The organism is Microbacterium sp. 05T445 (assembly GCF_056395865.1).
Map to the genome: position 1 here is coordinate 1,082,258 of NZ_JBFTKJ010000002.1, position 111,756 is coordinate 1,194,013.

110 protein-coding genes, 2 tRNA genes and 1 other RNA gene (2 of these 113 only partly in view) are annotated in these 111,756 nt (G+C 71.2%); 75 read left to right on the top strand and 38 right to left on the bottom strand.

From position 1 onward, the window contains the following. Nucleotides 1-583 carry the 5' portion of a phosphocholine cytidylyltransferase family protein gene (locus AC1DDU_RS14530; protein WP_477435283.1) on the bottom strand. The gene continues 110 nt to the left of window position 1, outside the view, so the window shows 583 of its 693 coding nt (coding positions 1-583); the start codon lies at nt 581-583; its stop codon lies beyond the left edge, outside the window. A 195-nt stretch (nt 584-778) separates the two neighbouring features. Between AC1DDU_RS14530 and AC1DDU_RS14535 the strand changes: the two genes are divergently transcribed. From AC1DDU_RS14535 to AC1DDU_RS14545, 3 genes are read left to right on the top strand one after another with little or no spacing between them, the layout of a single operon-like run. Further along, nucleotides 779-2,356, top strand: coding sequence for an ABC transporter ATP-binding protein (locus AC1DDU_RS14535; protein WP_477435285.1), 1,578 nt, complete (start codon nt 779-781; stop codon nt 2,354-2,356). Further along, nucleotides 2,332-3,897 (top strand): hypothetical protein, encoded by a 1,566-nt coding sequence (locus AC1DDU_RS14540; protein WP_477435287.1) that lies wholly within the window; start codon nt 2,332-2,334, stop codon nt 3,895-3,897. The genes AC1DDU_RS14535 and AC1DDU_RS14540 overlap by 25 nt, the downstream gene beginning before the upstream one ends. Before the next feature lie 50 nt (nt 3,898-3,947). After that, on the top strand, nt 3,948-4,214 hold the full coding sequence (locus AC1DDU_RS14545) for a DUF3039 domain-containing protein (RefSeq protein WP_477435289.1): 267 nt from the start codon (nt 3,948-3,950) through the stop codon (nt 4,212-4,214). Between the two features lie 3 nt (nt 4,215-4,217). On the opposite strand, the gene AC1DDU_RS14550 is transcribed toward AC1DDU_RS14545, so the two are convergent. After that, a complete protein-coding gene (locus AC1DDU_RS14550; protein ID WP_477435291.1) occupies nt 4,218-5,567 on the bottom strand; it encodes a nicotinate phosphoribosyltransferase in 1,350 nt (449 codons plus the stop codon). Between the two features lie 41 nt (nt 5,568-5,608). Here AC1DDU_RS14550 and murI point away from each other — a divergent pair, with 41 nt between their 5' ends. The 4 genes from murI (at nt 5,609) to AC1DDU_RS14570 (ending at nt 8,835) form a co-directional block, all read left to right on the top strand. Next, nucleotides 5,609-6,436 (top strand): glutamate racemase, encoded by an 828-nt coding sequence (gene murI, locus AC1DDU_RS14555; protein WP_477435293.1) that lies wholly within the window; start codon nt 5,609-5,611, stop codon nt 6,434-6,436. A 27-nt stretch (nt 6,437-6,463) separates the two neighbouring features. Next, the gene (rph, locus tag AC1DDU_RS14560) at nt 6,464-7,210 is read left to right on the top strand and encodes a ribonuclease PH (RefSeq protein WP_477435295.1); all 747 of its coding nucleotides are present in this window, start codon (nt 6,464-6,466) and stop codon (nt 7,208-7,210) included. A gap of 3 nt (nt 7,211-7,213) precedes the next feature. Beyond that, nucleotides 7,214-7,834 carry an RdgB/HAM1 family non-canonical purine NTP pyrophosphatase gene (rdgB, locus tag AC1DDU_RS14565; RefSeq protein ID WP_477435297.1) on the top strand — a complete coding sequence of 207 codons (621 nt, stop codon included), beginning with the start codon at nt 7,214-7,216 and terminating at the stop codon, nt 7,832-7,834. An 89-nt stretch (nt 7,835-7,923) separates the two neighbouring features. Continuing rightward, complete coding sequence (locus AC1DDU_RS14570; protein ID WP_477435299.1) at nt 7,924-8,835, top strand: cation diffusion facilitator family transporter; 912 nt, start codon at nt 7,924-7,926, stop codon at nt 8,833-8,835. 4 nt (nt 8,836-8,839) lie between these two features. On the opposite strand, the gene AC1DDU_RS14575 is transcribed toward AC1DDU_RS14570, so the two are convergent. Continuing rightward, nucleotides 8,840-11,314, bottom strand: coding sequence for an ATP-dependent DNA ligase (locus AC1DDU_RS14575; protein WP_477435301.1), 2,475 nt, complete (start codon nt 11,312-11,314; stop codon nt 8,840-8,842). A gap of 46 nt (nt 11,315-11,360) precedes the next feature. On the opposite strand from AC1DDU_RS14575, the gene ku reads away from it, so the two are divergent. Continuing rightward, on the top strand, nt 11,361-12,248 hold the full coding sequence (ku, locus tag AC1DDU_RS14580) for a non-homologous end joining protein Ku (RefSeq protein ID WP_477435303.1): 888 nt from the start codon (nt 11,361-11,363) through the stop codon (nt 12,246-12,248). Nucleotides 12,249-12,270: 22 nt separating this feature from the next. Here ku and AC1DDU_RS14585 read toward each other — a convergent pair whose 3' ends face one another. From AC1DDU_RS14585 to AC1DDU_RS14595, 3 genes are all read right to left on the bottom strand, one after another. Next, entirely contained in the window at nt 12,271-13,050 is a 780-nt protein-coding gene (locus AC1DDU_RS14585; RefSeq protein WP_477435305.1) for a DedA family protein, read from the bottom strand. A 45-nt stretch (nt 13,051-13,095) separates the two neighbouring features. Beyond that, nucleotides 13,096-13,177 (bottom strand) — tRNA-Leu (locus AC1DDU_RS14590). A gap of 72 nt (nt 13,178-13,249) precedes the next feature. After that, a complete protein-coding gene (locus AC1DDU_RS14595; RefSeq protein WP_477435307.1) occupies nt 13,250-13,462 on the bottom strand; it encodes a PLDc N-terminal domain-containing protein in 213 nt (70 codons plus the stop codon). 103 nt (nt 13,463-13,565) lie between these two features. On the opposite strand from AC1DDU_RS14595, the gene AC1DDU_RS14600 reads away from it, so the two are divergent. The 8 genes from AC1DDU_RS14600 (at nt 13,566) to AC1DDU_RS14635 (ending at nt 19,100) form a co-directional block, all read left to right on the top strand. Then, a complete protein-coding gene (locus tag AC1DDU_RS14600) occupies nt 13,566-14,714 on the top strand; it encodes a CpaF family protein (RefSeq protein WP_477435309.1) in 1,149 nt (382 codons plus the stop codon). Continuing rightward, nucleotides 14,711-15,571 (top strand): type II secretion system F family protein, encoded by an 861-nt coding sequence (locus tag AC1DDU_RS14605; RefSeq protein WP_477435311.1) that lies wholly within the window; start codon nt 14,711-14,713, stop codon nt 15,569-15,571. Before AC1DDU_RS14600 ends, AC1DDU_RS14605 begins: the two co-directional genes overlap by 4 nt. After that, entirely contained in the window at nt 15,568-16,497 is a 930-nt protein-coding gene (locus AC1DDU_RS14610) for a type II secretion system F family protein (protein WP_477435313.1), read from the top strand. Before AC1DDU_RS14605 ends, AC1DDU_RS14610 begins: the two co-directional genes overlap by 4 nt. 30 nt (nt 16,498-16,527) lie before the next feature. Beyond that, nucleotides 16,528-16,716 (top strand): hypothetical protein, encoded by a 189-nt coding sequence (locus AC1DDU_RS14615; protein WP_477436846.1) that lies wholly within the window; start codon nt 16,528-16,530, stop codon nt 16,714-16,716. Nucleotides 16,717-16,720: 4 nt separating this feature from the next. After that, nucleotides 16,721-17,155 carry a TadE/TadG family type IV pilus assembly protein gene (locus AC1DDU_RS14620; RefSeq protein WP_477435315.1) on the top strand — a complete coding sequence of 145 codons (435 nt, stop codon included), beginning with the start codon at nt 16,721-16,723 and terminating at the stop codon, nt 17,153-17,155. Further along, nucleotides 17,130-17,603, top strand: a complete 474-nt coding sequence (locus AC1DDU_RS14625) for a TadE family protein (protein ID WP_477435317.1) — start codon at nt 17,130-17,132, stop codon at nt 17,601-17,603. The genes AC1DDU_RS14620 and AC1DDU_RS14625 overlap by 26 nt, the downstream gene beginning before the upstream one ends. Then, nucleotides 17,600-18,043 carry a pilus assembly protein TadG-related protein gene (locus tag AC1DDU_RS14630; RefSeq protein ID WP_477435319.1) on the top strand — a complete coding sequence of 148 codons (444 nt, stop codon included), beginning with the start codon at nt 17,600-17,602 and terminating at the stop codon, nt 18,041-18,043. The genes AC1DDU_RS14625 and AC1DDU_RS14630 overlap by 4 nt, the downstream gene beginning before the upstream one ends. A gap of 364 nt (nt 18,044-18,407) precedes the next feature. After that, nucleotides 18,408-19,100: a serine protein kinase RIO gene (locus tag AC1DDU_RS14635; RefSeq protein WP_477435321.1), complete on the top strand. Its 693-nt coding sequence runs from the start codon at nt 18,408-18,410 to the stop codon at nt 19,098-19,100. Between the two features lie 18 nt (nt 19,101-19,118). Here AC1DDU_RS14635 and AC1DDU_RS14640 read toward each other — a convergent pair whose 3' ends face one another. Then, entirely contained in the window at nt 19,119-20,417 is a 1,299-nt protein-coding gene (locus tag AC1DDU_RS14640) for an MFS transporter (RefSeq protein WP_477435323.1), read from the bottom strand. 25 nt (nt 20,418-20,442) lie between these two features. Between AC1DDU_RS14640 and prfB the strand changes: the two genes are divergently transcribed. Next, complete coding sequence (gene prfB / locus AC1DDU_RS14645; protein ID WP_477435325.1) at nt 20,443-21,555, top strand: peptide chain release factor 2; 1,113 nt, start codon at nt 20,443-20,445, stop codon at nt 21,553-21,555. A gap of 30 nt (nt 21,556-21,585) precedes the next feature. Here the strand turns inward: prfB and AC1DDU_RS14650 are convergent, their stop codons facing one another. Further along, entirely contained in the window at nt 21,586-22,887 is a 1,302-nt protein-coding gene (locus AC1DDU_RS14650) for an HNH endonuclease signature motif containing protein (protein WP_477435327.1), read from the bottom strand. A gap of 173 nt (nt 22,888-23,060) precedes the next feature. Between AC1DDU_RS14650 and ftsE the strand changes: the two genes are divergently transcribed. From ftsE to smpB, 3 genes are all read left to right on the top strand, one after another. Continuing rightward, complete coding sequence (gene ftsE, locus AC1DDU_RS14655; RefSeq protein ID WP_477435329.1) at nt 23,061-24,152, top strand: cell division ATP-binding protein FtsE; 1,092 nt, start codon at nt 23,061-23,063, stop codon at nt 24,150-24,152. Beyond that, entirely contained in the window at nt 24,149-25,063 is a 915-nt protein-coding gene (gene ftsX / locus AC1DDU_RS14660; RefSeq protein ID WP_477435331.1) for a permease-like cell division protein FtsX, read from the top strand. Before ftsE ends, ftsX begins: the two co-directional genes overlap by 4 nt. 68 nt (nt 25,064-25,131) lie before the next feature. Continuing rightward, nucleotides 25,132-25,608 (top strand): SsrA-binding protein SmpB, encoded by a 477-nt coding sequence (smpB, locus tag AC1DDU_RS14665; RefSeq protein WP_477435333.1) that lies wholly within the window; start codon nt 25,132-25,134, stop codon nt 25,606-25,608. A gap of 9 nt (nt 25,609-25,617) precedes the next feature. Here the strand turns inward: smpB and AC1DDU_RS14670 are convergent, their stop codons facing one another. The 4 genes from AC1DDU_RS14670 to AC1DDU_RS14685 all read right to left on the bottom strand — a co-directional run bounded on the left by AC1DDU_RS14670 (nt 25,618) and on the right by AC1DDU_RS14685 (nt 30,054). After that, a complete protein-coding gene (locus AC1DDU_RS14670; protein WP_477435334.1) occupies nt 25,618-27,096 on the bottom strand; it encodes an MFS transporter in 1,479 nt (492 codons plus the stop codon). Nucleotides 27,097-27,154: 58 nt separating this feature from the next. Beyond that, on the bottom strand, nt 27,155-28,540 hold the full coding sequence (locus AC1DDU_RS14675) for a M20/M25/M40 family metallo-hydrolase (RefSeq protein ID WP_477435336.1): 1,386 nt from the start codon (nt 28,538-28,540) through the stop codon (nt 27,155-27,157). Further along, nucleotides 28,537-29,214 carry an SIMPL domain-containing protein gene (locus AC1DDU_RS14680; RefSeq protein ID WP_477435338.1) on the bottom strand — a complete coding sequence of 226 codons (678 nt, stop codon included), beginning with the start codon at nt 29,212-29,214 and terminating at the stop codon, nt 28,537-28,539. The genes AC1DDU_RS14675 and AC1DDU_RS14680 overlap by 4 nt, the downstream gene beginning before the upstream one ends. 72 nt (nt 29,215-29,286) lie before the next feature. Continuing rightward, the gene (locus tag AC1DDU_RS14685; protein WP_477435340.1) at nt 29,287-30,054 is read right to left on the bottom strand and encodes a siderophore-interacting protein; all 768 of its coding nucleotides are present in this window, start codon (nt 30,052-30,054) and stop codon (nt 29,287-29,289) included. A 207-nt stretch (nt 30,055-30,261) separates the two neighbouring features. On the opposite strand from AC1DDU_RS14685, the gene ssrA reads away from it, so the two are divergent. Together ssrA and AC1DDU_RS14695 are read left to right on the top strand one after the other, a co-directional pair. Beyond that, nucleotides 30,262-30,632, top strand: a transfer-messenger RNA (tmRNA) gene (ssrA, locus tag AC1DDU_RS14690). Nucleotides 30,633-30,751: 119 nt separating this feature from the next. Continuing rightward, nucleotides 30,752-32,413 carry an ABC-F family ATP-binding cassette domain-containing protein gene (locus AC1DDU_RS14695; protein WP_477435342.1) on the top strand — a complete coding sequence of 554 codons (1,662 nt, stop codon included), beginning with the start codon at nt 30,752-30,754 and terminating at the stop codon, nt 32,411-32,413. A gap of 37 nt (nt 32,414-32,450) precedes the next feature. Here AC1DDU_RS14695 and AC1DDU_RS14700 read toward each other — a convergent pair whose 3' ends face one another. The 5 genes from AC1DDU_RS14700 to AC1DDU_RS14720 form a co-directional block, all read right to left on the bottom strand. Continuing rightward, on the bottom strand, nt 32,451-32,801 hold the full coding sequence (locus AC1DDU_RS14700; RefSeq protein ID WP_477435344.1) for a LysR family transcriptional regulator: 351 nt from the start codon (nt 32,799-32,801) through the stop codon (nt 32,451-32,453). Between the two features lie 70 nt (nt 32,802-32,871). Next, nucleotides 32,872-33,423 carry a hypothetical protein gene (locus tag AC1DDU_RS14705; RefSeq protein WP_477435346.1) on the bottom strand — a complete coding sequence of 184 codons (552 nt, stop codon included), beginning with the start codon at nt 33,421-33,423 and terminating at the stop codon, nt 32,872-32,874. 250 nt (nt 33,424-33,673) lie between these two features. Then, complete coding sequence (locus AC1DDU_RS14710; RefSeq protein ID WP_477435348.1) at nt 33,674-34,414, bottom strand: SDR family NAD(P)-dependent oxidoreductase; 741 nt, start codon at nt 34,412-34,414, stop codon at nt 33,674-33,676. Nucleotides 34,415-34,431: 17 nt separating this feature from the next. After that, nucleotides 34,432-35,364: an alpha/beta fold hydrolase gene (locus AC1DDU_RS14715; protein WP_477435350.1), complete on the bottom strand. Its 933-nt coding sequence runs from the start codon at nt 35,362-35,364 to the stop codon at nt 34,432-34,434. 125 nt (nt 35,365-35,489) lie between these two features. After that, nucleotides 35,490-36,230, bottom strand: coding sequence for an alpha/beta fold hydrolase (locus tag AC1DDU_RS14720; protein WP_477435352.1), 741 nt, complete (start codon nt 36,228-36,230; stop codon nt 35,490-35,492). Between the two features lie 188 nt (nt 36,231-36,418). On the opposite strand from AC1DDU_RS14720, the gene AC1DDU_RS14725 reads away from it, so the two are divergent. From AC1DDU_RS14725 to AC1DDU_RS14745, 5 genes are all read left to right on the top strand, one after another. Then, on the top strand, nt 36,419-37,213 hold the full coding sequence (locus AC1DDU_RS14725) for an SDR family oxidoreductase (protein WP_477435354.1): 795 nt from the start codon (nt 36,419-36,421) through the stop codon (nt 37,211-37,213). Between the two features lie 8 nt (nt 37,214-37,221). Then, a complete protein-coding gene (locus AC1DDU_RS14730) occupies nt 37,222-38,145 on the top strand; it encodes an RNA polymerase sigma-70 factor (protein ID WP_477435355.1) in 924 nt (307 codons plus the stop codon). A gap of 59 nt (nt 38,146-38,204) precedes the next feature. Next, nucleotides 38,205-38,558 (top strand): sigma-70 family RNA polymerase sigma factor family protein, encoded by a 354-nt coding sequence (locus tag AC1DDU_RS14735; RefSeq protein ID WP_477435356.1) that lies wholly within the window; start codon nt 38,205-38,207, stop codon nt 38,556-38,558. An 84-nt stretch (nt 38,559-38,642) separates the two neighbouring features. Further along, complete coding sequence (locus AC1DDU_RS14740) at nt 38,643-39,401, top strand: SDR family oxidoreductase (protein ID WP_477435358.1); 759 nt, start codon at nt 38,643-38,645, stop codon at nt 39,399-39,401. 166 nt (nt 39,402-39,567) lie between these two features. Then, entirely contained in the window at nt 39,568-40,545 is a 978-nt protein-coding gene (locus tag AC1DDU_RS14745) for a zinc-binding dehydrogenase (RefSeq protein ID WP_477435360.1), read from the top strand. A 30-nt stretch (nt 40,546-40,575) separates the two neighbouring features. Here AC1DDU_RS14745 and AC1DDU_RS14750 read toward each other — a convergent pair whose 3' ends face one another. From AC1DDU_RS14750 to AC1DDU_RS14760, 3 genes are all read right to left on the bottom strand, one after another. Beyond that, nucleotides 40,576-41,934 carry a lipase family protein gene (locus AC1DDU_RS14750; RefSeq protein WP_477435362.1) on the bottom strand — a complete coding sequence of 453 codons (1,359 nt, stop codon included), beginning with the start codon at nt 41,932-41,934 and terminating at the stop codon, nt 40,576-40,578. A 105-nt stretch (nt 41,935-42,039) separates the two neighbouring features. Beyond that, on the bottom strand, nt 42,040-42,267 hold the full coding sequence (locus tag AC1DDU_RS14755) for a putative acetyltransferase (RefSeq protein WP_477435364.1): 228 nt from the start codon (nt 42,265-42,267) through the stop codon (nt 42,040-42,042). Further along, entirely contained in the window at nt 42,261-43,742 is a 1,482-nt protein-coding gene (locus AC1DDU_RS14760) for an SDR family NAD(P)-dependent oxidoreductase (protein ID WP_477435366.1), read from the bottom strand. The genes AC1DDU_RS14755 and AC1DDU_RS14760 overlap by 7 nt, the downstream gene beginning before the upstream one ends. 48 nt (nt 43,743-43,790) lie before the next feature. Here AC1DDU_RS14760 and AC1DDU_RS14765 point away from each other — a divergent pair, with 48 nt between their 5' ends. After that, nucleotides 43,791-44,207 carry an NUDIX hydrolase gene (locus AC1DDU_RS14765; RefSeq protein ID WP_477435368.1) on the top strand — a complete coding sequence of 139 codons (417 nt, stop codon included), beginning with the start codon at nt 43,791-43,793 and terminating at the stop codon, nt 44,205-44,207. 21 nt (nt 44,208-44,228) lie between these two features. On the opposite strand, the gene AC1DDU_RS14770 is transcribed toward AC1DDU_RS14765, so the two are convergent. Genes AC1DDU_RS14770 through AC1DDU_RS14780 form a run of 3 tightly spaced genes read right to left on the bottom strand, consistent with a single transcriptional unit; the run spans nt 44,229 to nt 46,272 of the window. Next, complete coding sequence (locus AC1DDU_RS14770) at nt 44,229-44,768, bottom strand: YaeQ family protein (protein ID WP_477435370.1); 540 nt, start codon at nt 44,766-44,768, stop codon at nt 44,229-44,231. 58 nt (nt 44,769-44,826) lie between these two features. Then, nucleotides 44,827-45,405, bottom strand: coding sequence for a hypothetical protein (locus tag AC1DDU_RS14775; RefSeq protein ID WP_477435372.1), 579 nt, complete (start codon nt 45,403-45,405; stop codon nt 44,827-44,829). Nucleotides 45,406-45,444: 39 nt separating this feature from the next. After that, entirely contained in the window at nt 45,445-46,272 is an 828-nt protein-coding gene (locus AC1DDU_RS14780) for an inositol monophosphatase family protein (protein WP_477435374.1), read from the bottom strand. A 94-nt stretch (nt 46,273-46,366) separates the two neighbouring features. Here AC1DDU_RS14780 and AC1DDU_RS14785 point away from each other — a divergent pair. After that, nucleotides 46,367-46,442: transfer RNA gene (locus AC1DDU_RS14785), tRNA-Lys, on the top strand. Between the two features lie 74 nt (nt 46,443-46,516). Here AC1DDU_RS14785 and AC1DDU_RS14790 read toward each other — a convergent pair. The 3 genes from AC1DDU_RS14790 to AC1DDU_RS14800 all read right to left on the bottom strand — a co-directional run bounded on the left by AC1DDU_RS14790 (nt 46,517) and on the right by AC1DDU_RS14800 (nt 49,299). Continuing rightward, the gene (locus AC1DDU_RS14790) at nt 46,517-47,266 is read right to left on the bottom strand and encodes an ABC transporter permease (RefSeq protein ID WP_477435376.1); all 750 of its coding nucleotides are present in this window, start codon (nt 47,264-47,266) and stop codon (nt 46,517-46,519) included. Nucleotides 47,267-47,614: 348 nt separating this feature from the next. Then, complete coding sequence (locus AC1DDU_RS14795; RefSeq protein WP_477435378.1) at nt 47,615-48,847, bottom strand: MFS transporter; 1,233 nt, start codon at nt 48,845-48,847, stop codon at nt 47,615-47,617. Further along, entirely contained in the window at nt 48,844-49,299 is a 456-nt protein-coding gene (locus AC1DDU_RS14800) for a MarR family winged helix-turn-helix transcriptional regulator (RefSeq protein ID WP_477435380.1), read from the bottom strand. Before AC1DDU_RS14800 ends, AC1DDU_RS14795 begins: the two co-directional genes overlap by 4 nt. A gap of 200 nt (nt 49,300-49,499) precedes the next feature. On the opposite strand from AC1DDU_RS14800, the gene AC1DDU_RS14805 reads away from it, so the two are divergent. The 9 genes from AC1DDU_RS14805 to AC1DDU_RS14845 all read left to right on the top strand — a co-directional run bounded on the left by AC1DDU_RS14805 (nt 49,500) and on the right by AC1DDU_RS14845 (nt 58,250). Then, on the top strand, nt 49,500-50,702 hold the full coding sequence (locus AC1DDU_RS14805) for a substrate-binding domain-containing protein (protein ID WP_477435382.1): 1,203 nt from the start codon (nt 49,500-49,502) through the stop codon (nt 50,700-50,702). Between the two features lie 19 nt (nt 50,703-50,721). Next, nucleotides 50,722-51,537, top strand: a complete 816-nt coding sequence (locus tag AC1DDU_RS14810; protein ID WP_477435384.1) for an ABC transporter ATP-binding protein — start codon at nt 50,722-50,724, stop codon at nt 51,535-51,537. Continuing rightward, entirely contained in the window at nt 51,534-52,280 is a 747-nt protein-coding gene (locus AC1DDU_RS14815; RefSeq protein ID WP_477435386.1) for an ABC transporter ATP-binding protein, read from the top strand. The genes AC1DDU_RS14810 and AC1DDU_RS14815 overlap by 4 nt, the downstream gene beginning before the upstream one ends. Beyond that, on the top strand, nt 52,277-53,152 hold the full coding sequence (locus tag AC1DDU_RS14820) for a branched-chain amino acid ABC transporter permease (RefSeq protein ID WP_477435388.1): 876 nt from the start codon (nt 52,277-52,279) through the stop codon (nt 53,150-53,152). Before AC1DDU_RS14815 ends, AC1DDU_RS14820 begins: the two co-directional genes overlap by 4 nt. Before the next feature lie 104 nt (nt 53,153-53,256). After that, complete coding sequence (locus AC1DDU_RS14825; protein WP_477436848.1) at nt 53,257-54,309, top strand: branched-chain amino acid ABC transporter permease; 1,053 nt, start codon at nt 53,257-53,259, stop codon at nt 54,307-54,309. Next, a complete protein-coding gene (locus AC1DDU_RS14830; RefSeq protein WP_477435390.1) occupies nt 54,306-55,913 on the top strand; it encodes a class I adenylate-forming enzyme family protein in 1,608 nt (535 codons plus the stop codon). Before AC1DDU_RS14825 ends, AC1DDU_RS14830 begins: the two co-directional genes overlap by 4 nt. Continuing rightward, the gene (locus AC1DDU_RS14835) at nt 55,910-56,593 is read left to right on the top strand and encodes a TetR/AcrR family transcriptional regulator (RefSeq protein WP_477435392.1); all 684 of its coding nucleotides are present in this window, start codon (nt 55,910-55,912) and stop codon (nt 56,591-56,593) included. Before AC1DDU_RS14830 ends, AC1DDU_RS14835 begins: the two co-directional genes overlap by 4 nt. Beyond that, complete coding sequence (locus AC1DDU_RS14840) at nt 56,593-57,345, top strand: 3-hydroxybutyrate dehydrogenase (protein ID WP_477435394.1); 753 nt, start codon at nt 56,593-56,595, stop codon at nt 57,343-57,345. Before AC1DDU_RS14835 ends, AC1DDU_RS14840 begins: the two co-directional genes overlap by 1 nt. Next, nucleotides 57,330-58,250 carry an alpha/beta hydrolase gene (locus AC1DDU_RS14845; RefSeq protein WP_477435396.1) on the top strand — a complete coding sequence of 307 codons (921 nt, stop codon included), beginning with the start codon at nt 57,330-57,332 and terminating at the stop codon, nt 58,248-58,250. The genes AC1DDU_RS14840 and AC1DDU_RS14845 overlap by 16 nt, the downstream gene beginning before the upstream one ends. Before the next feature lie 218 nt (nt 58,251-58,468). Here AC1DDU_RS14845 and AC1DDU_RS14850 read toward each other — a convergent pair whose 3' ends face one another. Both AC1DDU_RS14850 and AC1DDU_RS14855 read right to left on the bottom strand, forming a co-directional pair. Further along, on the bottom strand, nt 58,469-58,783 hold the full coding sequence (locus tag AC1DDU_RS14850; RefSeq protein WP_477435398.1) for a GIY-YIG nuclease family protein: 315 nt from the start codon (nt 58,781-58,783) through the stop codon (nt 58,469-58,471). Nucleotides 58,784-59,370: 587 nt separating this feature from the next. Next, nucleotides 59,371-60,159 carry an IclR family transcriptional regulator gene (locus tag AC1DDU_RS14855; RefSeq protein WP_477435400.1) on the bottom strand — a complete coding sequence of 263 codons (789 nt, stop codon included), beginning with the start codon at nt 60,157-60,159 and terminating at the stop codon, nt 59,371-59,373. Nucleotides 60,160-60,323: 164 nt separating this feature from the next. Between AC1DDU_RS14855 and AC1DDU_RS14860 the strand changes: the two genes are divergently transcribed. The 6 genes from AC1DDU_RS14860 (at nt 60,324) to AC1DDU_RS14885 (ending at nt 66,502) form a co-directional block, all read left to right on the top strand. Next, entirely contained in the window at nt 60,324-61,106 is a 783-nt protein-coding gene (locus AC1DDU_RS14860) for a CoA transferase subunit A (protein WP_477435402.1), read from the top strand. A gap of 1 nt (nt 61,107) precedes the next feature. Further along, entirely contained in the window at nt 61,108-61,761 is a 654-nt protein-coding gene (locus AC1DDU_RS14865; RefSeq protein WP_477435404.1) for a CoA transferase subunit B, read from the top strand. Next, nucleotides 61,758-62,942, top strand: a complete 1,185-nt coding sequence (locus AC1DDU_RS14870) for an acetyl-CoA C-acetyltransferase (protein ID WP_477435406.1) — start codon at nt 61,758-61,760, stop codon at nt 62,940-62,942. The genes AC1DDU_RS14865 and AC1DDU_RS14870 overlap by 4 nt, the downstream gene beginning before the upstream one ends. Nucleotides 62,943-63,084: 142 nt before the next feature. Next, nucleotides 63,085-64,221 (top strand): ROK family transcriptional regulator, encoded by a 1,137-nt coding sequence (locus tag AC1DDU_RS14875; RefSeq protein WP_477435408.1) that lies wholly within the window; start codon nt 63,085-63,087, stop codon nt 64,219-64,221. Further along, nucleotides 64,218-65,153 (top strand): polysaccharide deacetylase family protein, encoded by a 936-nt coding sequence (locus tag AC1DDU_RS14880; protein ID WP_477435410.1) that lies wholly within the window; start codon nt 64,218-64,220, stop codon nt 65,151-65,153. The genes AC1DDU_RS14875 and AC1DDU_RS14880 overlap by 4 nt, the downstream gene beginning before the upstream one ends. Beyond that, on the top strand, nt 65,150-66,502 hold the full coding sequence (locus tag AC1DDU_RS14885; protein ID WP_477435412.1) for an MFS transporter: 1,353 nt from the start codon (nt 65,150-65,152) through the stop codon (nt 66,500-66,502). The genes AC1DDU_RS14880 and AC1DDU_RS14885 overlap by 4 nt, the downstream gene beginning before the upstream one ends. 21 nt (nt 66,503-66,523) lie before the next feature. On the opposite strand, the gene AC1DDU_RS14890 is transcribed toward AC1DDU_RS14885, so the two are convergent. After that, a complete protein-coding gene (locus AC1DDU_RS14890; protein ID WP_477435413.1) occupies nt 66,524-66,778 on the bottom strand; it encodes a hypothetical protein in 255 nt (84 codons plus the stop codon). A gap of 133 nt (nt 66,779-66,911) precedes the next feature. Here AC1DDU_RS14890 and AC1DDU_RS14895 point away from each other — a divergent pair, with 133 nt between their 5' ends. The 7 genes from AC1DDU_RS14895 (at nt 66,912) to AC1DDU_RS14925 (ending at nt 75,782) form a co-directional block, all read left to right on the top strand. Next, a complete protein-coding gene (locus tag AC1DDU_RS14895; protein WP_477435415.1) occupies nt 66,912-68,375 on the top strand; it encodes an alpha,alpha-trehalose-phosphate synthase (UDP-forming) in 1,464 nt (487 codons plus the stop codon). After that, nucleotides 68,372-69,163, top strand: coding sequence for a trehalose-phosphatase (gene otsB, locus AC1DDU_RS14900; protein WP_477435417.1), 792 nt, complete (start codon nt 68,372-68,374; stop codon nt 69,161-69,163). The genes AC1DDU_RS14895 and otsB overlap by 4 nt, the downstream gene beginning before the upstream one ends. Before the next feature lie 50 nt (nt 69,164-69,213). After that, on the top strand, nt 69,214-70,920 hold the full coding sequence (gene ilvD, locus AC1DDU_RS14905) for a dihydroxy-acid dehydratase (protein ID WP_477435419.1): 1,707 nt from the start codon (nt 69,214-69,216) through the stop codon (nt 70,918-70,920). A 47-nt stretch (nt 70,921-70,967) separates the two neighbouring features. Then, the gene (locus tag AC1DDU_RS14910) at nt 70,968-72,773 is read left to right on the top strand and encodes an acetolactate synthase large subunit (protein WP_477435421.1); all 1,806 of its coding nucleotides are present in this window, start codon (nt 70,968-70,970) and stop codon (nt 72,771-72,773) included. A 2-nt stretch (nt 72,774-72,775) separates the two neighbouring features. Further along, nucleotides 72,776-73,285 (top strand): acetolactate synthase small subunit, encoded by a 510-nt coding sequence (gene ilvN, locus AC1DDU_RS14915; RefSeq protein ID WP_477435423.1) that lies wholly within the window; start codon nt 72,776-72,778, stop codon nt 73,283-73,285. Between the two features lies 1 nt (nt 73,286). After that, a complete protein-coding gene (ilvC, locus tag AC1DDU_RS14920; protein WP_477436850.1) occupies nt 73,287-74,381 on the top strand; it encodes a ketol-acid reductoisomerase in 1,095 nt (364 codons plus the stop codon). 135 nt (nt 74,382-74,516) lie between these two features. Then, nucleotides 74,517-75,782 (top strand): alpha-L-fucosidase, encoded by a 1,266-nt coding sequence (locus AC1DDU_RS14925; RefSeq protein ID WP_477435425.1) that lies wholly within the window; start codon nt 74,517-74,519, stop codon nt 75,780-75,782. Nucleotides 75,783-75,788: 6 nt separating this feature from the next. On the opposite strand, the gene AC1DDU_RS14930 is transcribed toward AC1DDU_RS14925, so the two are convergent. Continuing rightward, the gene (locus AC1DDU_RS14930; RefSeq protein ID WP_477435427.1) at nt 75,789-76,940 is read right to left on the bottom strand and encodes an ROK family transcriptional regulator; all 1,152 of its coding nucleotides are present in this window, start codon (nt 76,938-76,940) and stop codon (nt 75,789-75,791) included. Between the two features lie 190 nt (nt 76,941-77,130). On the opposite strand from AC1DDU_RS14930, the gene AC1DDU_RS14935 reads away from it, so the two are divergent. From AC1DDU_RS14935 to AC1DDU_RS15010, 16 genes are all read left to right on the top strand, one after another. Further along, nucleotides 77,131-78,393, top strand: a complete 1,263-nt coding sequence (locus tag AC1DDU_RS14935; protein WP_477435429.1) for an ABC transporter substrate-binding protein — start codon at nt 77,131-77,133, stop codon at nt 78,391-78,393. 46 nt (nt 78,394-78,439) lie between these two features. Beyond that, nucleotides 78,440-79,345, top strand: coding sequence for a carbohydrate ABC transporter permease (locus AC1DDU_RS14940; protein ID WP_477435431.1), 906 nt, complete (start codon nt 78,440-78,442; stop codon nt 79,343-79,345). Further along, nucleotides 79,335-80,273, top strand: a complete 939-nt coding sequence (locus AC1DDU_RS14945) for a carbohydrate ABC transporter permease (RefSeq protein WP_477435433.1) — start codon at nt 79,335-79,337, stop codon at nt 80,271-80,273. The genes AC1DDU_RS14940 and AC1DDU_RS14945 overlap by 11 nt, the downstream gene beginning before the upstream one ends. Continuing rightward, a complete protein-coding gene (locus tag AC1DDU_RS14950; protein WP_477435435.1) occupies nt 80,270-81,250 on the top strand; it encodes an ROK family protein in 981 nt (326 codons plus the stop codon). The genes AC1DDU_RS14945 and AC1DDU_RS14950 overlap by 4 nt, the downstream gene beginning before the upstream one ends. Beyond that, complete coding sequence (locus tag AC1DDU_RS14955) at nt 81,234-82,811, top strand: M81 family metallopeptidase (protein ID WP_477435437.1); 1,578 nt, start codon at nt 81,234-81,236, stop codon at nt 82,809-82,811. The genes AC1DDU_RS14950 and AC1DDU_RS14955 overlap by 17 nt, the downstream gene beginning before the upstream one ends. Then, nucleotides 82,808-84,151, top strand: a complete 1,344-nt coding sequence (locus tag AC1DDU_RS14960) for an alpha-L-fucosidase (protein ID WP_477435439.1) — start codon at nt 82,808-82,810, stop codon at nt 84,149-84,151. Before AC1DDU_RS14955 ends, AC1DDU_RS14960 begins: the two co-directional genes overlap by 4 nt. Next, nucleotides 84,148-84,867 (top strand): copper homeostasis protein CutC, encoded by a 720-nt coding sequence (locus AC1DDU_RS14965; protein WP_477435441.1) that lies wholly within the window; start codon nt 84,148-84,150, stop codon nt 84,865-84,867. The genes AC1DDU_RS14960 and AC1DDU_RS14965 overlap by 4 nt, the downstream gene beginning before the upstream one ends. Nucleotides 84,868-84,959: 92 nt before the next feature. Further along, on the top strand, nt 84,960-86,792 hold the full coding sequence (locus tag AC1DDU_RS14970) for a 5'-nucleotidase C-terminal domain-containing protein (protein ID WP_477435443.1): 1,833 nt from the start codon (nt 84,960-84,962) through the stop codon (nt 86,790-86,792). Nucleotides 86,793-86,831: 39 nt separating this feature from the next. After that, nucleotides 86,832-87,548 carry a copper homeostasis protein CutC gene (locus tag AC1DDU_RS14975; RefSeq protein WP_477435444.1) on the top strand — a complete coding sequence of 239 codons (717 nt, stop codon included), beginning with the start codon at nt 86,832-86,834 and terminating at the stop codon, nt 87,546-87,548. A gap of 79 nt (nt 87,549-87,627) precedes the next feature. Continuing rightward, on the top strand, nt 87,628-88,740 hold the full coding sequence (locus tag AC1DDU_RS14980; protein ID WP_477435446.1) for a hypothetical protein: 1,113 nt from the start codon (nt 87,628-87,630) through the stop codon (nt 88,738-88,740). 524 nt (nt 88,741-89,264) lie between these two features. Continuing rightward, nucleotides 89,265-90,854: a metallophosphoesterase gene (locus AC1DDU_RS14985; protein WP_477436852.1), complete on the top strand. Its 1,590-nt coding sequence runs from the start codon at nt 89,265-89,267 to the stop codon at nt 90,852-90,854. Nucleotides 90,855-91,017: 163 nt separating this feature from the next. Further along, nucleotides 91,018-91,857, top strand: a complete 840-nt coding sequence (locus AC1DDU_RS14990; protein ID WP_477435448.1) for a peptidoglycan-binding domain-containing protein — start codon at nt 91,018-91,020, stop codon at nt 91,855-91,857. A 71-nt stretch (nt 91,858-91,928) separates the two neighbouring features. Further along, the gene (locus AC1DDU_RS14995) at nt 91,929-92,486 is read left to right on the top strand and encodes a DNA polymerase III subunit gamma/tau (RefSeq protein WP_477435450.1); all 558 of its coding nucleotides are present in this window, start codon (nt 91,929-91,931) and stop codon (nt 92,484-92,486) included. Next, complete coding sequence (locus AC1DDU_RS15000) at nt 92,483-92,857, top strand: bacitracin resistance protein (RefSeq protein WP_477435451.1); 375 nt, start codon at nt 92,483-92,485, stop codon at nt 92,855-92,857. The genes AC1DDU_RS14995 and AC1DDU_RS15000 overlap by 4 nt, the downstream gene beginning before the upstream one ends. Before the next feature lie 132 nt (nt 92,858-92,989). After that, the gene (gene serA, locus AC1DDU_RS15005) at nt 92,990-94,594 is read left to right on the top strand and encodes a phosphoglycerate dehydrogenase (RefSeq protein WP_477435453.1); all 1,605 of its coding nucleotides are present in this window, start codon (nt 92,990-92,992) and stop codon (nt 94,592-94,594) included. Nucleotides 94,595-94,616: 22 nt separating this feature from the next. Then, complete coding sequence (locus AC1DDU_RS15010) at nt 94,617-95,099, top strand: DUF2867 domain-containing protein (RefSeq protein WP_477435455.1); 483 nt, start codon at nt 94,617-94,619, stop codon at nt 95,097-95,099. 27 nt (nt 95,100-95,126) lie between these two features. Here the strand turns inward: AC1DDU_RS15010 and AC1DDU_RS15015 are convergent, their stop codons facing one another. After that, nucleotides 95,127-95,672: a TetR/AcrR family transcriptional regulator gene (locus AC1DDU_RS15015; RefSeq protein ID WP_477435457.1), complete on the bottom strand. Its 546-nt coding sequence runs from the start codon at nt 95,670-95,672 to the stop codon at nt 95,127-95,129. Between the two features lie 63 nt (nt 95,673-95,735). Here AC1DDU_RS15015 and AC1DDU_RS15020 point away from each other — a divergent pair, with 63 nt between their 5' ends. From AC1DDU_RS15020 to AC1DDU_RS15045, 6 genes are all read left to right on the top strand, one after another. Next, complete coding sequence (locus AC1DDU_RS15020) at nt 95,736-97,277, top strand: MFS transporter (RefSeq protein ID WP_477435459.1); 1,542 nt, start codon at nt 95,736-95,738, stop codon at nt 97,275-97,277. 7 nt (nt 97,278-97,284) lie between these two features. Further along, on the top strand, nt 97,285-98,349 hold the full coding sequence (locus AC1DDU_RS15025; protein WP_477435460.1) for a 3-isopropylmalate dehydrogenase: 1,065 nt from the start codon (nt 97,285-97,287) through the stop codon (nt 98,347-98,349). Nucleotides 98,350-98,388: 39 nt separating this feature from the next. Next, nucleotides 98,389-99,504 carry a branched-chain amino acid aminotransferase gene (locus AC1DDU_RS15030; protein ID WP_477435462.1) on the top strand — a complete coding sequence of 372 codons (1,116 nt, stop codon included), beginning with the start codon at nt 98,389-98,391 and terminating at the stop codon, nt 99,502-99,504. Nucleotides 99,505-99,578: 74 nt separating this feature from the next. Continuing rightward, nucleotides 99,579-100,346 carry a fumarylacetoacetate hydrolase family protein gene (locus AC1DDU_RS15035; RefSeq protein ID WP_477435464.1) on the top strand — a complete coding sequence of 256 codons (768 nt, stop codon included), beginning with the start codon at nt 99,579-99,581 and terminating at the stop codon, nt 100,344-100,346. Further along, on the top strand, nt 100,339-101,622 hold the full coding sequence (locus tag AC1DDU_RS15040) for an MFS transporter (RefSeq protein WP_477435466.1): 1,284 nt from the start codon (nt 100,339-100,341) through the stop codon (nt 101,620-101,622). Before AC1DDU_RS15035 ends, AC1DDU_RS15040 begins: the two co-directional genes overlap by 8 nt. Next, nucleotides 101,615-102,400 (top strand): class I SAM-dependent methyltransferase, encoded by a 786-nt coding sequence (locus tag AC1DDU_RS15045; protein WP_477435468.1) that lies wholly within the window; start codon nt 101,615-101,617, stop codon nt 102,398-102,400. The genes AC1DDU_RS15040 and AC1DDU_RS15045 overlap by 8 nt, the downstream gene beginning before the upstream one ends. A gap of 3 nt (nt 102,401-102,403) precedes the next feature. On the opposite strand, the gene AC1DDU_RS15050 is transcribed toward AC1DDU_RS15045, so the two are convergent. From AC1DDU_RS15050 to AC1DDU_RS15080, 7 genes are all read right to left on the bottom strand, one after another. Continuing rightward, nucleotides 102,404-103,645 carry an alanine racemase gene (locus tag AC1DDU_RS15050; RefSeq protein WP_477435470.1) on the bottom strand — a complete coding sequence of 414 codons (1,242 nt, stop codon included), beginning with the start codon at nt 103,643-103,645 and terminating at the stop codon, nt 102,404-102,406. Beyond that, nucleotides 103,645-104,031, bottom strand: a complete 387-nt coding sequence (locus AC1DDU_RS15055; protein ID WP_477435472.1) for a RidA family protein — start codon at nt 104,029-104,031, stop codon at nt 103,645-103,647. Before AC1DDU_RS15055 ends, AC1DDU_RS15050 begins: the two co-directional genes overlap by 1 nt. Before the next feature lie 28 nt (nt 104,032-104,059). Further along, complete coding sequence (locus AC1DDU_RS15060) at nt 104,060-105,643, bottom strand: N-acyl-D-amino-acid deacylase family protein (protein WP_477435474.1); 1,584 nt, start codon at nt 105,641-105,643, stop codon at nt 104,060-104,062. A 43-nt stretch (nt 105,644-105,686) separates the two neighbouring features. Beyond that, nucleotides 105,687-106,355 (bottom strand): response regulator, encoded by a 669-nt coding sequence (locus AC1DDU_RS15065; protein WP_477435476.1) that lies wholly within the window; start codon nt 106,353-106,355, stop codon nt 105,687-105,689. Next, nucleotides 106,352-107,500, bottom strand: a complete 1,149-nt coding sequence (locus AC1DDU_RS15070; RefSeq protein WP_477435478.1) for a sensor histidine kinase — start codon at nt 107,498-107,500, stop codon at nt 106,352-106,354. Before AC1DDU_RS15070 ends, AC1DDU_RS15065 begins: the two co-directional genes overlap by 4 nt. Further along, nucleotides 107,497-108,150 carry a DUF2306 domain-containing protein gene (locus AC1DDU_RS15075; RefSeq protein WP_477435480.1) on the bottom strand — a complete coding sequence of 218 codons (654 nt, stop codon included), beginning with the start codon at nt 108,148-108,150 and terminating at the stop codon, nt 107,497-107,499. Before AC1DDU_RS15075 ends, AC1DDU_RS15070 begins: the two co-directional genes overlap by 4 nt. 98 nt (nt 108,151-108,248) lie before the next feature. Continuing rightward, on the bottom strand, nt 108,249-109,319 hold the full coding sequence (locus AC1DDU_RS15080; RefSeq protein ID WP_477435482.1) for an aminotransferase class V-fold PLP-dependent enzyme: 1,071 nt from the start codon (nt 109,317-109,319) through the stop codon (nt 108,249-108,251). Between the two features lie 82 nt (nt 109,320-109,401). Here AC1DDU_RS15080 and AC1DDU_RS15085 point away from each other — a divergent pair, with 82 nt between their 5' ends. Together AC1DDU_RS15085 and gltX are read left to right on the top strand one after the other, a co-directional pair. Further along, nucleotides 109,402-110,373, top strand: coding sequence for a LysR family transcriptional regulator (locus tag AC1DDU_RS15085; RefSeq protein ID WP_477435484.1), 972 nt, complete (start codon nt 109,402-109,404; stop codon nt 110,371-110,373). A gap of 10 nt (nt 110,374-110,383) precedes the next feature. Continuing rightward, on the top strand, nt 110,384-111,756 hold the 5' portion of the coding sequence (gene gltX, locus AC1DDU_RS15090; protein ID WP_477435486.1) for a glutamate--tRNA ligase. Its footprint extends 154 nt past the window's final position; the window shows 1,373 of its 1,527 coding nt (coding positions 1-1,373); it begins with the start codon at nt 110,384-110,386; its stop codon lies beyond the right edge, outside the window.

Consider the following 111,756-nt stretch of genomic DNA (forward strand, 5'->3'; position numbering starts at 1 on the left):
GCTCGAGGCCGCGCTCGAAGTAGTCCTGGTCGTCGACGCGCGTCAGGTGGCGCATGAACGCCTTCTTGTCGGCGCTCGAGATGTAGTTGATGCCGACGGCCTCGCCGATGCCGCCCTTGACCGTCTTGGACAGCTCTTTGATGAAGCCCTCGGTGGTGACGGTGTACTTGACCTCTTCGTCGCTCACCTTGGAGGTGTTGACGGTCACGAACGACTGGTCGCGCTCGATGAGCTCGATGGCGCGGCCGAGCACGCGTGGGTCGAAGACGACGTCGCCGTTCATCCAGAGGACGCCGCCCTTGCCGGTCTTCGCGAGCGCGCGCAGCAGGCTCTTGGAGGTGTTGGTCTGGTCGTAGCGCTCGTTGTAGACGTAGTCGACGTGCGGGAACGCCTCGACGATCGTCTCGGCGCGGTAGCCCACGACGGTGGTGATCTTGGCGTCGTTGCCGAACGCGGCACGGATGTTGTCGTGCTGCTGCTGCATGATGCTGCGGCCGTCGCCGAGCTCGGTGAGGGGCTTGGGGAGGCTGCGTCCGAGACGCGAGCCCATGCCTGCGGCGAGGATGACGGTCTGAAGGGTCAAAGTCTGCTCCTGAAGTGCGTGATTCACTGCCGGTTCACCGGCGCGACACCCCTTCGTGCCTGAACCATGGTAGCGATGAGCGCTGAGAAGGTGCAGAATGAGCGGCTGCCGTTGTCGATTCGTGACATAACGCGGATGTCGCCACACGGCGAGACGAATGGCCGTACGACCAGGCCCGCTTGATACGTTGGTCGGGTGACAGCCTCCCTCCCGGTGCCGAATGACATCGATCCGGAAGAGCCGGACGGTCACGCGAGCGCGCGCGTCGTGCGCCTGTCCGACTCCGTGTCGCCGGCTCCCGAAAAACCCCGCCGCCCGCCCCGCGCGCCGCGTTCCGCTGCGGGCGGCAAGTCCGCTCCGCGCAAGAAGCGCCCTGCGGCGAAGAAGGCGACGATCGATCCCGGTCCGCCTCCGCCGCTGCCGAGCGATCTCGAACTGGCCGACATGGCCGCCGCCGGCATCGTGGTTCCGCCGCGCCCGCCGCTGCCGGAGATGACCGAGGTCGAGCACGTGCCCGTCGATCTTCCGGAGCCCGAACCGGTGCTCGAGCCCGAACCGGTGCTCGAGCCCGAACCGGTGCTCGAGCCCGAACCGGTGCTCGAGCCCGAACCGGAGCCGGAGCCGGTGCTCGACACCGCGCCGGAGCTCGACACCGCGCCGGAGCCCGAACCGGTGCCGGAACTCGAACCGGAACCCGAGGCCGAGGCCGAGGCGCGGCCGGTACCCGAGCCTGAGCCCGAGGGAGAGCCCGCCGCCGGAACTTCGGCCCTTGCCGAATCCGCGGACGTGGTCGATGCTGAGCGCGTGGGGGAGCCCGCTGCTGGGGACGAGTTCGCGCACGTGACCGAGTCCGAGGTCGCGCCGGTGCTCGTCGTGCCCGAACCCCTCGTCGCGCCCGAGCCTCGCGTCGAGCCCGCGGTCGCGCCGGTGGCGACGCCTGTCGCCGACGACGACCCGGTGACTGAGGACGCGATATCCGTCCCGCTCGGGATCCCGCCACTGGCTGCCACCGCAGGCGACGCGCTCGTGCTGCGCGGGATCACCAAGCGCTTCGGGAGCACGCACGCGGTCGACGGCATCGATCTGACGATCCCCGCGGGCACCTTCTACGGACTGGTGGGCCCGAACGGGGCGGGCAAGACCACGACGCTGTCGATGATCGCGGGGCTCATCGAGCCCGACCGCGGCACGATCCACGTCGCCGGTGTCGACGCCGCCGCCGAGCCGCTCGCCGCGAAACGCCTGATGGGCGTGCTGCCCGATCGGCTGCGCACGTTCGATCGCCTCACCGGCCGGCAGCTCCTCTATTACTACGGCGTGCTGCGGGGGCTTCCTCCCGCGGTCGTCGAGAGCCGCACCGCCGACCTGGCACGCGCATTCGACCTGGCGGACGCGCTCGGCCGCAGCGTGTCGGACTACTCGGCCGGCATGCTCAAGAAGGTCATGCTCGCCGGCGCGATGATCCATTCGCCGCGCCTGCTGGTGCTCGACGAGCCTTTCGAGGCGGTCGACCCGGTCTCGAGCGCGATCATCCTCGACATCCTCTCCACGTACGTCGCTCATGGCGGCACGGTGATCCTCTCGAGTCACGGCATGGACCTGGTCGAGCGGGTCTGCACGCGTGTCGCCGTCATCGTGGCCGGCCAGGTGCTCGCCGAGGGCACCGTGGACGAGGTGCGCGGCGAGCTGACGCTCGAGCAGCGCTTCGTCGAGCTGGCCGGGGGCCTCAGCGACGTGGAGGGCCTGGAGTGGCTGCACACATTCTCCGACTGAGGTTCGCGCTGCTGTTCGGCGCGCTGCGCGGAGACGGTCGCCACGTCGCCCGGGTGGTGACGGGCTTCGTGCTGCTGGTGGTGGCCACTGCGGCGGCCTGCTGGGCGATGCTCTCGATGGCGGATGCCGCCACCGACACCGTGCTGACCGTCACGGTGCTCGGCGGTTCGGCGGTGACGCTGGGCTTCGCGCTCGCGCCGCTGTTCGGCGCCGCCGACGATCCGCTCGACCCGCGTCGCTTCGCGCTGTTCGGGCTGCCTCGCGGACGGCTCGCAGCGACGCTCGCCGTCGTGGGGCTGCTGAGCGTGCCCATCCTCGCGCTGCTGGCGGTGGCCGTCTGCGCCGCGATCGTGTGGGTCGAGCACGGCGTGCCCGCCGTCACCGCGGTGCTGTCCGTGATCCTGGGCGTGGTGACGTGCTCGCTGCTGGCCCGACTCTGCACGGCGCTGGCCTCGCTGTTCCTCCGGGATCGGCGGTCCCGCGAGCTGTCGGGCGTGTTCGTTCTGATCGTGCTGGTCGTGGTGGTCCCGGTCGGCGTGTTCCTCGCATCGCTGGAGTGGCGGGGGAACGTGCCGCCGCAGCTGCTCGAAGCCGTCCGCGCACTGTCGCTCACCCCGATCGGCGCCGCGTGGGCGCTGCCCGCGGCCGTGGCATCCGGCGAAGCCGTCTGGCTGACCGCCCTCGTCGCGGTGGCCACCGTCGTCGTGCTCGCCCTGCTGTGGGTGTGGGCCGTCCGCCGCGTGCTCACCACGACGGAGCGCCCGTCCGCCGGGCGCGAGCGGGGCGGGCTGGGATGGTTCGGCGTCGCGCCGGGAACCCCCGGCGGAGCGATCGCCGCGCGGAGCCTCGTGTACTGGTTCGGCGACCGCCGTTATGTCGTGAACGGGCTCGTGATCCCCTTCGCCGCCGTGATCACCGTGGTTCCGCTGCTGGTCGCGGGGGTCCCTCCGGAGCTGGTCGCGCTCGTACCGGTGCCGTTCGCGGCACTGTTCCTCGGGTGGCTTCCGCACGACGATCTCGCCTACGACTCGACGGCGGTGTGGATGCACATCGCCAGCGGTGTGCGCGGTGTGTCCGATCGCGTCGGCCGCCTCGTGCCGGTGCTGCTCGTCGGTGTCCCGCTGCTGGCGGTGGCCGTACCGGTCGCGATCTCGCTACACGGGCGGTGGGCGATGCTGCCGGCGCTCACCGGGGTGTGCGTCGCGCTGTTCCTGTCGGGGCTCGGACTGTCGAGCGTGTCGTCGGTCGTGGCCCCGTACGCGGTCTCGCGGCCGGGGGAGAGCCCGTTCCAGCAGCCGCAGCGCACCGGCTCGGGTGGCGCGTTCGCGCAGGCGGCGGTGATGCTCGGCGCCCTGGTGGTGTCGATCCCGGTGCTGTGGTGGGGATGGCTGGCGCTGCACGGCGACACGGATGCCGCCACGACGGCGCTGTGGGGCGGTCTGGCGATCGGCCTCGGCGTGCTGGTGGTGGGCATCGTGATCGGCTCGCTCGTGTTCGAGCGTCGTGGCGGGCGGCTCATGGAGTTCGCGGAGTCGACCTGACTCACCCGCTCCGGCCCGGCGGCCGCCGGGCCCGACTACACTGACAGACCATGAGCATCCCGCTGGACAGCCCCGACCAGGGCGGCATCGCGACCCTCGATCGCGAGCTCGAAGAGCTCCTCAAAGAAGAGAACATCGAGCCGGGTGACCACGAGCGCTTCTCCCACTACGTGAAGAAGGACAAGATCCTCGAGTCCGCCATCACCGGCAAGCCGGTGCGGGCGCTGTGCGGCAAGAAGTGGACCCCCGGGCGCGACCCTGAGAAGTTCCCCGTGTGCCCGACCTGCAAAGAGATCTACGAGTCGCTGCAGAGCTGAGCGTCACTCGGCGTCGGCGTAGACCGTCGGGATCGCCGGATCGGACCGGCTGAGCGCGAGCCCGCGCACCGGCAGCTCCTCGCGCACGCGGGCGTGATGCGCGCGTGCGGCTTCTACCCCGGCAGCACCCTCGTGCGCGGCATCCGGTTCGCCGTCGGCGACCAGCGCGACCTGCAGGGGGCGGGCATCGGGGTGGGTGGCGCCGGTGTCGAGCGGCTCGAAGCCGTCCGACACGACGATGAGCTCGCTGGTCGCCGTCCCCGCGTCGAGCGTCCGGAAGGCCGCCTTGCGCCCACCCTTGGACGCCTTGTCGGTCGACGCCTTGGCGACGCCGATCCAGGAGCCGGCGGCATCCTGGCGGGCGACGAGCTTGTAGACCATGCCCGCGGTGGGCGTGCCCGAGCCGGTGACGACCGACGTGCCCACGCCGTACGCGTCGACGGGGGATGCCGCCAGCGCCGCGATCGCGTACTCGTCGAGGTCGCTGGTCACCGTGATGCGGGTATCCGTCGCGCCCAGCTCGTCGAGCTGGGCGCGCACCTGTGCGGCCACTGTCGGCAGGTCGCCCGAGTCGATCCGGACGCCGCCGAGGCCGGTGCCTGCGACCCGGATCGCCGTCTCGACGCCCTGGCGGATGTCGTACGTGTCGATCAGCAGCGTCGTGTCGACGCCGAGCGCGTCGACCTGAGCCCGGAACGCGTCCTCCTCGGTGTCGTGCAGCAGTGTCCACGAGTGCGCGGCGGTGCCCATCGTCGGGATGGCCCAGCGCCTCCCTGCCTCGAGGTTCGAGGTGGCGCCGAAGCCGACGATGTACGCGGCGCGCGCGGCGGCGACCGCCGACTCCTCGGCGGCGCGGCGCGAGCCCATCTCGGCCAGCGGCCGGTCTCCGGCGGCGATGCTCATGCGCGCGGCCGCGGTGGCGACCGCGGAATCGTGGTTGAGCACGCTGAGCGCCAGTGTCTCGAGCACGACGGCCTCGGCGAAGGTGCCCTCGATCGTCAGGATGGGTGAACCCGGGAAGTACAGCTCGCCCTCCCGGTAGCCGGTGATCGAGCCGGTGAACCGGTAGCCCTCCAGGAAGTCCAGGGTGGCGGCATCCACCACCCGTTCGTCGCGCAGGAACCGCAGTTCGGCGTCGCCGAAGCGGAAGTCGCGGATCAGCGACAGCAGTCGGCCCGTGCCGGCGACCACTCCGAACCGACGTCCGCCGGACAGGCGCCGGCCGAACAGTTCGAAGACGCAGCGGCGATCGGCGGTGCCGTCGCGCAACGCGGCGTCGAGCATCGTGAGCTCGTAGCGATCCGTGAGGAGTGCGGTCGAGGCGCCCGCGCGCGCAGCCTGCCCATGGGTCATGCGGGCCAGCCTACTGAGCGGCTGGCGTAGGCTGGGGCATCGTGAACCACGCGCCGATCGGAATCTTCGACTCCGGGGTCGGCGGGCTCACCGTGGCCCGGGCGATCTCCGCCCAGCTGCCGCGCGAGTCGATCCTCTACATCGGCGACACAGCGCGCTCGCCGTACGGGCCCAAGCCGATCGCCGATGTGCGTCGCTACTCGCTCGAGATCCTCGACGATCTCGTGGCACAGGGCGTGAAGATGCTCGTGATCGCCTGCAACACCGCCTCGTCGGCGGTGCTGCGCGACGCCCGCGAACGCTACGACGTGCCGGTGGTCGAGGTGATCGGCCCGGCGGTGCGCACCGCGATGTCGACCACCCGCAACGGCCGCGTCGGGGTGATCGGCACCGCCGGCACCATCGGCTCCGGTGCCTACCAGGACATGCTGGGCGTCAACGAGCGCCTCACCGTGTTCGCGCAGGCCTGCCCGCGCTTCGTCGAGTTCGTCGAGGCGGGCATCACCGATTCGCCCGAGGTCCTCGCCGTCGCCGAGGAGTACCTCTCGCCGCTGCGGCACGCCGGGGTGGACACCCTGGTGCTCGGCTGCACCCACTACCCCTTCCTGGAAGGGGCCATCAGCTACGTCATGGGTCCCGAGGTGTCGCTGGTCTCCAGCGACACCGAGACCGCGAAGGACGTCTACCGTCAGCTGGTCTCCCGCGACCTGCTCGCGAGCCCGGATGCCGTACCCCATCACGACTACGAGGCCACCGGAGCGTCGGCCGACGAGTTCCTGCGGCTGGCCCACCGGCTGATGGGGCGCGAGGTCAGCTCCGTGCGGCTCGTGCAGACCGGCGCCATCGACCTTCCGCATCGCCTCGGCTGAGGCAACCGCGTCCCGAAGAGGAGAGAAATGACCGACATCACCCGTGCCGACGGCCGCTCCGTCGACCAGCTGCGTCCCGTCACCATCGAGCGCGGCTGGTCGAGCCAGGCCGAGGGATCCGCCCTCATCTCGTTCGGGAACACCAAGGTGCTGTGCACGGCGTCGTTCACCAACGGCGTGCCGCGCTGGCTGACGGGCAAGGGCAAGGGCTGGGTCACCGCCGAGTACGCGATGCTTCCGCGCGCGACGAACGAGCGCAACGACCGTGAGAGCGTCAAGGGCCGCATCGGCGGCCGCACGCACGAGATCTCGCGCCTCATCGGGCGGGCGCTGCGCGCCGTCGTCGACACCAAGGCGCTGGGCGAGAACACCATCGTGATCGACTGCGACGTGCTGCAGGCCGACGGCGGAACGCGCACCGCGGCGATCACCGGTGCGTACGTCGCGCTCGCCGACGCGATCGAATGGGGCCGCGGCAAGAAGTTCATCGGGCAGAAGGCGAACGTGCTGTTCGACTCGGTGGCGGCCGTGTCGGTGGGCATCATCGACGGCGAGCCGATGCTCGACCTCGCCTACGTCGAGGACGTCCGCGCCGAGACCGACATGAACGTCGTCGTCACCGGCCGCGGCCTGTTCGTCGAGGTGCAGGGCACCGCCGAGGGCGCGCCGTTCGACAAGCGCGAGCTCGACGCCCTGCTCGAGCTCGGCGTCAACGGCTGCGCCGATCTGCGCACCCACCAGCTCGCCGCGCTGCAGCCCGCAGACGGGGAGTGACGGATGCCGCGTCAGATCGTCCTCGCGACGCATAACCCGCACAAGGTCGAGGAGTTCCAGGCGATCGTGGCGGCGACCCGTCCCGACCTCGAGGTGATCGGCTACGACGGCCCCGAGCCGGTCGAAGACGGGGTGACGTTCGCCGAGAACGCGCTCATCAAGGCGCGTGCCGCTGCGCAGCACACCGGGCTGGCCGCGCTGGCGGACGACTCCGGCATTTGCGTCGACGTGCTGGGCGGCTCCCCGGGGGTCTTCTCGGCCTACTGGGCGGGGCATGCGAAGGATGCCGCGGCCAACCTGAACCTGCTGCTCGACCAGCTCTCCGACATCCGCGATCCGCACCGGACGGCCCAGTTCGTGTCGACGATCGCGGTCGTGGTGCCCGGCGCGGAGGGTGCGCCCGCCGAGGAGCACGTCGTGGAGGGGGTGTGGCCGGGCCGGCTGGCGAGCGCGGCCGCCGGCGGCGGCGGCTTCGGCTACGACCCGATCTTCATCCCCGACGGCCAGGACCCGGCCGCCGAGCGGACGATCGGCGAGTGGACCGCCGAGGAGAAGAACGCGTCCTCCCACCGCTCCCGCGCCTTCGTCGCGCTGACGCCGCTGCTGGCCGCCCTGCGCGGCTGAACGCGACCGCGCTGCGATTGAGAATCACACTCATTCCCGACTAGGCGGATCGGCGCTGTCGGCCGGGAACCCGGGCATAGCCTGGTCATATGCACGATCATGCGCCCACCGGGATCCGCGGCTCCGGCAACCGCCGGCTGCTCGCGATCTCGCTCGGGATCACCTCCACCGTGATGGTGGTGCAGATCGTGGGCGCGGTGCTGTCGGGGTCGCTCGCGCTGCTCGCCGACGCGGCGCACATGTTCACGGATGCCGCGGCCCTCGTGATCGCGTTGATCGCGAGCACCGTCGCGGCCCGGCCCGCGAACGACCGGCGCACGTTCGGATATCAGCGGGCCGAGGTGTTCGGCGCGCTCGTGAACGGCATCATCCTGATCGCCCTGTCGGCGTGGGTGGCGTTCGAGGGCGTCTCGCGACTGCTGAACCCGGGTGAGGCCGACGTCGCCGGCGGTCTCATGCTCGTCGTCGCGATCGTGGGGCTCCTGGCCAACGCGGTCGCCATGTGGCTGCTCAGCTCGGCCCAGCGGCGCAGCATCAACGTGCGCGGCGCCTACCTCGAGGTGCTCGGCGACCTGATCGGCTCGGCCGCCGTCATCGTCGCGGCCATCGTCGTGGTCACCACCGGGTGGGATCAGGCCGACGCCATCGCGTCGCTGTTCATCGCGGCGATGATCATTCCGCGGGCGATCGGGCTGCTGCGCGAGGTCGTCTCGGTGCTCGCCGAGTCGGCGCCCAAGGGCACGCACGTGCAGGAGATCCGCGACCACATCGTCGCCACGCCTGGAGTCGTCGACGTGCACGACGTGCACGTGTGGCAGCTGACCCGCGGTGCGCCGGTGTTCACCGCGCACGTGGTCGTCGACGGCGAGGCGCTCGCCGACGGCAGGGCCGCCGGCATCCTGAGCCGTCTGCAGACCTGCCTGTCGGAGCATTTCGACGTCGAGCACTCGACCTTCCAGCTCGAGCCCGCCGGCCACGTCGAGCACGAGGCGCACGCGTAGCTCGTCAGTTCTCGAGGTGCACGTCGGCCGGCGACTTGTCGGGCCGCAGGCCCCGCCACCGCGCCTGGCGGAGGATGCCGCCGGGGGTGAACTCGGCGAACTCGACCTCGCCCACCACGTCGGGTCGCACCCACAGCGCGTCGCGGGCGTCGAGGGCGGGCACACCCACGAACGGGTTCTCATCGGTGCGCAGCGGCCGCAGGAGAGCCTCGAGCCGCGCGAGCATCGCGTCGGAGAACCCCGACCCGACGCGCCCGGCGTAGCGGATCGCGCCGGTGGCGGCATCCGGGATCCCCACCAGCAGCGAGCCGATGCCGCCGGAGCGCCCGCCCTGCCCCGGACGGATCGCCCCGATCACCACCTCCTGCGTCCGGGTGAGCTTGACCTTGAGCCAGTCCTCGGACCGCAGCCCGCGCCGGTACGGCGAGCCCGGGTTCTTCACCACGATGCCCTCGAGCCCGAAGCGGTGGCTCGCAGCGAGCGCGGCGTCGACGTCGTCGAAGACCGGCGGCACGACGATCGGGGCGATCGCTTCGTGCGCGAGGGACTCCAGGATGCCGCGACGCTGCGCCAGCGGCAGGGCCGCGGCATCCGCATCACCGTGCGAGAGCACGTCGAACAGGTAGTACTGGACGGGCGTGCGCGGTGTCTCGCGTTCGATCTCGCGGGGCTTGGAGAGGTTCATGCGGCTCTGCAGTCGCGGGAAGCTGGGGCGCCCCTGCGCATCGAGCGCGACGATCTCTCCGTCGATGACGGCCGGTTCAGGGCCGAGGCCCGCGTCCACACGGGTGAGCTCGGGGTACTTCGCGGTGATGTCGTTGCCGCTGCGCGCCCGCAGGTGCAGCCGGCGGCCGTCCCAGATGCCGATCGCGCGGATGCCGTCCCATTTCACCTCGACCCACGGCTCGTCGCCGTGCGCGGCGGCCCAGTTCGCGGCGGCCGCGCGGGCGATGCCGGGTGTCGCATGCACCGCGAGCATCGGACGAAGCTGCGACGGCGGAGGCGGGGACGGCGCTTCATGCGGCAGCGGATCGGCCTGATCCGATGCCTCGACCGCCGGGCCTTCGGGCTGCGGGTGGCCGGCGGCATCCGTCTTCATGCGATGCAGCAGCCACTGCGACTTCTCGCCCACCCCCGACGTGCGGATGAGGGCGAGGCGCACGCGTCCGAGAGGGCCGCCGGGACGACCCTCGGCGGTGAAGATGATCTCGCCGTCCTTCTCGCCGTCGCGCCACTTCTCCAGCTCGTATCGGCCGTCGTCCCAGATCGTCATGGTGCCCGCGCCGTACTCGCCGTGCGGGATCGTGCCCTCGAAGGTCGCGTACTCCATGGGGTGGTCCTCGGTCATCACGGCGAGGTTGTTGCGCGCGGAAGACGGCGGGATGCCGCGCGGCACCGCCCAGCTGACCAGCACGCCGTCGCGCTCCAGGCGCAGGTCCCAGTGCAGCCGGCTGGCGTGGTGCTCCTGGATGACGAAGCGGGGGAGCTCGTCGGCCGCGGATGCCGCGCCGAGCGCGTTCGCAGGCACCGGTTCGGGGGTGCGCCCCGCGCTGCGCTTGGCGATGTAGGCGCTGAGGGGGCCGTCGTCGGAGCCGCGACCGCCTGCGTGGTAGCCGAGCGGGGCCATCGGATCGCCGATCTCGTCGGCCCGCGCGAGCACCTCGTCGAACAGCAGGTGACGCAGGCCAGGGTCGTCGAGCTCGTCCCACGTGCGTGGCGCCGCCACCGTGGGGTGTGCGCGGCCGCGGAGCGAGTAGGGCGCGATCGTCGTCTTGGCCCCGTTGTTCTGGCTCCAGTCGATGAACACGCGGCCGCCGCGCTGCGCCTTGGCCATCTCGCTGACCACCAGGTCGGGGTGGTCGGCCTCGATCGCGCGTGCGAGCTCCTTCGCGATGGCCGACGCCTGCTCGGTCGAATGCCCGGGCGGCAGTGCCGCATACAGGTGGATGCCCTTGCTCCCGCTGGTCACGGGGTAGGGGTCGAGTCCCATCCCGACGAGGATCGCGCGCGCCCAGCCGGCCACGACGGCGCACTCGGCGAGTCCGACGCCGGGGCCGGGGTCGAGGTCGAGCACGAGCCGGTCGGCGGCGCCGCGGTCGCCGTCCGGCGTGAAGCGCCACTGCGGCACGTGCAGCTCGAGGCTCGCGACCTGAGCGAGGTACACGAGCGTCGGGATGTCGCCGACCAGCGGATACTCCTTGGTCCCGGTGGAGTGGGGGATCGGCATCCGCTTCACCCACGAGGGCGCGCCGCGCTCGAGGTCCTTCGCGAAGAAGTCGGGGTGGTCGACGCCCTCGGGCCAGCGCTTGCGCGTGACCGGGCGTCCGATGACGTGCGGGATCAGCAGCGCGCCGATACGGGAGTAGTAGTCGATGACCTCGCCCTTGGTGGTGCCGGTCTCGGGGTAGAGCACCTTCTCGAGGTTCGTGATGCGCAGGCGGCGGCCGCCGATGCGCACCAGCTGCTCGTCGCCCGCCATGCGCCCAGGGTAGCCGTGGGGCGTGTGACCGGTGTGTACTGGTGTGGTGAGAGCGATCTGGAAGGGTGCCCTGACGTTCGGACTCGTGAACGTCCCGGTCAAGGTGTACGCGGCGACCGAGGACCATGACGTCTCGCTGCACCAGGTGCACAACAAGGACGGCGGACGCATCCGCTACCAGCGGATCTGCGAGATCGACGGCGAGGTCGTCCCGTACTCCGACATCGACAAGGCGTACGACGACGGCGAGAAGACCGTCGTGCTCACCAAGGACGACCTCGCGTCGCTGCCCGCCGAGCGCAGTCGCGAGATCGACGTCGTGGAGTTCGTGCCGAGCGAGCAGATCGACATGCTCACGCTCGACCGGGCCTACTACCTCGAGCCGGACTCGACGTCGCCGAAGGCGTACGTGCTGCTGCGCAAGACCCTGGAGCAGACCGACCGCACCGCGATCGTGCGATTCTCGCTGCGGCAGAAGACGCGGCTGGCGGCGCTGCGGGTGCGCGGCGACGTGCTGGTGCTGCAGACCCTGCTGTGGGCCGACGAGGTGCGCGAGGCCGCCTTCCCCGCGCTGGACGAACCGGTGAGGATCTCCGCGAAGGAGCTCGAGCTGTCGGCATCCCTCGTCGAGAGCTTCGCGAGCGACTTCGACCCCGAGGAGTTCGCCGACGAGTACCAGGAGGAGCTGCGCACGCTGATCGAGGCCAAGCTCGAGAAGGGCGACGCCCTCGACACCTCCGAGACCTTCGGCGAGCAGGAGGAGGAGGCCGGCGGCGAGGTCATCGACCTGATGGCCGCGCTGCGCGCCAGCGTCGAGAAGTCCCGCGCCGCGCGCGAGGGAGGCGGGGCGAAGAAGGATGCCGCCGCCTCGACCTCTTCGAAGTCCGAGGCGCCCGCGAAGAAGCCCGCGGCGAAGAAGAAGAAGGCCTCCTGACGGCGGCCCCTGGTCTCCGGGCTCAGGCCTTGGGCGCCTCGCCGTGCTCCGGGCCGCGCTCGAACACCTCGGGGTCGAGCACGAGCGCCTCCGCCTCGGCGTGGTCGGTGACGACATCCCGGCCGGCGGCCGCCGCCTTCTTGGCCTTGCTGCGCTCGCGGAGGTAGTGCCACAGCGTCACGACCGCGGTGCCGCCCACGGCCGCCAGCAGGATCAGGTCGATGTAGTGCTCCACGAAGTCGGCGATCGGCGGGATGAAGCCGATGGCGTAGCCGAACATGGTGAGGCCGAAGCCCCACAGCACGGCGCCGATGAAGTTGTAGAGCGTGTACATCCACTTGTTCATGTGGCCGACGCCCGCCGCGACGGGCGCGAACGTGCGCACGATGGGAACGAAGCGGGCGAGGATGATCGTGAGGCCGCCGAAGCGCTCGAAGAACGCGTTGGTGCGTTCGACGTTCTTGACGCTGAAGAGCCCGGATTCCTTCTTCTCGAAGACCGCGGGCCCGCCCTTGTGGCCGATGTAGTAGCCGACCTCGCCGCCCAAGAAGGCCGCGAGTCCGATGAGCAGCGCCACCCACCACACGCTGAGGCCGAAGATGCCGTTCGGTGCGGCATCCTGCGGGTGCGACAGGAGGCCCGAGATCACGAGCAGCGTGTCGCCCGGGAGCAGGAACCCGATGAGCAGGCCCGTCTCTGCGAACACGATGAAGCACACCACGGCGAGCGCCCAGGGGCCTGCCCAGTCGATGATGGCGGCAGGATCCAGCCAGGGGATCAGGGCGGTGGGAACAGCGTGCACGATGGGTTTCCCGTCGTCAGTCGGCGGAGGATGCGAGAGCTCGCGTGCGGAAGGTGGGACTTGAACCCACACGCCCGAAGGCACAGGAACCTAAATCCTGCGTGTCTGCCGATTTCACCACTCCCGCGAGTGGGTCTCAGTCTACTGAGCGGACTGTGCGCAGGCTGTGGGGTTCACCCCCGTATCGCGCCGTCGGGCGTCAGCGGCGGATGCCGAAGAGGAAGTAGCTCGCCGGGCCGATCCAGTTGATGAGGATCGCGGGGATCCAGACCGGCTTCGGGCCGCGCACCTCGTCCGCGTCACGGTGGGCGAGGTCCCAGAACGCCAGGAACGCGAATGCGACCTGGACGATGCTGAGGACGCCGAGCCCGGCCTTCACCGGCGGGGTCAGTTCGGTCTTCGTCTTGGTCATCGCGATGCCTTTCGTCTCGGCCTCCATCCTGCCGTGCGGGCCCGCCGAGCGCATCTGTGGATAACTTTCGGATGCCGCATGCCGACCTTGCGAGGATGCTTCGGTGTCCTCGCCCACCGCCCCCGTCGCCACCCTCGTGGCGGAGCGGGTGCGGGAGCGGCTGCGCGCAGAAAGGTCTGATCCGGCCCGGGATCCGGAGTTCGCCGCGCAGGTCGCGCGGGCCGAGGTGCGCCGTCACAACGACTTCGCGCTGGCCCGCGGACTGGCGCCCGTCGACGACGAGACAGCATGCGTGCGCGAGGTGCTCGCGGCGGTCGCCGGGTTCGGCCCGCTGCAGGCGTACCTGGACGATCCCGAGGTCGAAGAGCTCTGGATCAACGCCCCGGACCGCATCTTCGTCGCCCGCGGCGGCGTGCCCGAGCGCACACCGCTGGTGCTGACCGACACCGCGGTGCGCGACCTCGTGGAGCGGATGCTGCAGTCCACCGGTCGTCGCGTCGACCTGAGCCAGCCGTTCGTAGACGCCTCGCTTCCCGACGGCAGCCGCCTGCACGTCGTGATCCCGGACATCACGCGCCGGCACTGGGCGGTGAACATCCGCAAGTTCCTCCCCGCCTACCGCGACCTCGGCCGGCTGGTCGCGGCGGGTTCGCTCGCGCCCGAGGCGGCGACACTGCTGCGCGACGCGATGGCGACCGGCACGTCGGTGCTCGTGTCCGGCGCCACGCACGCCGGCAAGACGACGCTGCTCGGTGCACTCATCGCCGCCTGCCCGGCCGGGCACCGGATCGTGACGGTGGAGGAGACGTTCGAGCTCGCCGTCGGCGCCTCCGACCTCGTTGCGATGCAGGGGCGTCAGCCCAGTCTCGAGGGCACGGGCGAGGTGACGCTGCGGCGACTGGTCAAGGAGGCGCTGCGCATGCGGCCCGACCGGCTGGTCGTCGGCGAGGTGCGTGACGCGGAGGCGCTCGACCTCCTGCTGGCGCTGAACACAGGCGTTCCCGGAGCGGCGACGATCCACGCCAACTCCGCCCGCGAGGCGCTGGACAAGCTCGCCGCGCTGCCCCTGCTGGCAGGGCGCAACATCGACGCCGGTTTCGTGCTGCCGGCGGTCGCGGCATCCGTCGGTCTCGTCGCCCATTGCGAGCGCGACGCGACGGGTGCGCGCAGGGTCGTCGAGATCGTCGAGCCGACCGGGGTGGCCGACCGGACCATCACGGCCCGCACCCTCTACCGGGCGGTGACGACGTGACGTTCGTGTGGGGCGCCGCGCTCGCGGCGGGAGTGCTCCTCATGCTCGCTCCCTGGCTGTGGCCCGCGCGGACGCACACCGCGGTGGCGCCCGCGCGGCGTGGCCGGATCGCACGCCTGCTCGAGGATGCCGGGATGCCCCGCACCTCCGTGGCCGCCATCGTCGTCGTCGCCGGGGTGTGCGCCGTCGTGGCGGCGGCGGTCGCCTGGCTCGTGGCGCCCGTCGCGGCGCTCGCGCTGGTGGCGGCCGTTGCCGGCGTCATCGCCCCGTTCGCCTGGCTGCGGATGCGCCGCACGAGGCTGCTGCGTGTGCGGCGCGGTCTGTGGCCCGATGTGTGCGACCTGCTCATCGCGTCGGTGCGTGCCGGGATGTCGCTGCCCGACGCGGTCGCGAGTCTCGCAGACTCCGCACCCGCCGAGCTGCGGCCCGCGTTCGCCGGGTTCGCGCGCGACATGGCGGCATCCGGTCATTTCGACTCCAGCGTCCTGCGGCTCAAGACCACCCTCGCCGACCCGGTGGCGGACCGCATCGTCGAGACGCTGCGCATGGCCCGCCAGGTCGGCGGCACCGAGCTCACGCCGGTGCTGCGGGCGCTGGCGGCCTCGGTGCGCGCGGACGCGTCGTTGCGCGCGGAGGTCGAGTCCCGACAGTCCTGGATCCGCGGGGCGGCGGTGCTCGGGGTCGTGGCGCCGTGGATCATCCTCGCTCTGCTCGCGATGCGGCCCGAGGGCGCACGCGCCTATGCGACCCCAACGGGGATCGCCCTGATCCTGTGCGGCGCCGCGGTGTCGGTCGTCGCCTACCGTCTGATGATCCGTCTCGGCCGGCTCCCCGAACCGCGGCGGTGGTTCGGATGATGTTCGCGATCGGCGACGTCGCCTACGCCGTCGTGCTCGGCACGGCGCTCGGTGCCGGTGTGTGCCTGCTGATCTCGCTCGCGCCGCGGTGGGGTGCTCCGAGCCTGGCGCGCCGTATCGCGCCGTACATCCGCGATGTCACCGATCCACGGGGCATCGACGTGTCCGCCGCCGGGCCCATGGCGGGCGCCTTCGCCTGGTCGGCGTTCGCGCGTCGGTGGCTGTCGCGGCTGTCGGGCGGTGATGCGGTGCTCCAACGCCGCCTGCACCGCGCCGGATGGACCATCGATGCGGCGCGCTTCCGTGGTCGCCAGCTCGGCTGGGCCATCGCAGGGCTCGCCCTCGGCGGCGGCGTGGTCGTCGCGCTCGTGCTCGTCGGTCGCGGCTCTGCGGTGCTCGGCCTGCTGCCACCCGTGGCCGCGGTGGCCGCGGCGCTCGGCTGCGACGCCTGGCTCACGCGCGCCGCTCGGGCGCGCGCCACGAGGATCGAGGAGGAGCTGCCGACGGTGCTCGAGTTCCTCGCCCTGTGCCTGGCCGCCGGCGAGGGGATCCTCGATTCGCTCCGACGCGTCAGCGACGTCGGTGCGGGGGAGCTGACGTCGGAGCTGCGCGGCGTGGTGGTGGCGGTCGGCACCGGATCCCCGCTGGCGGAATCGCTCACCCGCCTGGCGGCGGGGCTCGAGATCCCGTCACTGACCCGCGCGGTCGACCAGCTCGTCGCGGCGATCGAGCGAGGCGCTCCGCTTGCGCACGTGCTGCAGGCCCAGGCGCTGGATGCGCGGGAGGACGCCAAGCGGTCGCTCATCGAGCACGCCGGCCGCAAAGAGATCTACATGCTCTTCCCCCTGGTGTTCCTGATCCTGCCGCTGAGTGTGCTGTTCGCGGTGTTCCCGGGGATCTTCATGCTTCGACTCGGACTCGGCTGACGGCCGGAAGGAGAAATGATGAATGCACGGATGCGGCGCCTCGCCGCCCGACTGCGCACGGCGGCGAGCGGACTCGCGGATGACGAGCGCGGCGATGTGCCCGGCTGGGTGCTCATCACGCTGATGACCGCCGGATTGGTCGTGGTGATCTGGGCCATGGCGGGACCGGCGCTCGCCGAGCTCTTCGAGCAGGCGATCCAGCGGGTGTCGGGGCTCTGACGCCATGCGGTCGGCGGGGGCGGAGGCGATCCGGCGCGTGCGCGCACGGTGCGCCCAACTCCTGCGCGACGACGGCGGGGCCAGTCCCGTGGAGTTCGTGCTCGTCGGCGCGCTGCTCACGGTGCTGACGCTCGGCGTGCTGCAGTTCGGGCTCGCGGTGTATGTGCGCAATGTCGTGCACGATGCGGCCGTGGAAGGCGCCTATCACGCCGCCCTCGCCGACACCTCGCTGGAGGACGGCGCTCGGCGCACGCGTGACATCGTCTCCCGCACGATCGGCGCCGAGTACGCCACCGACGTGACGGTGCGCGAGACCACGGCGCTCGGGCACGCGGCGGTCGAGATCCACGTATCCGCGACGCTGCCGCTCGTCGGACTGCTCGGTGCCCCGAGCGCACTGGAGGTGACGGCGCATGCGCCGGTCGAATCCCTCGACTGAACCTCTGCTCGACGACGACCGAGACGGCGAACGCGGCTCGGCCGCGCTGGAGTTCATCCTCGTCGGGCTGCTGCTGCTCGTGCCGCTGGTGTACCTGGTCGTCGCCTTGGGGCTCATCCAGGGGCAGAGTCTCGGGGCCGAGGCCGCCGCCCGCCACGTCGCCCGCGCGGTGTCCACGGCGACCGACACGTGGAACGCCCGCGAACGCGCCGACGCCGTGCTCGCCGCGGTCTCCGAGGAGTACGGCATCGACGACATGGACCTCTCGATCACCTGCACCCCGTCCGGCGCGCCGTGCCCGCGGGCGGGAGCGATGCTGCACGTCACCGTCCGCACCGTCGTGACGCTGCCGCTGGTGCCACCCGTGCTCGGACTCGACCAGCTCGCGGCGATCCCGATCGAGGCCGAGGCCGCGCACAAGGTGTCGCGATACTGGAGCGATCGGTGAGCCCCCGGCGGACCCCATGGCGGCTGCGCGGTGGCGCACCGGCCGACGAGGGGAGCGTGCTCATCCTCACGCTCGGGTACGCCGTGCTCGCCATCGCCGTGATCCTCGTGTGCACGGCCGCCACCAGCCTGTACCTCGCCCAGAAGCAGCTGGATGCCGTGGCGGATGCCGCCGCGCTCGCCGCGGCCGACAGCTTCGACCTGACGGTCGTCGACGGAGAACCGGTCGCCGCTCTGACGGATGCCGGTGTCGACCGCGAGGCGGCGGCGATGGTCGGCGAGATCGGCGGCGACGCCCGGCTCGTGTCGGCCACCACCCCCGACGGCGTGTCGGCCCGCGTCACGGTGGCCGGGACGTGGCATCCGCCGATCGTCACCGTGTTCGTGCCGGACGGCCTCGCGCTGCAGGCCACCGCCACGAGCCGCACCGCGCTGCGCTGACGGCGGCCAGCAGGCTACGCGTCGATCACCGTGGCCGCGCGAGCGAGGGGTGGATGCCGCTGCCTGACGTGGGCTAGAGTGACGCGATGTCGGTGCCGCGTCCCGCCGCACCCGGACCGAAGGGAGGAAGAACGATGGCTGTCTCTGTCGCGCCTCGCAACGCTTTCCCCTTCCGCGAGGTCGTCCGCACGCACTGATGCTCGGCGGCCTCCTGTCCTGGAGTGTCCCACCGATGTCATCCGAACGCTTCGACGCGTCTGCATCCCTGCTCTCGCCGGAACTCGAGCCCGGCCCCGATCAGCGCTGGTCCACGTGGCCGGCATCCCCGCCGACACAGCGGGGTCCTCTCCCTCATCCTGCGTGGGTGGTCACCTCGTCCGGCGCGTTCGACACCGAGCTCGGTGTCGTCAAGACCGGCAAGGAGGCTGATGTCCATCTCATCGAGCGCGCGGTGCCGGGAACGACCGGTGTACTCCTCGCGGCGAAGCGGTACCGCTCGTCGCATCACAGCGACTTCCACCGCTCCGACGGCTATGAGGAGGGCCGCACCATGCGCAACACCCGCGACGCACGGGCGGTCGGCCGCAAGTCGGCGTACGGTCGATCGGTCGCGGCGGGCCACTGGGCGGTGAGCGAGTTCGACGCGCTGTGCCGCGCCTGGCGAGCCGGCGTGCCGGTGCCGTATCCCGTGCAGGTGAGCGGCACGGAGGTGCTGATGGAGTTCGTCGGCGACGGTCGCGCGGCCGCACCGCGCCTCGCCCAGAGCAGGCGTCACGGCGAGCAGCTGCGGGACGCGTTCGACCAGGTGGTCGGCATCCTCGGGGCCTTCGCGACAGCCGGCTTCGCGCACGGCGACCTGTCGCCGTACAACCTGCTCGACCACGACGGTCGCGTCGTGGTGATCGATCTGCCGCAGATCGTCGATGTCGCCGCGAACCCGCAGGGCCTCGACTTCCTCTACCGGGACGTCGTGAACGTGTCGACGTGGTTCCGGCGGCGCGGCCTCGACAACGACCCCGAGGACCTGTTCTCCGAGCTCGTGGCGATGCTGTGGTGACGGCGCCCCGCGCCGGGCTCAGCGCTCTGCGCGGGGCACGTACCGTGGCACCCACCGCACGAACGCGAGCGCTCCGACGAGCCCGACGGCGCCCATAACGCCGGTGGCCACGGCGAGCGACGCGAGGGCGGCGATGCCCGACACCAGCAGCGGGGCGACGGCTCCGCCCGCGTCGGTGAGCGTGCGCCACGACCCCAGGAACGGCGCCGGATCCGTCTTCGGGGCGACGTCGGCGCCGAGGGTGAGCAGGATGCCGCTGGAAAGGCCGTTGCCGACGCCCAGCACCGCAGCGAACATCGCGAACCACATCGCCGCCTGCGGCAGGTCGTGCGTGAAGGCGAGCGCGATGAAGCCGGCGCCCATGAGGACCATGGCCGGCAGGGCGGCCCAGAGGCGCCCGAACCGGTCCATGACCTGGCCGCTGGCGTAGAACAGCGCGAAGTCGATCGCGCCCGAGATGCCCACGACGAGCGCGATCGTCTGGGCGTCGAGGCCGATCGACACGCCCCACAGCGGGAGCACGACCTGCCGTGCGGAGCGGACGGCGGAGAGGGATGCCGCGGCCAGCCCGAGCGTGGACAGCACGCGGCGGTGGCGCCACATCGTGCGCAGCATGCCCGTCCCGGGAGCGGCGCCCTCCGCGCGTCTGACCGGGATCGACCCGGTGACCGGCTCGCCGGTGTCCTCCACGGCCGCGTCGTCGCGGGCGGGCGTCGTGGCGACGAACTGCCGTTCGGGGTCGGGGCCGAGGAGGACGAGCAGGACGGTCGCGACGAGGCATCCGCCGAAGAACCAGATCGTGGCGTGCTCGTCGCCGAACAGGGCCAGCAGCCCCGCGGCGACGAACGGCCCGACGAACATGCCGAGACGGAACGTGCCGCCCAGCAGCGACAGTGCGCGGGCGCGGAACGACAGCGGCACGCGTGTCGTCATGAACGAGTGGCGGGCGAGGCCGAACGCCGCGGCGCAGAAGCCGATGAGGAACACCGCGATCGCGAACAGGCCCAGCGAAGGAGCCAGGGCCATGCCGATGACGCCGCCGAGGGAGAGGAGTCCCGCGATCGCCATCGTGAGGCGCTCGCCGATGCGCGCGACCGCCCAGCCCGCGGGGATGTTGCCGCACAGCTGGCCGACGACCAGCGCCGAGGCGACCAGGGCGGCGGTGGCGACATCCGCTCCGAGCTGTGCCGCGATCACCGGGATGAGCGGGATGACGGCCCCCTCGCCGATCGCGAACAGCACCGTCGGGCCGTAGACCATCGGCCCGAACCGCCACAGCACGTCACGGGCGGTCGGGGAGCCTGTGTGATCGGTCATCGCTTCCACGTTAGTCTGGAGTGTCATGCTCGACTTCGATCCCTCCGCCGACATCCAGGCCCTGCGTTCCACCTTCGCCGACATCAAGGCCGTGGTCGACGTCGAGGCGCTCTCCGCCGACATCGCTCGCCTCAGCGAGGAGGCCGGCGCACCCAATCTGTGGGACGACGTCGAGAAGGCGCAGAAGGTCACCAGCGCCCTCAGCCACCGCCAGGCCGAGCTCAAGCGCGTCACCGACGTCGAGCAGCGCCTCGACGATCTCGACGTGCTCGTCGAACTCGCCAACGAGATGGACGACGAGGACTCCGCCGAGGAGGCCCGCCGCGAGATCGCCGAGCTCGAGGACATCGTCAGCCAGCTCGAGGTGCAGACGCTTCTGGACGGCGAATACGACGAGCGTGCCGCCGTCGTCACGATCCGCTCCGGTGCGGGCGGCGACGACGCCACCGACTTCGCCGAGATGCTGCTGCGCATGTACCTGCGCTGGGCCGAGCGCCACAAGTACCCCGTGAAGGTGATGGACACCTCCTACGCCGAGGGTGCGGGCATCAAGTCGGCGACGTTCGAGGTCGACACCCCCTACGCCTACGGCACGCTGTCGGTCGAGGCCGGCACGCACCGACTCGCCCGCATCAGCCCGTTCGGCTCGGCCGACAAGCGCCAGACGTCGTTCGCCGCGGTCGAGGTCATCCCGGTGATGGAAGAGGCCGTCGAGGTCGACATCCCCGAGAACGACCTGCGCGTCGACGTGTTCCGCTCCTCAGGCCCCGGTGGGCAGTCCGTCAACACGACCGACTCCGCGGTGCGCCTCACTCACATCCCGACCGGCATCGTGGTGTCGATGCAGAACGAGAAGTCGCAGATCCAGAACCGCGCGGCCGCCATGCGCGTGCTGCAGACGCGGCTGCTGCTGCTCAAGCGCGAGGAAGAGGCCGCGAAGAAGAAGGAGCTCGCCGGCACGATCACCGCGAGCTGGGGCGACCAGATGCGTTCCTACTTCCTCTACGGCCAGCAGCTGGTCAAGGACCTGCGCACCGGCTACGAGGTCGGCAACCCCGCGGTCGTCTTCGACGGCGACCTGGACGGGCTGATCTCGGCGGGCATCCGCTGGCGCAAGCGCAAGGACGACGACGACTGATCCGGTCGCCGCTCTCGCGGGCGGTTCCCGTCAGAACGGTGCGTCCGTCGCATCCGGCGAGGCACGGAACGCGGGCACGCGGCGTTCGGGCGTGACGACGTAGCGGCGTCCTGTCGGTGACGTCCATTCGAGGACGCCCCCGCTTCCCTCGACCTGTGCGACGCGCCAGCCGCCGTGATGCTTCAGGGTGTGGTGGCCCTTGCACAGCGGGGCGAGGTTGTCGAGCGAGGTCTCGCCCCCATGCTCCCAGGCGATCGTGTGATCGATCTCGCAGCGATCGGCCGGGATGCCGCATCCCGGCGCCATGCAGCGATCCGCCCGCCATCGGGCGAGACGCCTGAGCATCGGCGGCGGGCGATACTGCGTGCGGCCGACCGAGAGAACCATCCCGGTCTCCGGATGCGTCAGGACCCGCATCCACCCGTCCGTCGCACCGCACAGCTCTCGCGCCCGGGAGAGGGGAATCGGGCCCACTCCTTCGACCAGCGCGACCTCATCGCTCTGCTCGAGAAGGGACAATGCGGGCACGGTGACGGCGACCGTTGCGCGGATGCCGCGGACCTCCGGATCGAGCGCCGTCGTCTCACCGTCGATGAGCAGGTCGCCGAAGACGTCGGCACGGCGCTGATCGAGCGTCCGCGGATCGTCGCCGGCGGCGCCGAGCGCGGTCGCGATCGCCGTCAGCCGGCCCTGGATCGCCCGGGCCTCGACGGCCGGGATGAGGGCGTGGATCCATGCCATGCCGTCGTCGCCGGCCTCGACGACCACTCGTCGCTCCTGCACGGCGCGTTCGTGGCGCTCGGCGATCGTCGCCGCACGATCCACGTCGATCAACCTGGCAAGCCTTCTGCGGAATGCGCCGACCGGCAGCTCTTCCGCCAGGCGTACCGCGCGCTCAGCCAGCCGATCGCGCACGTCGGGCTCGACGCGGTCGAGTGCCTCGACCAGCGCCTCTGCGTGGCGCTCGGTCATCCCGGCGCGGGACAGTGAGGCGAGGGCGGCCGGATAGCGGTGCACGAGCGCGTGGGCGTAGCCCAGCAGCGATGCCGCCGCGTGCTCGGTGACGCGCAGCGCTGCGGCGAGCTCGAGGCGGATCGACCGCTCCACGACAGCCGGCAGGCCGCCGCCGTAGCGCTCCGCCTCGGCAAGCGCCCGGCGACGCATCGCGTCGACGCGCACGAGTCGCTGCGCCGCGAAGATCGACATCATGTCGGCGACCTCGGTCACCAGGTCCACGTCGTCGGGCACGTCGAAGCGGTCGTCATCAGAGATGTCGTGATCGATTCCGCCCGCGCCGTCACCGGCGACGTGGGGGAGGCGCTCGTCCGACATGCCTGAACTCTAGAACATACCTACGACATTCGCCCCGGCGCGGCGATGGTCCGGCGACATCGGCGGTGCGGCATCCGCTCGCCGTCCGCGCACAGGATGATGACGGATCCGATGGCGCGGGCCTGAGTGTCGCTGGACCGCCTGGCGGAGTGGCGCCATAGGCTCGTTAGGCCATGATCCGGTTCGAGAACGTCACGAAGCGCTTTCGCGGCACTTCAAAGCCCGCCCTGAGCGATGTCGATTTCGAGGTGCTGCGCGGGGAGTTCGTCTTCCTGGTGGGCGCGTCGGGATCGGGAAAGTCGTCGTGCCTGCGACTGATCCTCCGCGAGGAGACACCGACCGAGGGGCGAGTGGTGGTGCTCGGCCGCGACCTGCGCACCCTCGCGAACCGCAAGGTGCCGTACTTCCGTCGTCACGTGGGGGCGGTGTTCCAGGACTTCCGGCTGCTGCCGACCAAGACCGTCTTCCAGAACGTCGCGTTCACGCTGCAGGTCATCGGGTCGTCGCGAGGCTTCATCCAGCAGGCGGTGCCCGAAGTGCTCGCCCTCGTCGGCCTCGCCGGCAAGGAGAAGCGATTCCCGCACGAGCTCTCCGGCGGTGAGCAGCAGCGCGTCGCGATCGCCCGCGCGCTGGTGAACCGTCCGCAGATCCTGTTGGCCGACGAGCCCACGGGCAACCTCGACCCGGCCACCTCGATCGACATCATGCAGCTGCTCGCGCGCATCAACGCCGGCGGCACGACCGTCGTCATGGCCACCCACGAGGCCGGCTTCGTCGATCAGATGCAGCGCCGCGTGATCGAGCTGCGCCATGGCGAGATCGTGCGCGATGAGCGCCACGGCGGCTACGGCGACCGCTCCGCGCTGCCGAGCCTCGCCCCCGAGCCCGAACGCGGGGCCGCCGCGGTCGCCGCGCTCACCGCGGTGCTCGAGGTGCAGCGCGAGGCCTCGCTCGCGGCCGCCGCAGGGCTCGACCCCACCGCGGTGCCCCCGGACGACGACGAGATCGTCCCGATGAGGACGGATGCCGCCCCCGCCCCGGCCACGCAGACCCCCGCGGTCGCCGAGCCGCCGGCGCCCAGCTCCGCGGAGCCGGTGGCCGAGGAGCCCGCCGGGGCCGCGGCATCCGCGCCCGCGCCGACATCGCACACGCAACCGGTCCCGATGGCCGACCTCGCAGAGATCGAGGTCGAGGAGCTGGGGCTGGCCGACAGGCTCGGACTGGGCGAGACCGACCCCGATGACGAAGTGGGGCCCACCTCATGAGGTTCGGACTCATCATGTCGGAGGCGTTCACCGGCCTCCGGCGCAACCTCTCCATGGTCGTGTCGGTCGTGCTCGTCACGTTCGTGTCGCTGACGTTCGTGGGCGCCGCGATCCTGATGCAGATGCAGATCGGCACGATGCGCGACTTCTGGGTGGACCGCGCGCAGGTGGCCATCTACATGTGCACCGACGTCTCTTCCGGTGCGACGTGCACCGAGGGCGAGGCCACGCCCGACCAGGTCACGGCAGTGCGCGAGAAGCTCGAGGGAAGCGCGCTGTCGCCGCTCATCCGCGACATGAGGTTCCTCGACCACGAGCAGGCCTATCAGGAGCTGTTGGCCCTCGTCGGAGAGGACAACGCCAGCGTCGTCACGCCCGACCAGGTGAACGAGACGTTCCGCATCACGCTCGTGGACCCCACGCAGTCCGACGTGATCCTCGAGGCGTTCTCGGGCACCCCGGGCGTCGAGCAGGTGCAGGACCAGCTCCAATACCTCGAGCCCCTGTTCTCGGCGCTGACCGTGGCGACGTACATCGCGGTCGGCATCGCGGTGCTCATGCTGATCGCGGCGGTGCTGCTCATCGCGACCACGATCCGCCTTTCCGCGTACGCGCGAAGGCGCGAGCTCGGCATCATGCGCCTGGTGGGGGCATCCAATCGGTTCATCCAGACGCCGTTCATCCTCGAGGGCGTGTTCGCGGCCCTGCTGGGATCGCTGCTGGCCAGTGCCGCGGTCATCGCCGGCGTGCACTTCGGCGTCGACGGCTACCTGCGCAACCGCGTGGAGTTCGTGACGACGTGGGTGGACATGGGCGATGCCTGGCTGGTGGTGCCGGTGCTGATCCTCGTGGGCGTGGTGCTCGCGGCGCTGTCGGCCGGCTTCGCGATCCGGCGGTGGCTGCGCGCCTGATCGAGCCGCGCGCGGGAGTAGACTGACAGGCTGCCATGCGCACCGCGTGGCATCAGCGAGGAGACATCATGCCCAGGGAACGCGGGGAGAAGGTCGTGGCGACCAATCGTCGCGCGCGCCACGAGTACACGATCGAGAAGACGTACGAGGCGGGCCTCGTGCTGACCGGTACCGAGGTGAAGTCGCTGCGCGAAGGCCGTGCCAACCTCTCGGACGGCTACGCGTACATCGACAACGGCGAGGCGTTCCTCGATGCGGTGCACATTCCCGAATACTCGCAGGGGCACTGGACGAACCACTCCTCCAAGCGCACGCGCAAGCTGCTGCTGCACAAGGAGGAGATCGTCAAGCTCTCCCACGCCATCTCGGCGGGCGGCTACACGCTGGTGCCGCTGAAGCTGTACTTCTCCGACGGTCGTGCGAAGGTCGAGATCGCGGTCGCGAAGGGCAAGCGCGAGTACGAGAAGCGTCAGACGATCCGCGAGCGCGAGGACAAGCGCGAAGCCGAGCGCGCGATGCGCTCTCGCAACCGCCTCGGCGAGTGACGCCCTGGGCTACTGCGCCAGCGGCTCCGCGATCGCGGACTCGCCGTGCGCGGCGTGGTCGCTGAACGCCGTCTTCGGAACGAAGCACAGCAGCACCGCGGCGGCCAGCGCCGTCACGCCGCACACCACCCATACGGTGAGGTAGCCCGAGAACGAGCCGGCCGTTCCCTCCGTGACGGCGCCCGTCGCACCGTGAAGCAGGGCGATGCCGAAGATGCACGAGGCGATCGCGCCGCCGACGGTCTTGACCGAGTTCGTGAGGCCGGTGGCCACACCGGTCTGCGTCGGGGGAGCAGCGGATGCCGCAGCCGCCGGCAGCGCCGCCACCAGCGCTCCCGAGCCGAGGCCGACGACCACCATGTTCACGATGACCTGCGTGTAGCTGCTGTGGAAGGGCAGGAACATGAGGAACCCGATGCCCACGAGCGTCGCCGCGCCGATGAGGGTCAGCCGGGGCGCGGTGAGCCGGGCGATGAGCGGGTAGAGCAGGGCGCCGGTGATCATGGCGATGAGGTAGACGCCGATGATGAGCGAGGTCTGGAACCCGGTGGTGCCCAGGCCGTATCCGTAGACCGACGGGTCGGTGCGGGCGAACGTCGACAGCGGTGCCTGCGCACCGAGGACGCTGACTCCGAACAGGCCAGCGGTGAGGAACACCGGACCGAGCGCGGGGGAGCGGAACATCCGCACGTCGATGAGCGGGTCGTCGTGACGAAGCTCCCACAGCACGAACGGCACCACCAGCAGAACGCCGAGCGCGGTGACGAGCCACGCGATCGGGTCGGCGGGGCCGTTGAGGCGCAGCAGGCTGAGGCCGCCGGTGAACGCGACCAGAGCGAGCGAGATGAGCACCAGGCCGACGTTGTCGAGGCGGCCGCCCGTAGGCTCGGGCGACTCTTTGACCCCGAAGAGGATCACGAAGAAGCAGACGACCACGAGCAGTGCCGGCACGAGCAGCACCACCCACAGCGGCAGGCTGTCGATGAGCGCGCCGCCGACGAGGGCGCCGGTGATCGCACCGGTCTCGAGCGCGGCGACCAGGAAACCGGCCGCCCGCGCCGTGATCGTCGAGCGCCCGTCCATGCACCGCGAGCGCGACCAGATGAGGGCGATCTCCAGCGGCAGCCACACCACGTAGAAGCCCTGGATCGCCCATGCCGCGAGGAAGATCGCGAACGAGTCGGTGAACGGCAGCACGAGGGATGCTCCGGCCGTGATCGCCGTCGAGATCACCAGCATCCGCTTGTGCCCGACCATGTCGCCGAGCTTGGCGAACGCGGGGACCACCAGCGCCGACAGCATGAGCTGCGTGCCCTCGAGCCAGTTCACGTCGGCGTCGTGGACACCGAGGTGCCGGGCGATGTCGGTGAGCATCGGCGTGTAGTAGCCCTGCAGCACGCCGCTCGTGAACTCGACGAACGCGAGGAATCCGACGACACCGGCGAGCGCGCCGATCGTCACTCGTCCGGGCGTGGCAGTGCGCGGCATCCGTGCTCCTTCGGTCGGGCCCCAGTCCCGTCCTCGAGCGTGTCGCAGGCGGGTCGACCTACTGTAACCGCTGCAGAAGGGTGCGATGGAACAGCTCTCCCCGCTCGAGAGCGGCGATCTCGACGCGCTCGTCGACGCCGTGGATCGATGCCCGCTGCGCGGCGCTCATCTCGATCGGGGCGAAGCGGTACACCGCGGGGGAGAACCGGTGGAAGCGACGTGAATCGGTGGCCGCCATCATCACGTACGGCACTGTCGCGGCATCCGGGTGCGACACCTTCACCGCCTCGGTGATGAGGGCGAACTGCGCGTTCTCGGTCGACGACTCGGGCGACGGCTCGTCGCCCTCGAGAACCTCGACGGTCACCAGCTTGTCGGCCACGCGACGGCGTACGCGCTTCACGGTGCTCTCGACAGTCTCACCCAGCGCGATGCGCAGGTTGAGCGTCGCAGACGCCTGCGAGGGCAGCACGTTGGCCGCGGTGCCGCCGGACTGCATCGTGGCGGCGACCGTGGTCCGCACCATGGCGGCAGGCTCGCCGCCCATCGTGGTGAAGATGCGGGCCGTCAGCCAGGGAGCGACCGACAGCAGCCGGTACAGGGCGCGGGGGATGCCGGAGGTCCGGCCTGCGAACAGCTGCAGCATCCGCGACACGGCCTTCGGCGTGCGGGCGGGGAAGGTCCCCGGCGACAGGCGGTCGACCGCCCGCGCGACGCGTCGAACAGCGGTGTGCGTCGGGGGAGCCGACGCGTGCCCGCCGTCGCCGCGGGCGCTCAGGCGCAGCGTGAGCACGCCCTTCTCGCCGACGCCGACCATTGCCGCGTTCCCCTGCACGAACGGGAGGGGCGCGTCGACGACGGCACCCCCCTCATCGAGCACGAGCCAGGGCTCGACGCCGCGATCCCGCAGCGTCGACGCGATGACGCGGGCCGTGCCGCCGAAGGTCTCTTCGTCGCCGCCGAACGACAGGTAGACGTCGCGCGCGGGGGTGAAGCCCGCCGCGAGCAGGTTCTCGACGGCATCCATCACCACCACGAGGGGTCCCTTGTCGTCGAGCGCGCCTCGGCCGAACACCCAGCCGCCCTCGATGCGTCCCTCGAACGGCGGATAGGTCCAGTCGTCGCTCTCGTCTACCGGCACGACGTCGAAGTGGGCCATCAGCACGGTCGGCTTATCGGCCACGCGGCCGCGCCACCGGTACAGGATGCCCAGCTCGCCGATCCGCTCGCGCTCCAGGTGCTCGTGCACCAGCGGGTACTGCTCGACGAGCAGGTCGGCGAACGCGTCGAAGGGCGCTTGCCCGCGCTCTTCGTACTCGGCCGACACCGTGGGCAGCTGGATCATGCGCGACAGCCGGTCCGCGATCCCTGCACGAGCGGATGACGCGTCCTCGGCGTGCGGCGCGAGCCCGGGGGACGATGCGTCGCCGGTCGCCGCGCTCATCGGGCGGCGAACCGGGCCTCGACGGCGGCCGAGATCACGAGGTCCTCGGGCTGCAGCTGCACCGCGGGGCCACCACCGGAGGAGTCCGCCGCGAAGTTGGCCTTCGCCATGAGCATGCGCGGCGCTGGCGCCATCTCGGGACTGCTCGGCTGGGTGAGCAGTCCGACGTCGGCGATCTCGAGCGCCGTTACGTCGGCGAGGCCGAGCGCGCCGGCGTACGCGGCCGCGCGCGCCACCGCCACGCCGACCGCCTGAGTGGCGACATCCCGCTCGGTCTGCGCACGGGTCTCGGGGGTGAGCTTCCACTCGATCCAGCCGAGCTGCACGCCGTCGCGCTCGGCGACCTCGCCGGCCCACCACGACAGCACCGCGAAGTCGGTGAAGGTCACGGAGAAATCGACCGTGGCGTAGTGCACGGGTGCGAGCCGCTTGCCCTCGTTGTTCCAGGGACGCTCCGACCACACCGACACGCGCTGGCTCGTCCACTCCGTGACGGTTCCCGCCGACTTCCGTGCAGCGAGGTCGTCGCGCACGGGTTCGGTGAGCGCCGCCATCCGCTCGACGACAGCGCCGCGCTCCGGCCCCTCGGCGCGGATGGTGAGGTGTGCGATCGCGCGCTCGGGGGCGATGCGGGTCTCGTGTTCCCCGCGGACGGTGATGACGACGTCGCTCATGACGCCGACTCTACGTGCCACGCGCAGGCGGCGGGAATTGGCTCAGGCGCCGCGCAGCTCTCGCACCGTCGGTCAGTCGGGGAAGATCTGACCCACCGGCAGGCGCTTCTCCGCCTGGAAGACGTCTTCCGTGCGCCCGTACGCCCAATACGCCGACAACGACAGGTCCGCCCGCTCGACGCCGCGCTCGAGAAGTCGCGGCCGCAGCGCCTTCATGGCGCCCCGCTCCCCGTGCGCGAACACCTGCACGCGGCCGGTGGGCCAGGCGGCAGCATCCACCGCGGCGACGAGCCGCGTGCCAGGGGCGTCGTGATCCTCGTCCACCCACTGCACCATGACCCCCGACGGCGCGTCCACCCGGTGGGCGACCGAGCGAGTCTCGATGATCGTCGTCACCGCGCTCGCTGCGGGAAGCGCCTCGAGCGCCGACCAGATCGCGGGGATCGCGGACTCGTCGCCGATGAACACGTGGTGGTCCGCACTGAGATCGGGGGAGTACCCGCCGCCCGGCGAGGACATCGTCAAACGGTCGCCCGACTGCGCGTTCGCCGCCCACGGCCCGGCGATGCCGGTGTCGCCGTGCACCACGAAGTCGATGTCGATCGTGCCTGCGGCGGCATCCACTCGGCGGATCGTGTACGTGCGCTGCGTCGGGAGTTCGTCGAACGGCAGCGTCTCGCGCAGCGTCGCCAGGTCGTACGGCGGCTCGAGCGCGCTCCCCGCCGGTGGGAAGTAGAGCTTGGCGTACTTGTCGGTCTCGGGCCGGTCGGCGAAGTCGGCCACCTCGCCGGCCAACGTCACCCGCACGAGGTCGGGCGAGAGCCAAGTGCTCTTCGTCACGTGAAAAGTCGTCTGCGGGCGAGGCCGGCGAGGTGAGGTCACCCTTACATGCTAGACAGCGGAGCCGGCGCGACGGTGCCGCGGAATGGCGGGGGAGCGGCATCCGTTGTATTCTGATGTGCTCGGATGCTTCGGTGCCCGAGTGTTGGCAATTCCACAGTGTGACAGCGGCCCTTCGCGAGAAGGAACACCTCGGAAGAGGACCACGGGGATGATCGGTTTCGACATCGCCTGTGAATCTGCGTGAAGCGGGCCGAGGATGCAGGGTTATCTCGTAAACGCTCCTTGCAAACCAATAACTGCCGAAAAGAAGCAGTCCGCGTTCGCCCTCGCTGCCTGAGCAGCGAGCCCGACGCCGTCAATCCGTGACTGATCCCGTCACGGGTATTGGCGTCATTTAGGGATCTAGCTGCGTGACGTCGCCTGAGCGTCACGCGGGACTCTTTTCAGGATGGGCTCGTCGACTTAGGTGTCTGTGACAAAGGTCGGAGCCGAGTAGAACGCTCTTACAGACTGCGCCCGGAGAAACCGCAGTTTCTCAGCGATGGACGGGGGTTCGATTCCCCCCATCTCCACAGCCGTTGTCATCGGAGTTGAAGGCCCCGACCTCTGCGATCCGTCGCGGAGGCCGGGGCCTTTCCCACGGGCGGCGCCCGTGGTGCCTCGGCAAGGGTGTGGGCGCTGAGAGGATTGACGGATGACCGCAACGCTCGTGGCGCGCGGCGTGGCCGGCGGATACGGCCACCGCACGCTCTTCGAATCCCTCGACCTGACCGTCACTCCCGGCGACGTCGTCGGTGTGGTCGGCGCCAACGGAGCCGGGAAGTCCACGCTGCTGCGGCTGCTCGCGGGCATCGACGAGCCTCAGGCCGGCGTGATCACCCTCTCGCCCGCCGACGCCTTCGTCGGCTGGCTGCCGCAGGAGCACGAGCGCGTCCACGGCGAGACGGTCGCGGAGTACATCGCCCGTCGAACCGGCTGCGCACGGGCGACGAGGGACATGGATGCCGCAGCCGCCGCCCTCGGTGACCCGGCGCTCTCGCCGGCCGGCGTCGATCCCGCCGACGTCTACTCCGCCGCCCTCGATCGCTGGCTGGCCAGCGGTGCCGCCGACCTGGATGAGCGCCTTCCGGTGGTGCTCGCCGATCTCGGACTCGACCTCGGTGGCACACCCGCGGAGGCGGCCATGACGTCGCTGTCGGGCGGCCAGGCCGCGAGGGTCGGGCTGGCCGCACTGCTGCTTTCGCGATTCGACATCGTGCTGCTGGACGAGCCCACCAACGATCTCGATCTCGACGGCCTCGAGCGGCTGGAGGCCTTCGTCCGCGGCCTGCGCGGCGGTGTCGTGCTGGTCAGCCACGACCGCGAGTTCCTCGCCCGATGTGTGACCCGAGTGCTCGAGCTCGACCTGGCGCAGCACACGAATCGCGTGTACGGCGGCGGGTACGACGCGTATCTCGAGGAGCGTGCGACCCTGCGTCGTCACGCGCGGGAGAAGTACGACGAGTTCGCCGACAAGAAGGCGGATCTGGTCGCCCGGGCGCGCACGCAGCGCGAGTGGTCCAGTCAGGGCGTGCGCAACGCGATGAAGAAGTCGCCCGACAACGACAAGATCCGGCGGAAGGCGAGCACCGAGTCCAGCGAGAAGCAGGCGCAGAAGGTTCGTCAGATGGAGAGCCGCATCGCGCGGCTCGAGGAGGTCGAGGAGCCGCGCAAGGAGTGGCAGCTCGAGTTCACGATCGGCACCGCGCCCCGGTCGAGCACCGTCGTCTCGACGTTGAGCTCCGCGGTCTTCACGCAGGGCGCGTTCACCCTCGGACCGGTGTCGCTCCAGGTGAACGCCGGCGAGCGGATCGGCATCACCGGGCACAACGGCGCCGGCAAGTCGACGCTGCTGCGCGCGCTCCTGGGCAGGCAGGCGCCGACGGCGGGAACGGCGAGCGTCGGCGTGAACGTGGAGGTCGGCGAGATCGACCAGGCGCGGTCGCTGCTGGTGGGCTCGCAGCCCCTCGCCGCCGCGTTCGGAGACCTCGTGCCCGACATGGAGTCGGGTGAGGTGCGCACCCTGCTCGCCAAGTTCGGCCTCAAAGCCGATCACGTCGGCCGACCGGTCGACGAACTGTCACCGGGTGAGCGCACCCGAGCGGCGCTGGCCCTGCTGCAGGCGCGAGGGGTCAACGTACTCGTGCTCGACGAGCCGACGAACCACCTCGACCTGCCGGCGATCGAACAGCTCGAGCAGGCGCTCGAGTCGTACCGGGGCACGCTGCTGCTCGTGACCCACGACCGGCGCATGCTCGATACCGTCCAGCTCGACCGGCAGTGGCAGGTCGACGCCGGACGCGTCACCGAGGTCTAGGTCCGCGCGCGCCGAGACGCCGCGCGCTCGGGGAGGATCAGCGCCCCTGACGCTTCTTGTACGGCTTCGGCTGACCCTTCACGATCGGCGCGCGCCCCTTGCCCTTGGACGCCTTGGCCTTGCCGCCGGCGGCGGCCTTCGGCTTCGCCGCCGGGGCAGGGGCGGCAGCGATCCGCGTGCGCGCTTCGTCGAGCAGCAGCTGACCTGCCTGCGTCAGCGACCAGGTCGGCTTGCTGCGCGTGAAGAGCGGATGCCCGACCTCTGCCTCGAGCTTCTCGATGGACGTGTAGAGCGACGCGAGCGGGATGCCGAGGGCCTCGGCCGTGCGCGGAACATGCAGATCGTGGTCGACGAGGGCCACGAACCGCTGCAGTTGGCTGATGTTCACGGCATCCTTTCGTGCACCGGACTCACTCCAGCATGCCGTACCGCGCCCGCGGTGCGTCGACGGGAACCGCTCAGGGCGGGCAGCTGGGCCCGCGCGGCTCGCCGCCCCCCTGGTCGGGACAGACGCCCACCGTGAGCAGGTAGTCCTCGAGGAGCGCGCGTGTGCCGCCGAACGCGGCGAGCTCGGGATCGCCTTCTTCGCGCCAGACCGCGAACACGACGGGCCGCGGGAAGATCCCGCCCGAGACGAAGGCCGCGATCCCTTGTTCGAACTCCACGAGCAGTGCCGGATGGCAGTCCCATCGTTCGATGCACAGGGCGACAGCACGATCCGCGATGCCGCTGCACGGCGAGAGGCCAGCGAGCGCGCAGTACTCCGCAGCCCAGCTCTCGACGGGACGCGGGCCGCTGCCGGGGTGCAGCCCGAAACCCGTGGCGTCGACGACGACGTACTCCGATCCCGGGATGCTCCGGCTCGGCGTCGGCATCGGTTCAGAGGCGGGCTCCTCGGCAACCGGTTGATCGGGAGAAGGCGAAGGCCCGACCCCGGAGAAGGGCGCGGTGCAGCCGGCCAGAAGCAAGACCGCCCCCAGGGCCAGTACCGCCCGTCCCACGCTGAACATGGGCATCTCCCCAGCGCTCACCGTATCCCCGGTCAGTGGGCATCACAAGGGGCGGGCCGCGCACCTAACGGATGGCTCCGCGGTGTCGATGGTGTGGAGGGGGGTAGTGAAGGTGGACGGCGCGAGCAGTCCCTTCGAATCGAGGCGGCGCCCCGGGACTCGGCCCAGCGACCGGGGCGCCGCCGGTCCCCGATCGTGATGCGTGCGGTCTATGCGCCGAACCGGGCGACGTCGCGTGTCAGGGCGCTCCTCATGACCGCACCTGGTCGGTGGGGCGTACCAGGATCTCGTTGACCGAGATGTGGGCCGGCTGACTCAGCGCGTACACGACGGCGTCGGCGACATCCTCCGGGTCCAGCGGGCGCATCGACTGGCCGATCTCCGCCGCCGCGGCACGCATGACGGGATCGGTGATGTGGTCGGTCAGCTCGGTGGCGACGAACCCGGGCTGGATGACGATCACCCGCACGCCCTGCCCGGTGACCTCTTGACGAAGCGATTCCGAGAACGCCGTGATGCCGAATTTCGTCGCGGCATAGACGCCGCTTCCCACCGAGGCCGTGCGGCCCGAGGTCGACGACACCTGCACCAGTGCTCCCTTGGAAGCGATCAGGTGGGGGAGCGCGGCATGGGCCACGAACATCGAGCCGAGCAGGTTCGTCTGCACCATCCGCACCCACTCGCCGGTGTCGGCGCCGACGATCATGCCGCTCTGCATCAGCCCGGCGTTGTTGACCACGACATCGAGGCGGCCGAACTTCGCGACCACGTCGGCGACGGCATCCGTGACCGACCGCTGGTCGGTCACGTCCAGGTGGACGGCGAGCATCTCGGTCGGCGCGGACGCGACGAGCCCGTGCAGTCGCTCGACGCGGCGGGCGCCACCGGCCACCGTCGCACCTGCGCGGGAGAGGGCGAGCGCGGTGGCACGCCCGATTCCCGACGACGCGCCCGTGACGAGCGCGACCTTTCCCTGCAGATCCCCTGGCATTGCTCCTCCTTCTCGGATCAGGGTGTTCCGGCGCCGTCGCCGGGCGCCTCCGCGAGCTCGAGGATGGCCTCGGCGAACGCGTGCGGGGCTTCGGCGGGCAGGTGGTGACCGGCATCCGGGATCTGTCGGTGCAGACGTGTACCGGTGAAGAACCGATCGTGCTGCGAGCCGTCGGTCGCGGGGAAGTTGCCGTCGGCCGTGCCGTCGAGCGTGATCGTCGGCACGGTGATCGCCGGCAGCGCGGCCAGGCGCAGCTCGGGCTCGGCATGCTCGGGCGCGCCGGGTTCGAGCCCGAGCCGGTGGCGGTACGAGTGGATGACCACGTCGACGTAGTCGGGGTTGTCGAAGGCGACGGCTGCGCGGTCCAGTGTGGGCTGGTCGAACGTCCAGGCGGGGGAGTTGCGGCGCCAGATGACATCTGCGACGCCACGGGCGTCGCGCGCGAGGCCGGCGCGGCCGCGTTCGGTCGCGAAGTACCAGAAGTACCAGAAGCCCGCCTCGAGATCCGGGGCGAGGGGGATGCCGGATGCCGCGATGTCCTGGATCAGGTAGCCGCCCGCCGACACCAGCCCTCCGACGCGCTCGGGCCACAACGCGCCGACGATGCAGGCGGCGCGAGCGCCCCAGTCGTAGCCGGCGAGGATCGGCTGCACGAGGTCGAGCGCGTCGATGAAGGCGAGCAGATCCGCGCCGAGCGCGGCCTGCTGACCCGAGCGGACCGTTCGGTCGTCGCGGAAGGTCGTCGGCCCGTGACCTCGGAGGTACGGGACGAGCACACGGTAGCCGGCATCCGTCAGCAACGGCACGACGTCGACGTAGCTGTGGATGTCGTACGGGAAGCCGTGCAGGAGCACCACGGGCTCGGCGGCGGGGTCACCGGCGTCGATGTAGGCGACGCGGAGCTCGCCGGCGTCGACGGTGCGCAGCGGGGTGGGGAAGGACGTGGACATGTGGCCTGGCTCTCGGTCGGGGTTGCGCGCGAGCCGGGCTGCCGTCGTCGACGCAGCCCAGCCGTGGGCGGAGTGGGAGGCGGCGCCCCGGAGATCGGACCATCGTCCGAGGCGCCGCCGGTCTGTCACGCGGCGGCCGAGAGCCCGGCGAGGTAGGCCTTCGCAGCCTCGGCGATGGTCGCGGCCACGGCGGCCGGCTGCGACACCCCGATCGCGTGCGAAGCGCCGGCGACCTCGTGGGTGCCCTGCGAGCCGGCGCGCTCGGCGCCCGCGCGGTGCACGGCGACGGGGATGTTGAGGTCCTGGTCGCCGAACACGTGCCACGACGGGATGTCGCGCCATGCCGGACGGTCCGTCGGCAGGCCCTCCGACAGCGCGGCCTGGGTGACCGGGCGCTGCGTGGCGGCCATGAGCGCGGCGACCTCCGCAGAGACGTCCGCGGCGAACTGGTGGTGGAACAGCTCGGGACGGATGGCGAACTCGTCGCCTCCGCTGGACACGGGGTACGCCGCCAGGGCGTCGCCGAGAGTGCTGCCGGGCGCGCTGTTGGACAGGTCGAACGCGCTCTGACCGGTCTCGGGCACGAACGCGGCGACGTAGACGAGGCCGACGATGTCGTCGCTGCCCGCCGCCGCCTCGGTGATGACCAATCCGCCGTACGAGTGACCGACGAGCACGACCGGTCCCTCGATCGACGCGAGCACGTCGCGGACGTAGGCGGCATCGCCGGCGAGGCTGCGCAGCGGGTTGGCGACCGCGACGGCGCGGACGTCGTGCCGCTGGAGCTGGGCGATGACGCCGTTCCACGAGGACGACTCGGCGAATGCGCCGTGGACGAGGACGACGGTGGGCTTCTGCTCGGACATGTCGGCTCCTTTCGAGGGTGGTCTTGCGGTGTTGACAGCTAGGACCGAGGAACAGGTCGCCGTGTGACACCGAACGAGGATTCGCGGATTCGCGAGAGACTTCGCGATTCCTGTCACAGCCGGCGGCGGCATCCGGTCTCAGCTGAAAACGCGCGCGACCGCGAGCGGTGGAGCAGAGAGGTTTCATCATGAGGATCGCTGTCATCGGGGGAACGGGCCTGATCGGCTCGAGGGTCGTCACGATGCTGGAGGCGACCGGGCACGATGTCGTCGTCGTGGCGCGAGCGGTGGGCGTGAACTCGTTCACCGGCGAAGGGCTCGAGCAGGCTCTCGAGGGCGTCGAGACCATCGTCGACGTGTCGAACTCGTCGTACACCGACGAGGCAGGCGCCCGTGAGTTCTTCTCCGGGTCGACCCTGAACCTGCTCACCTACGGCGCCGCCGCCGGGGTGCGCCACCACGTCGTGCTGTCGGTCGTCGGCACCGACCGGCTCGCCCTCTCCGAGGGCGGGTACTTCCAGGCCAAGGCCGAACAGGAGCGCCTGCTCGCGGCATCCGGCCGGCCGTACTCGATCGTGCACGCGACGCAGTTCTTCGAGTTCGTGCGCAGCATCACGGATGCCGCCACCCGCAGCGGCATCGCGCACGTGGCCGACGCGCTCATCCAGCCGATGGCGGCCGACGACGTGGCCACGGCGGTCGCCCGCGCGGCGCTGGTGCGTCCCACCGGCCGGATCACGGAGCACGGCGGACCGGAGGTGTTCGAGCTCGGAGTCCTCGCGCAGCGCGAGCTGCGGTTCCGCCGCGACGAGCGCGAGGTCGTCGCCGACCCGCTGGCGACCTACTTCGGCGCGCAGCTGGACCGCTGGGAGCTGCTGCCCGACGTCGACGCGCTGATCGCGCCGACCCGCTTCCACGACTGGCAGATCGCGCCGCACGACGGCGACGACGCGTTGTTGCCCTCCGTCGCGGGCGTACGCTGAGCCCGGCGATGGGAGCGGCAGGCGAGATGAACCAGACCACACGATCCGCGAGCGACCAGGACGACATCGCGCTGGCGGTCACCGTCTTCGACGAGCACCGGCGACGCGTCTTCGGCATCGCGTACCGCATGCTCGGGACCGTGGCCGATGCCGAGGACATCGTGCAGGAGACGTGGATCCGGTGGCAGGGCGCCGACCGTGCCGAGATCCGGGAGCCGGGTGCGTTCCTGGCGACCGTGGCCACGCGGCTCTCGATCAACGCGACGCAGTCGGCGCATGCACGCCGCGAGACGTACATCGGTCCATGGCTGCCCGAGCCGGTGAACACCGATGCCGACCCCGCGCTCGGCGCGGAACGGGGCGAAGCGCTGCAGTTCGCGATCCTGCTCATGCTCGAGAAGCTCACGCCCACCGAGCGTGCCGCGTACGTCCTGCGCGAAGCACTCGACTACCCCTACGAGCGCATCGCGGACGTCATCGGCGCCACCGTCGCCGGCGCACGTCAGCTGGTCAGTCGTGCGCGCAAGCACCTGGAGTCTGCCCGGAAGGCGGAGGTGGCCGCCACCGAGCAGCGGCGCCTGCTCGAGGCCTTCCTCGTCGCCGCGCAGAAGGGCGACGTCAGCGGTCTCGAGCGCCTGTTCGCCGAGGACGTCGTCAGCTACACCGACGGCAACGGCGTCAAGCTCGCGGCGCGCATCCCCGTCGCCGGCCGAAGTCGCGTCGCGAAGTTCGTCGCCGCCTTCTCCAGCCACTTCTGGACCGGCAAGACCATCGACTGGGTCGAGGTCAACGGGCAGCCCGCGGCGACCCTGTCCGAAGGCGGGGAGGTCACGACCATCGTCACGGTCACGGCGGCGGAGGACGGCATCCGTCAACTGCTGTGGGTGATGAGCCCCGACAAGCTCGGGCACGTCGCCCAGGTCGGGGCGTGACGAGACGACCAGGCGCGTCGTGGCTGCACCGTTCACCGCGGGGCTCGAGGTCGAGCGCCGTGCAGCACGAGCGCGTCGTCCGGGCGCTCGTCACGGCCGCTGAGGACCGCGACGCGCGCGCCGTGGGACGGATGCTGCATCCCGGCGTCCGGCTCACCGTGGACGGCGGCGGAGTCGTCGCGGCGCCCGCGTCTGCGCTCGACGGCGCCTCCGAGGTCGGGGCTCATCTCGTCGGAGTGCTCCTGGATCCGCTCGCCGCGCTGCGCGTCGAATCGGTGAACGGCGTGCCGGGCATCGTCGTGTGCCGGGAGGGACGGGTGGCAGGGGTGCTCAGCGTCCGTGTTCGCGGTCGACTGGTCCTGGAGTCCTGGCTCGTCGTGAACCCCCAGAAGCTCAGCGGCTGGCGCTGCTGACCTGCAGGCCGTCACAGATCGGGTGGCGACGCTGTCCTAGCTGTTGAGCGCCGTCCCACGCGCTCCCGCAACGAAAGGCACATCATGGCAAAGATCGTCGTCATCGGAGGCTCCGGGCTCATCGGCTCGAAGGTCGTCGCGAAGCTCACCGCGCATGGGCACGAGGCGGTGCCGGCGTCGCCGAACTCGGGCGTCAACACCATCACCGGCGAGGGCCTCGCCGAGGTGCTGCGAGGAGCCGATGTCGTGGTCGACGTGTCGAACTCGCCGTCGTTCGCACCGGATGACGTGATGGCGTTCTTCACGACGTCGACGAACAACCTCATCGCGGCTTCGCGGGAGGCGGGGATCGGTCACTACGTCGCCCTCACCATCGTCGGAACCGATCGCCCCAACACCATCGCCTACTTCGCGGCGAAGGCCGCCCAGGAGAAGCTGATCCGCGCGTCCGGCATCCCCTACTCGCTGGTGCACGCGACGCAGTTCTTCGAGTTCATCGGCGGGATCGCGGCGGTCTCGGGCAAGGACGACGCGATCCACCTGCCGGACAACCTCATGCAGCCGATCGCCGCGGAGGATGTCGCGACCGCGGTCGCGCGCACGGCTGTCGGCGAGCCGATCAACGGCGATGTCGAGATCGCCGGCCCCGAGGTGATGGGTCTGGACGAGCTGGTGCGGCGGGGCCTGGCCTTCCGCGGCGACACGCGCGAGATCGTGACCGATCCCGAGGCTCCGTACTTCGGTGCGCGGATGGAGGAGCGCACGCTCATGCCCGTCGACGGCGTGCAGGTGTTCGAGACGACGCTGGACGAGTGGCTGCCCGCGAACCCGCCGCGCGGCTGAGAGCGAGTGCGGGTGCGGGCGCCCGAGCCCGCCCCGCACCGCTCGAGGCGGGCTCGTCGGTCGCGCCACCGACGAGTCCGGATTCGGGGAATGCGGCGAGGACCCCGTCGGCTATACCGTGGGGCGGCTGCACACCCCGCAGCCCGAGACACCGAGGAGCACCACCGTGCACGCACTCATCCACTCGACTTTCGGCGATCCGACGGAGGTTCTCGAGGTCGCCGAGCGACCCATGCCCGAGCCGGGCACCGGACAGGTGCGGGTGCGCACGCTGCTCTCGCCGATCCACAATCACGACCTGTGGACCATCCGCGGCACGTACGGGTACAAGCCCGAGCTCCCCGCTGCGGCGGGCACCGAGGCCGTCGGCATCGTGGACGCGTTGGGCGACGGCGTCGACGCGCTCCAGGTCGGGCAGCGCGTCGCGACGGGCGGGACGTTCGGGGTGTGGAGCGAGTACTTCGTCACCAATGCGGCCGGGCTCGTCGCCGTGCCCGACGTCATCGACGACGAGACCGCGGCCCAGCTGATCTCGATGCCTTTCAGCGCGCTGAGCCTGCTCGACTCGCTCCAGGTCGAGCCGGGTGACTGGATCGTCCAGAACACCGCCAACGGCGCCGTCGGCAAGCTCGTCGCCCAGTTCGCCGCCGCCCGCGGCGTGCACGTCCTGGGCCTGGTGCGCCGCGACGCCGGCGTCGACGAACTGGCCGGGCTCGGCATCCGGAACGTCGTCTCCACCGCGTCGGCGGACTGGCGTGAGCGCGCCGCGGAGATCCTCGGTGAGAACGCGCCCCGCGCCGCGGTGGACTCCGTCGGCGGCGAGGCCGCGGGAGACCTGCTGTCGCTGCTCGGCGAGGGCGGGACCCTGGTCTCGTTCGGATCGATGGGATCCGAGACCCTGACGCTGTCGGCCGGCGACCTCATCTTCAAGCAGGCGACCGTCAAGGGCTTCTGGGGCAGCGCCGTGAGCCGGACGATGGATGCCTCCACCCGCGGTGCGCTCTTCGGCGAACTGATCCAGCGGATCGCGTCGGGCGAGGTGGCGCTGCCGGTGGACGCGGTGTTCCCGTTCGCGCAGGCGCGGGAGGCCGCGGCGGCCAGTGCGGTGCCGGGGCGCGCCGGCAAGGTGCTGCTGCGGTTCTGACCCGGGACCGACCCGCGAGCGCACCGGCGTTCACACCGGCGGCAGCTCGGCTCCGGCATCCGCAGAGGTCATCGAGGGGGCCCCGCCGAGGACGCGGCTGGAGGTCGTGATCTCGGAGACCACCAAACCGATCGCGCTGCGGGCGGTGGTGCTGTCGTCCCAGTACTGGGCGTGCACCGAGAGGCTGCGCAGGATCAGGAAGTTCGCCGCGTTGAGCCGCAGGTCGGGGTTCCACGCCAGATTGCACGTCGGCGTCCTCGTCGCCGTCGCCGGGCCGCCCAGCGTCGGGGCGACGTACGCCTTCGGCAGTGTGTAGCCCCGAGGGAGCGTGAAGCCCTCAGGGACGATGGACTGTGTCGTCGGCGTCTGCTCGGGCGCCGGGGACTCCAGCCCGGTCGTCGCAGCGGCGGACACCGTGTCGTCGCGGAAGTTCGACCCGAGCACGTCGATCGGCTGGTAGATGTTGACCCATTTCGGATCGACGCCGTCGGTGAACGTCCTGCCTTCGCTGTAGCTCGGCCGCACCATGCGAACCAGATCGAACGGGCTCCCGATCGTGACCAGCGTCTTCACGAGCGACAGCGTCGGCGCGGGGCTGCCGCCCTGCGGATACACCGCCTCCATCGCGACGAGCGCCCCGAAGCTGTAACCGACCAGGTGCACGCTGTCGACCTCCGGCCGGTGGGCGACCGTGTCGACCAGAGTCTGGATGCCGCCGCTCAGGCGGTTGCGGGAGCCACCGGTCAGCGTGAACCGGGCCATCTGCACCGCGCGCTCGCCCAGCCAGGTGATCCGCTCGCGGAAGCTCGGGACGAGGCCGCCCACGACGGCGCCGATCAGCACGACCCACTGCGGCCAGCGCAGCACCGGTCCGTCGGACGAGCCCTGGGCGATGGTGAGGATCGCCTCGATCAGCGCGAACACGGCGATGCCGAAGTAGATGAAGATGAACGCCGTGATGAGGAGCAGGATGAACGCCTGCAGCAGCTGCGGGCGGGTCTTCGCGCGGCGTCGGACACTGAAGATCACCCGGAAGAGCACCAGCGCCCCCGTGATGGCGACCAGTCCCAGGCTGATGGCGCGCAGCAGCGGGTTCCGTGTGGACGTGCTGTTGTCGAGTTCGGCGACCGAGTCGTATCCGTAGATGTCCAGCACGCCGGTGACCACGCCGTCGCGGTCGGTCCGCAGGATGCGGTGCACGGGATGCGTGTCGACCGAGATCGGCGTGATCGCGAACCTGGTGGCCCGATCGGGTGCCTGCTGGTTGAGCTCCCAGCAGACCAGCTGTGCCACGTGTCCGACCTTGAGCGACTCGGTCTCGCCGATGCCGGGGACGAAGATCAGCACGTCCTTCGGTCCGCTCGCGTTCGACGTCGTCGTCTCGTCCATGGCGGTGCGCTCCTCTCCTTGGGATGAGAGTCGTTCGACCACACCACAGGAGCACGCGCGGTTCACCGGTGATACGTGGACGCGAGCGGCCGGCCGGTGCCTGCGCTACGGCGACGGCGGTGTCTCTCCCCGGACCCGCGGTGCGGGCGGCGGCGGCACCTCCTTCGCGGCGATGATCGCGCCGCGGGGGATGCGCTCGACGCCGCGCTTGCCGTCGACGACCACGGTCTCGGCATCCGCGCTCAGCAGCTCGCCGAGCGCGTCGGTCGCCTGTCCCGTCGGCAGGATGTAGCGGACGACCACCCGGCGGCCCGGCTCCGGCAGGTTCACCACTGGCCGGGGGCGTAGTCCTTGAGGAAGACGCCGAAGAGGTCTTCGCCTGCCTCGCCGCGCACGATCGGGTCGTAGACGCGGGCCGCGCCGTCGACGAGGTCGAGGGGCGCGTGGAAGCCCTCCTCTGCGAGCCGCACCTTGGTCGGGTGCGGGCGCTCGTCGGTGATCCAGCCGGTGTCGACGCTGGTCATGAGGATGCGGTCGGTCTCGAACAGCTCGCGGGCGCTCGTGCGCGTGAGCATGTTGACGGCCGCCTTGGCCATGTTGGTGTGCGGATGCCCCGGACCCTTGTAGCCGCGATTGAAGACGCCCTCCATCGCGCTCACGTTCACCACGTAGGTGCGACGGGCGGGGCTCGCCGCCAGCGACGGCCGCAGCTTCGAGATGAGCAGGAACGGCGCCGTGGTGTTCGCCAGCTGCACCTCCAGCATCTCGAGCGGGTCGACCTCGTCGACGCTCTGGACCCACGAGTTGGTGTGGTGGAGGTCGGGGATGAGGCCGCCGGCGTCGATCGCCGTGCCGGCGGCGAGACGCTCCAGCGAGCTGGATCCTGCGGCCATCGCCTGCTCCGTCAGCTCGTCGGCGCGCGCTGCTGCGGCAGCCAGGATCGGATGCGCGGTCACCGACTTCTCCAGCGCCTGCGGGTGCCGGTCGTTGGTGTGACCGAACGTGATGAGCTCGGGGAGCGGTCCGTCGGGCAGCGGGGCGAGCTCGGCGTCGACGAGCGGCTGGTACGCGCCGGGAGAGCGTCGGACGGTCTGGGTCGCGTTGTTGATGAGGATGTCCAGCGGCCCGGCGGCAGCGACGTCCTCCGCGAGACCCAATACCTGCGCCGGATCGCGCAGGTCGATGCCGACCACCTTGAGGCGGTCGATCCACTCCGGCGCGTCGGGCAGGCTGCTGAACCGACGCACGGCGTCGCGCGGGAAGCGGGTCGTGATCGTGGTGTGCGCGCCGTCGCGCAGCAGCCGCAGCGCGATGTACATGCCGATCTTCGCGCGGCCGCCGGTCAGCAGCGCACGCTTGCCGGTGAGGTCGGTGCGCGCGTCGCGCTTGGCGTGGCTCATCGCTGCGCACGTCGGGCACAGCTGGTGGTAGAACGCGTCGACGACGGTGTACGGCTGCTTGCAGATGTAGCAGGCGCGCGGCTTGAGCAGGGTGCCTGCCGTGGGCGCGGTGGTGGACGTGCTGATCGGGATGCCGCGCGTCTCGTCGTCGATCCGGTCGGGTGCCCCGGTGGCCGTCGCGGCGACGACGGCGCGGTCGGCGGCGGCGATCGCCTCGCGGATCTCGCGGCGGCGCTCCTTCTTCACGGCCTTGAACATCGCGGCGGTGGCGCGACGGACGGCCACGTAGTCGGGGTGGGTCTCGTCGACTCCCGCCATGCTGCCGAGCACCCTCAGAGTGGTGGCCAGATCGTCCGGGTCGATGCCGCTCGGCGGCAGGTCGGAAGGGGCGGGGGAATCGGGAAGCACACGTGATTCTACGCCGGACTGCCTGGGTGAACCTGTTAGCGTGCCAGCGTGACCCTCTCGAACGCACCCTCGACGCAGGCTCGCAGCATCCATGTCTCCGCCGCGGTCATCGTCAACGACCGCGACGAGCTGCTGCTCGTGCGCAAGGCCGGCACCACCGCGTTCATGCAGCCGGGGGGCAAGCCGGAGCCGGGGGAGACCCCGGACCAGACGCTGAGCCGCGAACTCCACGAGGAGCTCGGGATCTCGGTCGACCCCGCCGCCCTACGGCCGCTCGGGCTCTTCACGGCCGCCGCCGCCAACGAGCCGGGCTTCCTCGTCGTCGCGGACGTGTTCGCCGTCGACATCGAGGATCAGGTGCCCGTCATCGCCGCCGAGATCGAAGAGCTGCGCTGGGTGTCGCGGGCCCACGCCGACCACCTCGAGATCGCACCGCTCGCGCGCGAGAACTTCCTCCCGGGCTGAGTCTCGGGCACGCCGCCGTGTTCAGCCGGCGGGCGTGGCGTGGATGTCGGACTCGAAGCTCGAGCCGTTCAGATCGAGGTACAGCCGGCGCTCGGTGATCGAGACGGTCATCGTGTTGCGGCGCGCGAGCACCGCGGTGACGGCATCCACGAATCCCGGATCGAAGCTGTACAGGGCGATGTCGTCCACCCGGTGGATCCGCTTGCCGGCCCACGGTGCGGCCACCTTCGCGGGGTCGCGATGCGTGTACACCGCGACCCGGGACGCCTGCATGCTGCCGGTGTGCAGGCGTGCGGCATCCGGAGCCCCCACCTCGATCCATGCGACCAGCGCACCGGTCAGGTCGCGCACCAGCACCGCCGGCTCGTCGGTGGCCGAGATCCCCTCGCTGAACGAGATGCCCTCCTCGTACTCGAGGCAGTATGCGAGCACACGCGTCAGCATGAACGCGTCGGTCTCGGAGGGATGCTGCGCCACGCGCACCGAGAGGTCCTCGTAGACACCCCGGTCGACGTCGGCCAACTGGATGTCGAAGGTGTACATCGTCACGCCGATCGCCATGACGATCGAGCCTACGCGGTGCGCAGTGGCTGTCGCGCCCGGCGAGCGGGCGGGAGGGTCAGCTCTTGGGCCACTCGATCAGCAGGAGGCCCTGCTTGGTGTCGGCGACCGTCACGTGGCCGTCGGCGAAGAGGTAGGTCATGCCGTAGCCCTCGGCATCCTTCGCGATCGCGGTGTCGGCGCTCTCGGTGATGTAGACGCCGGCGGCGCCCTCCTCGCGCTGCCAGCCCTGCGACTCCAGCTCCGCCTGTGCGTCGGCGGCCTCGTCGTCGGAGAGCTCGGCCCAGCCGAACATCTGCCCGTGGTCGCCGGCGGGACCGGAGAAGTCGGCCCACATGCACTGCAGCCCGCCCTCGACCTCCAGGCTGCCGATGTACAGCGGCGAGGCCTGCGACGTCCAGCCGATGCTCTCGTAATCGGCGACGACGGAATCGCTGATCAGCGTCTCGCAGGTCGGGTCCTCACCGGCTGCCGCGCCCTGGTCTGGGGTCGCCGACGGCTTCGGGGCCTCCGGGGTGGGAGTCGCGGCGGTAGGAGCCGTCTCCTCCGGCGCGGACGGCGTGCCGCCGCAGGCGGTGAGGACGACGGCGGACAGGACGAGCGCAGCGGCGGTGCCGAGGATGCGGGGAGCGAGCATCAGGTGTCTCCGTAGGGGGAATGGGAGGCGGTCGGGGCGTCAGTCGATGTGGAGCAGGTCGAGGTAGGCGTCGTGCAGGACGCGGTTGGTGGCCAGCGAGGAGCGCTCGGCCAGGGAGTCGTTGCCGTCGAACGAGGTGAACCTGCCGCCGGCCTCGGTCACGATCGGCACCAGCGCCGCGATGTCGTACTCCTTGACGCCGAACTCGGCGACGAACTCGAGGCGCCCCTCCGCGAGGAGCATGTAGGGCCACGCGTCGCCGTAGCCGCGGTCGCGCCACACCGACGACGTCAGGCGCTCCAGCGCGTCGAGCTTGCCGGCATCCCGCCACTGGGCGATGCTCTGGAAGCTCACGCTCGAATCCGCGATCGTGTCGACCGACGACACCGACAGCCGCTGCGGCTCGCCCATGGGGCCGTCGGTCCAGGCGCCGAGGCCCGTGGCGGCCCACCAGCGACGTCCGATCGCCGGCTGGCTGGCCACGCCCACCCGCGGCACGCCGTCGATCACGAGCGCGATCAGGGTCGTCCACATCGGGATGCCCTTGAGGTAGTTCGCCGTGCCGTCGATCGGGTCGATGATCCATTGGCGCGACGAGTCGCCGGTGACTCCGTACTCCTCGCCGAAGACACCGTCGCCCGGGCGCTCCGCCTCCAGCAGGGCACGGATGGCACGCTCGGTGGCGAGGTCGGCCTCGGTGACGTGGCTCGCATCGGCCTTCAGCTGCACGTCGAGATCTGCCGCGTCGAAGCGGGACATGGATGCCGCATCCGCGGCATCCGCCAGTCGCATCGCGAGTTCGAGATCGGCCTGAAGGTCTCCCTCGTACGGCGAATCGAACGTCGGAACGGGGGAGGCTGAGGTCACGAGATCAAGGATAACCGGGGCTTTCCCACCTCGATTTCACGTGACGCGATCGTGATGCTAATGTTGATCCTCGTTCGCCCCGGTCGCGAACAACGCACCTCTAGCTCAATCGGCAGAGCAACTGACTCTTAATCAGTGGGTTCTGGGTTCGAGTCCCAGGGGGTGCACCACACGGAGCCGCCTCCCGCAGACACCTGCGGGAGGCGGCTCCTTTTCGTGTGCGATGCGGGTCGTCACCGCTCACCTAGCGGAGCGCTGCGGGCTTGGTGCGCACCGGACCGAGCCACGTCGCGACGAGGCTCGCGGTGATCGCGCCGCACGCCATGATCCCCGCGAGCACGATGATCTGGAATCGCCCGGCCTCGAGCGGGGAGATGCCTCCGAAGATGGCGCCGACGAACGCGCCGGGAAGGACGACCAGGCCGGTCGTCTTCGTCTGGTCGATGCTCGGGATGAGGGCGTCGCGGATAGCCCGACGGGCCAGATGCACGGTGGACGCACGCGGCGTCGCGCCCAGTGCCAGCCACCCCTCCACTTCGTCCCAGTGGTCCAGCACGGACGTCGTGAACATGCGGCCCGTCAGTGTCGCGATGCTCATCGCGTTGCCGATGATGATCGCCCCGATCGCCAGTGCGTACCGTGGGGTGAGCTCCAAGGCGCCGGTGGCGAAGACGACCGTCGCGGTGACGATCACCCCCGCCGCGATCGAGGACGACATGGTCGCGACCGCGCGCCATGACCAGCCGATGCGCCCGGCGGCCACGCAGAAGGCGACCGTGAACATGACGATCAGCACGACCACGATCCACGCCGGGCTGCTGATCACGCCGGTGAGGATGACGCTGATCACCGCGAGCTGCACGGCTCCGCGGGCGATCGCGAGTGCGGGACTCGCCGATCCCGGAACGCGGAACGCCACGAGCGTCGCCGTCGCGATCACGGTCAGCACGAGGATCCCGATCAGCGACGGGAGCAGTTCGGGCAGGGTCTCCACACGCGGAGCCTATCCGCGGCGCCACGGCGGCGACGTCTCGTCAGCTCGGTGAGGTCTGCGACGGGGCTGCGTCCGATGAACAACGGCCTCCTGTGGCGATACGAGCTGGTAACGGTTTGACACCGTGACCAGGGGATCCGCTAGCGTGGGCGGGCGAGTGTCCGCCGGGATCCTGGGAACTGATCCTGCGGTGCACTCGCAACTGGGGATCTCTGGGGCTGGGGCTACCGATTTCCCCTGCGCCACCCCCGGGCGCAAGGTAAGGTCCCTCGGACGCCGCACGCTGTGCGCGCGTCCGAGGGGCCTCGCTGACGGCGGGCGCGTGCCCGCGCGGCGCCGGGGCCGGCGTCAGGCGGCGTCGCCGATGAGCACGGCTGCGGCCTCTTCGGCGGCATCCGCTTCGCGCTCGTCGATGCGGGCCAGGGCGCGGCGGCCGAACAGGATCGTCGCGGTCGCGATGAGGACGGATACCGCGGCGAACAGGTACGGCACGGTCGGGCCGTACAGGTGCCACAGCAGGGCGGCCAGCGGCGGGGCGGCGGCGCCCCCGAGGAAGCGCACCGCAGAGTACGACGACGACGCGACAGACCGCGGGAGGTCCGTCGCCTCCATCACGGACTCGGTGAGCACGGTGTTCATGACGCCGAGGAGCAGCCCGCCGACGATGATGCACACGACCAGCGCCGTCGGGTCCTCGACCAGGATCCCCGCGAGGACCAGGTCGATCGCCAGCAGCGGCAGCGTCAGGAGCATGACGCTGGTGCGCGCCATGAAACGCAGAAGGAGCGGTGCGACCCACACGCTCGTGACGGCCAGGGCCACACCCCAGCCGAAGAACGTGAACCCGATGCCCATGGCGCCGAAGCCGAGCGGGAACGGCGAGAACGCCAGGAGCACGAAGAACCCGATGTTGTAGAACAGGGCGGCGACGGCGAGCACCGCGAGCGACGGGATGCGCAGCGCCTTGAACGGAGCCGACAGCGGCACCGGCACGGGCTTCTCGCTCGGGCCGCGCAGCAGCGCCAGAACGGCGACGAACGCGATCGCCATGAGCACCACGACGCCGAAGAACGGTCCGCGCCAGCTGACCTCGCCGAGGAGGCCGCCCAGGAGGGGGCCTACGGCGATGCCGAGGCCGAGCGCCGCCTCGTAGAGGACGATCGCCGCACCGCTGCCCCCGGATGCGGCCCCGACGATCGTCGCGAGTGCGGTGGAGATGAACAGCGCGTTGCCCAGGCCCCAGCCCGCGCGGAAGCCGATGATCGCGTCCACGCTGCCGCTCAGCGAGCACAGCAGCGCGAAGACGACGATGAGCGCGAGGCCGATCAGCAGCGTCGCCTTCGCCCCGATGCGGCTGGAGATCCAGCTGGTCACGAGCATCGCGAGGCCGGTGACGAGCAGGTAGCTGGTGAACAGCAGCTCGGTCTGCACCGGCGTCGCCTCGAGCGACTCGGCGATCGCGGGGAGGATCGGGTCCACCAGGCCGATGCCCATGAAGGCGACGACGCAGGCGAACGCGACCGCCCAGACCTGCGCCGGCTGGCGCCACACCGAACCCGTGCTGTGCCCGTGCGCGCTCATCGGGTGGCCTCCGCGGCGTCGGTGGACGAGGTGCGCGTGCGGTCGAGCTTGCGCATGAGGACGGATGCCGTCAGCCGCAGTGCGTCCCATTCCTCGGGCTCGAGGTCCTCGAAGTGCGGCGCGAGGGCGGCGGTGAGCTGCAGAAGCCACGTCTGGAGCGCCTCGAGGCCGAGGGGGGTCACCTCGACGACGGTCGCGCGGGAGTCTGCGGCATCCGCCGTCTTGGCCACCAGGCCGTGGTCGGCCATCTGCCCGACCAGTCGCGTCATGCCGGGCTGCGTCACGCGGCTGAGGCGGGCGAGTTCGCCGATGCGCAGCGCGCCGTGGTCGCGCAGGATCGTGAGCGTGCGCCACTGGGCGGCGGGGGTCTCGTTGGAGGTCTCGAGCGCCGCGACGCGCGTGAGGGCGTGCGCGGCGACGATGAGCGTCTCGATGTCTTGGTCGTGGGTCACGAACGACAAGCATACCAGTGGTATATACCGCTGGTATGCAAGTGATGGCCATTCGTCCCGATTCGGTAACGACGGCGGGGGAGGGGATGCCGCCGACTTGACCGCGACGGCATCCGTTTCCTAGATTGCAAGAACCTGAATCGGATTTCATGTTCTGGATCCGAGGCACCAGAATCCTTCCAATGGGGAAAGGCACGCACATGCGGGTTACGAAGAAGTTGCTCCTGGGATCCGTGGTCGTCACGGCGGCGCTCGCCATCGCGGCCTGCGCACCCACCGCCGAGACGCCGTCCGGTGGCGCGACCGACGGCGGCGGCCCCGCCGAGGTCACGGTGGGCATCGTCACGAGCGAGTCCGGTCCGCTCGCCGGCTACGGCAAGCAGTACCTGGACGCGTTCAAGGCGGGCCTGGACTACGCCACCGACGGCACCGGCGAGATCGACGGCACGACGATCACCGTCGAGTACCGCGACGACGCCGGCGACCCCGACAAGGCCGTCACCGCCGTCAAGGAGCTCATCGGCGAGGGTGTCAACATCGTCGCCGGCACCGCGTCGTCCGGCGTCGCGCTGGCCGTCGCCGAGCAGGCGGAGCAGAACAAGGTGCTCTACATCTCGGGCCCCGCCGCCGCGGACGCGATCACCGGGATCAACGACTACACGTTCCGCTCGGGACGCCAGAGCGCGCAGGATGTCGCCACGGCGGGCACGTTCCTCGACGACATCGAGGGCAAGACGGTGACCGTCTTCGCGCAGGACAACGCCTTCGGTCAGGGCAACGTCGCCGCGGTGAACGCGATCCTCGGCGGCAAGGGTGCGACCGTCAACTCGGTGCTCGTCGCCGAGGACGCCACCGAGTTCACGCCGTTCGCGCAGCAGGTGCTGGCGGGCAAGCCCGACCTCGTGTTCGTCGCTTGGGCCGGCGCCACCTCGGGCGCCATGTGGCAGGCGATGAGCCAGCAGGGCGTCATGGACGAGATCCCGGTGGTCACGGGTCTCGGCGATTCGGCGACCTTCGGCGCCTACGGCGAGGCATCCGAGAAGATCAGCTTCCTGAACCACTACTTCCCGGGTGCTCCCGACAACGAGGTCAACGACGCGATGGTGAAGGCGATCGAGGATGCCGGCGGCACCCCCGACCTGTTCAGCCCGGACGGCTTCAACGCGGCGATCATGATCGTCCACGCCATCCAGGAGGGCAAGGGCGACGTCGACGCGATGGTCTCGGCGCTCGAGGGCTTCGAGTTCGAGGGTCCCAAGGGCACCATGACGGTCCGCGCGAGCGACCACGCCCTCATCCAGGAGATGTACCAGGCCAAGCTCGTCGCCAAGGACGGCACCTTCGTGCCCGAGCTCGTCGACACGGTCCCGGCCGACGACGTCGCGCCGGCCGAAGCCGAGTGATCCGGAGCTTCGCGAAACGATGAGCACCACAGTCCCGTCCGCGCCCGTCGCGGAGACCGCGCGCCGCGGCTCTCCGCTGAAGATCGAAGGCCTCGGCCTGCAGATCGGCGGCGCGACGATCCTCAAGGACGTCGAACTCGACGTCGCCGCCGGCTCCCTCGTGGGCGTCATCGGTCCCAACGGCGCCGGCAAGACCACGCTCTTCAACGTGATCTCGGGGCTCCTGAAGCCCACCGCCGGCCGTGTCGTGCTGGACGACCGCGACATCACGACGGCGTCGGTGCCCGCGCGGGCGCGGGCGGGACTGGGGCGCACCTTCCAGACGTCGAGCCTGTTCCCGAAGCTGTCCGTGCTCGAGAACGTGCGCCTGGCCGCCCAGGTGTCGCTGGGAGGCTCCGGGTCGCTCCTGCACTTCCCGAAGCGGTCGGATGCCGCCACCGAGCTCGCGCTGGCGAAGCTCGACGCCGTCGGGCTCAGCCACAAGCTCGAGGCCCTGGCGGGCGACATCTCGCACGGCGACAAGCGCAAGCTCGAGATCGCGGTGCTGCTGGCCACCGAGGCGAGCATCGTGCTGCTGGACGAGCCGATGGCCGGCGTCGCCTCGGGCGACGTGGCCGGCCTGGTCGAGAACATCCGCGACATGCAGCGCGAGAAGGGCTGCACGCTGCTGATGGTCGAGCACCACATCGATGTGCTGATGGGCCTGGTCGACAAGGTCGCGGTGATGTACTTCGGCACGATCATCGCGTACGACACCCCGCAGCGGATCATGGACGACCCGCTCGTCCAGAGCGCCTACCTGGGCACGGGGTCGGCGGGGACGGAGGCGGCATGAGCGACGCGATCCTCACCGTGCGGAACCTCCGCTGCACGATCGCCGGCCAGCAGGTCGTCGAAGACGTGTCGTTCGACGTCCCCGCCACCGGCATCACGGCCGTGCTCGGCCGCAACGGCGTCGGAAAGACCTCGACGATCCGCGGCATCCTGGGTCTCATCTCCCGCCGCGGCGAGGTGCGTCTCGCGGGCGAGCGGATCGACGGCCTGCCCACCCACCGCATCGTGCGGCGCGGGGTGGGCTACGTGCCCGAGGACCGCGAGGTCTTCTCGCAGCTCACCGTCGCAGAGAACCTCGCCCTCGCCGAGCGCCAGCGCGAACCGCGCCGCGAGTTCGTCGCCGAGCTGTTCCCCGACCTCGTCGCACGCCGTGACCAGCGGGCGGGAACCCTCTCGGGCGGCCAGCAGCAGATGGTGTCGGTGGCGCGCGCGCTGCTCAACGACAACCGACTGCTGCTCGTCGACGAACCGACGAAGGGCCTGGCCCCCAAGATCGTCACCGAGGTCGCCGACGCGCTGCAGGAGGCGTCCAAGACCGTTCCGATCCTGCTCGTCGAGCAGAACCTCGAGGTCGTGCGCCGGCTCGCCGACGACGCCGTCGTCATCGCCGGCGGCCGCGTCGCCCATGTCGGCAAGGCCCGCGAGATCCTCGACGACGAAGACCTCACCCGCCGCCTCCTCGGCGTCCACGTGGAGCACGAAGACGCATGCGATGCACTGAGCGAGCGGAGCGAGTCGAAGTGAGCACCCTCGTCCTCACCCTCATCACCGGCGTCGGACTCGGCGCCCTCTACTTCCTCGTCGCCAGCGGGCTGAGCCTCATCTACGGGCTCATGCACGTGCTCAACTTCGCGCACGGCGCGTTCCTCACGCTCAGCGCGTTCATGGGCTGGATGGTCGCCCAGGCGCTCGGCACCGACTCGTGGGGATCGTTCCTGCTGTCGGTGCTGGCCGGCGCCGGCATCGGCGCGGTGTTCGCCACGCTCACCGAGCTCGTCCTCATCCGCCCGCTCTACGAGCGGCACATCGAGCAGGTTCTGGTCACGGTGGGCCTGTCGTTCGCCGCGGTCGCACTGTTCGAAGGCATCTGGGGCACCGACCCCATCCACATCGCCGGTCCCTCGTGGCTGAAGCAGACCACCGAGGTGCTCGGCGCTCGCATCCCCAACACCTACTGGGTGCTCATGATCGCCGCGGTGCTGGTGCTGGCCGCCCTCGTGCTGTTCCTGCAGAAGACGCGCTACGGCATGATCATCCGGGCTGGCGTCGAGAACCGCTCGATGGTGACGGCGCTCGGCATCGACGTGCGGCGCTCGTTCACCCTGGTCTTCGCGATCGGCGGTGCGGCGGCCGGCATCGGCGGTGTGCTCGCGATGCACTACTCGACGTTCGTGTCGGCCCATCTCGGGCAGACGCTGCTCATCTTCGCGTTCATCGTCACGGTCGTCGGCGGACTGGGCTCGCTGACCGGTGCGGCGGTGGCATCCGTCCTCGTCGCGGTGCTGCAGCAGTTCGCGAACTTCTACCTCGGCGGCACCGGCGACTTCATCGTCGTGATCCTGCTGGCAGTCGTGCTGCTGGTGCGCCCGAGCGGACTCCTCGGGAGGAAGGCATGACCCCCACCGCCTCGGGCTCCGGCACGGTTGTTGAGCGAGCGTCAGCGAGACGAAGCATACGTCGCTTCGTCCCCGCCGTCGTCGGCGTCGTGCTGGTGGCGTTCATGGCGCTCCTGCCGATGCTGAACCTCTCGCTGCCGGGCATCCTGCCCACCCCGACCTACATGCCGGGCACGCTCGCGCTGCTGTCGCTGTGCATGGTGTTCGCCGCGCTCGCGCTGTCGTACAACCTGCTGCTCGGATCCGGAGGGATGCTGTCCTTCGGCCACGCCCTCTACTTCGGGGCCGGCGCGTACGGCCTGGGCATCGCGCTCGAGCATTTCGGGGTGCCGCTGTGGCCGGGCGTGTTCATCGCGCTGATCGGCGGCATGGTGATCGCCCTGGTGACCGGCGCGGTGTCGATGCGGGTGTCGGGCATCCCGTTCGCGATGGTGACCCTCGCGTTCGCTCAGGCGGGCTCGGTGCTGGTGCGCCGCAACTCGCAGGTCACCGGCGGCGAGGAGGGGCTCAGCCTCAACACCGAGCAGGTGCCCGACGCGCTCATCGGCGTCGTCAACACGCGCAACCTGTACTGGTTCACCCTGGCGGTGCTCGTCGTCGTCTACCTCGTCACACTGTGGGTCGACACGTCGCGGCTGGGTCACCTCGCCCGCGCCACGCGCGAGAACGAGCAGCGCGTGCGCGTGCTCGGGCTCTCGCCGTACCGCGTCCGACTCATCGTCTTCGTGATCGCCGCGGGCCTGGCCAGCCTCGCGGGCGTGGCCTACATGCTGCTGCAGTCGGGCACCGTGCCGCGGTCGGTGTCGGCCGATCTCACGATCACCGTCCTGGTGATGGTGGTGCTGGGTGGCGTCGGGTTCCGGTGGGGTGCCATCGTTGGCGGTGTGCTCTACACGCTGCTCGATCAGCGACTCACGGTGCTCGCCGGTTCCGACGCCATCGCGGGTCTTCCCGACTGGCTGCGTGTGCCGCTGTCGGAGCCGCTGTTCCTCCTCGGCGTGCTGTTCATCGTCGTGGTGATGTTCCTGCCGGGCGGCATCGCCGGCACGATCGACGCGGCCGTGCGCCGGCGTCGCGGCGAGAAGGTGCGCGGGTCGCTGCGCCGGCTCGATGACGCCGACGAGGACGCCGAAGCGCCCGTCGAGGTCCGCGTATGACCTGGACCGCCGACCCCGACATCGACGACGGGCCGCACACCCTCGGACGCTGGATCGTCGACAGCGCGGCGCGCTCGCCCGAGCGCATCGCGATCGACGACCGCGGCGTGACGACGGACTACGCCACGCTCGCCGCGCGCGCGACCGGCCTCGCCGACGCCCTGCGACGCGCCGGGTACGGCCCGGGCGACCGCATCGCGACGGTGTCGGGAAACTCCACCGACCACGTCGTCGCGTTCTTCGCGTGCGCGGTCGCCGGCATCGCCTTCGTGCCGCTGTCGTGGCGGCTCACGCCGCGTGAGCTCGCCGACGTGCTGACCCGCTCGGCGCCGGCGCTCGTGCTCATCGAGGACGAGTACACCGCGCTGGCCGGCGAGGCCCTTCGCACCGCCGGTGGGACGGTGCCGGTCGCTGTGCTCGGCACGACCGAGGTGGAGGCGGGGAACGTTCCCGCCGCGGCGCGCCGCGCACCCCGCCGACCGGTACGCGACGACGACCCGCTGTTGGTGATCTTCACCTCCGGCAGCGAGGCGGCGCCCAAGGGCGTCGTGCTGACCCACTCCAACTGCTTCTGGAACAACCTCGCCATGGCGCAGGCGCTGCCGCTCACCCACGACGACGTCGTGCTGGCGATGCTGCCGCAGTTCCACGTCGCGGCGTGGAACTGCCAGCCTCTGCTGGCGTGGTGGGTCGGCGCGACCGTCGTGCTGGAGCGGTCGTTCCAGCCGGCACGCATCCTGCAGCTCGTGGCCGAGCGCAGGGTCACTGCCATGATGGGCGTGCCCACGCAGTACGCGATGCTCGCCGCCGACCGCGAATGGGAGCGGACGGATGCCTCCTCCCTGCGGCTCGCCCTCGTCGGCGGCGCGACGATGCCGGTGCCGCTGCAGCAGGCGTGGTCGGCGCGGGGCATCCCGCTCACGCAGGGGTACGGGCTCACCGAGGCCGCCCCCAACGTGCTGCACCTGCCTGCCGCCGAGGCGGTCGACGCACCCGGTGCGGTCGGGCGCCCCTACCCGCACGTCTCGGTGCGGATCGTCGACCCGGCGTCGGAGCTGCCGCTGGAAGGCGAGGCCACCGGCGAGCTGTGGGTGCGCGGGCCGAGCGTGTTCGCCGGGTATCTGGGCGACGACGAGGCGACCGCGCGCGCGATGAGCGGCGAGTGGCTGCGCAGCGGCGACCTCGTCGCCCGAGATGCCGCCGGCGTCTACCGCGTGGTCGATCGCATCAAGGACATCTTCATCTCCGGCGGCGAGAACGTCGCGCCCGCCGAGGTCGAGTTCGCGCTGTGCCTGCACCCGCTCGTCGAGTCCGCCGCGGTCGTGGGCGTGCCCGACCCGGTGTGGGGCGAGCGAGGCGTCGCCTTCGTGGTGCCGGCCGCCGGCGCGGCACTGTCGGCAGACGAGGTGCTGGCCCACGCGCGCCGCAACCTCGCCGCCTTCAAGATCCCGGTGCGCGTCGAGTTCGTCGACGCGCTGCCGCGGTCGACGATCGAGAAGCTCGCCCGGTCGCGGTTGCGCGAACGGGCCAGGACGCTGGGAGAGGGCGCAGGGGAGCGCGCACACGCCGCGACCCGCGAGCGCACGAGGGGGGAGTCCCGATGAGCATGTCCGACGAACTCGTCGACCACGGCGAGGAGCTGGTGTCGTCCGCGACCGGCAGACCGCTGACCAAACGCGGCGAGGCGACCAGACGGCGCCTCCTGGAGGCGGCGGAGCTCGTGTTCGCCGAGCAGGGCTACCACGAGGCATCCATCGTCAAGATCACCGAGCGCGCCGGCATCGGCCTCGGCACCTTCTACCTCTACTTCGACAGCAAGCAGTCGATCTTCGAAGCGCTCGTGCTCGACCTCAACCGCCGGGTGCGCCACTCGATGTCGGAGGCGATGGCCGGGGCATCCGGTCGCCTCGAGGCCGAGCGCGCGGGCTTCGCCGGCTTCTTCCGGTTCACCGCCGAGCACCCGGCGCTGTACCGCGTCGTCCGCGAGGCCGAGTTCGTCTCGCCGGAAGTGCTGCGCCTGCACTACACCCGCATCGTCGAGGGGTACGAGGCCGGGCTGCGCGCCGCGCAGGCCACCGGAGACGTCGACCGCGGCCTCGATCCCGAGACCACCGCCTGGGCCCTCATGGGCATGGGCGAACTCATCGGCATGCGCTTCCTGCTGTGGGAGCGCGACGCCGACGGCAAGCCCCCCGCGCAGCTGGACCCGCGCGTGTTCGGCGGCATGACCCGGTTCATCGACAACGCGCTCGCACCCCGTCGCGACGAAGAGAAGGACAGCTGATGGCAGAGAAGGATCTGGCGGGCAGGCGCGCGCTGATCACCGGAGGCGCGAGCGGCATCGGGCTCGCGTGCGCGCACGAGTTCGCAAGGCGCGGCGCCCACGTGATCGTCGCCGATCTGAACGCGCAGGCGGCGACGGATGCCGCCACCGCGGTGGGCGGCGAGCCCTGGGTCGTCGATCTCTCCGACACCGCGGCGCTGGACGACCTCACGCTCGATGTGGACATCCTCGTCAACAACGCCGGCATCCAGCGGGTCTCGCCGATCACCGAGTTCGACCCCGCGGCGTTCCGGCTGATCATGCGGCTCATGCTGGAGTCGCCGTTCCTGCTCATCCGCGCGGCGCTGCCGGCGATGTACGCGCGCGGATGGGGGCGGGTGATCAACATCTCCAGCGCCCACGGGCTGCGGGCGAGCGCGTTCAAGTCCGCCTACGTGGCGGCCAAGCACGGGCTCGAGGGCCTGTCGAAGGTGACCGCCCTGGAGGGCGGACCGCACGGCGTCACGAGCAACTGCATCAACCCCGCGTACGTGCGCACGCCGCTGGTCGAGAAGCAGATCGCCGACCAGGCCGCCGTGCACGGGATCCCCGAGAGCGAGGTCGTCGAGAAGATCATGCTCACCGAGAGCGCGATCAAGCGGCTCGTCGAGGCCGACGAGGTCGCGTCACTGGCGGGCTGGCTCGTGTCGGACAAGTCGGGGATGGTCACCGGCGCGTCGTACACGATGGACGGCGGATGGACGGCGCGGTGAACCACGAGTACCGGACCGTCGACGTCCCCGTCGAAGGCGGCGTGCTGCGCGCAGGCGTGTGGGAACCAGGGGATGCCGGGCTCGACGCGCCCACGGTCCTGCTGGTGCACGGGGTCACGGCCTCGCACCTGGCGTGGCCGTTCGTCGTCGACCGGCTTCCGGGCGTGCGGGTGGTCGCACCGGATCTGCGCGGCCGTGGTCGCAGCAACGGCATCGACGGGCCCGCGGGAATGGCTGCGCACGCCGCCGACCTGGCGACGCTGCTCGACGCGCTCGGGATCGACCGCACCGTCGTCGTCGGCCACTCGATGGGAGGCTTCGTCTCGGTCGTGTTCGCCCACCGGTACCCCGACCGGGTGACGCGGCTGCTGCTCGTCGACGGCGGGCTGCCGCTGGACGTGCCCGCCGGGCTCAGCACCGACGAGCTCGTCGCCGGCATCCTCGGCCCGACTGCGGCGCGCCTGTCGATGAGGTTCGCCGACGCGGGGGAGTACCTCGACTTCTGGCGGCGGCATCCCGCGTTCGCCGATGCCTGGACCCCCGAACTCGAGGCCTATCTCGCTTACGACCTCGTCGACGACGGCGCCGGGGCGCTCCGCCCCGCGACGAGCTACGCGACGACGGCGGACGACATCGTGGACATGAACACCGGCACGGCGCTGCCGGACGCGCTCGCCGGGCTGCGGCATCCGACCCGCCTGATCACCGTGCCGCGCGGCCTGCAGGACGAGCCGCCCGGGCTGTACGCGCCCGAGCACCTGGCGCGTCTGCTGGCGACGTACCCCGGTGTCGCGCACGAGCGCATCGACGGGTTCAACCACTACACGATCGTGATGTCGCCCGCCGGCGCCGACGTCGTGGCGGGTGCCGTGAGCGAGGAGCTCGCCGCCGCGGCCGTACGGTGACGCCGCTCGACCAGGTCGCTGCGCTTCCTCGCCCCGGGACCGGGGATCGGTAGTCCCGGTCGCTGAGTTCACCCGCTCAGGGACCGGGGAGATCGGGGAGCCCGGTCGCTGAGCGAGCGCTAGCGAGACGAAGCGCGCGACGCGTGTGCCTGGTGTCCCGGTCGCGCGTTCCACCGCTGGGGACCGGGGATCGGTGAGTCCCGGTCGCTGAGCGAGCGCTAGCGAGACGAAGCGTCGCCGAGGTGCATGCGAGCGGCCCTCGCGCGGGCGCTCCAGCCGGGCAGCTCCTCATAGCGACCCTCGATCAGCAACTGCTTCTTGGCGCGACTCCACCCCTGGATACGCTTCTCCCACCCGAAGGCATCCGTGATTCGTTCGAACTCGGATGACCAGACGAGTTCCACGGGTCGTCGTTCCCGGGTGTAGTTGGCTCCCTCTCCGGCGTTGTGCTGCGCGATGCGGAAGGCGAGATCGACTGTGCTTCCCGTGTAGTACGACCCGTCGGCGCAACGCAGGATGTAGACGTATGCCATGTCGAGGACGGTAGCCCCGCGTGTGCGAACCGCGTTGCCGTTGTCCACAGAGGTGCCCTTCGTCTCGGTCGCTGCGCTCCCTCGCTCAGGGACCGTGAAGATCGGTGAGTCCCCGGTCGCTGAGCGAGCGTCAGCGAGACGATGCGCTCGGTGGTGGCCCTTCGTCTCGGTCGCTGCGCTCCCTCGCTCAGGGACCGGTGGTCGGCCGTGCGTCTCAGTCTCGGTCGCCGCGCTCCCGCGCGCAGGTACCGGGGCGATCGGTGAGTCCCGGTCGCTGCGCGAGCGTCAGCGAGACGATGCGCTCGGCGGTGCCCCTTCGTCTCGGTCGCTGCGCTCCCGCGCGCAGGTACCGGGGCGATCGGTGAGTCCCGGTCGCTGAGCGAGCGTCAGCGAGACGATGCGCTCGGTGGTGCCCCTTCGTCTCGGTCGCTGCGCTCCCTCGCTCAGGGACCGGTGGTCGGCCGTGCGTCTCAGTCTCGGTCGCCGCGCTCCCGCGCGCAGGTACCGGGGCGATCGGTGAGTCCCGGTCGCTGAGCGAGCGCCAGCGAGACGAAGCGCGCGGCGGGGTGCTCCTCGTCTCGGTCGTGTCAGCGCGAGGCGGCGATGCGGGTCGTCAGCTGGTGCGCGTGGGCGAGGAGGGTGCGGCCGAGCTCGGGCAGCCGGTCGGGGCTGAAGCGGAACTCGACGCCGGTCAGGCTCAGCGCCCACTGCGGGTGCCCCTCGCGGGTGAAGACGGCGGCGCCGATGCCGTACGAGCCCTCGACGATCAGCCCGGGGTTGACCGCGTAACCGCGCTCCTGGGTGTCGCGCAGGCGTACGCGCAGGCGCTGCTCGCCGTGCGCCGCGCCCCACTCGGCGGGCAGCTCAGGGTGACGCTCGAAGTAGGCGTCCACATCGTGGGACGGCAGGAACGACAGGATCGCCAGCCCCGCAGAGGCGACCCCGAGCGGGAAGCGGACACCCTCCGACAGCACGAAGGACCGGATCGGGAAGCTCCCCTCCTCGCGCAGCAGGCACACGGTCTCATCGCCGCGGCGTACCGACAGGAACGCGCTCTCCTCGGTGCGCACCGCCAGTGACCGCACGATGTCGCGGGCGATCGCGGTGATGTCGTAGCGGGATGCCGCGACCGTGCCCATCAGGAACAGCTCTGGTCCCGGCATCCAGCGGCCGGTCCGTTCGTCCTGGTCGACGAGGCCCTCGTGCCGCAGCGCGGTGAGCAGCCGGTGTGCCGTCGGGCGCGTGAGGTCGGCGCGGCGGGCGAGTTCGGCCACCGGCATCCCCTCGCCTCCGCCCGAGGTCACCAGGCGCAGCAGCTGCGCCGCGCGGGCGACCGACTGGGCTCCCGGCACGGTGCGCTTCGACGAGGTGTCCACAATATGGACGCTATGCGTTGCATCGGCCACATGGCAAGCGCGGGCATGGCATCGCCCGTCCCGGAAGCGGAGGATCGTGTCGAGGGCTTCGTCTCGCTTCGCTCGCTCAGCGACCGGTCGCAGGCGCGGCAGCTCATCGATCGGGCGTCATGCGAAGGAGCAGAATGATCGACAAGACCTGGGGTTCGGCGGCGGAGGCCGTCGCCGACATCCCCGACGGAGCGTCTCTCGCGGTGGGAGGTTTCGGCCTCTCGGGCAATCCCATCGCGCTCATCGAGGCGCTGCTCGCGCAGGGGACAAGCGACCTCAGCATCGTCAGCAACAACTGCGGCGTCGACGACTGGGGGCTCGGCATCCTGCTGAACGCCAAGCGCATCCGCAAGATGACCTCGTCGTACGTCGGCGAGAACAAGGAGTTCGAGCGGCAGTTCCTCTCCGGCGAGCTCGAGCTCGAGCTGACGCCGCAGGGCACGCTCGCCGAGAAGCTGCGCGCCGGCGGCTCGGGCATCGCCGCGTTCTACACGCAGACGGGCGTGGGCACCCAGGTCGCCGAGGGCGGCCTGCCGCGCCGGTACGCCGCCGACGGCAGCATCGCGGTGGCCTCCCCGGTGAAGGACGTCCGCACGTTCGACGTGTCGGGCGCGCCCCGCGATTACGTCCTCGAAGAGGCCATCGTCACCGACTTCGCGCTGGTGCACGCGCTCAAGGGCGACCGCCACGGCAATCTCGTCTTCAACAAGGCCGCGCGCAACTTCAACCCGCTCGCGGCGATGGCCGGACGCGTCTGCATCGCCCAGGTGGAGGAGCTCGTCGAGCCCGGTGAGCTCGACGCCGACGGCATCCACCTTCCCGGCATCTACGTGCACCGCATCGTGGAGGTCGGCACCGACATCGAGAAGCGCATCGAGCGGCGCACGGTCGCCGCGCCCGCAGGGACAGGAGCCTGACATGCCGCTGAACCGCAACGAGATGGCCGCGCGCGCGGCGCGCGAGCTCGCCGACGGCGCGTACGTCAACCTCGGCATCGGCCTGCCGACGCTGGTGCCGAACTTCGTGCCCGAGGGCGTGACGGTCGTGCTGCAGTCCGAGAACGGCATCCTGGGCGTCGGTCCGTACCCGGCCGAGGAGCACGTCGACCCCGATCTCATCAACGCCGGCAAGGAGACCGTGACGACGCTGCCCGGCGCCGCGTTCTTCGATTCGGCCACGAGCTTCGGCATGATCCGCGGCGGCAAGATCGACGCCGCCATCCTCGGTGCGATGCAGGTGTCGGCCACCGGCGACCTCGCCAACTGGATGATCCCCGGGAAGATGGTGAAGGGCCCGGGCGGCGCGATGGACCTCGTGCACGGCGCCGCGAAGGTGATCGTGCTCATGGAGCACGTCGCGAAGGACGGCTCGGCCAAGATCGTCGACGAATGCTCGCTGCCGCTGACCGGCCGCGGCGTGGTCGACCGCATCATCACGGACCTCGCGGTCATCGATGTCACGGATGCCGGACTCGTGCTCGTCGAGACGGCCCCCGGTGTGACCGTGGCCGACGTGGTCGCGGCGACCGAACCGGAGCTCGTGATCTCGGACGAACTTAAGGTGGAAGCATGAACCACGACGACGTCGTCATCGTCGCCGCTGCGCGCACGCCGCAGGGGCGACTCAAGGGCCAGCTCGCCCCGCTCACGGCGGTGCAGCTCGGCAGCGCCGCGATCAAGGGCGCGCTCGATAAGGGCGGAATCCCCGCCGACGCGGTCGACGCCGTGCTCGTCGGCCAGGTGCTCGCGGCCGGTGCCGGGCAGAACCCTGCACGCCAGGCGGCGGTGGGCGCCGGCATCCCGTGGGACGTCCACGCCGGCTCGATCAACAAGGTGTGCCTGTCGGGTCTGACCGCCGTCATCGACGGGGCGCGGATGATCGCCCTCGGCGATGCCACCGTGGTGGTCGCCGCAGGCATGGAGTCGATGACCCGTGCGCCGCACCTGCTGATGGGTTCGCGCGACGGCTGGGCGTACGGCTCGATCGAGGTGCTCGACCACATGGCGTACGACGGGCTCACCGACGTGTACGACCGCGAGAGCATGGGCGCCTCCACCGAGCGCCACAACGACCGGTTCGAGATCACGCGGGAGGCTCAGGATGCCGTCGCCGCGCGCTCGCACCAGCGCGCGGCCGCCGCGCAGGCCGAGGGGCTGTTCGACGCCGAGATCGTGCCGGTGCAGATCCCGCAGCGCAAGGGCGACCCGGTCGTGGCGACCAAGGACGAGGGCGTCCGGCCCGAGACCACGGTCGAGACCCTCGCGGGACTGCGGCCCGCGTTCGCCCAGGGCGGCTCGATCACGGCGGGCAATTCTTCCCAGATCTCCGACGGGGCGTCGGCGGTCGTGCTCACCAGCCGCTCCCACGCCGACGAGAACGGCTGGCCGGTGCTGGCGGTCGTCGGTGCGTCCGGCCAGGTCGCCGGTCCCGACAACTCGCTGCACGCGCAGCCGGCCCGGGCGATCGAGAAGGCCTGCGCCAAGCAGGGGATCTCTCCGGACGACCTCGACATCGTCGAGATCAACGAGGCGTTCGGCGCGGTCGTCGCCCGCTCGCAGGTCGAGCTCGGCCTGTCGGACGAGGTCGTCAACCCGCACGGCGGCGGCATCGCGATCGGACACCCGATCGGGGCATCCGGCAACCGTCTCGTCGTCCACGCGGTGCACGAGCTCGTCCGCCGCGGCGGCGGCACCGCGGCCGTCGCACTGTGCGGCGGTGGCGGCCAGGGCGATGCGCTGATCCTCACGCGCTGATCCGCTTCGACGGCGCGCGTCCGGTTCCGGAACCGGACGCGCGCCGTCGGCGTCCACTCACGTCTCCGGGGGGTACGACGCGAGGTGTCGTACCAGTATGACGCAATGTGTCATACTTTCGTGCGACGAAGCGAGGAAGCACGTGAATCGACCGCTGGCGGGTCCGCAGACATTGCTGCGAACCATCAACGCGCGAGCGATCCTCGAGACGCTGGCCGAGCGCGGACCGCTCACCCGCGCCGAGCTGATGACGCACACCGGGCTGTCGAGGACCGCGGTCACTCAGGTGCTCCGGATGCTGGAGGCCGACGGCGCGGTGACGCCCGCCGGTGTCGACCGCGACACGAAGGGCCCGGCAGCGACCCGCGTGGGGCTGCACCCCGGACTCGGCTTGGCCGTCGCGGTGCGCGTCGAGCATCATGCGGTCCACGTCGCGCTGCTGGATCCCCGCGGAACCGTGCACGCCCGACGGAACGCGCCGTTCTCGGCGTACGGCGATCGCGCCGCGCGCATCGCCGCGCTCGTCGACGAGTGCCGTGATGAGGTCCCCGGTCCGCTGCAGCTGGCCGTGGTCGGCGTGCCCGGCATCGTCACGGCCGACGGCGGCATCCGCGATGACGAGGGATCGGATGCCGGAGCTTTCCGCGACGCCCTCGTCGAGCGGCTCGGCTGCCCCGTGCGCATCGAGAACGACGTCAACCTCGCGGCCCTCGCCGAGTTCGACGGGGGAGCCGGGAGCGAGCTCTCGAGCTTCGCGCTGCTGGTGCTGGACGACGGCCTGGGCGCGGGCATCATCATCGACCGCAAGCTGCACCGCGGCGCCGCGGGGGTGGCAGGAGAGGTCGCGTACCTCCCGCAGACGCCGCTGCCGATCGGCGCGGCGGTCCTCGGCGAGGACGTCGTGGCGGAGCTCGCCCGCGCGCACGGTCGCGATCCGGAACGGCCGCTGTCGGTGCACCTCGACGCCGCCGCGGACGGGGACCCGGGTGCCGCCGGGCTCGTCGTCGAGATCGCTCGCCGGCTGTCGCTCATCGCGGGAAGCATCGCGCTCGTCATCGATCCGGAGGCGTTCGTGCTGGGCGGTGCGGGCGCGCACCCCGTGCTGGCCGATGCCGTCCGGCGGTCCGCCGAAGACTTCGCGGGCAGGCTGCCGGTGCGGTTCCTGACCTCGTCGCTCGGGAACGAGGCGACGCTCGCCGGTGCGGTGAGCGAGGCGGCATCCGCTCTTCGCGCCACGCTTCTCGATCAGCTCCTCCCGGATGACAGGACCCCCGAATGACCGCCCCGTCCGACCTCGCCGCCCGTCTCGGATTCGCTCCCGACGCGCGCGTGATCATCATCAACGCCGACGACTTCGGCATGTGCCACGCGGCCAACACCGCCATCGTCGAGCTCCTCGACGGCGGCGGGATCGACTCGACGACGCTGATGGTGCCGTGCGCCTGGGCGCCGGAGGCGCTGGCGTTCGCCGCCGCGCGGCGCGACCTCGATGTCGGCGTGCACCTCGTGCTCACGAGCGAGTGGAGCGCGTACCGCTGGCGGCCGCTCACCGGCACCGCGACGAGCCTCGTCGACGCCGACGGCTACTTCCCGGCCGGCGTCGCCGCGGTGGAGGACAACGCGCGCGTGGAGGATGTCACCGCCGAGCTCGCGGCGCAGCTGGACGCCGCCCTCGCCGCCGGTGTCGACGTCACGCACCTCGACAACCACATGGGCTCGGTCTACGGCGTGGCGACCGGGCGTGACCTGCTCGAGCCCGTGTTCGCCCTGGCGGCCCGCCACGGGCTGCCCTTCCGGCTTCCCCGCCTGCTCGAGGGCGCCGACCTGGACGGTGCGCTGCAGGAGAAGGCCGATCGGGCCGCGGCCGTGGCCGACGCGCTCGGCGTGGTCATCCCGGACCGGCTGTGGACGCACCCCTTCGAGCTGAAGGGCGAGGGCACGGATGCCGAGGAGACGTACGAGCAGGTGCGGGACGGCTTCGTCGCGCTGCTGCGCGCGGTCCCCGCGGGGGTGACCGAGATCTACCTGCACCCCATGATCGACGATGCGGAGCTGCGGGCCACCGTCGACTTCGCGGCCGGCAAGCGCGGGTACGAGCACCGCCTCCTCACCGATCCGCTCGTGTTGCAGGCCATCGCCGACGAGCAGCTCGTGCGCGTCGGCTGGCGTGCGCTGCGGGACGTGCAGCGCGCGGAAGGGAACCTCCGATGAGCATGCTGGGCACCCGCATCCGCGACCGCCGCCTCGACGCGGCGCCGAGCCGCGCGCAGACGATCGCCTTCGGCGCCTCGGGATTCCCGATCCAGCTGATGGCACAGACCTTCTCGGCGTTCGTGGTCTACTTCTACGTCGCCCACCTCGGCGTTCCGGCCGGGTGGGTGGCGGGCGCGATGATCGCGCACGGCATCCTCAACGCGGTGCTGAACCCCGTGGTCGGCGCGCTCTCGGACCGCCTGCGCACCCCGTGGGGGCGCCGCATCCCGTGGATCGGGCTGGGCATCGTGCCGCTCGTGGTCGCCTTCGCCCTGATCTGGATGCCGCCGGCCCTGCCCGCCGCCGGCCTCATCGCCTGGTTCCTCATCGTGGTCGCGGTGTACGACATCGCCTTCGTGGTGGTCGTGCTGAACATCTCGGCGCTGTTCCCGGAGATCTTCCGCACCACCGAGGAGCGCGCCCGCGGCAACGTCCCGCGGCAGATCTTCGCGATCGTCGGCATGGTCCTCGGCACCGCCGGCGCGCCCTTCCTGTACGGCACCATCGGCTGGCCGGGAATGGCCATCGCGTTGGGGCTGGTGTGCCTCGCACTGCTCGCCTGGTCGTTCGCGGGCGGCATGATCGAGCGCCGCGGCGAGGTCACCGCCGAGGAGCCGATGACCTGGACGGACCAGCTGCGCTACACGTTCGCCAACCACGCGTTCGTCCCGTACGTGCTCGGGTCGCTGTTCGTGCAGACGTCCATCGCGATCCTCCTCGCCGCGATCCCGTTCTACGTTCGGTACTCGCTGCACGGAGCCGAGAGCGACAGCAGCATCCTGCTGGGCGCGATCTTCGCCACGGCGATCCCCGCGATCGTGCTGTGGAGCGCGGTGCTGCGCCGGCTGACGCCGAGGACCGCGCTGCTGTGGAGCGTCGCCATCTTCGGCATCACCGTGCTCGGCTACCTCATCCCCACCGGCATCGCGGGCGCCGCGCTCGTCGGCATCGGCGTGGGTGTGGGCGTGGGCGGCCTGCTCCAGCTGCTCGAGATCGTGCTGTCGCAGATCATCGACGAGGACGCCGTCCGCACCGGACGGCGCCGCGAGGGGATCTATTTCGGCGTGAACGGCTTCGTCGTGCGCGGATCGGTCGTGCTGCAGGCGATCGTGGCCGCGTGGGTGCTCACCGCCAGCGGCTTCGACGCGACGCTCGGCGATGCACAGCCGGAGACCGTGGACGGCGGCATCCGGATCATGCTCGCGGTCGTACCGCTGGTGTTCACCGCGCTCGCGTGGGTCTGCTTCTGGCTGTACCCGATCCGCAGTCGGGACGCTCAGGAGGCTGCGGCGCCCACGGCGCCGTAGCCCGCGGCGACGGCCTCGCCGTCAGGGCCGGTTGCGCCCCCGGGCGAGCTTCTTCTCCTTGCCGTGCACGGGGGAGTCCGCCGGCACGATCCCGCCGCGGCGCGCGCGGCGCACGTCGACGATCGCGCCGATCGTGAGCGCCACCGAGATGCCCCAGCTCGCCCAGGCGAGGCCGGTGCGCCAGGTGAACGGCTCGCGCTCGCGCAGGCTCCGCAGGAGCGCCAGTCCGCTGGTGATCGCGGTGATGAGGCCGGTGCCGAACAGATAGCTGCGCATTCGTCCACGCTATCGCGGGACGCGCGCGCCGGCACGGATAGCCGCGCGCCGGCGGGTGCGCAAGCCCCGTGTCGGCGGCACGGGGCGCTGTTAGCCTGGGCATGCCGAGTCCACGAAACCGTCAGGAGACCGCGTGACAGAGCACGAACGTGCGAGCGATTCCACCCGTCAGGCCGAACTGGTCGTCGTCGCCAACCGCCTCCCGGTGGACCGCGTACAGGAGGGCGACGACGAGCCGGGCTGGCGCCGCTCACCCGGCGGGCTGGTCACCGCGCTCGAGCCGGTGATGCGCCGCACCGACGGCGCCTGGGTCGGCTGGCCGGGTCAGCCCGACATCGACGTCGCGCCGTTCGAGTTCGAGGGCACGCATCTGGTGCCGGTGCGGCTGAGCGCGGACGACGTCGAGCTCTACTACGAGGGCATGTCGAACGACACGTTCTGGCCCCTGTACCACGACGTCATCTCCCCGCCCCGCTACCGCCGCGTGTGGTGGGACGCGTACGTGCGGGTCAACCGCCGCTTCGCGGAGGCCGCCGCAGGCGTCGCGGCCCCGGGCGGGACGGTGTGGGTGCAGGACTACCAGCTCCAGCTCGTGCCGCAGATGCTGCGGGAGGCCAGGCCCGATCTCACCATCGGCTACTTCCACCACATTCCCTTCCCTGCATACGGCCTGTATTCGCAGCTCCCGTGGCGGCGGCAGGTGCTGGAGGGACTGCTCGGCGCCGATGTCATCGGCTTCCAGCGGGTGGCGGATGCCGGCAACTTCGCCCGCGCCGTCAGGCGGCAGCTGCGTTACCAGACCAAGGCGACGGGCATCACGGTGCCCGAGGCCGACGGCACCACCCGCATCGCGCTGGCGAAGGCGTTCCCGATCTCCATCGACACCGGCTCGTACATCGAGATGGCGGAGCGTCCCGACATCCAGGCGCGGGCCGCGGAGATCCGCGAGAGCCTGGGCAATCCGCGGAAGATCCTGCTGGGGGTGGACCGGCTCGACTACACGAAGGGCATCCGGCACCGTCTGAAGGCCTTCGGCGAGCTCCTCGAGGACGGCCGCATCGACGTCGAGGACGTCACGCTCGTGCAGGTCGCCAGCCCCAGCCGGGAGCGCGTCGAGGCGTACATGCAGCTGCGCGATGAGATCGAGCTGACCGTCGGGCGCATCAACGGCGACCGCGACACGATGGGGCACACCGCGATCCGCTACCTGCACCAGGCGTTCCCCCGCGAAGAGATGGCGGCGCTCTTCCGCGCCGCCGACGTGATGCTCGTCACGGCGCTGCGCGACGGCATGAACCTCGTCGCGAAGGAGTACGTCGCGACGCGCACCGACAACCGCGGGGTGCTCGTGCTGAGCGAGTTCGCGGGTGCGGCCGACGAGCTGTCCAGCGCCATCCGCATCAACCCTCACGACATCGACGGGATGAAGGAGGCGATCATGCGCGCGATCGAGATGCCGCCGGCCGAACAGGGCCGGCGCATGCGAGCGCTGCGCAAGAAGGTGCTCGAGAACGACGTCGCGACGTGGTCGCAGTCGTTCCTGCAGGCCCTCGACGAAGCCCGGGCGGCCCACCGCGCGAAGCGGGCCGACGCGTGACGCGGACGGCCGACGCGGCCGGCGACGAGATCGCGGGGCTCGCGGCATCCGATCGCCTCCTGGTCGCGCTCGACTTCGACGGGACCCTCTCGCCGCTCGAGGACGAGCCGATGGACGCCCGGATGCTGCCTGCCGCGCGCCGGGCGGTGGAGGCTCTGGTCGCCGCACCCGACACCGTCGTGGCGTTCGTCTCGGGCCGCAGCCTCGTCGACCTGCGTGTGATCGCCGAGCACCGCGACGACTCGCGGGTGCTCCTGGCAGGCTCCCACGGCGCCGAGTTCTGGATCCCCGGTGAGGGCGTGGTCAGCCACGCGGAAGAAGCGGGCGACGCACAGCTGCGCGACACGCTCCGCGCGCATGCCGAACAGGCGACGGCGCACCTGGACGGCGTCTGGATCGAGCCGAAGACGTTCGGGTTCGGGGTGCACACGCGCAAGGCGGCCGCCGAGGCGGCGCGCGAGGCCGACCGGCTCGTCGACGGGATCGTCGCGAAGGAGGCGCCGCACTGGCGCCGGCGCACCGGGCACAACATCGTCGAGTACGCGTTCCGGCACGAGGGCAAGGACACGGCGATCGCCGAGCTGCGCCGGCGCACCGGCGCCACGGCGGTGCTGTTCGCCGGGGACGACGTGACCGATGAGGACGCGCTGGCGAGCCTCGGCGAGGGCGATCTGGGCGTGCGCGTCGGGGGAGGGGAGACCGCGGCGGCCGTCCGCGTGCCCGACATCGCGGCGCTCGCCACCCTGCTCACGCAGCTCGCCGCCGAGCGCGAGCGACGCCGCGGATAGCCGTCGTCACGGGAGCGAACGGCATCGCCGAGCGGGAATAGACTCGGACAATGGCCCAGCCCGACAACTCCATCGACATCAAGCCTCGCAGTCGCGTCGTCACCGACGGGATCGAAGCCACCACGTCCCGCGGCATGCTCCGCGCCGTCGGCATGGGCGACGAGGACTGGGACAAGCCGCAGATCGGCATCGCGTCGAGCTGGAACGAGATCACCCCCTGCAACCTGAGCCTGGACCGTCTGGCGCAGGGCGCCAAGGAGGGTGTCCACGCCGGCGGCGGCTACCCGCTGCAGTTCGGGACGATCTCGGTGTCGGACGGCATCTCGATGGGCCACGAGGGCATGCACTTCTCGCTCGTCTCCCGCGAGGTCATCGCCGACTCCGTAGAGACCGTCATCATGGCCGAGCGCCTCGACGGCTCGGTGCTGCTGGCCGGGTGCGACAAGTCGATCCCCGGCATGCTGATGGCCTCGGCCCGCCTCGACCTCTCGAGCGTCTTCCTCTATGCCGGCTCGATCGCGCCGGGCTGGGTCAAGCTCTCTGACGGCACCGAGAAGGACGTCACGATCATCGACTCGTTCGAGGCCGTGGGCGCGTGCCTGGCGGGAAAGATGAGCGAGGCCGACCTCAAGCGCATCGAGTGCGCCATCGCCCCGGGCGAGGGCGCGTGCGGCGGCATGTACACCGCCAACACGATGGCCTCCGTCGCCGAGGCACTGGGGCTCAGCCTCCCGGGCTCGGCCGCGCCGCCTTCGGCCGACCGCCGCCGCGACTACTTCGCCCACCGCTCCGGCGAGGCGGTCGTCAACCTGCTGCGTCAGGGGATCACCACGCGCGACATCCTCACCAAGGAGGCGTTCGAGAACGCGATCGCCCTGGCGATGGCGCTCGGCGGCTCGACCAACGTCGTGCTGCACCTCCTCGCCATCGCGCGCGAGGCCGACGTCGAGCTGAGCCTGCACGACTTCAACCGCATCGGCGACAAGGTCCCGCACGTGGCCGACATGAAGCCGTTCGGGAAGTACGTCATGAACGACGTCGACCGCCACGGCGGGATCCCGGTCATCATGAAGGCGATGCTCGACGAGGGGCTGCTGCACGGCGACGCCCTCACCGTCACCGGCAAGACGCTCGCCGAGAACCTCCGCGACCTCGACCCGGACCCGGTCGACGGCACCGTCATCCACACCTTCGACAACCCGATCCACGCCACCGGCGGCCTCACGATCCTCCACGGCTCGCTGGCGCCCGAGGGGGCGGTCGTGAAGACGGCCGGCTTCGACGCGTCGGTGTTCGAGGGCCCCGCGCGCGTGTTCGAGCGCGAGCGCGCCGCGATGGACGCGCTGGAGGCCGGCGAGATCCAGGCCGGGGACGTCGTGGTCATCCGCTACGAAGGCCCCAAAGGCGGTCCGGGCATGCGCGAGATGCTCGCCATCACCGCCGCCATCAAGGGCGCGGGGCTCGGAAAAGATGTACTACTCTTGACGGACGGACGATTCTCAGGCGGCACAACCGGCCTGTGCATCGGCCACATAGCACCCGAAGCGGTGGACGCAGGTCCCATCGCCTTCGTGCGCGATGGTGATCTGATACGGGTCGATATCGCGGCTCGCACTCTCGACCTACTCGTCGACGAGGCTGAGCTTGACTCCCGCCGCTCTGGCTGGGAGCCGCTTCCCCCGCGCTATACCCGTGGCGTCCTTGCCAAGTACTCCCGACTCGTGCGCTCCGCTGCGGAGGGCGCGACCACCGGTTGAGCCTGGCTTCCGACATCCCCTCCGACCGATTTCAGAGGAATCCCACCATGTCAGCCGACACCGCCGCGGCCGTTCCCCGGCCGCCAGCCCGCACCGCCTCGACGCCCGTGCTCACGGGCGCGGAAGCGGTCGTCCGTTCTCTCGATCTGCTGGGGGTGACCGACGTCTTCGGGCTTCCCGGCGGCGCGATCATGCCCGTCTACGACCCGCTCATGGACGACGAGTCCGTGCGCCACATCCTCGTCCGTCACGAGCAGGGCGCCGGCCATGCCGCTGAGGGCTATGCCGCGGCATCCGGTCGCGTGGGCGTCGCCATCGCGACCTCCGGACCGGGGGCGACCAACCTCGTCACCGCGATCGCCGACGCCTACATGGACTCGGTGCCGATCGTCTGCATCACCGGCCAGGTCTTCTCGACCCTGATGGGGACGGATGCCTTCCAGGAGGCCGACATCGTCGGCATCACGATGCCGATCACCAAGCACTCGTTCCTGGTGAAGCGCGCCGAGGACATCCCCGGTGCGATCGCTGCCGCCTTCGAGATCGCCTCGACGGGCCGCCCCGGACCCGTGCTGGTGGACATCACCAAGGACGCCCAGCAGGCCGAGGCGCCGTTCGTGTGGCCGCCGAAGATCGACCTGCCCGGCTACCGGCCGGTGACGAAGGCCCACGGCAAGCAGATCAACGCGGCCGCACAGCTCATCGCCGACGCCAAGAAGCCGGTCCTGTACGTCGGCGGCGGCGTCATCCGCGCCCAGGCGTCGGACGAGCTGCGTGCCCTCGCGGAGTCGACCGGGGCTCCCGTCGTCACCACGCTGATGGCGCGCGGCGCGTTCCCGGACTCGCACGCGCAGCATCTCGGCATGCCCGGCATGCACGGCACCGTGCCCGCGGTCCTCGCGCTGCAGGATTCCGACCTGATCGTGGCGCTCGGCGCGCGGTTCGACGACCGCGTCACCGGCAAGGCCGCGCTGTTCGCTCCGAACGCGAAGGTCGTGCACGTAGACATCGACCCCGCCGAGATCTCGAAGATCCGCACCGCCGACGTGCCGATCGTGGGCGACCTCAAGGACGTGCTCGTCGACCTCGACGTCGCGTTCCGGGGCATCCACCCGGGCGGCGCGCTCGACATCGCCGAGTGGTGGTCGTTCCTCGACGGCCTGCGCGACGAGTTCCCGCTCGGCTACACGCAGCCGACCGACGGCCACATGGCTCCGCAGTATGTGATCCAGCGCATCGGCGAGCTCACCGGCCCCGAGGGCGTCTACGCCGCGGGTGTCGGCCAGCACCAGATGTGGGCGGCGCAGTTCATCAAGTACGAGCGTCCCAACGCCTGGCTCAACTCGGGCGGCGCGGGCACGATGGGCTACTCGGTCCCCGCCGCGATGGGCGCCAAGGTGGCCGAGCCCGAGCGCGTGGTGTGGGCGATCGACGGCGACGGCTGCTTCCAGATGACCAATCAGGAGCTCGCGACCTGCGCCATCAACAACATCCCGATCAAGGTCGCGATCATCAACAACTCGTCGCTGGGCATGGTGCGCCAGTGGCAGACGCTGTTCTACGACGGCCGCCACTCCAACACCGACCTCAACACCGGTCACGGCACCGTCCGCATCCCCGACTTCGTGAAGCTGGCGGAGGCCTACGGCTGCCTCGCGCTGCGCGTCGAGAAGGAGGAGGACGTGGATGCCGCCATCCAGCAGGCGCTGGAGACGAACGACCGCCCCGTGGTCATCGACTTCGTCGTGAGCGCGGACGCGATGGTGTGGCCGATGGTGCCGCAGGGCGTCAGCAACAGCTACGTGCAGTACGCGCGCGACCACTCGCCCGCCTTCGACGAGCAGGAGGACTGAACATGTCGAGTCACGTGCTGAGCCTCCTCGTCGAGGACAAGCCCGGTCTGCTGACCCGTGTCGCGGGACTGTTCGCCCGCCGCGGGTTCAACATCGAGTCCCTCGCGGTAGGCGTGACCGAGGTCCCCGGCCTCTCGCGCATCACCGTGGTGGTCGACGTCGACGAACTGCCGCTGGAGCAGGTCACCAAGCAGCTGAACAAGCTCATCAACGTCATCAAGATCGTCGAGCTCGAGCCGGTGGCGTCGGTGCAGCGCGAGCACATGCTGATCAAGGTGCGCGCCGACAACTCCACGCGGTCGAACGTGCTCGAGGTCGTGAACCTCTTCCGCGCGCAGATCGTCGACTACGCCCCCGACGCGCTTGTGGTCGAGGTGACCGGCGACAAGGGCAAGGTCGAGGCCTTCCTGCGGGCGCTCGAACCCTTCGGCATCAAGGAGCTGGCCCAGTCGGGCCTGGTCGCCATCGGCCGCGGCGGCAAGAGCATCACCGAACGCGTGCTGCGCGGCTGACATCCCCTACGAGCGTCTCGTCTCGCTTCGCTCGCTCAACGACCGAAATCAATCAAGGAGAAACACGAAGATGGCTGAGATCTTCTACGACGCCGATGCCGACCTGAGCATCGTCCAGGGCAAGAAGGTGGCGATCGTGGGCTACGGCTCGCAGGGCCACGCGCACGCACAGAACCTTCGCGACTCGGGTGTCCAGGTCGTCATCGCGCTCAAGGACGGCTCGAAGTCGATCGAGAAGGCGCAGGACGAGGGCTTCGAGGTCAAGTCGGTCGCCGACGCGGCCGAGTGGGCCGACCTCATCATGATCCTCGCGCCCGACCAGCACCAGCGCTCGATCTACAACGACAGCATCAAGGACAAGCTGACGCCCGGCAAGACGCTCGCGTTCGCACACGGCTTCAACATCCGCTTCGGCTACATCGAGGCTCCCGAGGGCGTCGACGTGATCCTGGTCGCCCCGAAGGCGCCGGGCCACACGGTGCGTCGCGAGTACGTCGCGGGCCGCGGCATCCCCGACATCATCGCCGTCGAGCGGGATGCCTCGGGCACCGCGTGGGCGACCGCGCTCTCGTACGCGAAGGCGATCGGCGGCACGCGTGCCGGCGTCATCAAGACCACCTTCACCGAGGAGACCGAGACCGACCTGTTCGGTGAGCAGGCGGTCCTCTGCGGTGGTGTGTCGCAGCTCGTCCAGTACGGCTTCGAGACGCTGACCGAGGCGGGCTACCAGCCGCAGATCGCCTACTTCGAGGTGCTGCACGAGCTAAAGCTCATCGTCGACCTCATGTGGGAGGGTGGCATCGCCAAGCAGCGCTGGTCGGTCTCCGACACGGCCGAGTACGGCGACTACGTCTCGGGCCCGCGCGTCATCGACCCGCACGTCAAGGAGAACATGCAGGCGGTGCTCGCCGACATCCAGTCGGGTGCGTTCGCGAAGCGCTTCATCGACGACCAGGACAACGGCGCCGTCGAGTTCCTCGAGCTGCGCGAGAAGGCCGCTGCTCACCCGATCGAGTCGGTCGGCAAGGACCTGCGTTCGCTCTTCGCCTGGAAGCAGCAGGACGAGGACTACGTGGAGGGCTCGGCCGCACGCTGATCCTCTCCTCGAAGGCCCGGCTCCCGTTCGCGGGGACCGGGCCTTCGGTGTGTTCGGGCCCCTCGCAGGGCGGAGACATCCGATGTCTGTGCCAGGATGGACCGACAGCACACGTGAGAGGCGAGTGGAGCGAGAATGCGACAGCAGTGGTTCGACGAGGCGCGATTCGGGATGTTCGTGCACTTCGGTCTATACAGCGCGGCGGCCCGGCACGAATGGGTGCAGAACTACGAGCGGCTGACCGACGAGGACTACCGCCAGTACTTCGAGCACTTCGACCCTGACCTGTTCGACGCACGCGCGCTGGCGCGTCGCGCGAAGGGCACCGGCATGGGCTACGTCGTGCTCACCACCAAGCACCACGACGGGTTCGCGCTGTGGAACACCGCGGTCAGCGACTTCAGCTCCGTGCAGGCGTGCGGGCGCGACCTGGTGCGCGAATACGTCGATGCCCTGCGCGAGGAAGGGCTGCGCGTCGGGCTCTACCACTCGCTCATCGACTGGCACCACCCTGACTTCACCGTCGATGTGAACCATCCGCGACGCGGGGACGACGTCACCGCGCTGAACGAGGGGCGCGACATGGCGCGCTACCGCGAGTTCCTCCACGCCCAGGTGCGGGAGCTGCTCACCGACTACGGGCAGATCGACTACCTCTTCTTCGACTTCACCTATCCCGACAGCGTCGACGACGGACTCGAAGGCAAGGGGCCGGACGACTGGGACGCCGAGCGCCTGCTGGCCCTGTGCCGTGAGCTGCAGCCGAACATGCTCGTCAACGACCGCCTCGGCATCCCCGGGGACTTCGTGACGCCCGAGCAGTACCAGCCGACGTCGCCGATCGTCGTCGACGGCGTGCCGCAGGTCTGGGAGGCGTGCCAGACGATGAACGGCTCGTGGGGGTACCACCGCGACAACACCGAGCAGAAGTCGCCGACCCTCCTCGTGCAGATGCTCGCCGACTCGGTGTCGATGGACGGCAACATGCTGCTGAACATCGGGCCCGACGGCCGCGGCGCCATCGCCCCGCGCGACGCCCGCACGCTGGGTGAGATCGGCGAGTGGATGCGGCTGCACCGCCGCGCGATCGTCGGCGCCGGACACGCGCCCTTCGAGCCGCCGCGCGAGGGCGTCTACACGCGCCGCGGGAACCGGCTGTACCTGCACCTGCTGTCGTGGCCGCTGGGCTTCGCGCACCTTCCCGGCCTCGCCGGAAAGGTCTCGTACGCGCGGTTCCTGCACGACGGGTCGTGGCTGCGCACGTCGGTCACCGATCCCACGCAGCAGGCCGGCCTGATGACGCCGGCGGGGGAGACGGCGGGCACGCTCACCGTGCACCTGCCCGTGACGCGGCCGGACGTCCTGGTGCCCGTCATCGAGCTCACGCTCGACGAGGACTGAGCGTCCTCACGCGGTGGGCAGCTCGATGTTGTCGAGCGCCCACCGCGCCGCACCGTGCAGGATCGCGTCCGCGCGCGTCTGCGCGGCTTCGATCCGCAGCTGCTGCGTCGCCAGCGGATGGCACGCCTCGTAGACGCGGCTGCGGACGGCCGCGATGAACGGCTCCGACGCGCTCATGCTGCCCGTCAGGAACACCGCGTGCGGGTTGAAGAAGTTGACCACGCCCGACAGCGCCTGCCCGAGGTGGGTGCCGGCGGTGCGGACGATGGTGGTCGCCTCGGGTTCGGCGTCGCGGGCGAGGGCGAGCACGTCCGCGGTGGTCTCGACATCCGTCCGTCCGCGTTCGCGCATCTGGCGCACGAGGCTGGCGCCACTGGCTACGGTCTCGAGGCAGCCGGTGTTGCCGCAGGAGCAGGGGATGTCGCCACTGCCGTCGATGCGGGTGTGGGTGATGTCGCCCGCCGCCCCGGTGGCGCCGCGATGGATGTGACCGTCGACGATGATGCCGCTGCCGATGGCCGTGCCGGCCTTGACGGTGATGCTGTGGCCGGCGGCCCCGAACTGCGCCCGGTGCTCTCCCAGCGCGGCGAGGTTGGCGTCGTTGTCGACTGCGACCGGCACACCGTAGCGGCGACGCACGTGGTCGGCGACGCGGAAGCCCGGCCATCCCGGCATGCGCGAGGGCTGCGTGACGGTTCCCGTCGCGATGTCGACCGGGCCGGGCAGGCTGATGCCGATCGCACGGATCGCGGTGTCGCGGGCGAACTCGTCGAAGACGCTGCAGACGGCGTCGAGCGTGGACTCGGGTCCATCGGCGAGCACAACGGGGATCGACCGGGTCTCGCGCAGCGCCCCGCTCAGCGAGTGCGCGCCGATGCGCGCGTGGCCGCCGCCGAGATCGACGGTCAGCACGACGCCGGATGCCTCGTCGATGCCGAGGAGCCTCGGCCGGCGTCCACCCCGTGAGGTGCCGTCGCCGCGCTCGTCGACGAATCCGGCTTCGATCAGGGATTGCACCCGCAGGCTCACGGTGGACGGCGCCAGCCCGAGTGCGGCGGCGAGCTCGCTGCGCGAGCGCGCCTCGCCGCGCGAGATCAGATCGATGATCCGCCGGGACAGGTCGTCGTCGCCGGCGGAGCGGTCGGTGTCGGGGGTCATGTTCCCTCTCGCGGGGTGTGGGCAAGCCGTGTTTCCGAGTTGTGACGAAGTATCACACGTCGATAAACATCCGATGTTCGGGTTGCGTCACCGATCGAAACCTGCGAGGGTGACTTGCGACACAAGAGTACAAGGTTAGTTCGACTAACGAAATAACCTGCACTGAACTGGCTGCCATAGGAGGCATTCGATGAAGAAGTTGCGCGTAGGCGCGGTGGCCGCGGCCACCGGCGTCGCGGTGGTCCTGACGGGGTGCGCGAGCGGTTCGGGCGGAGACCAGTCCGCGGACGGCAAGCCCACGATCGTCGTGGACATGTGGGCAGGCAGCGAGGACGACACGGCGGCGCTCGAGAAGCAGGTCGCGATCGCCCAGGCGGAGAACCCGGATGTCGTCGTCAAGCTCCAGACGGCGCCGTGGAACGACTTCTTCACCAAGCTCACCACCAACATGGCCAGCGGCAACATGGCGTGCGTCACGGGCATGAGCGGTGCGCAGCTCGGCGGCTTCACCGGCGGCTTCCGCGAGCTCTCGGACGACGACCTCAAGACGGCAGGCATCGACCTCGCCGACTTCAACCCCGGCGCCGAGGGCATCCTCAGCTTCGAGGGCGGCCTGTACGGCGTTCCCTTCGATGTCGCCACGATGCTCGTCTACTACAACCAGGACATGCTGACCGCGACCGGCGCGGCCACGCCCGAGATCGACTGGACGTTCGACGACTTCGAGAACATCGCGAAGTCGGCCACCGCCGACGGCAAGTACGGCTTCGGCATGGGCATGGGCGGCTACCAGTGGATGTCGATGCCGATCGCGCTGTCGGGCAAGCAGCCCGCGTCCGAGGACGGCACGCTCCACATCGACGACAAGGACTTCGTCGACGCGGCCTCCTGGTACTCGGGCCTGGTCACCGACCTGGGCGTCGCGGCACCGGTCGCATCGGCCTCCGACACCGGCTGGGGCGAGAACCAGTACACCGGCGGCAACGCCGCGATGGCGGTCGACGGCACCTGGAACGCGGTGAGCTACCTCAACAACGAGTCGGGCTTCGCTGCGGGCATGGCCCCGCTGCCCACGGGCGACCACGGCAACTCCGGTCCCATCCTCGGCTCGGGCTACGGCATCTCGAAGACCTGCGACAACCCCGAGGCGGCTCTGAAGGTCATGGGCTCGCTCCTCGGCAAGGACGCGCAGGACTACATCGCCTCGTCCGGCCGCTCGTACCCCGCGCGCACCGAGTCGCAGCCGCTGTACTTCGACTCGATCGACGAGCAGTACCGCGAGCAGGTCAAGACCGTCTTCGAGTCGGCCTTCGCCACCACGGTGCCGCTGTACATGACGAAGAACTGGGAGAAGCTCGACAGCTACATCCAGCCCAACCTCGTCAGCGTCTACAACGGCCAGATGGAGATGTCCGAGCTGCTGGAGACCGCGCAGGCGCAGTTCGGCAAGTGACCGGGTTCGGCGACGAACCCTCGCAAGTGAGCAAGAGAGCAGAGCAATGACGACCACGACGAAACGTCGCGGGTCGCTCGCCAGGGCCGAGGCCCGCCAGGCGCTGGGCTTCGCAAGCCCGGCCCTGGTGGGGCTCGCCCTGTTCACGATCGTGCCCGTAGGGCTCTCGATCGTGATGAGCGTCTTCGACTGGCCGACGTTCGGCGAGCGCGCCTTCACCGGTGCCGACAACTACGTGACACTGTTCACCGACAGCCCCGACTTCTGGCCGGCGCTGCGCAACTCCGCGGTGTTCACCCTGCTGTACGTGCCGTTCAGCATCGCGCTCTCGCTCGTGCTCGCCATCGGGCTCGGGCCGCGCATCCGCGGCCGCGGCGCCCTCCGCGTCCTGTTCTTCATCCCGGTCGTCGTGCCCATGGTGGCCAACGTCCTGGTGTGGAAGATGATGCTGCAGCCGCAGGGTCTGTTCAACGGGCTCGCGCAGAGCTGGTTCGGAGTCACGCTCCCGAACTTCCTGGCCGATCCGACCTGGGCGATGATCATGGTCGTCGCGATGAGCGTGTGGCAGGGCCTCGGCTACAACATGCTGATCTTCTCGGCCGCACTGGAGCAGCTCCCCGAGAGTGTGCTCGAAGCGGCGAGCATCGACGGCGCCAAGGGCTTCCGGCTCATCTGGAGCGTCATGATCCCGATGATCTCGCCGTCGATCTTCTTCGCCACGATCATGACGATGATCACCGCGCTGCAGGTGTTCGCCCAGCCGCAGCTGCTCACCGGCGGCGGTCCCGGCAACGCGACCAAGCCGCTCGTGATGTTCATCTGGGAGCAGGGCTTCACCTTCGGCGACCTCGGACTCGCGGCGGCCGCCGCGTGGATCCTGTTCGCGATCATCATCGTGATCACCGGTCTGCAGTTCACCGCCCAGAAGAAGTGGGTGCACTATGAGCACTGACACCGACATCGAGACCAAGGTCGAGGAGTCCCTCCTCATGACCTCCGACGACGAGTTCGTCGTCGAGCAGTCCGGCCGCCGCAGGGCCGTCACCCGCACGGCGGGCGAGCGCGTGCGCCTCGTGATCGCCCACGTCTTCATCTATCTCGCCGCGCTGATCTTCGTCGCGCCGCTGGTCTACGCGTTCTTCTCGGCGCTCAAGCCCAACGAGGAGATCTTCTCCATGCCGCCCACGCTGGTGGGCTCGCAGGTGAAGTGGAGCAACTTCGCCGACGTCTTCGCATACGGTCCGTTCCTCACCTACATCGGCAACTCGCTGTTCGTGGCGGTGGCCGGCACGCTGGTCGTGCTGATCGTGTCCACGACGGCCGGCTACGCGTTCGGACGTCTGCGGTGGAAGGGCCGCGACGCCGTGTTCGTGCTGTTCCTGGCGACCCTGATGGTTCCGGCCGAGGTGCTGGTGATCCCGATGTTCCAGGTGATGCAGTGGTTCGGCTGGGTGAACACCTACCAGGCGCTGATCTTCCCGTTCGCGTTCACCGCGTTCGGCACGTTCCTCATGCGGCAGTTCTTCCGCGGCATCCCGTTCGAGCTCGAAGAGGCCGCCCGCGTGGACGGGGCGGGTCCGGTGCGGACGTTCCTGAAGATCATCCTCCCGCTTTCGAAGTCGGCGGTCGCCGTGCTCGCGGTGTTCACCTTCCTGTCGTTCTGGAACAGCTACCTCTGGCCGCTGATCGTCACGGTCGACTACGCCACGCTGGGCACGCTCCCCGTCGGCCTCGCGAGCTTCTCGGGGCTCACCGGCACCCGTTGGGACCTCCAGATGGCCGCGGCGATCATCTCGATGATCCCCACCACGATCCTCGTGATCGTCCTTCAGAAGCACCTGGTGAAGGGCATCGCGATGGCCGGGCTGGGCGGCCGATGAGCGGGTCCGCAGCATCCCCCGGTGTCGTGGCAGGCATCGACATCGGGGGCACGAAGACCGCCGGCGCGCTCGTCGCGGCCGACGGGACGGTGCTCGCCCGGGCCACGCGCGACACGCCGGCGCGCACCGGCGGCCCGGCGATGGCCGAGACCGCGGCGCTCCTGGTCGAGGAGCTCGCCGACGGCGCCGGCGTGCGCCCCGACGCGGTCGGCGTCGGGGCAGCGGGTGTCGTGGACCCCCGCACCGGCACGATCCGTGCGGCATCGGACATGTTCGTCGACTGGGCGGGCTTCCCGCTGGGCGAGCGCCTGGGCGACCGGCTGGAGGTCGAGGTGCGCGTCGAGAACGACGTCAACGCATTCCTCCTCGGCGAGGCCGCCTGGGGTTCGGGGCGCGGCACCGACGTGCTCGGCGTCATGCTCGGCACCGGGGTCGGCGGTGCGCTGGTCCTGGACGGAAAACTCCGCCACGGCCCGTACGGCGCGGCCGGCGAGATCGGCCACACGCCCGGCTACGGCGACCTGCTCTGCACGTGCGGGCGCATCGGCCACCTCGAGACCATGTCGTCGGGCACGTCCATCGCGCGCCGCTACGGCGCAGCCACGGGGGAGGCGGTGTCGTCGGCCCGAGCGGTCGCCGATCGCGCGCGCGCCGGAGACCCGGTGGCGATCGAGGTGTTCGCCGAAGCGGGCCGTGCGGTGGCGCTCGCGTGCGTGTCGGCTGCGACACTGGTCGACGTGTCGCTCGCGGTCGTCGGCGGCGGCGTCGCGTCCGCGTGGGACCTGCTCGCGCCGGCCGTCGAGGCCACCCTGATCACCGACCCGCCCGTGTCGGGCGCTCCGCTGCGGATCGTGCCGGGCACGCTGCGCGCGGATGCCGTCGTGCTGGGCGCCGCGGCGCTGGTCGCGGCATCCGATCCTTCCCCCTCCTCAGCCCCGTTCGCAGAAGGTGAGCTCCTCCGTGACGTCGCGTCCTGACCACCACGAGATCTGGAAGGGCCCGCTGAGCCCGCTGCGCCCGGGCGGGCTCGCCCGACCGCGCATCGGCATCGGCGGCATCTCGATCGAGTCCAGCACGTTCTCGCCGCACATCTCGGGCGACGAGGCGTTCACGATCCGCACCGGCGATGAGCTGCTCGCGTACTACCCGTTCCTCGCCGAGGGTGAGGAACTGCGGGATGCCGCGGAGTGGGTGCCGCTGACCCACGGGCGGTCGCTGCCCGGCGGCGCGGTCGACCCGCAGACGTACCGGCGCATGAAGCAGGCGATCGTCGACGGCATCCGGGCGGAGGGACCGTTCGACGCGTTCTTCTTCGACATCCACGGGGCCATGAGCGTGGTCGGCATGGACGATGCCGAGGGCGACCTCGCGACCGCGGTGCGCGAGGCGCTCGGACCCGACACGCTGGTGTCGACGTCGATGGACCTCCACGGCAACGTGTCGGACGAGCTGTTCGACGCTGTCGACCTCATCACGTGCTACCGCATGGCCCCGCATGAGGACTGGATGAACACCAAGCAGCGCGCGGTGCACAACCTGCTCGAGCGGCTGCGCGGGGACGCCGGCGCGGATCCCGACGCGCGACGCCCGTACAAGGCCTGGGTGCGTGTCCCGGTGCTGCTGCCCGGCGAGAAGACCAGCACGCGCCTGGAGCCCGCTCGCGGTCTGTACGCGACGATCCCCGACATCGAAGACCTCGACGGCGTCGTGGACGCCGCCGTGTGGGTCGGGTACGCGTGGGCGGACGAGCCCCGCTGCCACGCCACGGTGATCGTGACCGGGGACGACCGGGCTGTGATCGCGCGCGAGGCCGAGCGTCTCGGACGCCGGTACTGGGACGCGCGCGACGACTTCGCGTTCGTGGGTCCGACGGCGAGCCTCGACAGCGCGCTCGACAAGGCCCTCGCCGACGGCGCGCCCCGTCCGTACGTCATCTCGGATTCGGGCGACAACCCGACCGCCGGTGGCGCCGGAGACGTCTCGTGGACCCTCGGACGCCTGCTCGAGCGCGCCGACCTCGCCGATCCGGCGCGGACGGTGCTCGTGGCATCCGTGTTCGATCCGGAGGCCGTGCGCACCGCGCAGTCGGCGGGCGTCGGTGCGACGGTGACCCTGCAGGTCGGCGGACGAGTGGATGCCGGCCCTCGCGGCCCCGTCGAGCTCACCGGCGAGGTGTTCTCGGTCACCGAGGGCGACCCGGTCGCCGGGACGCAGGTCGTGGTGCGCGCCGGTGCGGTGCACGCGATCGTGACCGCGCGACGCAAGCCCTTCCACCACCTCGACGACTTCCGCATGCTGGGCCTGGACCCGGAGGCCGCCGACATCGTCATCGTCAAGATCGGCTACCTCGAGCCCGAGCTCTACGATCTCGCCGCGGGCTGGACGCTCGCGCTCACGCCCGGCGGCGTCGACCAGGATCTGCTGCGCCTCGGGCACTCGCGCCTGCGGCCGGGGACCTACCCCTTCATCACCACCGACGACGAGCCCGACCTCGCGGCGCTCGTCGCCCGACGCCACGGCACGGAGGCCCGCGCGTGAACTTCGAGACCCGCACCGGCCCCGATCTCGGCGACGCCGCTCCGCAGTACCCCGACGCCACCGTCCCGGAGTGGTACCGCGACGCCAAGCTGGGCTTCTTCGTCCACTGGGGGCTCTACTCCCTGCCGGCGTGGGCGCCCGCCCACCCGCCGGGAGGCGTGCCCACCGAGGACGCCTACGCCCATCACCAGTACGCCGAGTGGTACGCCAACACGGTGCGCATCGCCGGCAGCCCGACGTGGCGGCGCCATCAGGAGCTGTACGGCACGGGAACCAGCTACGAGGACCTCGCGGACCGGTGGGACACCGGCGGTTTCGACGCCGATGCGTTCGTGGCCTCGCTGGTGGATGCGGGTGCCCGGTATGTCGTCCCGACGACCAAGCACCACGACGGCTTCTGCCTGTGGGACACCGCCACCACGACGTTCAACGCGGCGCGACGGGGACCGGGGCGAGACCTCATCGCCGAACTGCACGAGGCGACCCGCCGCGCCGGCACCCGATTCGGCGTGTACTTCTCGGGCGCGCTGGACTGGCACGTCAGCGACTTCCCGCCGATCGAGTCCGACACCGACCTGTTCCGGTTCCGGCGCGCCGACGAGTGGTTCTCCCGCTACGCCGCCGCGCAGCTGGACGAGCTCGTCGAGCGGTTCCACCCCGATCTGCTGTGGAACGACATCGAGTGGCCCGACGGCGGCAAGGGCTCCGACGACTACGCGGTCGCGGCGCTGCTGCGTCGCTACCTGGCGACGGTGCCCGACGGCGCCGTCAACGACCGCTGGGGCGTGCCGCGACACGGCTTCCTCACGCGCGAGTACACGCACGTGGCCGACATCGTCGAGCAGCCGTGGGAGTCCACGCGGGGGCTCGGCTACTCGTTCGGCTACAACCAGGCCGAGGACGCGAGCCACTCGCTGTCGGGCGCCGAGCTCATCCGCCTGCTCGCGGACGTCGTCAGCAAGAACGGCAACCTGCTCATCAACGTGGGGCCGCGCGCCGACGGGTCGATCCCCGAGCTGCAGGAGCGTGCCATGCGCGAGCTGGGCGCGTGGCTGCGCCGTGACGGCGAGGCGATCTACGGCACCCGCCCCTGGGTGCGCGCCTTCGAGGAGACCGGAGCGCCTCGTGCGTACACGACCTCCGGCGACGCGGTCAACGTCATCGCGCTGGACCCGGCCGTCGGTGCGCTGGAGCTGCCGGGCGAGCTCGCCGGGCGCCGTGCCCGTTGGGCCGACGGCGTCGAGGCGGTGCTCGAGCAGCATGACGACGGCCGCGTGCACGCGGTCATCCCCGATGCGCTCCGTGCCGACGCCGCGGTCGCGCTGCGCGTGACGCCGTGAGTGCGCCGATCGTCGAGATCGCCGTGCAGGACGCCGTGGGCGCCCGCACGGCGATCGACGCCGGCGCCGATCGGGTCGAGCTGTGCCAGGCCCTCGTGGTCGGCGGGCTCACCCCGTCGGTCGGGACGATCGACGCGGTGTGCGCGGCGATCGGCGCCGAGAAGGTCAACGTTCTGGTTCGCCCGCGGGGCGGCGGCTTCGTGTACGACGACGCGGAGGTCGCGCTGGTCGCGGCCGACATCCGCGCGTGCGTCGCCCGCGGTGTCGGGGGCGTCGTCGTCGGCGCCCTGGACGGGCAGGGCGGACCCGACCGCGAGGCGCTGCGCCGATGGCGGGATGCCGCCGGCGACGCCGCGCTCGTGTTCCACCGGGCGATCGATGCCTCGCCGCGCAGCGGAGAGGTCTTCGAGGCCCTGCTGGCCGAGGGGACGGACCGGGTGCTGACCTCCGGCGGCGCCGTGCGCAGCATCGCGGGCATCGAACGGATCCAGGCGTACGCGCGCCTGGCCGGCGATGCTCTCGAGGTCACCGCCGGCGGAGGCGTGACGCCCGCCGACATCCCCCACCTCGCCTTCGCCGGCGCACGCGCCGTGCACCTGTCGGCGCGCCGCCTGACCGGGATCGACGCGCCCGCGGGGCCCGGCGGAGGGACCGCCGGTCACGAGGTCACCGATCCGGAGATCGTGGCGGCGGCGGTGGCGATGGCCCGCGGCTGAGGCCGCGCGGCCGTTTGCTGAGAGTTTCCTCATCGACGGACCCTTGTCGGTGGCTGCGCGCGCGTGGTGTGATCCTCGCCATGGGAGAACACATGCCTGATCACGCGTCCGAGCCCGACCTCGCCCCCGACACCGATCCGTCGCGGTCGGGGCTCAGTCGCCGCAACTTCCTCGTCGGCGTCTCCGCGGCGAGCGTGCTCGCGGCAGCCGGGTGGGTCCAGTCTCCGAAGGCGGTGGCGGCGCAGGGCGGCAAATCGGTCACCATCACGATCATGGGCACGTCCGACATCCATGCGAACGCGCTCAACTGGGACTACTACAAGGACGCCGCGTACAGCGACAGCGCGGGTAACACGATCGGCCTCGCGCGCGTCTCGAGCCTCGTCAACCAGATCCGCGCGGACCGCGGTCACGACCACACGCTGCTCTTCGACGCCGGCGACACCATCCAGGGCTCGCCGCTCGGCTTCTACTACGCCACCGTCGATCCGGTCGACGTCTCGGGGGCGATGCATCCGATCGCCGCCGGATTCAACGCGATCGGGTACGACGCCGTGGCGCTGGGCAACCACGAGTTCAACTACGGCCTCGACTTCCTGGACTACTGGATCTCCCAGCTGGACGCCCCGGCTCTGGCCGCCAACGCCGTGCATGCGGGCACCACGGAGCCCGCCTTCCGCCCCTACGTCGTCAAGAAGATGCATGTGCCCGGCTACAAGCCGATCCGGGTCGGCGTCCTCGGCCTCACCAACCCGGGCGTGGTCATCTGGGACAAGGCGAACGTCAGCGGCCGCGTCGACGTCCTCGACGTCGTCGAGACGGCCGCGCGCTGGGTGCCGGTCATGCGCGCCGAAGGCGTCGACGTCGTCGTCGTCAGCGTCCACGCCGGCGACAGCGGCCTGTCGTCCTACGGCACCGACATCCCGGTCGAGAACGCGTCGGCGCTGCTCGCCGAGCAGGTGCCGGGCATCGACGCGATCCTGTTCGGCCACGCCCACCTCGACATCCCGCAGCGTTTCGTGACGAACAAGACCACCGGCAAGCAGGTGGTCATGAGCGAGCCGAAGAACTGGGGACAGCGACTGAGCGTCTTCGATCTGACCCTCACGATCGAGCGCGGTCAGTGGGTCGTGAAGGGCGCGACCTCGCTGACGGTCAACACGAACACCGTCGCCGACGACCCCGCGCTCGTGGCCGTCGTGAAGGCGCAGCACGACGCGGTCGTCGCGTACGTCAACACGCCGGTCGCGACGTCGACCGAGGTGCTGTCGGCCGCGGAATCGTGCTGGAAGGACACCGCGATCCTCGACTACGTGCACCACGTCCAGATCGACACCGTGTCGAAGGCGATCGCGGGCACGCCCGAGGCATCCCTCCCGATCATCTCGCTGGCGGCGCCGTTCAACCGCGCCGCCACGTTCCCGGCCGGCCAGGTGACCATCAAGGACGTCGCGGGTCTCTACATCTACGACAACACGCTGCTGGGGTCGGTCCTCACCGGGGCGCAGATCAAGGACTACCTGGAGTACTCGGCGAAGTACTTCCTCACCGTCGCCCCTGGCGCCCCGGTGGCGCCCGCGACGTGGACGAACGCCCTCGGCACGCCGGACTACAACTTCGACCAGTTCTCGGGGGTGACGTACGACATCGACATCTCCCAGCCGCAGGGCTCGCGCATCGCCGACCTGGCGTTCCAGGGGGTGCCCGTCGCCGCCGATCAGCGCTTCGTGGTCGCGGTGAACAACTACCGCCAGTCCGGCGGCGGCGGATTCCCGCACATCGCGGCGGCGCCGGTCGTGTACAACGCCCAGGTCGCGATCCGCGAGGCGATCGTGGCCTACGCGTCGGCGACGGGGGTCATCGACCCCGCCGACTTCCACGTGGAGAACTGGAAGCTCGTGCGCGCCGGCGTCCCGGTCTTCTGACGCCTCACCGCGGGACGCGGCTGCGGCTAGGCTCACGGCATGTCTGCAGCACGCCCCGTCGAGATCGCCGTCCAGGACCCTGCGGGGGCGCGAGCGGCGATGGCCGCCGGTGCCACGCGCCTGGAGCTGTGCCAGGCGCTGGGCGTCGGCGGTCTCACCCCGTCGCTCGCGACCCTCGAGAGCGTGCTCGCCGCGGTCGACCCCGCGGCCGTGAACGTGCTGGTGCGTCCCCGCGGGGGCGGCTTCGTGTACAGCCCCGAGGAGGTCGCGCTGATCTCGGCCGACATCCGCGCGTGCGTCGAGCGCGGCGCGGGCGGCGTGGTGGTCGGGGCGCTCGACGCGTCGGGCGGGCTGGACGTCGACGCCCTGCGCCGATGGCGGGATGCCGCCGGCTCGGCCACGCTCGTGTTCCATCGGGCCGTCGATGCCGCGGCCGATCCCGCGGCCGTCTTCGATGCGCTCGTCGCCGAGGGCGTGGAGCGCGTCCTCACCTCGGGCGGCGCGGCACGCGCGATCGACGGACGTGACATGCTCGCGGCGTTCGCGGCCCGATCCGGGCAGGTGGAGGTGATGGCGGGCGGCGGCGTGCGCACGGAGGACATCGCCGCGCTGTTCGCGGCCGGCGTCGACGCCGTGCACCTGTCGGCGCGCACGCAGGCGGGGATGGACGCGCCGTCCGGGCCCGGCGGCGGCTCGGCCGGGCACGATGTCACCGATGCCGCCGTGGTCGAAGAGGCGGTCGCGGCCGCCGGCTGAGGCATCCGGCCCGACGGTGTACACCCGATGATCGCCGTCGCGCCCGCGCCGGTTCACCTCGGGGCGTCACCGTCAGGGCGTGCGCGACACCCACCGTGTGACGACATTCCTCGCGGCATCCGCTGTGCTCCTGGGCGTGGCGGCGCTCGGCGGCGGCCCGGTCGGTGCGACCGAGCCCGCCACGGCCGAGTCGGCGGCGGTGACGATCACCGAGGTGGCGCCCGCGGGCGTCGACGGTGCCGCAGACGGGTTCTTCGAGCTCGCGAACGAATCGGATCGCCCGGTCGACCTCACCCGGTTCTCGGTCTTCCGGTGCGACGGCGAAGGGCTGCGGGCACGGCGCACGGAACCCGAGGCAGACCTCCACGGGGTCGTGCTGGGGGCGGGGGAGCGGCGCGCGTTCGCCACATCACGCCTGGACGAGCGCGGGTACGGGCTGATCCTGATGGACGCGGCGGGCGAGAAGGCGGATGCCGTCGCGGTGTTCACCGACGACCCGGCGCCCACCCTGTCGGAGTGCGACGGCGGCGCGGAGCTGCCGGTCACGACGGCCGCTGCGCTCGACGAGAGCTGGCAGCGGGTGGCGGAGCCGGGCGCGCAGCCGACATGGGTGCGCGCGGGAGCGACGCCCGGCGCGCCGAACCGCCGCGCCGACCCGCCGGATACGACGGTGCGGGTGGACGAGATCGCGGCCGCCGGGCCCGCGGGGCGTGGGGACGACTTCGTCGAACTGCGCAACACCGGCGACGCGGACGTCGACCTCGGTGGCTGGCGCCTGTACCGCTGCACCGCGACCGGGGCGGCTCCCGCGGCGGCGCTGCAGCACACGTCCCCGCGGGTGCGGTGCTCGCGCGCGGTGGACGCCTGGTGGTGGGCGGCCCCGGATTCGGGGGCGTCGCCGACGTGCGCACGTCGACATCGCTCGCGGACACCGTCTCGGGGGCGCTCCTCGTCGACGCCGAAGGCCGCCGCGTCGACGGCGTGGGCGTGTCCTCTCACGAGGACACCGCGTGCCAGACCCGCGGCGACAAGCTCGCCTCGACCCTCGACTACCGCACGGGTCAGAGCTGGCAGCGACAGGGCGACGGCGGCTTCACGATCGCGCCCCGGACCCCCGGCGCGGCCAACGCCGACGCCGAGGCATCCGTCGTCCCGGCGTTCTCCTACGGCCCGGCACCCGCGGTGGCCGTGAGCGAGATCGCCACCGACCCGCAGATCGAGCGGATGCCGCGGCGCAACTACGTCGAACTGGCCAACTTCGGCACGCAGGACGTGGACATCTCGGGGTGGACCGTGATCGCCTGCGGCGCGGACGGGTTCCGCCGTGTCGACGATCTCGCGGTCGTGGTCCCCGGCACGGTCCTGGCGCCCGACCGGACCTGGACGGCCGCCCTCGTGGGCACATCGGCCGCCCTCACCGCCGACGCGCACTACCGTGAGCCGCTCGAGCTGGCCGGCGCCGGGGTGTGGGTCGAGGATGCCGCAGGCCGCCGGGTCGACAGCGTGGGCGTCTATCACCGCAACGAGATGGACGGCAGCATCGATCGTCCGAGCGCCTGCAGCAAGGGCCTCGCGTTGCCGACCTTCGCGGTCGACCGGCTGCGCGCGGAGACGCTGCAGCGCGTCGCGTTCACGGGCGACGACGCGAGTGACTTCGTCCCGGCCGTCGCCACGCCCGGCGTGCTCGCGCAGCCCCGGCCGCCGGCGCCGGGCGAGATGATCTCGCACGCGTTGTCGGTCGCGCATTCCGGTGCCGCGGACGCGATCACCGGGCAGGTCGCGGCGTCGCGAGCGGGCGTGGCGGCCGGGGCACCGATCAAGGTCGTCGAGGCGTTCGCCGGAGCTTCTCCTGAGCCCCTTCTCACGAGGGCTGCGCCAGGGGAGCGAAGGGTCGGCGCGGCTGCGCTCGAGGCGCGCGACGACGGGTACGACCTGCCCTATGTGCGCGTGCGCGTCGCCCTGCCCGAGCACGGTGGGACCGTGTCGTGGCAGGGGCGCACGGTCGGACGCGCCGAGGTGCGGCTGTCGGTGTGGGCTCCGGCATCCGCCGCCGCAGGCCCGGCGGGGTGGCGCGCCCTCGACCAGTTCGCCGGTGCGGCGACGGCGACGGATCCCGAGGCCCGCGCGGCGGTCGCTCTGGAGGGGACGGTGCGCGCCGACGAGGTCGTCGCCGGCACGGCCGACCTCCTCGTGCAGGTCGTGCCGCGCTCGGACTCGGCCGCCGCGGGCACCGAGGGCCTCGCCGATCCCGCGGACTACGACGTCGCGATCGGCCACATCACCGACACCCAGTACTACTCCGAGGCCTACCCGGAGGTGTACGCGGGGGAGGTGGCATGGCTGGCCGAGAACGCCGCCGCGCGCAAGATCGCGTTCGTGACCCACACCGGGGACCTGATCCAGAACTGGGTCGATCCCGGCCAGACCGAGGAGCGCGCGCGACGGGAGTTCCGTCTCGCGTCGCAGATGCAGGCGGTGCTGGACGCCGCCGGCATCCCGAACAGCGTGCTGCCAGGCAACCACGACAGCAAGCGCGGCGTGACCCGCGAGCTGTTCAACGACTACTTCGGACCGGCGCGCTACGCCGACCGGTCCTGGTACGGCGGATCGATCACGCCCGACGACAACGGCGCCAACTGGTCGTCGTTCGACGCGGGCGGGGCCCGATTCGTGATGATCTCGCTGCCGTACGCCTACGCCGAGCGCGAGATCGCGTGGGCCGAGGAGGTCGTGGCCGCACACCCGGATGCGAACGTCGTGATCTCCACGCACGAGCATCTGACTCCCGCCGGCGAGGACCAGGAGGCCGAACGGTCCACGACGTCCCGCTGGGTCTCGCACGGCGACCTCCTGTGGGAGCGGGTCGTCGCGCCCCACCGGAACGTCGTGCTCGTGCTGTCGGGGCACTTCCACGGCGTCGGAGCGATCGTCACCGAGAACGCCGGCGGGATCCCGGGGCACACCGTGCTGGAGGCGCTCGCCGACTACCAGGAGTTCCGCACGCCGACGGGGGAGCGGGCGACGGGCTTCCAGCGGCTGCTGCAGGTCGATCTGGCCGCGGGCGTCCTCGCCGTCGACACGTTCTCCGTGCCGTTGGACGCCTCAGCGAGCCACCCGTACGACTACGCACAGTTCGTCCCCGACGACGGGAACGAGGCGACGCCGTCGAACGAGCGCCCGTGGCGGATCCTCGCGCAGGGCCTGCAGCAGCGCTACACCGAGGCCGACGACGCCTTCGCCGTGCCCCTCGCGCTGCAGCATGCCAAGGCGCTTCAGACCGACGCGCTCGTCCTCGTGCCCCGCTGAGCGGCACCCCTGGTAGGCGTCGGTCTTCCGCGGTAGACAGGCCACCGGGACCGCACGGACTCCGGCCGCCGCGACTCGGGCGTATCAACGGAGGGTGCCGGCTTCTCGCAAGAGGAAGGCGCGCGCTTCCGCGAGCGCCGTGCAGACGACAGGAGAGGTCATCATGAACGTCGAACCGTGGAGCACCGTCCACCCGGGGTCGGACGCCGGCGTCGTGCCCGGCATCCAATACCTTCTTCGCGCGCACGGACACGCGGTGGTCGTCGACGGCGCGTACGGCCCCGCGACGACGGCCGCGGTCACCGCGTTCCAGACCGCGCAGGGGATCCCCGCCGACGGGATCGTGGGACCGATCACGTGGCCGCGCCTGGTGATCGCGGTCCAGCAGGGGTCGCACGGCGACGCGGTGCGGGCCGTGCAGCAGTTCGGCCTGGTGCCCTCGCCCGGCATCGACCCGCTCGTCGTCGACGGGGACTTCGGTCCGATCACTGCGGACCGCGTCCGTTTCTTCCAGGAGTCGTGGGGACTGACCATCGACGGCGTGGCCGGTCGCGAGACCTGGTCGTTCCTCAGCACCTTCGTCCCGGGCGCGCGCCCGTGGGCGCTGGTGAAACAGGGCGCGACGCAGGCCACGAACTGGCGGGTGCTCGCCGCGCAGTACCTGCTGCGCGCGCACGGCGCGACGATCGCCGCCGACGGCTCGTTCGGGCCGCAGAGCGGTCAGGCCGCCCGCGCATTCCAGCAGACGCTGCGTGCCGTCGAGATCTCGACGACCCTCGGGCAGCTGGACTGGCCGAGCCTCATCATCACCGTGCAGCAGGGCGACCACGGCGATGCGGTCCGCGCCGTGCAGACGCTGCTCAGCGGGCTCGCCGTCGACGGCGACTTCGGTCCGCTGACCGATGCGGCCGTCCGCGACCTCCAGCAGGTCTTCCTGCCGCCCGCCGACGGCATCGTCGGACCCCAGACCTGGCACACGCTGATGATCCGGTTGTTCGACTGACCCGATCGCCGGATGCCGCAGTCCGGCCGATCGCCACACGGTCGGCCGGAGCGCGGCACTACGCTGGGAACGTGACGACCGGCCGCGACGACGACGCCCTGACCTGGGACGGCGACGACGATCCCACCCTCGACGTGGGCGCATCCGCCGCAGGCGAGCCCGCCGTGGGCGAGCCCGGCGACACCGCCGCCGACGAGACCGCCGCTCCCGTTCTTCCCGAGGGCTACACCGCCGTCGGCCGCGGCGCAGACACCGTGGCCCCCGCCGAGGCGACGGAGGCGGCATCCGCGGCTACCGACGCGCCCGCGAGCGACACCGGCGCAGAACGCCCGTCCGTCGGCAACGGCGCCCTCGTCGCGCTCGGCGTGCTCGGCGGCATCTACGCCCTCTTCGCGATCGGCTGGCTGATCGGCGGACTGCGCCTGCAGGGCCGCGCCCAGTACCTCGTGCTGGACGTGATGTACCAGGGGAGCCTGTGGCTCGCGGTGCTCGCGCCCGTGCTGTGGTTCGCGACGACCCTGCTGCTCACGCGCACCTCGCGCGCCTGGGTGCGCTTCGCGTGGCTGGCCGCAGGCGTGGTGCTGCTGCTGCCGTGGCCGTTCGTGATGATCGGGGCGATCGGACAATGAGCGAGAACATGACGGATGCCGCGGCTCCCGCCGCGAAGAAGGGCAGGACGCCCACCTGGCTCGTCGCCACGATCACCGGCGCCGTCGGCCTCTTCTACGCCTACGCGGTGTGGAACGCCATCGGGAACCTCGTCGCCACGCTGGGCGTGTTCGGCAACGCGGGGCTCACGCTCAACGCGCTCGGCTGGTTCATCTGGATCTTCGCGGCCGTGTTCCCGCTGGTGGTGTGGGGCGGCGCCTTCGCGGTCGGGTACCGACGGGCTCCGCACGAGCTGCTGCTGGTGATGGTCACCGGGCTCGCGCTGGTGGCCGTGTTCTGGCTGAACGTCGTCGCGTACACGACGCTCAACTCGGCGTCGTTCCTGGGCTGAGCGCCGTCACACGGTCGGGGCGTCCGGTACGCGCGAGGTAGGCTGGCACAGGCCTCGCCCCCGACGGCGTGCGGCGCGGCATCCGGTCTGCCCTGCTCCGCGCGTTCGCGCACCGCCCCCGAAGGAACACCCGTGCCGAAGCCTGTCGTCCTCATCGCCGAAGAGCTCTCTCCCGCCACGATCGACGCCCTGGGTCCCGATTTCGACGTGCGCAACGTCGACGGAACCGACCGTCCGGCGCTGCTGTCGGCGCTCGCCGAGGCGAACGCCGTGCTGATCCGCTCGGCGACGAAGATCGACGCCGAGGCGATCGCGGCCGCTCCCGTGCTGAAGGTCGTCGCGCGTGCCGGCGTCGGCCTCGACAACGTCGACATCAAGACCGCGACCGCCGCGGGCGTCATGGTCGTCAACGCGCCGACGTCGAACATCATCTCGGCGGCCGAGCTGACGGTCGGCCACATCCTGAGCCTGGCCCGCCGCATCCCGGCGGCGCACGCGTCGCTGTCGGACGGCGCCTGGAAGCGCAGCGCCTACACCGGCACGGAGCTGTTCGAGAAGACGGTGGGCATCATCGGCCTCGGCCGCATCGGCGCGCTCATCGCCGCTCGCCTGCAGGCCTTCGACATGCGCGTCGTCGCGTACGACCCCTACGTCACGAGCGCCCGCGCCCAGCAGCTCGGCGTGCAGCTGCTGACGCTGGACGAACTCCTCGAGCAGAGCGACTTCGTCACGATCCACATGCCCAAGACGCCCGAGACGACCGGCATGATCGGCACCGAGCAGTTCAAGGCGATGAAGCCGACGGCGTTCGTCGTCAACGTCGCCCGCGGCGGGCTCATCGACGAGGAGGCGCTGCACGCGGCGCTGACCGCGGGCGAGATCGCCGGCGCGGGCCTGGACGTCTTCACGTCGGAGCCGCCCGCAGCGGGCGGCACGGCCGCGGCCCTGCTCAGCCTGCCGAACGTGGTCGTCACGCCGCACCTCGGCGCCTCGACCGAGGAGGCCCAGGAGAAGGCCGGCGTCTCGGTCGCCCGTTCGGTGCGCCTGGCCCTCGGCGGTGAGCTCGTGCCCGACGCCGTGAACGTCGCCGGCGGTGTCATCGACCCGTACGTGCGTCCCGGCATCCCGCTCGTCGAGAAGCTCGGCCAGATCTTCTCGGCCCTCGCCCGCTCGCCCCTCACCAGCCTCGACGTCGAGGTGCACGGCGAGCTGCAGGCGTACGACGTCAGCGTGCTGAAGCTCGCCGCGCTCAAGGGTGTCTTCACCAACATCGTCAGCGAGACCGTGTCGTACGTGAACGCGCCGCTGCTGGCCGACCAGCGCGGGGTCGAGGTGCGCCTGCTCGTCGACGACGACAGCCCCGAGTACCGCAACGTCATCACGCTGCGCGGCGCGCTGTCGGACGGGTCGCAGCTGTCGATCTCGGGCACCCTGACCGGACCGAAGCAGGTCGAGAAGCTCGTCGGCATCAACGACTACGCCATCGAGCTGCCGATCGAGACCAACCACATCGTCATGCTGTACACCGACCGCCCCGGCATCGTGGCCGTCTACGGCCAGCGGTTCGGCGACGCGGGCATCAACATCGCCGGCATGCAGATCGCGCGGCAGGCCGCCGGCGGCCAGGCGCTGTCGGTGCTCACCGTCGACTCGCCGGTGCCCGACGAGCTGCTCGACGAGGTGCGCCAGGCGATCCAGGCCGACCTGTTCCGTCAGATCGAGATCACCGAGTCCTGAGCCGCGACGCCGGGGCGAGGCGATGACACGCGAGGACGAGGCTGCGGGCGCACCGGCGTTGCGCAGCCTCGCCTTCGAGGGGTGGACGCGCTTCGACTACGGCGACGTCATGCTCGCGTCGCTGCCTCCGCGGGCGACCACGGATCCACGGGTGTGGGCCGAGACGCTGTTCTCGCCCGCGACGGCTCCGCTGTGGGTCAAGGCGGCGATGGGCCTGCGCATCGTGGTCGCGCCGCTGCTCGGTCTCGAAGGCGCTCCCCGCGGGGTGTTCGACGTCCATCGGGTGCAGGGCGACGAGGCGCTCATCGAGTACGTCGACGCGCACCTCACCTTCCGCTGCGGAGTGGGGGTGGATGCCGCAACCGCCGTCGTGCGGGTGACCACGGTGGTGCGGTTCAACGACTGGCGCGGACGTGTGTACTTCACGCCGGTCTCGCTGCTGCACCCGCTCGTGGTGACCTCGATGCTGCGCCGGGCGCGGCGTGTCCTCGCCCGCGCCCGATGACGGCCGGCGGTCGCTCTCGCTGAGGGGTCAGGGACGCGCGGCGCGCTCGACGAGTGCGACCAGGGCGTCCAGCGCCTCGCCGCGGGGGACCGGTCCCGGGATCGACCCGCCCGACAGGGCGTTGTTGAAGTACAGGCCGTCGCTCACGAGCATCACGAGGTCGAGCGCCGTCGCGTCCTTCGTGTGGGGTTCGAGCACGGCGGCCCAGTCGTCGCGGATGCCGCGCAGCGCGTCGCTGGCGGCCGCGTTGCCGCCCTGCGCGAGCCGTGACGTCGCGAGGATCGCACGATCGATCGGGTCGTTCGCCATCACCGAGGTGTGCAGGAAATAGGCGATCGGTCCCTCGGGCGCGGCGGCCATGAGGTCGACGTCCTCCCGCACGAGCCCTCGCAGGCGCGCGATGAGGCCGGCCTCGAGGGCGTCCTTCGTGCCGAAGTGGTAGAGGAGGCCGCCTTTCGAGACGCCCGCGGCGCGCGCGGCGGCGTCCATCGTGGCGGCGCGCTCGCCCTCCTCGATGAGGATGCGCTCGAAGGCGTCGAGCACCTTCTCGCGGGCCAGGGGAGGGCGACTCATGGCCACGATCGTATCGACAGGGGCATCGGCATCCTGTTACTATACCGGCTGGACGGTATAGAAATGATGACTCTCACTCAAGAACTCTCGCTCGCCGACGCCCAGGGCCGGAAGGTCGGCTGGCGCGGCTGGGCGGCGTTGATCGTGCTCATGCTGCCGGTGCTGCTCGTCTCGGTCGACAACACCGTGTTGAGCTTCGCGCTGCCCTCGATCGCGCTCGAGCTCGGCCCTACCAGCGTGCAGCAGCTGTGGATCATCGACGCGTACCCGCTCGTGCTCGCCGGCCTGCTGGTCACCATGGGAACGCTCGGCGACCGGTTCGGGCGCCGACGGATGCTGCTCATCGGCGCCACCGGCTTCGCCGCCGTCTCGGTGCTCGCGGCGTTCGCGCCGAGCGCCGCGTGGCTCATCGCCGCGCGCGCGGCGATGGGCGTGTTCGGCGCGATGCTGATGCCCTCGACGCTGTCGCTGCTGCGCAGCATCTTCACCGACCGCGACCAGCGGCGCCTCGCCATCGCGGTGTGGGCCGCGATGTTCTCGGCCGGCGCGGCGCTGGGCCCGATCGTCGGCGGACTGCTGCTGGAGCACTTCGCATGGGGCTCGGTGTTCCTGCTCTCGGTGCCGGTGCTGATCCCGCTGCTCGTGTTCGCGCCCCTCCTCGTGCCCGAGAGCCGCGACCCGAACCCGGGCCGCATCGACCCCCTCAGCATCGCGCTGTCGATGGCCACGATGATCCCCATCGTCTACGGCATCAAGGAGCTCGCGGTGCACGGCCTCGCGCTCGGCGCGTGGATCCCGATCCTCGTGGGCATCGGCTTCGGCGTGCTGTTCGTGCGACGGCAGCTGCGGGCGGCGAACCCGATGCTCGACATGCGCCTGTTCGGGCTCGGCACCTTCAGCGGTGCGCTCATGGTCAACCTCCTCAGCGTGATCGCGCTCGTCGGCTTCCTCTTCTTCGTAGCCCAGCACCTCCAGCTGATCGTGGGGCTCACCCCGATGCAGGCCGGGCTCGCCCTGGTTCCCGGGCTCGCGATGATGATCGTGTCGGGCCTTGCGGTCGTGCCGATCTCGAAGCGGTGGCCTGCCCGCGTGGTGATCCCGGTGGCGCTCGTCTTCTCGGTGATCGGGTATGTCACCGTCGCCTTCGCGACGGGCCCCGAGAGCGTCGGCGTCCTGGTCGCGGCGTTCGTCTCGCTCGGCATCGGGATCGGCGCGGCCGAGACGGTGTCGAACGAGCTGGCGCTCGCGAGCGCCCCGCCGGCGAAGGCCGGCGCCGCCAGTGCAGTGTCGGAGACCGCGTACGAGCTGGGCGCGGTGCTCGGCACCACGGTGCTGGGAGGCATCCTGACGGCGCTCTACCGCGCCAATCTGGTCGTACCGGACGGGGTGCCGGACGCCGCCGCCACGGCCGCGTCCGAGACACTGGCCGGCGCCGTGCACGCGGCCGACGCGATCGGCGGCAGCACCGGGCAGGCGCTGTTCGACGCCGCCGCGACGGCCTTCGACGCGGGGGTGACGGTCACCGCGCTGATCGGTGCGGCCCTGGTCGTCGTCGCGGGGGTCATCGCGGCCACTACCCTGGGAGGGTCCCGCCAGAAGTCGTAGGAGCACCATGTCGCGTGTCGTGAAGCTGGCCGTCATCCCGGGTGACGGCATCGGTCCGGAGGTCATCGCCGAAGCGGAGAAGGTGCTCGACGCCGCCACCGCGGGAAGCGGCATCCGCTTCGAGAAGAACCGCTTCTCGCTGGGCGCCGCGCGCTTCCTCGAGACCGGCGACACGCTCACCGGCGACGACCTCGACGCGATCAAGGCGCACGACGCGATCCTGCTCGGCGCGGTCGGCGGAGTGCCCGGCGACCCGCGGCTGAAGAACGCGAACATCGAGCGAGGCCTGCTCCTGAAGCTCCGGTTCGAACTCGACCACTACGTCAACCTGCGTCCGTCGAAGCTGTACCCCGGCGTGCCGGGACCGCTCGCCGACCCGGGCGAGGTCGACTTCGTCGTGGTGCGCGAGGGCACCGAGGGTCCGTACGTCGGCAACGGCGGCTCGATCCGCACCGGCACCCCGCACGAGGTCGCCAACGAGACGTCGGTGAACACGGCGTTCGGCGTGGAGCGGGTCGTGCGGTACGCGTTCGACCTGGCCGAGCGCCGGAGCAAGAGGCTCACCCTCGTGCACAAGACGAACGTGCTGGTGCACGCCGGCGGCATCTGGAAGCGACTGGTCGACGAGATCGCGCTCGAACACCCGGACGTGACCGTAGACTATGTCCACGTCGACGCGGCCACCATCTACCTGGTCACGAACCCGGGCCGATTCGACGTGATCGTCACCGACAACCTCTTCGGCGACATCCTCACCGACCTGGCCGGCGCCGTCACCGGTGGCATCGGCCTCGCCGCCTCGGGCAACATCAACCCCGACGGCGCGTTCCCCTCGATGTTCGAGCCCGTCCACGGTTCGGCGCCCGACATCGCAGGACAGCAGAAGGCCGACCCCACGGCCGCGATCCTCTCCGTCTCGCTGCTGCTCGACCACCTCGGGCTGCGTGACGAGGCCCAGCGCGTCACGACCGCCGTCGAGGAGGATCTGGCCGCACGCGGCACATCCGAAGCGGGCGCGACCCGCACGACGACGCAGATCGGCGACGCCATCGCCGCCCGGCTCCAGGCGTAACCTGAGATCACGTCGATCCACCGACAGAGGACTCCACCCATGACGACCACCGACCTCCACCTCCAGGCCCCCTCGGCAGCGGGCCTCGTCTGGAACGTCACGCCCGACACCGATCCGACGCCCGACGCCGAGCGCGAGGCGATCCTGGCAGACCCGGGATTCGGTCAGCACTTCACCGACCACATGGTCGACATCTGCTGGTCCGAGAAGGGCGGATGGCACCGGCCGCGCGTGCAGCCGTACGGGCCGATCCCGCTCGACCCGGCCGCGGCCGTGCTGCACTACTCGCAGGAGATCTTCGAGGGGCTCAAGGCCTACCGTCACGCCGACGGGTCGATCTGGACGTTCCGCCCCGACCGCAACGCGGCCCGCCTGCAGCGCTCGGCACGCCGTCTGGCGCTGCCGGAGCTTCCCGCCGAGTACTTCCTCGACTCGCTGCGCGAGCTCATCACCCTCGACGGCGCGTGGGTGCCGACGGCGCCCGAGACGAGCCTGTACCTGCGTCCGTTCATGTTCGCGAAGGAGGCGTTCCTCGGCGTCCGCGCGGCGAAGAAGGTCGCCTACTACCTCATCGCCAGCCCCGCCGGTGCGTACTTCACGGGCGGCGTCCAGCCGGTGAGTATCGCGCTGTCGACTCGTTACGCCCGCGCCGGCCACGGCGGCACCGGCGCGGCCAAGACCGGCGGCAACTACGCGTCGAGCCTCCTGCCGCAGGCCGAGGCCTACGAGAAGGGCTGCCAGCAGGTGCTCTTCCTCGACGGCGAGTACATCGAAGAGCTCGGCGGCATGAATCTCGTGCTCGTGACCAACGACGGACGCCTCATCACGCCGCAGTCCGACTCGATCCTCGAGGGCATCACGCTCGCCTCGATCCTCCAGCTCGCCGAGGACCGCGGCCTGGTCGTCGAGCAGCGCAAGGTCTCGATCGACGAGTGGCGCGAGGGTGCGGCATCCGGCAGCATCATCGGCGCGTTCGCATGCGGCACCGCCGCGGTCGTCGTGCCGATCGGCAAGCTCGTCGCCGACGACTACGAGATCGTGCACGACGGCGAGGCGGCGTCCGAGCTGGCGCTGTCGCTGCGCGAGGAGCTCACCGGCATCCAGTACGGACGCGTCGAGGACCGCCACGGGTGGCTGGTCCGCCTCGACGGCTGAGACCTGCTCACGACGAAGCCCCGCGGGTGCGCCCGCGGGCTTCGCGCGTCGCAGGGGACGGCTAGGGTGATCGGGTGAGGATCGCGCGCTTCAGTCACAACGACGCCATCAGATTCGGGATCGTCGACGAGGGCGAGCTGGTCGTCCTGGCCGGTGACCCGATGTTCGCCGGGTACGAGACGACGGGCGAGCGGGTGCCGCTCGCCGACGTCGCGCTGCTGGCACCGGTGATCCCGCGCTCGAAGATCGTGTGCGTCGGCCGCAACTACCGCGATCACGCCGCCGAGCTCGGCAACGACGTGCCGACCGCGCCGATGCTGTTCTTCAAGCCGAACACCTCGGTCATCGGCCCCGGCGACACCATCGTGCTGCCGCCGCAGTCCGAACGCGTCGACTTCGAGGGCGAGCTCGCGGCCGTGATCGGCCGCATCGCCAAGAACGTCCCCGCCGAGCGCGCCCTCGAGCACGTGTTCGGCTACACGATCGCCAACGACGTCACCGCCCGCGATCTGCAGAAGACCGACGGCCAGTGGGCCCGCGCCAAGGGCTTCGACACGTTCTGCCCGCTCGGGCCCGCGATCGAGACCGATTTCGACCCCGCCGGCGACGCGGTCGTGACGACCCGCGTGAACGGCGAGGTGCGCCAGCAAGGGCCGATCAGCGACATGATCTTCTCGCTGGCCGACGTCATCGCGTACGCGTCGGCGGCGTTCACGCTGCTGCCGGGCGACGTGATCCTCACCGGCACGCCGGCGGGCGTCGGCCCGTTCACCGCGGGCGACACGGTCGAGGTCGAGATCACGGGCCTGGGCACGCTGCGCAATCCCGCCCGCGATGCCTGAGACCGCGCTCGCACCGACGGCCATCGAGGTCGCCCGCGTCCAGCGGCGCACGGTGTGGGTGCTCTCTCTCGGGCAGGTGCTGGGCGGGCTCGCGTTCGGCGCGACCCTCTCGCTCGGCGCGGTGTTGGCCGCCCGCCTGTCGGGCAACGACACGTTCTCGGGACTGGCCGCCGCCGCCGTCACCTTCGGCACCGCGCTGACCGCCGTCCCGCTCGCCGCGATCGCCCGCCGACGCGGCCGGCGCCTGTCGCTCACCGTCGGCATGGCCGTGGCGCTCGTCGGCGTGGGCCTGGTGATCGCCGCCGTCGCGCTGCAGGCGTTCCCGCTGCTGCTGGTCGGCTTCCTCATCATCGGTTCCGGCCAGGCGGCGAACCTGCAGTCCCGGTTCGCCGCGGCGGATCTCGCGACGGACGCCTCGCGCGGCCGCGACCTCTCGATCGTGGTGTGGGCGACGACGATCGGCGCCGTCCTCGGACCGAACCTCACCGGTCCCGGCCAGGTGGTCGGCGACGCGTTCGGGATGCCGCCGCTGACCGGACCGTACCTGTTCACGGTCGTCGCGCAGCTGCTCGCGATCGCGCTGTACCTCGTGGCGATGCGGCCCGATCCGCTGCTGCTGGCTCAGCGGGTCGTGGCCGCCGCCGCTGCCGGCGCCCAGAGGATCGCCCGCGCCGACCGTCCGGTCGCCGCCCGATACGCGATCTTCGCCGTCGCCGCGGCGCACGGCACGATGGTGTCGGTCATGGCGATGACCCCGGTGCACCTCGCCCACCTCACGCACGGGGCGTCCGAGGCGGCGACGCTGTCGATCATCGGGCTCACGATCAGCCTGCACATCGCGGGGATGTACATGCTGTCGCCGGTGTTCGGCATCCTCGCCGACCGGCTCGGCCGCGTCCCCACGATCCTCGTCGGTCAGGCGTTCCTGGCCGCGGCGCTGCTGACCGCGTCGTTCGGGCAGGCATCCACGACGGCGATCACGGTGGCCCTGATTCTGCTGGGACTGGGCTGGAGCGCGTCGACGGTGGCCGGCTCGACGCTGCTCACGGAGTCCTCCTCCGAAGAGCTGCGCACCCGACGCCAGGGAATCAGCGACTTCACGATGAGCATCGTCGGCGGTGTCGGCGCGATCCTGGCGGGCGCCGTGCTCGGCTGGATCGGGTACGGCGGACTGGCGCTGGTGGTGATGGTGCTGGTCGCGGCATCCGTGCTGCTGGCCCCGCTCGGCTGGCGGGCGTCCTCCCGTGCCGCGACGGGGACCGCGGCCGATGGCTGACTGGTCGTCGACCGGTGACGCCTACGCGGCGTCGTTCGCGGCGCTGTGCGCCGGGTCCGTCGACGCCGTCCTCGCGGAGGCGGCCGAGCGCACCGCCGGTCGCGTGCTCCTGGACGTCGGCACGGGGCCTGGAACGGTCGCGGCGGCCGCGGCCGGCCACGGCTGGACGGCCAGCGGCGTGGATGCCGAGCCGTCGATGCTCGAGACCGCGCGCCGGCTCAGCCCCGGCATCCCCTTCCGCGCGGGCACGCTGCCCGACCTGGCCGAGCCCGACGACTCCGCCGACGCGGTGACCGCGAACTTCGTGCTCAACCACGTCCCCGATGCCCGTCGGGCCGCGGGGGAGCTCGGCCGGGTGGCGCGTCCGGACGGCGTGGTCGTCGTCACGATCTGGCACGGCGTGGTGAGCCCGCTGCGCCCGATGTGGGACCGCGTCCTGGACGAGGTCGACCTCGTGCGCCCCGCGGACAAGACGCTGCCGCCCGAGCTCGACTTCGGCCGGGACGAAGCGGGTGTCGTCGCGATGCTCGCCGACGGCGGTCTCGCCGAGGTGCGCGCCCGCGTCGTCTCGTGGGACTTCGCGTTCGCCCCGGACGAGCTGTGGGCGGGCGTCGTGGGCGGCGTCGCGACCGTGGGCGGCATCTATCGCGCGCAGGACGCCGCGACCCGCCGTCGCATGCGCGAGGCGTTCCGCCGCGTCACGGCCGACGCGGCCGGCGCCGACGGGCGGGTGCGGGTGTCGCACTCCGCGGTGCTGGCATCGGGCCGGCCGCGCTGAGTCTCAGAACCGGGTCTCGACGAGGCCGGTGACCACCGCCGTCGCGGGGTCGTCGATGTCGTCGACGAGCGGGATCACCCGCCACTTGTCGAACATCGTGCACGGGTGCGACAGTCCGAACACCACCAGGTCGCCCACCGTCAGCGGGGAGTCCGCGGCGATCCGCACGAAGCCGTGCTGGTCGCTCAGCTTGGTCATCGCGGCGCCGGGAAGCGGCATCCGCCCGCCCGTCCGATCGATCGCGTACAGCGGCTCGGGGAGTCCCTCGTCGTACGGGAAGTCGCGCTTGCCCGCATCCACGATCGCCGTCTCGTCGTCCAGGCGCGAGACCACGCGGGCGAGCCCGCGGGCCGCGGGCCGCAGTCCTGCGCCCTCGAACGGCGAGTTCTGCCGGTAGTAGCCGTGATCGTGCACGAGGTAGGCGCCCGAGCGCAGCACGAACCGCGCGCGGTCGTCGTCCTGCGCCGCCGCCGCGAAGGCGGTGCCGACCACATCGGGGTAGGCGCTGCCGCCCGCCGTGACCAGGACGTCGCCGTCGTCGTACAACGGGGCGACCGCGCGGTGCACCACGAGCAGCTCGTCGATGTACGTGCGGGCCGCGTCCAGTGCGTCAGGGCCGCGCCCGTGCGCGACCGAGCCCTCGTACCCGGCGATGCCGGCCAGGCGCACCGCGGGCGAGGCGGCCACGCGCTCGGCCAGGGCCACGGCGTCCGCGAACGACCTCACGCCCGTGCGCCCGCCGGGGCGACCGACATCCACGAGCACCTCCAGCGGACGCTCGAGCGAAGTGCCGAGGGCCCGTTCGATGCCGTCGATCGCGGTGGGGTCGTCGACCCAGCTCCACACCCGGGTGCCGGAGGCCGCGGCATCGGCCGTCCAGCGGATCGCCTCCGGCTGCACGAGCTGATTGGCGAGCATCACCGCAGGGATGCCGGCATCCACCGCCACCCGCAGCTGCGACGGCGTGGCGACGGTGATGCCGGTCGCCCCCGCCTCGAGCTGCCGCCGCCAGAGGTCGGGCGCCATCGTGGTCTTGCCGTGCGGCATCAGCTCGAGGCCGCGGGCGGCGACCCAGCCGGCGAGGAAGGCGATGTTGTCGTCGAGCACGCCGTCGCCCAGCACCAGCAGCGGCGTCCACAGGTCGGCGAGCCGCGGCGCACGCGCCAGGTATTCGGGGACCGTCAGGCCCGCCGCTTCGGCGGGCAGACCCTTGTCACGGGCGTCCAGCACGCGGGTGGAGGACATCAGGGCTTCGGCAGGACGGCGACGACGTCGATCTCGACGAGGATGTCGAACAGGTCCGAGCCGACGGTGGTGCGCACCGGGTAGGGCTCGGTGAAGAACTCGGCGTACGCCCGGTTGTACTCGGCGAAGTCGCGCTTGAGGTGCTGCAGGTGCGCGGTGACCTTCACGACGTCGTCGAACGTCGCGCCCTGGGCGGCCAGCACGCTGCCGACGTTGCGCAGCACCTGCTGGGTCTGCTCGTACACGCCACCGGGGACGACCTCGCCGGTGGCCGGGTCCTGCGGGCCGAAACCGGCGGTGAACAGGAGACCTGCGGCGGCCACGCCGTGGCTGTACGGGCCGGCGGGCTTGGGCGCGTTCGGGAGGAGGACGGTCTGCTTGGTCATGGGGTTCCTTTCGTCGGGGAGGGAAGGGTCAGGATCTGCGCAGTCCGCGCCCGGCGAGCGCGCCGGTGAGGCGCCCGTCGCGCAGCACGCCGACGCCGTTCACGAAGACATCGTCGATGCCGACGGCGAGGGACTGCGGGTCGTCGTAGGTGGCGGCATCCGTCACCGTGGCCGGGTCGACGATCGCGACGTCGGCGAGGCGTCCGGAGGCGAGGATGCCGCGATCGGCCAGGCCGAACCGTTCCGCGGTGCGTGCCGCCAGGTGCACCGCCGCGTCCTCCCACGAGAACGAGCGGCCGACGTACGTGCCGAGCATGCGGCCGAAGGTCCCCCACGCGCGCGGGTGGGGCACGGCGCCGACGAAGATGCCGTCGGACCCGGCGGTGTGGCCGGGCAGCGCGAACAGGCGCGCGAGGTTCTCGACAGGGCGCTCGTCGCGCACCGCCATGACGGCGTTGACCTCCAGGCGGGCGGACACCAGCAGGTCGAGCGTCGTGTCTTCGACCGAGGTGCCGCGGCGGTCGGCGATCTCGGCCAGGGTGAGCCCGGGGGCCCAGGCCCAGTCCGGCGCGGAGGTGTGGCCGATGCGGATCATCGACGGCCAGTCCGGACCGAGGCTGGGCTTGCCGGCGACGGCGGGGAACCACTCGTCGCGCAGTCGCGCGCGGTCGGCCGGATCCGCGAGGCGTGCGACCGCCTCGTCGACGTCGAGTGCGCTGTACTCCGGCGGCAGCACCGCCATCGACACCAGCGTGCAGCCGCGCGTGTACGGGTACATGTCGAAGGAGAGGTCGGCTCCGGATGCCGCCGCCGCGGCCAGCAGACGCTCGGCGTCGCCCGCGTCGACGTGCAGATGCGACACGTGGCCGCGGACGCGCGGCCGGTCTTCGTCGGCGGCGCAGATCTCCACCACCTCGGCGAGCCCGGCGGCGGTGTTGGTCTCGTACCCGCCGCGCATGTGGGTGACGTAGAGGGCGTCCGCCGCCGCCACGGGCGCGCACAGCAGACGCAGTTCCCGGGTGTCGGCGAAGATGCCGGGCACGTAGTCGAGTCCCGTGGACACGCCCAGCGCGCCCGCGGCGAGCCCCTCGGCGACGAGCTGCTGCATGCGGGCCAGCTGGGAGGCATCCGCTCGCTCCGTGGCCATGCCCATCACCTCGTGCCGCACCGTGCCGGCCGGGACGAGGTAGCCGACGTTGAGCGGCGTGGTGCCGTCGTAGCCGCGCAGCAGGGCGTCGACACCGCCACCGCGGTAGGTCGGGTGCGGCCCGTTGATCGCGGCGAAGTAGCGGCTCGCCCAGACGCCGTCCCCCGGTGCGTACGACACGCCGTCCTGCCCGCCGACGACGCTCGTGACGCCCTGCCGCAGCAGCGCGAGCTGCACCTCGTCGCGGAACACGGCGCCGTCGGCGTGCGAGTGCGCGTCGATGAAGCCGGGCAGGATCAGCCGCCCGTGGCACGGCACCACACTGTCGCCCGGTCGCGCCATGACCTCGCCGACGACGCCGATCCGATCGCCCAGGATCTCGACATCGGCCTCCCGGCGAGGGCCGCCGGTACCGTCGATCACCGTGCCGCCGCGCAGCACCGTGCGGTCGGGGTGAGCGGTCATGCGGCCTCCGTCGGTGCGCGTCAGCCTGACCCGCCCCAGCAGTCTATGGGCGCCCGCCGGGCCCGCCGGGACGGTCGCGCTCGTGCGCCCAGATCGCCAGCTCGACCCGGTTGCGGGCGCCGAGCTTGGCCATGATGCTGCCGAGGTGGGTCTTGACGGTGCTGAGCGAGAGGTGCAGTTCGCGGCCGATCTCGGTGTTGCCGAGCCCGCGTGCGACGCCGGCGAGCACCTGCTCCTCACGGTCGGTGAGCGGTGAGGACGGACGGGCGGAGTCGGTCGGCGCGGAACCGGCGAAAGCCGTGATGAGCCGCACCGTCACACCCGGATCGATGAGCGCATCGCCCCGGGCCGCGGCGTGGACCGCCTCGGCGAGCAGCGCCGGACCGGCGTTCTTGAGCAGGAACCCTCGCGCTCCCGCGCGCAGCGCCTCGTACACGTACTCGTCGAGGTCGAACGTCGTCACGACCACCACGGGGATCGGATCGGCGACGTCCGGCCCGGCGAGGGCGCGGGTCGCCTGCAGGCCGTCCATGACCGGCATCCGGATGTCGAGCAGGCACACGTCGGGTCGCAGCTCGCGCGCAGCCGCCACCGCCTGAGCGCCGTCGGATGCCTCCGCCACGACCTCGATGTCCGACCCGGCCTCCAGGATCACCCGCAGCCCCGCACGCACCAGCTCCTGGTCGTCGGCGATGAGCACGCGCACCGTCACGTCGCCCATCCTGCACGAGGAAGGACCGCGCTGACGACCCAGCCGCCGCCGGGCGCCGGTCCCGCCTCGCACGTTCCCCCGAGCAGCGAGGCGCGTTCGGCCATGCCCGTCAGCCCGAAACCGGGAGAGGAGGATGCCGCTGCCCTGCCGTCGTCCCGCACGTCGAGGCGCGCGCCTGCGGCGTCGACCCGCAGGCGGACCTCGACGGTCGTCGCCCCACGCGCGTGACGGCGCGCGTTGGTCACCGCCTCCTGGGCGAGCCGGAACACGGCGGCCGCGACCGCTGCCGGAAGGGCGTCGGCATCGCCGTCGACCGTCACGCGGACCTCGAGCCGGGGCTCGGCGGACCCCGCCGCAGCGCTCGGCGCGGCCAGGCGGCGGACGTCGTCGATGCCGGGCGTGGGTGCCAGCTCGGGAGGATCGGTGGCACGGAGCACCCGCACCATCGACCGCAGCTCGTCCAGCGTGCGACCGGCTTCGCCCTCGATGAGACGCAGCGTCGTGACGGCGGCCGCGGGGTCGCCGGGGGCGAGGAGGATGCCGGCCTGTGCCTGGATCGCGATCGCCGACACGTGGTGGGCGACGGTGTCGTGCAGGTCGCGGGCGAACCGCTCCCGCTCCCGCAGCCGCGCACGGTCGATCTCGCGGACGCGCGCGCCGGTCCGCCAGCGCAGCGCCAGGCCGAGGCTCGCTGTCGTGACCGCGACCGCGATGCCGCCGATGACGTCGCTCACCACGGGACGCTGCCCCAGGAACGTGAGGAGCGTCCCCGCCAGCACTAGGGCCGAGCCGCCGAGTACGGCGCGCCCCGAACCCCAGCGGAACACCGCGTACACGAGGATCAGGAAGTACGCCGTGGTGTACAGCTGCGGATCGTCACCGAGCGCCAAGCCGATGGCGGTGCCGACGACGAACACCACCGCGAGCATCGCGAACGGGCGGGTGCGACGCCACAGCAGCGTCGGGGCGAGCGCCGTCAGCACGACCGCCCACCCCCACCGCCAGGGCACCTCCGGCCGCAGCGCCGCCTCGGCGAACGAGAGCAGCGGGATCATCACGACGAGCACGACGTCGCGCCACACCCGGCGCGGCGGGCCGGGGGTCGGCGGCGGCGCGTCCCACAGGGCGCGCACCGGGCTCGTCATGCGCTCAGGATAGAGGTGCGCCGGCGGCGCCGGATCACGAACTCCGCGACCGCGAGGTTGATCGCCCAGCCGGAGCCCATGAGCAGATCGTGCGCCAGCTGCCCCGGTGCACCGAGCACGAGCGTCCACGACAGGAAGACGAGCGCCTGCGTCCCGGCGCCGAGGCCGATCGCGTAGGCGCGCGTCATCCACGCCGAGTGCGTCGCGACGTCCCCGCGGCGGATCGCGAGGAACGCCACGACGATCGACGCGGCCATCGCGGGGGCGAGGATCAGCCGCAGGACGAACAGGAGCGGTCCGTCGATGGCGGGCAGCTCGTAGAAGAGCGTCATCCACAGGGCCGACAGTGCCGCCAGCAGTCCCGCGGGCGCGACGATCCGTCCTGCGATGCGATGCCAGCGGCGCCGGCGCAGCGCGGGCGCGAACTGCAAGGCGCCGAGCAGGAGGAACACGCTCGAGCCGACGATGTGGACGATCACGGGCACGGGCGACTCGAAGAACCGCATGTTCCCGGCGGTCACCGGGCCCCCCGCGGCCAACTGGCTCACGCGCATCGCACCGGCGAGCATCGGGACGAGGCTCACGGCGATGAGGCCGGCGGGCGCGAGCCAGCCGCTGCGACGGGTGCGGGAGCGGGTGATCGTGGTCATGCCCCGATGCTCGCCCCCGCCGAGCGTGCGGCGCATCGGCCGCGGGGCTCGACCTCCTCGGCCGATCGGCCGACCCGGGGCGCGCCCGCCGGCCCGGATCAGCGGCCGAGGGCCTCCAGGGCGAGATCGACGTCGCGGTCGTCGTTGAAGACATGGAACGCGACGCGCGCGCGGCCGGCGCGCCCGGATGCCGTGATGCCGGCGACGGTGAGCCGGGCGAGGTCGCACCCGTCGGGGTCCTCCCACGTGACGATCGCGGACGGCCGTGGCGCGGCATCCATCCCCATCCCGGCGCGGAAGCGGGCAGCGAGGCCGGTCGTGTGGGCGAACAGCTCGTCGGGGTCCAGTGCGGCGAACAGCTCCAGGGCCGGAGCGGCCCCCACGAACGCCTGCCATGCCGGTGACACGTCGAAGCGACGCGCGTCGCAGGCGAGCACGGCATCGCCTCCGTAGCACGACGCCCACGGGTCGTCACCGGCGTACCAGCCGGCGAAGCGCGGCGGGATCTCGGCCTGGAACCGCTCCGACACGGCGAGGAAGGACACGCCGCGCGGGGCGCACAGCCACTTGTACGCGTGGCACACGACGGCGTCGAAGCGGGCGGCGTCGACCGGCATCCAGCCCACCGCCTGAGTCGCATCGCACAGCGTGCGCGCGTCGTGGCGCTGCGCAGCGGAGACGATCGCGTCGACGTCGGCGACCTCGCCGGTCGCCGACTGCACCACCGAGAACGCCACCAGCGCCGTGTCGGCGGTGATGTGCGCGGCGAGCTCGCCCAGCGGCGCGGTGCGGACACGGATGCCGCGCCCCGCGTGGACGAAGGGCAGCACGATCGACGAGAACTCGCCGTCGGGCGTGAGCACCTCGGCGCCGTCGGGCAGCGCCGAGGCCACGAGGGCGGCCGCGACGGAGGCCTGCGAGCCGATCGCGACCCGGTCGGCGGTGACGCCCACGAGGTCGGCGAACAGCGAGCGCGAGCGCTCGACGGCCGACGAGTACGCCGCGACGTTGGGGTGACCGGATGCGGCCGCGTCGAGTTCGGTGAGGACGGCCAGGTGCGTCGCGCGGGTGGGCAGGCCCACGGTGCACGCGGCGAGGTAGCCACGGCCGCCGGCGAACTCGCCGCGGGCGGCGAGGACGGCGGGGGAGGAATCGGTGGTCGCGCGCATGCCTCCAGGTTGAGGGTGGACGACTCCTCGCGTCTAGGCCAGGTGTTCCATGAAACCCATCACGTTCACTTATGCTTTCGTCATGACCGACACGCTCGAGGAGGACCCGGGATTCGACGCGCGCGAGCTGCGCGTGGTCAAGGCCGTGGCCGACGCCGGGTCGATCACCGGCGCCGCCGCCGAGCTCGGGTACAGCCAGCCGGCCGTCAGTCAGCAGCTCAAACGGCTCGAGCAGCGGCTCGGCATCGCGATCGTCGAACGCGTGGGACGCGGGGTGCGCCTCACCGACGCGGGCCGCATCCTCGCCCGTCATGCGCCCGCCGTGACGACGGCGCTGGATGCCGCCGCCGGCGAGCTCGCCGAGCTCCGGGGCCTGCGCGCCGCGCGCGTGCGGCTCATGGCCTTCCCGTCGGCGTCTCCGACGATCGTCCCCAAGCTCCTCGCGGACCTGGCGCAGCGGCATCCGGGCATCTCCCTCACCTACGTGGAGGCGGAGCCCCCTGAGGCTGTGGACGCCGTCCGCGACGACCGCACCGACATCGCCCTCACCTTCAGCTATCCCGGCGATCGCGACGACCCGCACGGCTCCAGTGCGCGAGGGCTGGCGGTGTCGGCCATCGGCACCGACGACATGCTCGCGGTGCTGCCGACCGGGCATCCGGCCGCCTCGCGGGATTCGCTCGATGTCGGCGAACTCGCCGGGGACGACTGGATCGCGGGCTGCCCCCGGTGCCGCGGGCACCTCCTCGAGCTGTGCGGTCGAGCCGGGTTCGCGCCGCGGATCGCGTTCGAGACCGACAACTTCGTCGCGGTGGAGGGACTGGTCGCCCAGGGGATCGGCGTCGCCACCCTGCCGCGCATGGCTGTGGAGTCCTTCCCGCAGCTGCCGGGAGTGGCGATCGTCCCGTTGCCGACGGGGGAGCAGCGCACGATCAACACCGTCACCGCCCGCGGCGCGGATCGCGTGCCGGCGGTGAGGGCGACGCTGGACGCATTGGCACGGCTGGTCGCGGAGCCGGTCGCCCCCATCGGCCCGAGGAGCGCAGGCCCGTAGAATCGATCAGGTGTCTTCGCCTGATCCCCGCACCACGACCGCCACCGGTGCCGACGTCCGCGTCCGCTTCTGCCCGTCGCCGACCGGCCTGCCGCACGTCGGCCTCATCCGCACCGTGCTCTTCAACTGGGCGTACGCACGTCACAACGGCGGAAAGCTCGTGTTCCGCATCGAAGACACCGATGCCGCGCGCGACAGCGAGGAGAGCTACCAGCAGCTGCTCGAGGCGCTGAAGTGGCTGAAGATCGACTGGGACGAGGGCGTCGAGGTCGGCGGCCCGCACGCCCCGTACCGTCAGTCGCAGCGCCACGAGCTCTACCGCGAGGTGCTCGACAAGCTCATCGCCGCCGGGGCCGTGTACGAGAGCTACTCCACCGCCGAAGAGATCGACGCCCGCAACGAGGCCAACGGCCGTGCGAAGCAGCTCGGCTACGACAACTTCGACCGTCACCTCACCGACGAGCAGAAGGCGGCCTTCCGCGCCGAGGGCCGCGAGCCGGCGTGGCGCCTGCGCGTCCCCGATGAGGACCTCACCTACGTCGACCTCATCCGCGGCGAGGTGACGTTCCCGGCAGGGTCGTTCCCCGACTTCGTGCTGGTGCGCGCCGGCGGCGTGCCGCTGTACCCGTTCGTGAACCCCGTCGACGACGCCCTCATGGGCATCACGCACGTCATCCGCGGCGAAGACCTGATGCCCTCGACCGCCCGGCAGCTCGCGCTGTACAGCGCGCTGGTGGATGCCGGCGTCACCACGTTCGTCCCGCGCTTCGCGCACATGCCGCTCGTCCTCGGCGAGGAGGGCAACAAGAAGCTCTCCAAGCGCGACCCGAAGGCCGACCTGTTCCTGCAGCGCGAGAAGGGCTTCATCCACGAGGGCCTGCTCAACTACCTCGCCCTGCTCGGCTGGTCGATCGGTCCCGACCGCGACGTCTTCTCGCTCGAGGAGCTCGTGGCGGCGTTCGACATCGTCGACGTGAACCCGAACCCGGCGCGCTTCGACCAGAAGAAGGCGGAGTCGATCAACGGCGACCACATCCGGATGCTGCAGCCCGACGACTTCGCCGCGCGCCTCGTGCCCTACCTCGCGGCCGCGGGCGTGGTCGACGAGACCCCGACGCCGGCGCAGGCGGCGATGCTCACGGCATCCGCCCCTCTCGTCCAGGAGCGGATGCAGCTGCTCGGCGACGCTCCGGGCCTCCTCGGCTTCCTGTTCTCCGACGCCCTGGTCTACCAGGACGACGCACTGGCGTCGCTCCCGGCGAACGCGAACGAGGTGCTGGTGGCGTCGGTCGGGGCTCTCGAGCTGGTGCCCGACACCGAGTTCACGGCGGCCGCCGTGCAGGACGCCCTCTCCGGCGCGCTCATCGCGCCCGTGGAGGACGG

Coding starts and splice junctions, on each gene's coding strand:
- AC1DDU_RS14545 (WP_477435289.1), top strand. CDS start 3,948: ATGAGCATCCCGCTGGACAGCCCCGACCAGGGCGGCATCGCGACCCTC.
- AC1DDU_RS14550 (WP_477435291.1), bottom strand. CDS start 5,567: ATGACCCATGGGCAGGCTGCGCGCGCGGGCGCCTCGACCGCACTCCTC.
- rph (WP_477435295.1), top strand. CDS start 6,464: ATGACCGACATCACCCGTGCCGACGGCCGCTCCGTCGACCAGCTGCGT.
- rdgB (WP_477435297.1), top strand. CDS start 7,214: ATGCCGCGTCAGATCGTCCTCGCGACGCATAACCCGCACAAGGTCGAG.
- AC1DDU_RS14570 (WP_477435299.1), top strand. CDS start 7,924: ATGCACGATCATGCGCCCACCGGGATCCGCGGCTCCGGCAACCGCCGG.
- AC1DDU_RS14575 (WP_477435301.1), bottom strand. CDS start 11,314: ATGGCGGGCGACGAGCAGCTGGTGCGCATCGGCGGCCGCCGCCTGCGC.
- AC1DDU_RS14595 (WP_477435307.1), bottom strand. CDS start 13,462: ATGACCAAGACGAAGACCGAACTGACCCCGCCGGTGAAGGCCGGGCTC.
- AC1DDU_RS14610 (WP_477435313.1), top strand. CDS start 15,568: ATGATGTTCGCGATCGGCGACGTCGCCTACGCCGTCGTGCTCGGCACG.
- AC1DDU_RS14615 (WP_477436846.1), top strand. CDS start 16,528: ATGCGGCGCCTCGCCGCCCGACTGCGCACGGCGGCGAGCGGACTCGCG.
- AC1DDU_RS14620 (WP_477435315.1), top strand. CDS start 16,721: ATGCGGTCGGCGGGGGCGGAGGCGATCCGGCGCGTGCGCGCACGGTGC.
- AC1DDU_RS14625 (WP_477435317.1), top strand. CDS start 17,130: ATGCGCCGGTCGAATCCCTCGACTGAACCTCTGCTCGACGACGACCGA.
- AC1DDU_RS14640 (WP_477435323.1), bottom strand. CDS start 20,417: ATGACCGATCACACAGGCTCCCCGACCGCCCGTGACGTGCTGTGGCGG.
- prfB (WP_477435325.1), top strand. CDS start 20,443: ATGCTCGACTTCGATCCCTCCGCCGACATCCAGGCCCTGCGTTCCACC.
- AC1DDU_RS14650 (WP_477435327.1), bottom strand. CDS start 22,887: ATGTCGGACGAGCGCCTCCCCCACGTCGCCGGTGACGGCGCGGGCGGA.
- ftsE (WP_477435329.1), top strand. CDS start 23,061: ATGATCCGGTTCGAGAACGTCACGAAGCGCTTTCGCGGCACTTCAAAG.
- ftsX (WP_477435331.1), top strand. CDS start 24,149: ATGAGGTTCGGACTCATCATGTCGGAGGCGTTCACCGGCCTCCGGCGC.
- smpB (WP_477435333.1), top strand. CDS start 25,132: ATGCCCAGGGAACGCGGGGAGAAGGTCGTGGCGACCAATCGTCGCGCG.
- AC1DDU_RS14670 (WP_477435334.1), bottom strand. CDS start 27,096: ATGCCGCGCACTGCCACGCCCGGACGAGTGACGATCGGCGCGCTCGCC.
- AC1DDU_RS14675 (WP_477435336.1), bottom strand. CDS start 28,540: ATGAGCGCGGCGACCGGCGACGCATCGTCCCCCGGGCTCGCGCCGCAC.
- AC1DDU_RS14680 (WP_477435338.1), bottom strand. CDS start 29,214: ATGAGCGACGTCGTCATCACCGTCCGCGGGGAACACGAGACCCGCATC.
- AC1DDU_RS14695 (WP_477435342.1), top strand. CDS start 30,752: ATGACCGCAACGCTCGTGGCGCGCGGCGTGGCCGGCGGATACGGCCAC.
- AC1DDU_RS14705 (WP_477435346.1), bottom strand. CDS start 33,423: ATGTTCAGCGTGGGACGGGCGGTACTGGCCCTGGGGGCGGTCTTGCTT.
- AC1DDU_RS14710 (WP_477435348.1), bottom strand. CDS start 34,414: ATGCCAGGGGATCTGCAGGGAAAGGTCGCGCTCGTCACGGGCGCGTCG.
- AC1DDU_RS14715 (WP_477435350.1), bottom strand. CDS start 35,364: ATGTCCACGTCCTTCCCCACCCCGCTGCGCACCGTCGACGCCGGCGAG.
- AC1DDU_RS14720 (WP_477435352.1), bottom strand. CDS start 36,230: ATGTCCGAGCAGAAGCCCACCGTCGTCCTCGTCCACGGCGCATTCGCC.
- AC1DDU_RS14725 (WP_477435354.1), top strand. CDS start 36,419: ATGAGGATCGCTGTCATCGGGGGAACGGGCCTGATCGGCTCGAGGGTC.
- AC1DDU_RS14730 (WP_477435355.1), top strand. CDS start 37,222: ATGGGAGCGGCAGGCGAGATGAACCAGACCACACGATCCGCGAGCGAC.
- AC1DDU_RS14740 (WP_477435358.1), top strand. CDS start 38,643: ATGGCAAAGATCGTCGTCATCGGAGGCTCCGGGCTCATCGGCTCGAAG.
- AC1DDU_RS14750 (WP_477435362.1), bottom strand. CDS start 41,934: ATGGACGAGACGACGACGTCGAACGCGAGCGGACCGAAGGACGTGCTG.
- AC1DDU_RS14770 (WP_477435370.1), bottom strand. CDS start 44,768: ATGGCGATCGGCGTGACGATGTACACCTTCGACATCCAGTTGGCCGAC.
- AC1DDU_RS14775 (WP_477435372.1), bottom strand. CDS start 45,405: ATGCTCGCTCCCCGCATCCTCGGCACCGCCGCTGCGCTCGTCCTGTCC.
- AC1DDU_RS14795 (WP_477435378.1), bottom strand. CDS start 48,847: ATGAGCGCGCACGGGCACAGCACGGGTTCGGTGTGGCGCCAGCCGGCG.
- AC1DDU_RS14805 (WP_477435382.1), top strand. CDS start 49,500: ATGCGGGTTACGAAGAAGTTGCTCCTGGGATCCGTGGTCGTCACGGCG.
- AC1DDU_RS14810 (WP_477435384.1), top strand. CDS start 50,722: ATGAGCACCACAGTCCCGTCCGCGCCCGTCGCGGAGACCGCGCGCCGC.
- AC1DDU_RS14815 (WP_477435386.1), top strand. CDS start 51,534: ATGAGCGACGCGATCCTCACCGTGCGGAACCTCCGCTGCACGATCGCC.
- AC1DDU_RS14825 (WP_477436848.1), top strand. CDS start 53,257: ATGGCGCTCCTGCCGATGCTGAACCTCTCGCTGCCGGGCATCCTGCCC.
- AC1DDU_RS14830 (WP_477435390.1), top strand. CDS start 54,306: ATGACCTGGACCGCCGACCCCGACATCGACGACGGGCCGCACACCCTC.
- AC1DDU_RS14835 (WP_477435392.1), top strand. CDS start 55,910: ATGAGCATGTCCGACGAACTCGTCGACCACGGCGAGGAGCTGGTGTCG.
- AC1DDU_RS14840 (WP_477435394.1), top strand. CDS start 56,593: ATGGCAGAGAAGGATCTGGCGGGCAGGCGCGCGCTGATCACCGGAGGC.
- AC1DDU_RS14845 (WP_477435396.1), top strand. CDS start 57,330: ATGGACGGCGCGGTGAACCACGAGTACCGGACCGTCGACGTCCCCGTC.
- AC1DDU_RS14850 (WP_477435398.1), bottom strand. CDS start 58,783: ATGGCATACGTCTACATCCTGCGTTGCGCCGACGGGTCGTACTACACG.
- AC1DDU_RS14860 (WP_477435402.1), top strand. CDS start 60,324: ATGATCGACAAGACCTGGGGTTCGGCGGCGGAGGCCGTCGCCGACATC.
- AC1DDU_RS14865 (WP_477435404.1), top strand. CDS start 61,108: ATGCCGCTGAACCGCAACGAGATGGCCGCGCGCGCGGCGCGCGAGCTC.
- AC1DDU_RS14870 (WP_477435406.1), top strand. CDS start 61,758: ATGAACCACGACGACGTCGTCATCGTCGCCGCTGCGCGCACGCCGCAG.
- AC1DDU_RS14880 (WP_477435410.1), top strand. CDS start 64,218: ATGACCGCCCCGTCCGACCTCGCCGCCCGTCTCGGATTCGCTCCCGAC.
- AC1DDU_RS14885 (WP_477435412.1), top strand. CDS start 65,150: ATGAGCATGCTGGGCACCCGCATCCGCGACCGCCGCCTCGACGCGGCG.
- AC1DDU_RS14890 (WP_477435413.1), bottom strand. CDS start 66,778: ATGCGCAGCTATCTGTTCGGCACCGGCCTCATCACCGCGATCACCAGC.
- ilvD (WP_477435419.1), top strand. CDS start 69,214: ATGGCCCAGCCCGACAACTCCATCGACATCAAGCCTCGCAGTCGCGTC.
- AC1DDU_RS14910 (WP_477435421.1), top strand. CDS start 70,968: ATGTCAGCCGACACCGCCGCGGCCGTTCCCCGGCCGCCAGCCCGCACC.
- ilvN (WP_477435423.1), top strand. CDS start 72,776: ATGTCGAGTCACGTGCTGAGCCTCCTCGTCGAGGACAAGCCCGGTCTG.
- AC1DDU_RS14925 (WP_477435425.1), top strand. CDS start 74,517: ATGCGACAGCAGTGGTTCGACGAGGCGCGATTCGGGATGTTCGTGCAC.
- AC1DDU_RS14930 (WP_477435427.1), bottom strand. CDS start 76,940: ATGACCCCCGACACCGACCGCTCCGCCGGCGACGACGACCTGTCCCGG.
- AC1DDU_RS14935 (WP_477435429.1), top strand. CDS start 77,131: ATGAAGAAGTTGCGCGTAGGCGCGGTGGCCGCGGCCACCGGCGTCGCG.
- AC1DDU_RS14940 (WP_477435431.1), top strand. CDS start 78,440: ATGACGACCACGACGAAACGTCGCGGGTCGCTCGCCAGGGCCGAGGCC.
- AC1DDU_RS14945 (WP_477435433.1), top strand. CDS start 79,335: ATGAGCACTGACACCGACATCGAGACCAAGGTCGAGGAGTCCCTCCTC.
- AC1DDU_RS14950 (WP_477435435.1), top strand. CDS start 80,270: ATGAGCGGGTCCGCAGCATCCCCCGGTGTCGTGGCAGGCATCGACATC.
- AC1DDU_RS14970 (WP_477435443.1), top strand. CDS start 84,960: ATGCCTGATCACGCGTCCGAGCCCGACCTCGCCCCCGACACCGATCCG.
- AC1DDU_RS14975 (WP_477435444.1), top strand. CDS start 86,832: ATGTCTGCAGCACGCCCCGTCGAGATCGCCGTCCAGGACCCTGCGGGG.
- AC1DDU_RS14985 (WP_477436852.1), top strand. CDS start 89,265: ATGATCTCGCACGCGTTGTCGGTCGCGCATTCCGGTGCCGCGGACGCG.
- AC1DDU_RS14990 (WP_477435448.1), top strand. CDS start 91,018: ATGAACGTCGAACCGTGGAGCACCGTCCACCCGGGGTCGGACGCCGGC.
- AC1DDU_RS15000 (WP_477435451.1), top strand. CDS start 92,483: ATGAGCGAGAACATGACGGATGCCGCGGCTCCCGCCGCGAAGAAGGGC.
- AC1DDU_RS15010 (WP_477435455.1), top strand. CDS start 94,617: ATGACACGCGAGGACGAGGCTGCGGGCGCACCGGCGTTGCGCAGCCTC.
- AC1DDU_RS15015 (WP_477435457.1), bottom strand. CDS start 95,672: ATGAGTCGCCCTCCCCTGGCCCGCGAGAAGGTGCTCGACGCCTTCGAG.
- AC1DDU_RS15020 (WP_477435459.1), top strand. CDS start 95,736: ATGATGACTCTCACTCAAGAACTCTCGCTCGCCGACGCCCAGGGCCGG.
- AC1DDU_RS15025 (WP_477435460.1), top strand. CDS start 97,285: ATGTCGCGTGTCGTGAAGCTGGCCGTCATCCCGGGTGACGGCATCGGT.
- AC1DDU_RS15030 (WP_477435462.1), top strand. CDS start 98,389: ATGACGACCACCGACCTCCACCTCCAGGCCCCCTCGGCAGCGGGCCTC.
- AC1DDU_RS15040 (WP_477435466.1), top strand. CDS start 100,339: ATGCCTGAGACCGCGCTCGCACCGACGGCCATCGAGGTCGCCCGCGTC.
- AC1DDU_RS15045 (WP_477435468.1), top strand. CDS start 101,615: ATGGCTGACTGGTCGTCGACCGGTGACGCCTACGCGGCGTCGTTCGCG.
- AC1DDU_RS15050 (WP_477435470.1), bottom strand. CDS start 103,645: ATGTCCTCCACCCGCGTGCTGGACGCCCGTGACAAGGGTCTGCCCGCC.
- AC1DDU_RS15055 (WP_477435472.1), bottom strand. CDS start 104,031: ATGACCAAGCAGACCGTCCTCCTCCCGAACGCGCCCAAGCCCGCCGGC.
- AC1DDU_RS15060 (WP_477435474.1), bottom strand. CDS start 105,643: ATGACCGCTCACCCCGACCGCACGGTGCTGCGCGGCGGCACGGTGATC.
- AC1DDU_RS15070 (WP_477435478.1), bottom strand. CDS start 107,500: ATGACGAGCCCGGTGCGCGCCCTGTGGGACGCGCCGCCGCCGACCCCC.
- AC1DDU_RS15075 (WP_477435480.1), bottom strand. CDS start 108,150: ATGACCACGATCACCCGCTCCCGCACCCGTCGCAGCGGCTGGCTCGCG.
- AC1DDU_RS15080 (WP_477435482.1), bottom strand. CDS start 109,319: ATGCGCGCGACCACCGATTCCTCCCCCGCCGTCCTCGCCGCCCGCGGC.
- AC1DDU_RS15085 (WP_477435484.1), top strand. CDS start 109,402: ATGACCGACACGCTCGAGGAGGACCCGGGATTCGACGCGCGCGAGCTG.